General features: G+C 53.2%; 101 protein-coding genes, 1 other RNA gene, 2 pseudogenes and 1 riboswitch (1 of these 105 running past the window's edge). Of the genes and pseudogenes, 55 read left to right on the top strand and 49 right to left on the bottom strand.

What is annotated here, in order from left to right; genetic code table 11:
- Window positions 1-18: 18 nt before the first annotated feature.
- Window positions 19-636: a TetR/AcrR family transcriptional regulator gene (locus FGI04_RS15030; protein WP_342700074.1), complete on the bottom strand. Its 618-nt coding sequence runs from the start codon at window positions 634-636 to the stop codon at window positions 19-21.
- A gap of 122 nt (window positions 637-758) precedes the next feature.
- Here FGI04_RS15030 and FGI04_RS15025 point away from each other — a divergent pair, with 122 nt between their 5' ends.
- From FGI04_RS15025 to FGI04_RS15015, 3 genes are all read left to right on the top strand, one after another.
- Window positions 759-2240 (top strand): efflux transporter outer membrane subunit, encoded by a 1482-nt coding sequence (locus FGI04_RS15025; protein WP_407336935.1) that lies wholly within the window; start codon window positions 759-761, stop codon window positions 2238-2240.
- A 32-nt stretch (window positions 2241-2272) separates the two neighbouring features.
- Window positions 2273-3682 carry an MATE family efflux transporter gene (locus FGI04_RS15020; RefSeq protein WP_407336934.1) on the top strand — a complete coding sequence of 470 codons (1410 nt, stop codon included), beginning with the start codon at window positions 2273-2275 and terminating at the stop codon, window positions 3680-3682.
- A gap of 147 nt (window positions 3683-3829) precedes the next feature.
- Complete coding sequence (locus tag FGI04_RS15015; protein WP_407336933.1) at window positions 3830-4216, top strand: hypothetical protein; 387 nt, start codon at window positions 3830-3832, stop codon at window positions 4214-4216.
- A 625-nt stretch (window positions 4217-4841) separates the two neighbouring features.
- Here FGI04_RS15015 and FGI04_RS15010 read toward each other — a convergent pair.
- From FGI04_RS15010 to smpB, 3 genes are all read right to left on the bottom strand, one after another.
- Window positions 4842-6662, bottom strand: coding sequence for a DUF4365 domain-containing protein (locus tag FGI04_RS15010; RefSeq protein WP_407336932.1), 1821 nt, complete (start codon window positions 6660-6662; stop codon window positions 4842-4844).
- A gap of 276 nt (window positions 6663-6938) precedes the next feature.
- Window positions 6939-7302: a transfer-messenger RNA gene (gene ssrA / locus FGI04_RS15005) on the bottom strand.
- A 50-nt stretch (window positions 7303-7352) separates the two neighbouring features.
- The gene (gene smpB, locus FGI04_RS15000; RefSeq protein WP_016942314.1) at window positions 7353-7835 is read right to left on the bottom strand and encodes an SsrA-binding protein SmpB; all 483 of its coding nucleotides are present in this window, start codon (window positions 7833-7835) and stop codon (window positions 7353-7355) included.
- 155 nt (window positions 7836-7990) lie between these two features.
- Here smpB and FGI04_RS14995 point away from each other — a divergent pair, with 155 nt between their 5' ends.
- Window positions 7991-8425, top strand: coding sequence for a type II toxin-antitoxin system RatA family toxin (locus FGI04_RS14995; RefSeq protein WP_016942313.1), 435 nt, complete (start codon window positions 7991-7993; stop codon window positions 8423-8425).
- The gene (locus tag FGI04_RS14990; protein ID WP_168364988.1) at window positions 8418-8711 is read left to right on the top strand and encodes an RnfH family protein; all 294 of its coding nucleotides are present in this window, start codon (window positions 8418-8420) and stop codon (window positions 8709-8711) included. The genes FGI04_RS14995 and FGI04_RS14990 overlap by 8 nt, the downstream gene beginning before the upstream one ends.
- A gap of 72 nt (window positions 8712-8783) precedes the next feature.
- On the opposite strand, the gene bamE is transcribed toward FGI04_RS14990, so the two are convergent.
- The 3 genes from bamE to nadK all read right to left on the bottom strand — a co-directional run bounded on the left by bamE (window position 8784) and on the right by nadK (window position 11863).
- Complete coding sequence (gene bamE / locus FGI04_RS14985; RefSeq protein ID WP_012883505.1) at window positions 8784-9128, bottom strand: outer membrane protein assembly factor BamE; 345 nt, start codon at window positions 9126-9128, stop codon at window positions 8784-8786.
- 111 nt (window positions 9129-9239) lie between these two features.
- Window positions 9240-10901 (bottom strand): DNA repair protein RecN, encoded by a 1662-nt coding sequence (gene recN / locus FGI04_RS14980; RefSeq protein WP_407336931.1) that lies wholly within the window; start codon window positions 10899-10901, stop codon window positions 9240-9242.
- 83 nt (window positions 10902-10984) lie between these two features.
- Complete coding sequence (gene nadK, locus FGI04_RS14975) at window positions 10985-11863, bottom strand: NAD(+) kinase (protein ID WP_016942310.1); 879 nt, start codon at window positions 11861-11863, stop codon at window positions 10985-10987.
- 150 nt (window positions 11864-12013) lie between these two features.
- Between nadK and grpE the strand changes: the two genes are divergently transcribed.
- The 3 genes from grpE (at window position 12014) to nudK (ending at window position 14910) form a co-directional block, all read left to right on the top strand.
- Window positions 12014-12601, top strand: a complete 588-nt coding sequence (gene grpE / locus FGI04_RS14970) for a nucleotide exchange factor GrpE (RefSeq protein ID WP_342700066.1) — start codon at window positions 12014-12016, stop codon at window positions 12599-12601.
- A gap of 325 nt (window positions 12602-12926) precedes the next feature.
- A complete protein-coding gene (locus tag FGI04_RS14965) occupies window positions 12927-14162 on the top strand; it encodes an Nramp family divalent metal transporter (RefSeq protein WP_342700065.1) in 1236 nt (411 codons plus the stop codon).
- Between the two features lie 163 nt (window positions 14163-14325).
- A complete protein-coding gene (nudK, locus tag FGI04_RS14960) occupies window positions 14326-14910 on the top strand; it encodes a GDP-mannose pyrophosphatase NudK (protein WP_023638983.1) in 585 nt (194 codons plus the stop codon).
- Window positions 14911-14979: 69 nt separating this feature from the next.
- Here the strand turns inward: nudK and tal are convergent, their stop codons facing one another.
- Complete coding sequence (tal, locus tag FGI04_RS14955) at window positions 14980-15930, bottom strand: transaldolase (protein WP_342700064.1); 951 nt, start codon at window positions 15928-15930, stop codon at window positions 14980-14982.
- Window positions 15931-16358: 428 nt separating this feature from the next.
- Here tal and maeB point away from each other — a divergent pair, with 428 nt between their 5' ends.
- From maeB to FGI04_RS14940, 3 genes are all read left to right on the top strand, one after another.
- The gene (gene maeB / locus FGI04_RS14950) at window positions 16359-18638 is read left to right on the top strand and encodes an NADP-dependent oxaloacetate-decarboxylating malate dehydrogenase (RefSeq protein WP_012883512.1); all 2280 of its coding nucleotides are present in this window, start codon (window positions 16359-16361) and stop codon (window positions 18636-18638) included.
- A gap of 187 nt (window positions 18639-18825) precedes the next feature.
- Window positions 18826-19263: a hypothetical protein gene (locus FGI04_RS14945; RefSeq protein ID WP_342700063.1), complete on the top strand. Its 438-nt coding sequence runs from the start codon at window positions 18826-18828 to the stop codon at window positions 19261-19263.
- Between the two features lie 26 nt (window positions 19264-19289).
- Window positions 19290-19616 carry a hypothetical protein gene (locus FGI04_RS14940; RefSeq protein WP_407274617.1) on the top strand — a complete coding sequence of 109 codons (327 nt, stop codon included), beginning with the start codon at window positions 19290-19292 and terminating at the stop codon, window positions 19614-19616.
- A gap of 384 nt (window positions 19617-20000) precedes the next feature.
- On the opposite strand, the gene FGI04_RS14935 is transcribed toward FGI04_RS14940, so the two are convergent.
- Entirely contained in the window at window positions 20001-20459 is a 459-nt protein-coding gene (locus tag FGI04_RS14935) for a YaiI/YqxD family protein (RefSeq protein ID WP_342700061.1), read from the bottom strand.
- Window positions 20456-21394 (bottom strand): oxygen-dependent coproporphyrinogen oxidase, encoded by a 939-nt coding sequence (hemF, locus tag FGI04_RS14930; protein WP_407320927.1) that lies wholly within the window; start codon window positions 21392-21394, stop codon window positions 20456-20458. Before hemF ends, FGI04_RS14935 begins: the two co-directional genes overlap by 4 nt.
- 221 nt (window positions 21395-21615) lie before the next feature.
- Between hemF and FGI04_RS14925 the strand changes: the two genes are divergently transcribed.
- From FGI04_RS14925 to FGI04_RS14890, 8 genes are all read left to right on the top strand, one after another.
- Window positions 21616-22041: a GNAT family acetyltransferase gene (locus tag FGI04_RS14925; RefSeq protein WP_016942301.1), complete on the top strand. Its 426-nt coding sequence runs from the start codon at window positions 21616-21618 to the stop codon at window positions 22039-22041.
- Between the two features lie 308 nt (window positions 22042-22349).
- On the top strand, window positions 22350-23228 hold the full coding sequence (locus FGI04_RS14920) for a TonB family protein (RefSeq protein WP_407336930.1): 879 nt from the start codon (window positions 22350-22352) through the stop codon (window positions 23226-23228).
- A 41-nt stretch (window positions 23229-23269) separates the two neighbouring features.
- Window positions 23270-25840: a TonB-dependent receptor plug domain-containing protein gene (locus tag FGI04_RS14915; RefSeq protein ID WP_407336929.1), complete on the top strand. Its 2571-nt coding sequence runs from the start codon at window positions 23270-23272 to the stop codon at window positions 25838-25840.
- 170 nt (window positions 25841-26010) lie between these two features.
- On the top strand, window positions 26011-28785 hold the full coding sequence (locus tag FGI04_RS14910) for a M16 family metallopeptidase (protein WP_407336928.1): 2775 nt from the start codon (window positions 26011-26013) through the stop codon (window positions 28783-28785).
- Window positions 28782-30443 carry an ABC transporter ATP-binding protein/permease gene (locus FGI04_RS14905; protein ID WP_342700056.1) on the top strand — a complete coding sequence of 554 codons (1662 nt, stop codon included), beginning with the start codon at window positions 28782-28784 and terminating at the stop codon, window positions 30441-30443. The genes FGI04_RS14910 and FGI04_RS14905 overlap by 4 nt, the downstream gene beginning before the upstream one ends.
- Window positions 30444-30667: 224 nt before the next feature.
- Window positions 30668-31258, top strand: a complete 591-nt coding sequence (locus tag FGI04_RS14900; RefSeq protein WP_407336927.1) for an RpoE-regulated lipoprotein — start codon at window positions 30668-30670, stop codon at window positions 31256-31258.
- A 232-nt stretch (window positions 31259-31490) separates the two neighbouring features.
- The gene (locus FGI04_RS14895; RefSeq protein WP_342700054.1) at window positions 31491-31847 is read left to right on the top strand and encodes an Aca2/YdiL-like domain-containing protein; all 357 of its coding nucleotides are present in this window, start codon (window positions 31491-31493) and stop codon (window positions 31845-31847) included.
- Between the two features lie 810 nt (window positions 31848-32657).
- Window positions 32658-33887 (top strand): MFS transporter, encoded by a 1230-nt coding sequence (locus FGI04_RS14890; protein WP_342700053.1) that lies wholly within the window; start codon window positions 32658-32660, stop codon window positions 33885-33887.
- 55 nt (window positions 33888-33942) lie between these two features.
- Here the strand turns inward: FGI04_RS14890 and FGI04_RS14885 are convergent, their stop codons facing one another.
- Window positions 33943-34845, bottom strand: coding sequence for a LysR family transcriptional regulator (locus FGI04_RS14885; RefSeq protein WP_342700052.1), 903 nt, complete (start codon window positions 34843-34845; stop codon window positions 33943-33945).
- Between the two features lie 824 nt (window positions 34846-35669).
- Here FGI04_RS14885 and FGI04_RS14880 point away from each other — a divergent pair.
- The 5 genes from FGI04_RS14880 to FGI04_RS14860 all read left to right on the top strand — a co-directional run bounded on the left by FGI04_RS14880 (window position 35670) and on the right by FGI04_RS14860 (window position 41745).
- Window positions 35670-36938, top strand: coding sequence for an MFS transporter (locus FGI04_RS14880; protein ID WP_407274622.1), 1269 nt, complete (start codon window positions 35670-35672; stop codon window positions 36936-36938).
- Window positions 36939-37007: 69 nt separating this feature from the next.
- Window positions 37008-37874, top strand: coding sequence for a quinate/shikimate dehydrogenase (ydiB, locus tag FGI04_RS14875; protein ID WP_407336926.1), 867 nt, complete (start codon window positions 37008-37010; stop codon window positions 37872-37874).
- A 98-nt stretch (window positions 37875-37972) separates the two neighbouring features.
- The gene (aroD, locus tag FGI04_RS14870; protein ID WP_407336925.1) at window positions 37973-38731 is read left to right on the top strand and encodes a type I 3-dehydroquinate dehydratase; all 759 of its coding nucleotides are present in this window, start codon (window positions 37973-37975) and stop codon (window positions 38729-38731) included.
- Window positions 38732-38983: 252 nt separating this feature from the next.
- Complete coding sequence (locus FGI04_RS14865; protein ID WP_407274625.1) at window positions 38984-40579, top strand: acyl CoA:acetate/3-ketoacid CoA transferase; 1596 nt, start codon at window positions 38984-38986, stop codon at window positions 40577-40579.
- Window positions 40580-40593: 14 nt separating this feature from the next.
- A complete protein-coding gene (locus tag FGI04_RS14860) occupies window positions 40594-41745 on the top strand; it encodes an acyl-CoA dehydrogenase (protein WP_016942292.1) in 1152 nt (383 codons plus the stop codon).
- 171 nt (window positions 41746-41916) lie between these two features.
- Here the strand turns inward: FGI04_RS14860 and FGI04_RS14855 are convergent, their stop codons facing one another.
- Complete coding sequence (locus tag FGI04_RS14855) at window positions 41917-42828, bottom strand: AraC family transcriptional regulator (RefSeq protein WP_342700050.1); 912 nt, start codon at window positions 42826-42828, stop codon at window positions 41917-41919.
- An 894-nt stretch (window positions 42829-43722) separates the two neighbouring features.
- Here FGI04_RS14855 and FGI04_RS14850 point away from each other — a divergent pair.
- From FGI04_RS14850 to fadK, 6 genes are read left to right on the top strand one after another with little or no spacing between them, the layout of a single operon-like run.
- Window positions 43723-44487 carry an electron transfer flavoprotein gene (locus FGI04_RS14850; RefSeq protein WP_342700049.1) on the top strand — a complete coding sequence of 255 codons (765 nt, stop codon included), beginning with the start codon at window positions 43723-43725 and terminating at the stop codon, window positions 44485-44487.
- 22 nt (window positions 44488-44509) lie between these two features.
- Window positions 44510-45463, top strand: a complete 954-nt coding sequence (locus FGI04_RS14845) for an electron transfer flavoprotein subunit alpha (protein WP_342700048.1) — start codon at window positions 44510-44512, stop codon at window positions 45461-45463.
- A 49-nt stretch (window positions 45464-45512) separates the two neighbouring features.
- The gene (locus FGI04_RS14840) at window positions 45513-46802 is read left to right on the top strand and encodes an FAD-dependent oxidoreductase (protein ID WP_342700047.1); all 1290 of its coding nucleotides are present in this window, start codon (window positions 45513-45515) and stop codon (window positions 46800-46802) included.
- Window positions 46799-47092 (top strand): ferredoxin family protein, encoded by a 294-nt coding sequence (locus tag FGI04_RS14835; protein ID WP_342700046.1) that lies wholly within the window; start codon window positions 46799-46801, stop codon window positions 47090-47092. The genes FGI04_RS14840 and FGI04_RS14835 overlap by 4 nt, the downstream gene beginning before the upstream one ends.
- On the top strand, window positions 47085-47246 hold the full coding sequence (locus tag FGI04_RS14830; RefSeq protein ID WP_342700045.1) for a hypothetical protein: 162 nt from the start codon (window positions 47085-47087) through the stop codon (window positions 47244-47246). Before FGI04_RS14835 ends, FGI04_RS14830 begins: the two co-directional genes overlap by 8 nt.
- Window positions 47247-47276: 30 nt before the next feature.
- Window positions 47277-48959 (top strand): medium-chain fatty-acid--CoA ligase, encoded by a 1683-nt coding sequence (fadK, locus tag FGI04_RS14825; protein WP_342700044.1) that lies wholly within the window; start codon window positions 47277-47279, stop codon window positions 48957-48959.
- 169 nt (window positions 48960-49128) lie between these two features.
- Here fadK and FGI04_RS14820 read toward each other — a convergent pair whose 3' ends face one another.
- Window positions 49129-49413: a helix-turn-helix domain-containing protein gene (locus FGI04_RS14820; protein WP_407320934.1), complete on the bottom strand. Its 285-nt coding sequence runs from the start codon at window positions 49411-49413 to the stop codon at window positions 49129-49131.
- Window positions 49414-49822: 409 nt separating this feature from the next.
- Here FGI04_RS14820 and FGI04_RS14815 point away from each other — a divergent pair, with 409 nt between their 5' ends.
- From FGI04_RS14815 to cysM, 5 genes are all read left to right on the top strand, one after another.
- A complete protein-coding gene (locus tag FGI04_RS14815; RefSeq protein ID WP_342700042.1) occupies window positions 49823-50236 on the top strand; it encodes a GNAT family N-acetyltransferase in 414 nt (137 codons plus the stop codon).
- A gap of 35 nt (window positions 50237-50271) precedes the next feature.
- Entirely contained in the window at window positions 50272-50961 is a 690-nt protein-coding gene (locus FGI04_RS14810; protein ID WP_407336924.1) for a helix-turn-helix transcriptional regulator, read from the top strand.
- Window positions 50962-50976: 15 nt separating this feature from the next.
- Window positions 50977-52272 (top strand): cytosine permease, encoded by a 1296-nt coding sequence (locus tag FGI04_RS14805; RefSeq protein ID WP_342700041.1) that lies wholly within the window; start codon window positions 50977-50979, stop codon window positions 52270-52272.
- Window positions 52273-52524: 252 nt separating this feature from the next.
- The gene (locus tag FGI04_RS14800) at window positions 52525-53424 is read left to right on the top strand and encodes a Dyp-type peroxidase (RefSeq protein ID WP_038903441.1); all 900 of its coding nucleotides are present in this window, start codon (window positions 52525-52527) and stop codon (window positions 53422-53424) included.
- 90 nt (window positions 53425-53514) lie between these two features.
- The gene (gene cysM / locus FGI04_RS14795) at window positions 53515-54396 is read left to right on the top strand and encodes a cysteine synthase CysM (RefSeq protein ID WP_407274631.1); all 882 of its coding nucleotides are present in this window, start codon (window positions 53515-53517) and stop codon (window positions 54394-54396) included.
- 4 nt (window positions 54397-54400) lie between these two features.
- On the opposite strand, the gene FGI04_RS14790 is transcribed toward cysM, so the two are convergent.
- Entirely contained in the window at window positions 54401-56350 is a 1950-nt protein-coding gene (locus FGI04_RS14790; protein WP_407336923.1) for a MacB family efflux pump subunit, read from the bottom strand.
- Window positions 56351-56353: 3 nt separating this feature from the next.
- Window positions 56354-57571 (bottom strand): efflux RND transporter periplasmic adaptor subunit, encoded by a 1218-nt coding sequence (locus FGI04_RS14785; protein ID WP_407336922.1) that lies wholly within the window; start codon window positions 57569-57571, stop codon window positions 56354-56356.
- 227 nt (window positions 57572-57798) lie between these two features.
- Between FGI04_RS14785 and FGI04_RS14780 the strand changes: the two genes are divergently transcribed.
- Both FGI04_RS14780 and FGI04_RS14775 read left to right on the top strand, forming a co-directional pair.
- A complete protein-coding gene (locus FGI04_RS14780; protein ID WP_407274634.1) occupies window positions 57799-58479 on the top strand; it encodes a response regulator transcription factor in 681 nt (226 codons plus the stop codon).
- Between the two features lie 2 nt (window positions 58480-58481).
- A complete protein-coding gene (locus FGI04_RS14775; RefSeq protein ID WP_342700130.1) occupies window positions 58482-59900 on the top strand; it encodes an ATP-binding protein in 1419 nt (472 codons plus the stop codon).
- Between the two features lie 95 nt (window positions 59901-59995).
- Here FGI04_RS14775 and crr read toward each other — a convergent pair whose 3' ends face one another.
- The 5 genes from crr to cysZ form a co-directional block, all read right to left on the bottom strand.
- Window positions 59996-60505 (bottom strand): PTS glucose transporter subunit IIA, encoded by a 510-nt coding sequence (crr, locus tag FGI04_RS14770; protein WP_012883547.1) that lies wholly within the window; start codon window positions 60503-60505, stop codon window positions 59996-59998.
- Window positions 60506-60546: 41 nt separating this feature from the next.
- Window positions 60547-62274 (bottom strand): phosphoenolpyruvate-protein phosphotransferase PtsI, encoded by a 1728-nt coding sequence (ptsI, locus tag FGI04_RS14765; RefSeq protein ID WP_168365006.1) that lies wholly within the window; start codon window positions 62272-62274, stop codon window positions 60547-60549.
- A 47-nt stretch (window positions 62275-62321) separates the two neighbouring features.
- Window positions 62322-62579 carry a phosphocarrier protein Hpr gene (gene ptsH / locus FGI04_RS14760; RefSeq protein ID WP_012883549.1) on the bottom strand — a complete coding sequence of 86 codons (258 nt, stop codon included), beginning with the start codon at window positions 62577-62579 and terminating at the stop codon, window positions 62322-62324.
- Between the two features lie 398 nt (window positions 62580-62977).
- Entirely contained in the window at window positions 62978-63946 is a 969-nt protein-coding gene (cysK, locus tag FGI04_RS14755; protein WP_012883550.1) for a cysteine synthase A, read from the bottom strand.
- A 173-nt stretch (window positions 63947-64119) separates the two neighbouring features.
- Window positions 64120-64890, bottom strand: a complete 771-nt coding sequence (gene cysZ, locus FGI04_RS14750) for a sulfate transporter CysZ (protein ID WP_342700037.1) — start codon at window positions 64888-64890, stop codon at window positions 64120-64122.
- A 222-nt stretch (window positions 64891-65112) separates the two neighbouring features.
- On the opposite strand from cysZ, the gene zipA reads away from it, so the two are divergent.
- Both zipA and yjeH read left to right on the top strand, forming a co-directional pair.
- The gene (gene zipA, locus FGI04_RS14745; protein ID WP_407274635.1) at window positions 65113-66057 is read left to right on the top strand and encodes a cell division protein ZipA; all 945 of its coding nucleotides are present in this window, start codon (window positions 65113-65115) and stop codon (window positions 66055-66057) included.
- A gap of 203 nt (window positions 66058-66260) precedes the next feature.
- Complete coding sequence (yjeH, locus tag FGI04_RS14740; protein ID WP_407274719.1) at window positions 66261-67514, top strand: L-methionine/branched-chain amino acid transporter; 1254 nt, start codon at window positions 66261-66263, stop codon at window positions 67512-67514.
- 47 nt (window positions 67515-67561) lie between these two features.
- On the opposite strand, the gene ubiK is transcribed toward yjeH, so the two are convergent.
- The gene (ubiK, locus tag FGI04_RS14735) at window positions 67562-67849 is read right to left on the bottom strand and encodes a ubiquinone biosynthesis accessory factor UbiK (RefSeq protein WP_342700034.1); all 288 of its coding nucleotides are present in this window, start codon (window positions 67847-67849) and stop codon (window positions 67562-67564) included.
- Window positions 67850-68009: 160 nt separating this feature from the next.
- A riboswitch (FMN riboswitch) is annotated at window positions 68010-68172 on the top strand.
- A gap of 126 nt (window positions 68173-68298) precedes the next feature.
- On the opposite strand from ubiK, the gene ribB reads away from it, so the two are divergent.
- Window positions 68299-68952, top strand: coding sequence for a 3,4-dihydroxy-2-butanone-4-phosphate synthase (gene ribB, locus FGI04_RS14730; RefSeq protein WP_342700033.1), 654 nt, complete (start codon window positions 68299-68301; stop codon window positions 68950-68952).
- 135 nt (window positions 68953-69087) lie between these two features.
- Here the strand turns inward: ribB and tehB are convergent, their stop codons facing one another.
- Window positions 69088-69951 (bottom strand): SAM-dependent methyltransferase TehB, encoded by an 864-nt coding sequence (tehB, locus tag FGI04_RS14725; protein ID WP_342700032.1) that lies wholly within the window; start codon window positions 69949-69951, stop codon window positions 69088-69090.
- 121 nt (window positions 69952-70072) lie between these two features.
- Window positions 70073-70695: pseudogene (locus tag FGI04_RS14720) on the bottom strand (FAD-dependent oxidoreductase); the annotation flags it as partial.
- Between FGI04_RS14720 and FGI04_RS14715 the strand changes: the two are divergent.
- A pseudogene (locus FGI04_RS14715) lies at window positions 70682-71132 on the top strand (AAA-type ATPase lid domain-containing protein); the annotation flags it as partial. The pseudogenes FGI04_RS14720 and FGI04_RS14715 sit on opposite strands and share 14 nt — an antisense overlap.
- A gap of 46 nt (window positions 71133-71178) precedes the next feature.
- On the opposite strand, the gene fumA reads toward FGI04_RS14715, so the two are convergent.
- Together fumA and FGI04_RS14705 are read right to left on the bottom strand one after the other, a co-directional pair.
- Window positions 71179-72822, bottom strand: coding sequence for a class I fumarate hydratase FumA (gene fumA, locus FGI04_RS14710; RefSeq protein ID WP_038903458.1), 1644 nt, complete (start codon window positions 72820-72822; stop codon window positions 71179-71181).
- A gap of 426 nt (window positions 72823-73248) precedes the next feature.
- The gene (locus FGI04_RS14705; RefSeq protein ID WP_342700031.1) at window positions 73249-74115 is read right to left on the bottom strand and encodes a LysR family transcriptional regulator; all 867 of its coding nucleotides are present in this window, start codon (window positions 74113-74115) and stop codon (window positions 73249-73251) included.
- 106 nt (window positions 74116-74221) lie between these two features.
- Here FGI04_RS14705 and FGI04_RS14700 point away from each other — a divergent pair, with 106 nt between their 5' ends.
- Window positions 74222-74710, top strand: a complete 489-nt coding sequence (locus tag FGI04_RS14700; protein ID WP_016942268.1) for a multidrug/biocide efflux PACE transporter — start codon at window positions 74222-74224, stop codon at window positions 74708-74710.
- Window positions 74711-74747: 37 nt separating this feature from the next.
- Here the strand turns inward: FGI04_RS14700 and FGI04_RS14695 are convergent, their stop codons facing one another.
- The gene (locus tag FGI04_RS14695; protein WP_407336921.1) at window positions 74748-75434 is read right to left on the bottom strand and encodes a DNA-3-methyladenine glycosylase family protein; all 687 of its coding nucleotides are present in this window, start codon (window positions 75432-75434) and stop codon (window positions 74748-74750) included.
- A gap of 97 nt (window positions 75435-75531) precedes the next feature.
- On the opposite strand from FGI04_RS14695, the gene alkB reads away from it, so the two are divergent.
- Entirely contained in the window at window positions 75532-76185 is a 654-nt protein-coding gene (gene alkB, locus FGI04_RS14690; RefSeq protein WP_342700028.1) for a DNA oxidative demethylase AlkB, read from the top strand.
- Window positions 76186-76229: 44 nt separating this feature from the next.
- Here alkB and FGI04_RS14685 read toward each other — a convergent pair whose 3' ends face one another.
- The 6 genes from FGI04_RS14685 to FGI04_RS14660 form a co-directional block, all read right to left on the bottom strand.
- Window positions 76230-77801 carry an FAD-dependent oxidoreductase gene (locus tag FGI04_RS14685; RefSeq protein ID WP_407274639.1) on the bottom strand — a complete coding sequence of 524 codons (1572 nt, stop codon included), beginning with the start codon at window positions 77799-77801 and terminating at the stop codon, window positions 76230-76232.
- A gap of 62 nt (window positions 77802-77863) precedes the next feature.
- A complete protein-coding gene (locus tag FGI04_RS14680) occupies window positions 77864-78208 on the bottom strand; it encodes an FMN-binding protein (RefSeq protein ID WP_012883567.1) in 345 nt (114 codons plus the stop codon).
- Window positions 78209-78264: 56 nt separating this feature from the next.
- Window positions 78265-79644: an MFS transporter gene (locus tag FGI04_RS14675; RefSeq protein WP_407320943.1), complete on the bottom strand. Its 1380-nt coding sequence runs from the start codon at window positions 79642-79644 to the stop codon at window positions 78265-78267.
- A gap of 2 nt (window positions 79645-79646) precedes the next feature.
- Entirely contained in the window at window positions 79647-80603 is a 957-nt protein-coding gene (gene nrfD, locus FGI04_RS14670; RefSeq protein WP_342700025.1) for a cytochrome c nitrite reductase subunit NrfD, read from the bottom strand.
- Window positions 80596-81294, bottom strand: coding sequence for a 4Fe-4S dicluster domain-containing protein (locus FGI04_RS14665; RefSeq protein ID WP_342700024.1), 699 nt, complete (start codon window positions 81292-81294; stop codon window positions 80596-80598). Before FGI04_RS14665 ends, nrfD begins: the two co-directional genes overlap by 8 nt.
- A gap of 582 nt (window positions 81295-81876) precedes the next feature.
- Window positions 81877-82851 (bottom strand): alpha/beta hydrolase, encoded by a 975-nt coding sequence (locus FGI04_RS14660; RefSeq protein WP_342700023.1) that lies wholly within the window; start codon window positions 82849-82851, stop codon window positions 81877-81879.
- A gap of 191 nt (window positions 82852-83042) precedes the next feature.
- Between FGI04_RS14660 and FGI04_RS14655 the strand changes: the two genes are divergently transcribed.
- Window positions 83043-83945, top strand: a complete 903-nt coding sequence (locus tag FGI04_RS14655; RefSeq protein WP_342700022.1) for a LysR family transcriptional regulator — start codon at window positions 83043-83045, stop codon at window positions 83943-83945.
- Window positions 83946-84012: 67 nt separating this feature from the next.
- Here FGI04_RS14655 and FGI04_RS14650 read toward each other — a convergent pair whose 3' ends face one another.
- The 7 genes from FGI04_RS14650 to FGI04_RS14620 all read right to left on the bottom strand — a co-directional run bounded on the left by FGI04_RS14650 (window position 84013) and on the right by FGI04_RS14620 (window position 91244).
- Window positions 84013-84999 (bottom strand): LacI family DNA-binding transcriptional regulator, encoded by a 987-nt coding sequence (locus tag FGI04_RS14650; protein ID WP_407274641.1) that lies wholly within the window; start codon window positions 84997-84999, stop codon window positions 84013-84015.
- A complete protein-coding gene (locus FGI04_RS14645; RefSeq protein WP_407274642.1) occupies window positions 84992-85771 on the bottom strand; it encodes a ribonuclease Z in 780 nt (259 codons plus the stop codon). Before FGI04_RS14645 ends, FGI04_RS14650 begins: the two co-directional genes overlap by 8 nt.
- Window positions 85761-86831: an ABC transporter ATP-binding protein gene (locus FGI04_RS14640; RefSeq protein ID WP_407274643.1), complete on the bottom strand. Its 1071-nt coding sequence runs from the start codon at window positions 86829-86831 to the stop codon at window positions 85761-85763. Before FGI04_RS14640 ends, FGI04_RS14645 begins: the two co-directional genes overlap by 11 nt.
- 9 nt (window positions 86832-86840) lie before the next feature.
- A complete protein-coding gene (locus FGI04_RS14635; RefSeq protein WP_407340085.1) occupies window positions 86841-87668 on the bottom strand; it encodes a carbohydrate ABC transporter permease in 828 nt (275 codons plus the stop codon).
- Window positions 87665-88537, bottom strand: coding sequence for a carbohydrate ABC transporter permease (locus tag FGI04_RS14630; RefSeq protein WP_407336917.1), 873 nt, complete (start codon window positions 88535-88537; stop codon window positions 87665-87667). Before FGI04_RS14630 ends, FGI04_RS14635 begins: the two co-directional genes overlap by 4 nt.
- An 88-nt stretch (window positions 88538-88625) precedes the next feature.
- A complete protein-coding gene (locus tag FGI04_RS14625; RefSeq protein ID WP_342700017.1) occupies window positions 88626-89906 on the bottom strand; it encodes an ABC transporter substrate-binding protein in 1281 nt (426 codons plus the stop codon).
- 144 nt (window positions 89907-90050) lie between these two features.
- Window positions 90051-91244 carry a multidrug efflux MFS transporter gene (locus FGI04_RS14620; protein ID WP_342700016.1) on the bottom strand — a complete coding sequence of 398 codons (1194 nt, stop codon included), beginning with the start codon at window positions 91242-91244 and terminating at the stop codon, window positions 90051-90053.
- Between the two features lie 334 nt (window positions 91245-91578).
- Here FGI04_RS14620 and azuC point away from each other — a divergent pair, with 334 nt between their 5' ends.
- Together azuC and FGI04_RS14610 are read left to right on the top strand one after the other, a co-directional pair.
- A complete protein-coding gene (gene azuC, locus FGI04_RS14615; protein ID WP_146214194.1) occupies window positions 91579-91662 on the top strand; it encodes a stress response protein AzuC in 84 nt (27 codons plus the stop codon).
- Window positions 91663-91895: 233 nt separating this feature from the next.
- The gene (locus FGI04_RS14610) at window positions 91896-92519 is read left to right on the top strand and encodes a hypothetical protein (RefSeq protein ID WP_012883582.1); all 624 of its coding nucleotides are present in this window, start codon (window positions 91896-91898) and stop codon (window positions 92517-92519) included.
- A 127-nt stretch (window positions 92520-92646) separates the two neighbouring features.
- On the opposite strand, the gene FGI04_RS14605 is transcribed toward FGI04_RS14610, so the two are convergent.
- Window positions 92647-93732, bottom strand: a complete 1086-nt coding sequence (locus FGI04_RS14605) for a tartrate dehydrogenase (RefSeq protein ID WP_012883583.1) — start codon at window positions 93730-93732, stop codon at window positions 92647-92649.
- 120 nt (window positions 93733-93852) lie between these two features.
- On the opposite strand from FGI04_RS14605, the gene FGI04_RS14600 reads away from it, so the two are divergent.
- A complete protein-coding gene (locus FGI04_RS14600; protein ID WP_342700015.1) occupies window positions 93853-94812 on the top strand; it encodes a LysR family transcriptional regulator in 960 nt (319 codons plus the stop codon).
- On the opposite strand, the gene queF is transcribed toward FGI04_RS14600, so the two are convergent.
- The 4 genes from queF to FGI04_RS14580 all read right to left on the bottom strand — a co-directional run bounded on the left by queF (window position 94787) and on the right by FGI04_RS14580 (window position 98362).
- Window positions 94787-95629: an NADPH-dependent 7-cyano-7-deazaguanine reductase QueF gene (queF, locus tag FGI04_RS14595; protein ID WP_407336916.1), complete on the bottom strand. Its 843-nt coding sequence runs from the start codon at window positions 95627-95629 to the stop codon at window positions 94787-94789. The genes FGI04_RS14600 and queF overlap by 26 nt on opposite strands.
- 5 nt (window positions 95630-95634) lie before the next feature.
- The gene (locus FGI04_RS14590) at window positions 95635-96504 is read right to left on the bottom strand and encodes a queuosine precursor transporter (RefSeq protein ID WP_226511200.1); all 870 of its coding nucleotides are present in this window, start codon (window positions 96502-96504) and stop codon (window positions 95635-95637) included.
- Window positions 96505-97119, bottom strand: a complete 615-nt coding sequence (locus tag FGI04_RS14585; RefSeq protein WP_342700013.1) for a helix-turn-helix domain-containing protein — start codon at window positions 97117-97119, stop codon at window positions 96505-96507.
- 496 nt (window positions 97120-97615) lie between these two features.
- Window positions 97616-98362 (bottom strand): SDR family oxidoreductase, encoded by a 747-nt coding sequence (locus tag FGI04_RS14580; RefSeq protein ID WP_407336915.1) that lies wholly within the window; start codon window positions 98360-98362, stop codon window positions 97616-97618.
- A 332-nt stretch (window positions 98363-98694) separates the two neighbouring features.
- Here FGI04_RS14580 and FGI04_RS14575 point away from each other — a divergent pair, with 332 nt between their 5' ends.
- Window positions 98695-99228, top strand: coding sequence for a TIGR00645 family protein (locus FGI04_RS14575; RefSeq protein ID WP_016942244.1), 534 nt, complete (start codon window positions 98695-98697; stop codon window positions 99226-99228).
- Window positions 99229-99635: 407 nt separating this feature from the next.
- Here FGI04_RS14575 and FGI04_RS14570 read toward each other — a convergent pair whose 3' ends face one another.
- The gene (locus tag FGI04_RS14570) at window positions 99636-101897 is read right to left on the bottom strand and encodes a molybdopterin-dependent oxidoreductase (RefSeq protein WP_407336914.1); all 2262 of its coding nucleotides are present in this window, start codon (window positions 101895-101897) and stop codon (window positions 99636-99638) included.
- Between the two features lie 247 nt (window positions 101898-102144).
- Here FGI04_RS14570 and FGI04_RS14565 point away from each other — a divergent pair, with 247 nt between their 5' ends.
- Together FGI04_RS14565 and FGI04_RS14560 are read left to right on the top strand one after the other, a co-directional pair.
- On the top strand, window positions 102145-103038 hold the full coding sequence (locus FGI04_RS14565; RefSeq protein ID WP_407320945.1) for a LysR substrate-binding domain-containing protein: 894 nt from the start codon (window positions 102145-102147) through the stop codon (window positions 103036-103038).
- 124 nt (window positions 103039-103162) lie between these two features.
- A complete protein-coding gene (locus tag FGI04_RS14560; RefSeq protein ID WP_168365035.1) occupies window positions 103163-103615 on the top strand; it encodes an NUDIX domain-containing protein in 453 nt (150 codons plus the stop codon).
- Here FGI04_RS14560 and FGI04_RS14555 read toward each other — a convergent pair.
- The gene (locus FGI04_RS14555) at window positions 103612-104340 is read right to left on the bottom strand and encodes a sulfite exporter TauE/SafE family protein (RefSeq protein WP_226092992.1); all 729 of its coding nucleotides are present in this window, start codon (window positions 104338-104340) and stop codon (window positions 103612-103614) included. The genes FGI04_RS14560 and FGI04_RS14555 overlap by 4 nt on opposite strands.
- Before the next feature lie 279 nt (window positions 104341-104619).
- On the opposite strand from FGI04_RS14555, the gene FGI04_RS14550 reads away from it, so the two are divergent.
- Window positions 104620-105444, top strand: a complete 825-nt coding sequence (locus tag FGI04_RS14550; RefSeq protein WP_038907189.1) for a hypothetical protein — start codon at window positions 104620-104622, stop codon at window positions 105442-105444.
- Between the two features lie 448 nt (window positions 105445-105892).
- On the opposite strand, the gene FGI04_RS14545 is transcribed toward FGI04_RS14550, so the two are convergent.
- A complete protein-coding gene (locus tag FGI04_RS14545) occupies window positions 105893-107002 on the bottom strand; it encodes an SDR family oxidoreductase (protein WP_038903487.1) in 1110 nt (369 codons plus the stop codon).
- Between the two features lie 467 nt (window positions 107003-107469).
- Complete coding sequence (locus FGI04_RS14540; RefSeq protein ID WP_342700010.1) at window positions 107470-108255, bottom strand: MipA/OmpV family protein; 786 nt, start codon at window positions 108253-108255, stop codon at window positions 107470-107472.
- A gap of 154 nt (window positions 108256-108409) precedes the next feature.
- Between FGI04_RS14540 and FGI04_RS14535 the strand changes: the two genes are divergently transcribed.
- The 4 genes from FGI04_RS14535 (at window position 108410) to FGI04_RS14520 (ending at window position 114607) form a co-directional block, all read left to right on the top strand.
- Window positions 108410-109105: a response regulator gene (locus tag FGI04_RS14535; protein ID WP_407322217.1), complete on the top strand. Its 696-nt coding sequence runs from the start codon at window positions 108410-108412 to the stop codon at window positions 109103-109105.
- Window positions 109102-110271 (top strand): sensor histidine kinase, encoded by a 1170-nt coding sequence (locus FGI04_RS14530; RefSeq protein WP_342700009.1) that lies wholly within the window; start codon window positions 109102-109104, stop codon window positions 110269-110271. The genes FGI04_RS14535 and FGI04_RS14530 overlap by 4 nt, the downstream gene beginning before the upstream one ends.
- A 128-nt stretch (window positions 110272-110399) precedes the next feature.
- The gene (locus FGI04_RS14525) at window positions 110400-111542 is read left to right on the top strand and encodes an efflux RND transporter periplasmic adaptor subunit (protein WP_407336912.1); all 1143 of its coding nucleotides are present in this window, start codon (window positions 110400-110402) and stop codon (window positions 111540-111542) included.
- Complete coding sequence (locus FGI04_RS14520) at window positions 111539-114607, top strand: efflux RND transporter permease subunit (RefSeq protein WP_407336911.1); 3069 nt, start codon at window positions 111539-111541, stop codon at window positions 114605-114607. The genes FGI04_RS14525 and FGI04_RS14520 overlap by 4 nt, the downstream gene beginning before the upstream one ends.
- A 64-nt stretch (window positions 114608-114671) precedes the next feature.
- Here the strand turns inward: FGI04_RS14520 and FGI04_RS14515 are convergent, their stop codons facing one another.
- On the bottom strand, window positions 114672-115343 hold the 3' portion of the coding sequence (locus FGI04_RS14515) for a conjugal transfer protein TraF (RefSeq protein WP_407320948.1). The gene runs 576 nt beyond the window's last position; only the last 672 of its 1248 coding nucleotides appear in the window; the start codon falls outside the window, past its right edge — the gene reads right to left on this strand; the stop codon is at window positions 114672-114674.

Below are 115343 nucleotides of genomic sequence, written 5' to 3'. Positions count from 1 at the left end.
TGAATGATGGTGGTGACGCTATGGCGATAAGCTGCGGAGTATCAGGCTGGACAGCTGTGCCGGTGCTTCATCGGTGTAATCGAAACTCTGCTGCAGCATTAGCGGGTTGAGGTAAGGGCGCATGACGAGATAAATGGCCGCCGTCGTTTCATCGAGTGGGGTTTTTCTTTCAAAATCACCACTTTGCCGCCCTTCACGCAAAATATCCTGCAGCAGTGCCTGCATGCGCTCTTCATAAGCGATCGCCGATTGCCAGCGTTCGGTCGCGGAGGAGGCGGCAATCTCATACAGCTTCCTGTCTTTGAAGAACAGGCGCAGGCCTGCTTCGACGATGGCCTTAAACATCCGCCGTAATTTTTCAGGTGGCCTGTCGGCGGCGTCAACGGCGGCACGCACTTCCGCTTCGATTTCTCGCAGGCAGTTGGAGCAAATCATCTCGCCAATCACTTGTTTGGATGAGAAGAATTTATAAATGTAAGCCTTTGAAAAACCTATTGATTTTGCAAGGTCGGAAACCGTGGTTTTTTCATAGCCATAGCGGCTGAAGTGCTCTGTCGCGGCGCTCACTATCTGATCTCGCACGTCATGGTCAGCCGGGCCCCGGTTCGACACGGGATAAGGGTTTTCTTTACTCATGGTCTGCTATTTACCCCTGACGTAATACATAAAAGGCAGTTTACCCCCTGATCTATGCGTTGACAACGAGTGACTAAATTGTAATATGGTCACAATTCGGCGTGATGTCTATGGTGGAACATATGTTACCTAAGCCCTCTTTTATCGTCCTTGGTGTGGCGGCTCTGTTAGCCGGTTGCTCGGTCGGCCCTGATTACACCCGGCCTGCTGTACCAATGCAGCAAAAATACCTGGGTCAGGACGCCGTCGAGCAACGACGCACTGCCGCCCATGCTGATCTTCTGACATGGTGGGAAGGGTTTGGCGACCCGCAATTAACCCAACTTGTCACGCAGGCGCTGCAACAGAATCTTGACCTCGCGCAGGCCTCTGCACGTGTGGTTCAGGCGCGCGCCGGTCTTGGCTCGGCCAATGCGGCACTGCTGCCTTCCGGTAACATTTCCGGTCAGGCGAGCAGGGCCTACCAGTCTGTCGAAACCCCGCTGGGGAAAGTATTGAATTCGACGCCGGGTTTTGACCGTTATGGGAATGCTTATGAGGCCGACCTCGGTGCCAGTTGGGAACTGGACGTGTTTGGCGGCTTGCGCCGTGAGCGAGAGGCGGCACTCGCCGAGTATCAGGCATCCGAAGCGGGGGCGGTGGCTACGCGTCTGGCGGTGGCCGCACAGACTGCCGATATCTACATCACGATTCGTGGATTGCAGGCCCGTTTGAACGTTGCTCGTCGGCAAGTGCAGACGCAGCAGGAACTGCTCTCGACCATTAACCGCTTGTATGACAAGGGACTGGCGGCGGAGCTTCAGGTCAGGCAGGCCGAAGGCGCGTTGGCACAGGTACAGGCATCGGTACCCGTTTTACAAACCGCGCTGGATACGGCGATGAACGCACTGGATGTGATGCTAGGGTCAGCACCGGGCACGCATCGGGCCATGCTGGCTGAGGTGAGCGCCATTCCCGCCGCACCGCAAATCGCCGCCACCGGCTCGCCGGGCGAACTGCTGCGACGCCGTCCGGACCTGATTGTGGCCGAGCGTCGCCTGGCGGCCTCCAACGCGCGTATTGGTGCCGCCGTCGCCGGGTATTACCCCTCATTTTCCCTGAGTGGGCTGCTCGGCAGTGCGACAACGGTATCTGGCAGCAACCTGTTTACCAATGGTGCCAGTCAATCGTCTGGCGTAATCGGACTGCGCTGGCGGCTATTCGATTTTGGTCGCATCAATGCGCAGATTCATCAGGCTAAAGGTCAGGAAGCTGAGATGCTGGCGGCCTATCGGCTGGCGGTATTACGGGCGACGGAAGATGTGGAAAACGCGTTTTCGGCGTTAGTTAACGATGAAGAACAGGCCCGCGTGTTGACCCAAGGGGTGGACTCACTCAGCCGGGCGCGGGATGCTGCCTTTGCCGCCTATCAGCACGGCACACTTAGCCTGATAGAGGTGTTGCAGGCCGACGAAAGTGTGCTACAGGCTTCCGACATACGGCTACAGGCGCAAACCGAATCCGCACGTGCGGCGGTCGCGGCGTTTAAAGCGCTCGGCGGTGGCTGGCAGCCCAGTGACGCGGGTTCGGTCACGGCGGGTCAGCGTAGCAAGAATAGCGTGTAAATCTTATCCACCACACTGAGTGTTGAGCCTGCATGATGACGACATTATTACCGAATACAAACCGGAACCGGGAACCGGCCGCAAAACCCTTGACCACCGCGATGCTGGCCGGGCCGATCCTGCCGGTGATGCTCCGTCTGGCGTTGCCAACGGTGGCGGTGTTGGTGGTGCAGACACTCGTAGGCGTGATGGAAACCTACTTTGTCAGCTCGCTTGGCGCGGGGGTATTGGCTGGGGTCGCCGTGGTATTTCCGATATTGATGCTGATGCAAATGATGGCAAACGGCGGCATTGGCGGAGGGTTATCATCGGCAATATCGCGGGCATCGGGTGCCGGTCGGTGGCAGGATGCGCAAGCGCTGGTGTGGCACGGTGTGATTATCGCGGCTGTCATGGGCGTGGTGTTTGCAGCACTGATCCTTACTGGCGGTGAAGCGCTGTATCGCGCCATGGGGGTTAACGGGCCGTCACTGTCTGCGGCGTTGGCGTATTCAAACCTGGTTTTTGCCGGGGCACCGCTGGTGTGGCTGGTTGCATTACTGTCAGCCGCCCTGCGCGGTGCGGGCGACACGAAAACCCCGGCGCGCATCACCTTGCTGGGGGGCGTTATCCTGATGCCGCTCTCTCCTGTGCTGATACTGGGATGGGGGCCAATACCGTCGTTGGGCGTTGCTGGCGCGGGGATAGCGATACTGTTCTATTATCTCTTTGCCACGCTATTGCTGGTCAGGCACATGCGTTCCGCCGGCAGTGTTATCAGGCTGGTAATCACACCGCTACGTTCGCGATTATTCAACGACGTGTTGGGCGTTGGTTTTTTATCGGCCATTGGCACCGTGCAAATCAATTTGACCGTTACCGTGGTGACGGCGATTGTCGGGCGGTTTGGGCCTGATGCCATCGCCGGGTATGGCATTGCTTCACGGCTCGACTATCTGCAAATCCCGCTGTTGTTTGGTCTGGGGACAGCCATCATGACGATGGTTGGCGTCAATGTTGGCGCGGGACAAAAGATGCGCGCACAACGTATCGCCTGGGTGGGGGCGGCAGTCGCTTTCACCTTTACGGAATTGCTCGGGCTTGGTGTGGCGGTCTATCCGCGCCTTTGGCTTTCGCTGTTTAGCGACGATAACGCCATTCTGGCGGCAGGGAGCCTGTATCTGCGAAACGTCGCGCCATGCTATGGGGCTATTGGCATCGGCATGGCGCTCTATTTTGCAGGCCAGGGGGCGAAACGTGTGCTCTGGCCCGTACTGGCCGGAACCGTACGCATGGTCATTGCCGCGGCCGTGGGGTGGCTGGCTGTCACTCAGTATGGCGCTGGCCTGACATCGCTGTTCACGATTGTCGCGCTAAGCGCGCTGGCTTATGGAGCCATGATCGTTGTGACCAACTTAGCCAGTGGGCGGGCCATGCGCGAAACGGCACCGACGGTGATGTGAGGGGGGCCGGTATGCTGGTGTACGGACTTCATGGCTGATAGTCTACTCGATGGATATCGTTTATGAGGGTAGGCTCAAGATCAGAAGGTCTGGATTTCTGATTTAGCCTGGCACTGCATTAAGAAAGAGATCCTCACAGAGGAAATAATGAGAATTAAGATTGGGATGTTATTGGGCATGGCACTCTTTTACTCGAGCACATCTTGTGCTGTGGGGAGTGATTTTATTTTTCGAGTGAATAATGAAACTTACCGTTTCCCAGCATCTTGCATAGAACATTTAGAGTTTCACGATAAAAGTGACGATTATCCAGAGCGGGTTGATATGAACCTGACTGGTGAATGCGGAGAAAAACTTAGCGTTCTGACCACTCAGAATATGGGTAAAGAGCTTGAAATTTATTACAAAGACCATCTTTTAATGCATGCTCTTATTCTTTCCAGATTGAAATCTAGTATTATGCTTGAAACCAAGAATGTTCCACGAGTGATCTTGATGCAGATGTTAGTTGACTACGGGGTAAAACCTGGCTGATGTAGAGTATGGTGGTAATATACTAAGAAAGCTACTCAAATGTCATTGGGTTTATGACTCGGTGGAGTTGATATGTAATCGAGGACGTTTGAGTCATGTTTTTATATGGCTCGCTGATATGAGCTTTCTGTGTCAAGCTGTTCGGAAATTTATGAGGTCGAACACGGTTGAGTGCACCCTAGTTTGATTTGGTCGTTTTTCTAATGAAAGTCTGTGTTATGACTAATTTAATATCTAATTTTTTAATTATTATTGCCCATATTAAATAGGCTTAAAATAGTGATGAATTGGTAGTTAAATAATGTGTTTTGTATATCTCGAACGCCTCCGGGTAGCATGATTAGTCTGTCAAGGTATATCTAGGAATGAATGGTTCGGTTTTCAGGGATACTTACAATTTAGCTGAAAATGAAAATATATTTAAACCGAAATTGAAATCAAGAATGAAAATTGAAATATTAAAATCATCACAACAAGAATATGAGCAGATTATTGAATGCCAAATTTTCAAATCAAGATAAAAGAGATGTTATTTGATTTTTATGAGTATTAAAGTAGGTAAATACATTTTAAGTGGCCTATGTCAGACAGCCACTTAATCTGAAATCTAAACAGCGGTAGGTAATTAAAATCTATACTTATTAAGAAGAGATTTATGACGTTCGACTTCTTTTGAATACCATTTGAGACTCCATGACCAACTGTCCTCTCTGGGTTTACAATCCGTGCATTTATCACAATTTGATTGTTTGAAGCTATTACCGAAATCATAACTGCCAGTACTATCATATAATTGACTTAATAAATTTCCTGTTCCTTGTGCATGTCCGTGTTTTAAGCAAATTAAGAGATGCATGCCACCGAGAGAGTGCATTCTCAATGATTGGGCAAATATTCCTCCGGGGCGATAATGGACAAATAAATGCTCACAGTTTTTCATTATATTTGTGGGGTCATAATTGGCAAATCCAATTTTAATAAATTCATAGTGTTCCCCTTGTGGATCATCTGGGTCTATTCCGAGGTTTTTTGCCATACTTAAGAAATATGTTTTTTGTTCTTCAATCGTTAGATCATAAAAATCTTTATGATCGTCAGCGCTAGCAACATGTTGTTCTATTTTTGTTAATATTTCATCGAAATCAGGAAAAGTTGAAAGAATCACCTCTCGATGATATTGAGTCGCTTTAGGATTTTCTTTAAGTAAAGTGGCAGTAAGAAGATATAATTTTTCAATTTTTTCTAAATCTTGCGATATTACACAGTATGTCATTACTAATAATGCCATTTTTTCATACCAGTCATCTAGAAAATCAATCGTTTCCTTAGAACCGCGTGCTTTATGGACTCCCTTGAATATTAATATTGATGCGTAGATCTCTACGAAAAATTCTGAGAGTATATGATACTGTTCATCCCTCGTCATACGATTACATAAATAAATTATTTTCTGTAATGATAAGCAGCAATCCCTATATAACACTTGAGTCTGATTATTGAAAATATAATGTTCTAAAGAGTTTCCTTCAAAATTATTTACTGAGTGATGTATTGCATGAAGTTGGTCAAGTTGAGCCTTGAATTTTGCTCGTCGAGCTTTCCCTAACGCAATTAATCTATGAGTTCGACTTTTTTCCTCTCGTGCAAAATTTATTAAATAATGGCATATATTAAAATTTTCTTCATATATTTCTCTCCTTACTTTTGTGAATGGAGAAATTTGAAATGCTTTCCAGTAATACAACATGGAAATAAACCTGTCTTTGACAGGGACTATAGCTGAAGTGCAAATCTCTGAAGAGCGTCTAAAAACAGCATCGTACTCTTTATTTGTTAAGAGATTGTTCAATTGTTGATGGTATGCTTTGTATAATGCTTCACCAATATCTTCTATTTTTTTATTAAGTGATGAATGGCTAATAACGGGGTATCTGTTAACTGAATCTTTTAGTCCTTTAATGTTTAAATATTCCCAACAATCAGTGACTGCATCTAACATCTTTTCCGATAAGATAATGTTTTTTCTGTTTATAGTATTTTCAATAGGGATGTGAATTTGAATTGTTTCATTTTCATTAGAGGCTGCTACTTTAATTCGTAAATCTTCATTATTTGTTATGGGAAGCCAAAGTATTTTTTCAGATGAAATTTTGACAACAACTAAAATAACGGGTATTTTAAATTCAAAATAGTATCTCAGACGCTCAATCTTGATCGTGAAGGATAGTTTGGTATTGTTATTAATATATGTAGAGTTCTCTTCGCCTTTTATCTGGACTTTGAAAACACTCTCTTTCCCAAGAGCTTTTCCACCACCATCTTTGAGTTCAATTTCTCCGTCAATACCAAAATCATTTTGATCTTCTTGACTTCGGAAAATCCAATGGCTTGGTAAGTTGTATTCAAAAATACGTCCGGCTTCAGTTCCAATCTCTCCAGCGTTCATCAGGCACCTCAATCTTGCTCTTCATATAAGCTCCTCTGTCATATAATACCATTTTCAAGCAATAACATAGTGATGGTTCTAAAATCATTGCTTGAATTTTGAACCATAACAACGTGGCAAGAGGAAAGCAGTAAACATGACCCTGACCCGAATCTGATCCACCCATGATCAGTAATTCTCACTAGACGACAAAGGCACAAAAAAGCCCGCAGAGCTTACGCTAGCGGGCTTTCAGGACTTCATCGGATGACTCTGGTAATCACCGATGGAGAATTTTGGTGGAGCTGGGGGGAGTTGAACCCCCGTCCGAAATTCCTACACCGTCGGTACTACATGCTTAGTCTGGTCTTTACATTCGCTTGCCAGCTGCGGACAGACACGCCACTAACAAACTAGCCTGATTGGATTTAACGCTTCAACCCCAGGCAGGGCATCCACGCGATCTCTTTTAGGTTTGACCTCTCTTGATCCCCGTCCTAAGAGCGGAGGCTAGGGAGAGAGGGCTGTAAGCAGGTTATTAAGCTGCTACGGCGTAAGTTTCGTCGTTTGCGACTATTTTTTTGCGGCTTTTTACGAGGCCAACCGCCCCTCGGCATGCACCTTGGGTTTCGCGAATCCCGTCGAATCCAGAATCAGCCCCAAGATATTTCACTATTATAACAGAAAGATGGGTAGCGACGCTAGCAGCCGTTAACGGGCCGCGTTTTTCATGATGCGGGCTTTATCCAGCTTCCATTCGCGCTCTTTGATGTCGTCGCGCTTGTCGTGCTCTTTCTTACCTTTGGCAACGCCAATCTTGACCTTGCACCAGGCGTTTTTCCAGTACAGTGACAGCGCGACTACCGTGTAACCTTCGCGGTTGACGCGACCGTAGAGCGAATCCAGCTCGCGCTGGTTTAGCAGCAGCTTGCGGGTTCGGGTCGGGTCACACACCACATGGCTGGAAGCGCCGTGCAGCGGGGTGAAAGTGGCACCAAACAGGTACGCTTCGCCATCACGCATCAGCACGTAGCTGTCGCTGATATTGGCTTTACCTGCGCGCAGTGATTTGACTTCCCATCCCTGAAGAGCCAGGCCCGCTTCAATCTCTTCTTCTATGAAGTATTCATGGCGGGCGCGCTTGTTAAGCGCAATGGTGGCAGAACCGGGTTTATGTGCTTTTTTCTTTGTCATAGTGCCGTCATTATACTGGTTGTCGTCGTGAATGAAATCCCCAGCCGGGATTCATCCCGTTCTTTATGAACAGGTGCGATGTTCCTCGCAGAATGGTTGTCTGGCTGCTCATCGGTGGTATGATTTTGCGCGTTTTATGAATCACGGAAAATTGTATGCCTAAAATCAGCCGGTCTGCGCTGGTCCCATTCAGTGCCGAGCAGATGTATAAATTAGTGAATGATGTCTCTTCTTACCCTGCCTTTCTGCCTGGGTGCACCGGTAGCCGCGTGCTGTCTTCTTCCGAAAGTGAAATGACGGCTGCGGTTGATGTGTCAAAAGCCGGCATCAGCAAGACATTTACCACCCGCAATACGCTTATCGATAATCAATGCATTTTGATGCAACTGGTGGATGGTCCGTTCCGTCAACTTAGTGGCGACTGGCGCTTTACGCCATTGAGTGATGATGCCTGTAAGGTGGAGCTGAATCTGGATTTTGAATTCAAGAATGCATTGATTGAGCTGGCATTTGGCAAAATTTTCAAAGAGCTGGCTAACAGTATGGTGCAGGCATTTACCCTGCGAGCCAAAGAGGTTTACTGTGCCTGATATCCATGTTGAGGTGGTCTACGCCTTGCCGGAGCGTCAGTACTTGCGGCCGTTAACGCTGGAAGCGGGGAGTACCGCGGAACAGGCTATTCAGGCATCCGGTTTGCTGGCGTTGCGCCCGGATATCGATCTTAGCGTCAATAAAATCGGTATTTTTAGCCGCCCGGCGAAGCTAAGCGACGTGCTCAGTGATGGCGACCGAGTAGAGATCTACCGGCCATTGCTGGCTGACCCGAAAGAATTACGCCGTCAGCGCGCAGAGCGTTCAAAAAATAAGGCACGGTAACGTGCCTTATTTTTTGTGCCGGTCAGCGAAGGACTACTTCCAATGAAGGGCTACTTCGCCAGACCTGCTCACTTACTGCGCCTGTAACGTGGGTTTGTTATCCACATTCGTCAGCACACCCTGACTGTTGAAGGTCAACGTCAGCGTTTGCTGTTTCACGGCTTCATGCCCTGGCTGCTGACGGAAGACGTAGTACCAAGTGTCTGATCCAAACGGATCCTGCAGCATTGGGGTGCCCAACGTATAGATGACCTGCTGTTTGGTCATTCCATTATGAATTTTGGCAACGTCAGCGGGGGCCAGATAGTTCCCCTGATTGATGTCAGGCCGATAGACGACACGCTCCAGTGTGGAACAACCAGCAGTCAACATAACAACAACCACCGCAGCGACGACAGTCAGCGTTTTACAGCGCATAGTGATTACATTCCTTAAGGGCATAGGTTGCAGATGATAATAGACCTTGCCTGACTTGAAAACCTGCAAGACGTCTGTAAGACCGCGGGAATTCGAAAAAGTTGATCCTCACTAGGCTGCAAGTAATTCTCTGGCGTTTGCCAGCGTGTTTTTGGTGACGGCCGAACCGCCGAGCAAACGCGCCAGTTCCTGCAGCCGTTCGCGTTTACCCAGTGGCTGCATCAGGGTTTCTGTTGCTTCACCGTCGGTATGTTTGCTGACAAAGTAGTGGTGATGGCCACAACCAGCCACTTGTGGAAGGTGGGTCACACACATGACCTGGGTTGATTGCCCAAGCTGGCGTAGCATTTTACCGACGATAGCCGCCGTCGGGCCGCTGATGCCCACATCCACTTCATCAAAAATCAGCGCCGGTGTATCCATTCTGCGGGCGGTGATCACCTGAATAATAAGTGCGATACGCGACAGTTCACCGCCAGACGCCACTTTGGCCAGCGGCTGATGTGGCTGGCCGGGGTTGGTGGTGACACAGAACTCGATGTGATCAGCACCGGTGGCGGTCAGCGAATCTGGGGTGAAGGTGACGTCGATGGTGAAATGGCCGTGCGGCATAGCCAGTTCATGCATATTGGTGGTAATCAATTGTGCCAGTTCACTGGCGTGCTGGCTGCGCCGGATGTGCAACTGCTCCGCCACATGCAGGGCCTGTTGATGGTACTCCTGCACGGCACGGTTCAGGGCGTCGTGGTCACTTTCCTGCTGTTCCAGCAGTTGTTGTTCCTGCAACAGCTGTTGGTGGTACGCAGGCAATTCTTCCGGCGTGACGTGGTGTTTACGTGCCAGCGTTAACTGGCGCGACAGACGCTGTTCCAGCTCGTAGAGCCGGATAGGGTCCAGGTCCATGCGGTCACAATAATGGCGTAACTCATCGCTGGCTTCGCTAATCTGAATGCTGGCTTCTTCCAGCATGGAAAACACCCCAGAGAGCGTCTCATCCATGCTGATCAGCTCCGATAGCTGATGTTTGGCACTGTGCAACATGCCAAGTACGTTCTGCTCTTCACCTTCGCTGAGTATTTGCAGCGTCTGCCGACTGAGTGACATCAGTTGCCCGCTGTTGGCAAGCCGCTTGTATTCGACATCGATCTGCTCGTATTCACCCGGTTGAGGGGCAAATTCATTGAGCTCCTTGAGCTGGTACTGCAACAATTCCCGGCGTGCTTCCCGCTCGATGGTGGCCTGCTGATGTTGCGCCAGTTCACGACAGCTCTGGTGCCATTGCTGCCACATCTGGCGCATGGCACCAAGCAGTTGTGATTCATCGGCGTAGGCATCCAACAGATGGCGTTGATGTTCCGGCTTGAGCAGCAACTGGTGCGCGTGCTGGCCGTGGAGCTGAATCAGGTGCTGGCCCAGTTCGCGTAACTGCGACAACGGCACCGCGGTACCATTGATAAAGGCGCGAGAGCGGCCGTCGGCACTAATGACGCGGCGCAACAGACATTCGTTGTTGTCATCAAGCTGATTGTGTTCCAGCCAGCGTAACGCGGCGGGGGTATCCGTCAGTGAGAAGCGGGCGCAGATGTCAGCGCGAGTGGCACCGGGGCGCACCATGCTGGCATCAGAGCGGTTGCCGAGACACAGGCCGAGAGCATCAATAGCAATGGATTTTCCCGCCCCGGTTTCACCGGTAATGACGCTCATCCCTGCCTGAAAATCAATTTCCAGTTCGCGCACAATGGCGAAATTACTGATTGTGAGTTGCGCCAGCATGATAGTGTCCTGTATGTAACAACAACTGTTATTACATACAGTATAGACTGGTTTTTTGTACAGTAAAGAGGCAATCGCCACTTTCAGAATAATTTTTTAGACCAACCGAGCTTGCTGCTTAATGTGTTGAAATAGCTGTAGTTTTCCGGGTGGATCAAATTCAGGTGATACTGGCTGCGCTGGATGACGACCTCTTCACCTTCCTGAACTGGCAGAGCAATTTGGCTGTCGCAACTGATTTCCAGATCCTGGGTAATGTGGGAAAACTTCAGCCGAATGGCACTGCTGCTGTTGATCACCAGCGGCCTTGCCGACAGGGTGTGTGGGAACATCGGCACCAGCGCTATCGCATCCAGTGATGGGGTCAGAATGGGGCCGCCGCCGGATAACGAATACGCCGTGGAGCCGGTGGGGGTTGAAATAATCAAGCCATCGGAACGTTGGGAAAAGGCGAACTTGTCGTCAATATAGACTTCAAATTCAATCATGTGCGCCACTTTGCCTGGGTGCAGTACCACTTCATTGATGGCGGTGCTACTGCTGTTGGGGTGATTTGCGCGGCACACCTGTGCTTCCAGCATGAAACGCTGTTCGCGGATGTAACGCCCGGCGAGTACCTCGCTGAGTTGCTGCTGGGTGTGGTCCGGGTCGAGGTCGGTGAGAAAACCGAGATTGCCACGGTTGACGCCAATGACGTTGATATCGTAGCGCGACAGCACCCGCGCCGCGCCCAGCATGTTGCCGTCACCGCCGACCACCACCGCCAGATCAGCCTGCTGACCAATTTCCGACAGGCTGCCGGTGGCGGCCTCCGTCAACTGTAATTCGCGGGCGATCTGTTGTTCGAGCACGACCTTGTATCCTTGCGCGCGCAACCAGTGATACAGCATTTCATGGGTGGTCAATGCATGTGGGTGACGTGGATGACCTACAATACCAATGCAGTTAAACGCTCTGTTCATTTGGGTGGTTTGTCCTCATAGGCGCACCGGCAGCTCACGGTTTTCGGACCGGTAATCAGACCAATATGTGAGTGGTTCCCTTGAAACCCCGGTTTTGATCCCCATAATAAGCGAACTAGCGAGATGAATGCGAAAAACGCGGAGAATTTCATGAGTAGTAAAGAACAGAAGTCGCCTGACGAGCAAGTCTTGGATCAAAAGGAAGCAGCGCAAGGTCAGCAAGCGGATGCCGTGCCAGAGACGACAGATGTCGCTGACCCGCGTGAAGAGCGTATCGCCGAACTGGAAGCGCAACTCAATGAGTTGCAGCAACGTGAACGTGAAACCGCATTACGCGCCCGCGCCGAAATGGAGAATGTCCGTCGTCGTGCCGAACTGGACGTAGAAAAAGCGCATAAATTCGCTCTGGAGAAGTTTGCCGGAGAAATGCTGCCAGTGATTGATAACCTGGAGCGTGCGCTGGAAATGGCGGATAAGTCGAACGAAGCGCTGTCTGGCATGATTGAAGGGGTTGAACTGACGCTAAAAGCGATGCTTTCTGCGGTGAGCAAGTTCGGCATCGAGGTCGTGGCCGAGGTGAACGTGCCGTTTAATCCGGACGTACACCAGGCGATGACTCTGCTCGAATCTGCCGAACATGAACCAAACCATGTGATGATGGTGATGCAAAAAGGCTATACCCTGAACGGTCGTTTGTTGCGTCCGGCGATGGTCGCCGTGTCTAAAGCAAAAGAGTAACGTCTGTTCGTGCTCCGGGAAGCGGCCAACGGCGTCTTCCCGGGGTTTCTGTGTTACGGTTTCTTCCCTCGTTTTCCTTCCCGTTTTTCTCCCCACTTTCCCCCGTGCCATGTTGTGAAACAAATTCGTTAGTCCGTTATTCATTGTTCGTTTTTGTGTTTATATTTTGTTAATCTTTATGTGTTAAAACCGGTGTCACTTGCCGGGTAGATGCATCATTATCATTACCTATCAGAGCAATCATTTCTTTCATTCTAAATGCACTTGATAATCATTATCAACTTTGCGAAAGTAGCAAAACAATAGCATTAGAAGGGTTACTCATATGCCGGGGAGTCGTGTAGTGGAATCAGTCAGCCGAACGTCAAGAAAGCTCAAACTTTCGCTGATGGGGCCGGCCTTTATCGCGGCGATCGGTTATATCGATCCCGGTAATTTCGCCACCAATATTCAGTCAGGGGCTGCCTACGGGTACCAGCTGTTGTGGGTGGTGGTATGGGCTAACCTGATGGCGATGTTAATCCAGTTGCTTTCTGCCAAACTGGGGATCGCGACCGGCAAGAATCTGGCGGAGCATATCCGCGATCGTTTTCCTAAACCTGTGGTCTGGGCGTACTGGATACAAGCCGAGATCATCGCGATGGCGACGGATCTCGCCGAGTTTATCGGTGCGGCTATCGGCTTCAAGTTGCTGCTTGGTGTGTCGTTGCTGGAAGGCGCTATCCTGACCGGGATTGCCACCTTTCTGATTCTGATGTTGCAAAAACGCGGGCAGAAGCCGCTGGAGATGGTGATCGGCGGGTTACTGATGTTTGTCGCAGCGGCCTACATCGTTGAATTGATCTTCTCTCGTCCTGAACTGGCATCGCTGGCAAAAGGCATGGTGGTGCCAAGTTTGCCGAATTCCGATGCGGTATTACTGGCGGCTGGTGTGCTGGGTGCCACTATCATGCCGCACGTTATCTACCTGCATTCATCGCTGACGCAGCAGCAAAGTCATATCACCCGTGCTGAGCGTTATGCAGCGACCAAGGTGGATGTCGCGGTAGCGATGACTATCGCCGGGTTTGTCAATCTGGCCATGATGGCGACAGCGGCGGCGGCGTTTCACTTTAGCGGTAACACCTCGATTGCAGAGCTGGATCAGGCGTATCTGACGCTCAAACCCCTGTTAGGGCAGGCGGCAGCAACCATTTTTGGCCTGAGTCTGGTGGTGGCTGGTCTGTCTTCTACTGTGGTGGGAACCCTGGCCGGTCAGGTGGTGATGCAAGGCTTTGTGCGTTTTCATATCCCATTGTGGATTCGCCGTGTGGTGACCATGCTGCCGTCCTTTGTCGTGATTCTGTGCGGTATGGATCCGACCCGGGTGCTGGTATTAAGTCAGGTGTTGTTGAGCTTCGGTATTGCTCTGGCGCTGATCCCACTGTTGGTGTTTACCGGTAACCGCGATTTGATGGGAAACCTGGTCAACAGTCGCCGGGTGCAGAATACGGGGAAGGTGATCGTGTGTATGGTGGTTGCGCTCAACCTGTATCTGGTTCTGGATACGTTACTGGGATAATGCACGCCGGTTCTTCATTCATTGCGTCTTCCATTGCGCCTCCGTGTGTCGGAGGCGTTTTGTTTTTATGTGTCTGACTTTTTGCTTTCACCGGATGATCACGTGCAATTGGGTGATGCCCGGCCTATTATCTGAAGCTGATTTTTGATACCGAGATACCATTATGTCCGCGCCGATTACTATCGTTGAGAAGAAGCTGCTATCCGACCACTGGTTCGTCTTGCATAAATACGTATTTGATTTGAAGAGAAAAAACGGTGGTACGGTGCGTCAGATGCGGGAAGTGTACGACCGTGGTAATGGCGCGACTATTTTGCTGTATAACCGGGCCAAAGGCACAGTTGTGCTGACCCGCCAGTTCCGGATGCCGACCTATCTGAATGGCAATGAAAGCGGGATGTTGCTGGAGGCCTGCGCTGGCCTGCTGGACGATCAATCGCCGGAGCAGTGCATCCGTAATGAGGCTATCGAAGAAACCGGCTACCGGATAGGTCAGGTGGAAAAGCTGTTTGAAGCCTATATGTCTCCGGGTGGTGTCACCGAGCTGCTGCACTTCTTTGCGGCGGAATACGACGATACGCAAAAACGGACTTCCGGCGGTGGTGTGGAAGACGAAGATATCGAAGTGCTGGAGTTGCCATTCAGTGAAGCGATGGCGATGGTCAAAGATGGCCGTATTAAGGATGGCAAAACCATCATGTTGTTGCAGCACGCACAGATTAACGGCTGGTTCGCCAACGCCCGTTAACCGTAGGGAAGGGGCAATCTTGCTATCCGGGGCCGACAGGCCCCGTTGTCGTTTGGTGATTCCGCGGGCTTATAGCTGGGCGGCTAACAGATCTTCCAGTTTCTGCTGGTCTGCGGCAAACAGACGAATACCCTCAGAGAGTTTCTCCACCGCCATAGGATCCTGATTGTGCTGCCAGCGGAATTCGGTTTCCGACAGTGGTGCTGGCTGATGGAAGCCTTCGGTTGACGGACTGAGTCGGCGCTCTACCGGTGCGGTGCTGTTTTTCAACTGTTCCAGCAACGCCGGGGCGATGGTCAGACGGTCGCATCCGGCCAATGCCAGGATTTGTTCCACCTTGCGGAAACTGGCCCCCATCACGATAGTGCGGTAGCGGTGCTGTTTGTAGTACTCGTAAATACGTCGTACGGACAGTACGCCGGGGTCCTGTTCGGCGTTGTAGTCGGCGGAAGGTTGTCGGGCCAGATACCAATCATAAATACGACCGACAAACGGCGAAATCAGATAGACACCCGCCTCGGCACACGCGCGAGCCTGGGCAAATGAGAACAGCAGCGTCAGGTTGCAGTTTATCCCTTCTTTTTCCAGCTCTTCGGCTGCGCAGATCCCTTCCCAGGTGGCGGCCAGCTTAATCAGAATACGCGAACGATGTACGTCCTTTTCCTCATACATCGCTATCAGTTTGCGGGCTTTCGCCACACACATGCCGCGATCAAACGACAAGCGGGCATCGACTTCGGTGGAGACTCGCCCAGGAATGCTATTGAGAATTTCCGTCCCGATGTTGACCGCCAGGCGGTCGCTGGCGTTGATGAGTTGTGTTTCTTTCGAGCCGCCTTGCTGGCGGGCATACGCCAGTGCATCGGCAAATAGCGATTGATACGCGGGCAGACTGGCGGCTTTCAGAATGAGTGAGGGGTTAGTGGTAGCGTCCTGCGGTGAAAAGTGGCGAATCGATTCGATATCGCCGCTGTCTGCCACTACCACAGTGAATTGTTTCAATGCGTCTAGCTGGTTCATGGCTTGGCTCCCTGAAGATAAATTTGGCGGAATCACACTGCAGGATTCTGTGGTGGAATGACATGCGTTTTTTCTGATTGCGCAGCCATCGGCAGAGCTGACCCCGTCATGCCGTAACACTGGCTAAGCATAGCTAATCTATACGCCATCTGCCGTCAGGTTGGATAAATTGAGGGGTGAGTGGCGTTTTTTCTGGCATTTTCTGCTTTTTTTGCCCAGTGCATCACGCGGGGTTATCGCGGATATGCGTGTTGTCGCAGGCTGTGGGGGCATATGGCGCTGAGTGATATTCACTCTCATTAATTAACTATATTAAGCGGTATTCCGGCGAGGATTTTGTAATGCTTCATGGTTTCGCAAATGACAGACACGATAGACTGGGTAGCCCACTACCCTACAAACAAAGCAAGAAGACAAGGTAATTAGCTATGGATGAACAACTCAAGCAAAGCGCACTGGACTTCCATCAATATCCGGTGCCGGGAAAAATCCAGGTCTCCCCGACGAAGCCGCTGGCAACCCAGCGCGACCTGGCGCTGGCCTACTCACCTGGCGTTGCCGCGCCTTGTCTGGAAATTGCGCAAGACCCACTGGCCGCTTACAAATACACTGCTCGCGGTAATCTGGTGGCGGTGATCTCCAACGGTACCGCCGTGCTGGGACTGGGGAATATCGGCGCACTGGCCGGTAAACCGGTGATGGAAGGTAAAGGGGTACTGTTCAAGAAGTTCTCCGGCGTCGATGTATTTGATATCGAAGTGGATGAGCAGGATCCTGACAAGCTGATCGATGTGATCGCCGCACTGGAGCCGACTTTCGGTGGTATCAACTTGGAAGACATCAAGGCCCCGGAATGCTTCTATATCGAGCAGAAGCTGCGCGAGCGCATGAAGATTCCGGTATTCCACGACGACCAACACGGCACCGCTATCATTTGTACTGCAGCGGTACTGAACGGGTTGCGCGTGGTAGAAAAACAGATTGCCGATGTCCGGCTGGTGGTTTCCGGTGCGGGTGCGGCATCGATTGCCTGCCTCAACCTGCTGGTGGCATTGGGTCTGAAGCGCGAAAACATCGTGGTGTGTGATTCCCGCGGTGTTATCTACAAGGGCCGTGAAGCCAATATGGCGGAAACCAAAGCAGCCTATGCGATTGACGACAATGGCAGCCGGTCACTGGCGGATGTTATCCCGAACGCGGATATTTTCCTCGGTTGTTCTGGCCCGGGCGTGCTGACTCAGGACATGGTAAAAACCATGGCACCGCGCCCGCTGATCATGGCGCTGGCGAATCCGGAACCGGAAATTCTGCCGCCGCTGGTAAAAGAAGTGCGTCCAGACGCTATCGTCTGTACAGGCCGTTCTGACTACCCGAATCAGGTTAACAACGTACTGTGCTTCCCGTTTATTTTCCGTGGCGCGCTGGACGTTGGGGCGACCACCATCAATGAAGAGATGAAGCTGGCCTGCGTGCATGCCATTGCAGACCTGGCGCTGGCGGAGCAGAGCGATGTGGTTGCGTCTGCCTATGGCGATCAGGATCTCTCTTTCGGGCCGGAATATCTGATCCCGAAACCGTTTGATCCGCGCCTTATCATCAAGATTGCACCGGCGGTAGCGAAAGCAGCGATGGACTCCGGCGTGGCGACCCGCCCGATTGAAAACTTCGATGATTACATCGAGAAGCTGACGCAGTTCGTCTACAAAACCAACCTGTTCATGAAGCCTGTCTTCGCTCAGGCCCGTACCCAGCCAAAACGTGTGGTACTGGCGGAAGGGGAAGACCCGCGTGTGCTGCATGCGACGCAGGAACTGGTGTCGCTGGGGCTGGCATTCCCGGTACTGATCGGCCGGCCTGGTGTTATTGAAAAACGTATTCAGAAACTGGGCTTGCAGATAGCCATTGGTAAAGACTTCGAAGTGGTCAATAACGAGTCCGACCCACGTTTCAAAGCCTATTGGACTGAATACTTCGAGATGATGAAGCGCCGTGGTGTGTCGCAGGAACAGGCGCAGCGTGATATGCGCGCTAACCCGACGCTGATTGGCTCTATCATGGTCCATCGCGGTGAAGCGGATGCGATGATCTGCGGGACGGTCGGTAATTACGAAGAGCATTTCGGTGTGGTAGAGAAGGTGTTCGGCTACCGTGACGGTGTGCATGTGGCTGGCGCGATGAATGCGTTGCTGTTGCCGAGCGGTAACACCTTTATCGCCGATACCTACGTCAACCCGGATCCGACACCAGAACAGCTGGCGGAAATTACGCTGATGGCCGCCGACACGGTACGCCGTTTTGGTATTGAGCCTAAAGTGGCCTTGCTGTCGCATTCCAGCTTCGGCACCTCTGATTCGCCGACGGCGAAGAAAATGCGTGCGACGCTGGAACTGGTGAACAAGATGGCGCCGGAGTTGCAGATCGATGGTGAAATGCACGGCGATGCTGCGCTGGTGGAAGCCATTCGTCGTGAACAGATGCCGAATAGCCCGCTGAAAGGGGCGGCTAACATTCTGATCATGCCGAACATGGAAGCTGCGCGTATCAGCTATAACCTGCTGCGTGTTTCTTCTTCCGAAGGTGTGACCGTCGGGCCGGTACTGATGGGTGTGGCGAAACCGGTACATATCCTGACGCCGATCGCCTCTGTTCGTCGTATCGTCAATATGGTCGCACTGGCTGTTGTGGAAGCACAGACTGCACCGCTGTAATCCTGTATGGTTGTTAAGGGAAGGATAAATTTTATGCGAAAATTTGCCTTCCCGATATTCACCGATATACTTAAATTAATTGGCAGGGAAAACCCTGCCAATTAGCCTTTTTACGTTTTATTAAATTATTTATTTGAATTTTTCTCTGCCTTTATATGTCATCTTAATTATTCTCTTGGGGGTTATTATGCCAGCTGTATCAGTTGCATATTGGTGTAAAAAATTTACATGGGGAATATTGATTTGCTTTCTACTTAGCGGATGTGAAACTATTTCTCCATTTAATCAACGAGCTTATGAGCAGTCTGTAAATATAAAGGTTGAAGCACTAACTTTAATGGATAAAGCGGTTGAGCCATTTGACAGTAATAAAGAGGATGTTAAGCTACTTAAACTAAATATTGAAAAGGCCTATGAATACTCAAAAGGGTTACCTGATAATCAGATAGTATCTAAACAATGGGCGATTATCAAAGATCCAAATCGTAATTCTTTGGGGGGGTTCCTTAAGTTCTGGGAGTCCCGAAAAATATTGTCTGCTACCTTCATCAATGAAGCCAAAGGCATAGTATCTGACGGGCTTGATACAGTTATTGAACTGGAAAGTGGTAAGCGTAAACCGTAAACCGAAGATAATTGGAGGTAGTGATTATGTCTAAATTCGATGAATTTATTAATGTTTTGGGGAGTGAGTTGATTAATTATGCTAAGGACAGTTGGCAGGAATATGAGAGTCAGGCAGTAAATGATGGTAATGATTTTTTTGATAAGTTAAAGGCAGACCTGATGACTTGGTCGCAGCAAGTAAGTGATGGGAAACTATCAGAAGATGAACTAAGGTGGCTTGTTAAAGGGAAAATGGATTTGGCGCAGTTGAAGGCTCTTAAGCAGGCTGGGCTTGCGCAAATTGGTTGTGATAAATTTATAAATGGATTGATTAGTATCGTTGTGTCTACTTTATTTAAGGTGTTCTTGTGAAAGCAATTAATTCACTCGACCTTTTATAAGTCGCGAAAACTACTGTTTTCGAAATTCATCATATATACCCGTCATACTTCAAGTTGCAGGTGTGTTGGCGGTGTTACTCGGCCCATCAATGAGTCTCGCCCTTTAGGCCGCTGCAAGCAGCCTTCAAATCGGCGTATGCCGATTTGTCGCTTATCAGAATCACTTACCTGAGCAAGCTCATCGGGATGAAATGAGAGACATCCTGTCTCTCACCAGTGGTCAGCCGTTGGCTGGTCAAATTCGTTCCCAACGAATTTGTCACTCACTTGCCGCGTGACAAGGCTCTCATGAGCCTTGCCCTGAAGGGCCAACGCAACTCGAATTGTTTAGGGTATACATCAGTATATTATTATCTTATTGAATCTTTTTCTTTTGGCGTAACCACTTCTCCAGTTCGTTGGCAAACTGTTGGCGGTCACGCTGGTTTAATGCCGCCGGGCCGCCGGTCTGTACGCCGCTGGCGCGCAGCGTATCCATGAAGTCCCGCATGGTCAGCCGCTCGCGGATGGTATCCGCGGTGTAGCGTTCACCACGTGGATTGAGGGCGATAGCCTGCTTTGCCAGCACTTCGGCGGCAAGCGGAATATCGGCGGTGATCACCAGATCGCCAGGCTGAACACGACGCACGATTTCGTTATCCGCGACATCAAACCCTGCGGCCACGCGCAGGCTGTGGATGTGTGGTGAAGGCGGCGTTCTGAGTGGCTGGTTGGCCACCAGTGTCAGCCGGGTCGAGGTACGATCGGCTGCACGGTATAACACCTCTTTAATGACGTTAGGGCACGCGTCGGCATCGACCCAGATGGCACTCATCCGTGTGACTCCGGCGATGTTGCGACACTAAGCCAGTCGCGAGCGGGCAAAAAGTCCCGGTACAGCGAAGCTTCCGGGCTGTCTGGCTCGGGTTGGTACTGGTATTCCCAGCGCACCAACGGCGGCATCGACATCAGAATGGATTCGGTACGGCCGCCACTTTGCAGGCCGAACAAGGTACCCCGGTCCCATACCAGATTAAATTCCACATAGCGGCCCCGGCGGTAGATCTGGAACTGACGCTCCCGCTCGCCCCACGGTATATCTTTGCGGCGATTGACGATAGGCAGATAGGCGTGCTGGAACCCTTCGCCGACTGCGCGCATGAAAGCAAAGCTGGTGTCGAAATCCGGCGTGTTGAGGTCATCAAAGAACAGGCCGCCGATGCCACGCGCTTCGTTACGGTGTTTGAGGAAAAAGTAATCATCGCACCATTTCTTGTAGCGCGGGTAAACGTCATCGCCAAATGGCTGGCACAGGTCAAATGCGGTCTGATGCCAGTGGACGGCGTCTTCTTCGAAACCGTAGAACGGAGTGAGATCAAACCCGCCGCCAAACCACCATACAGCCGGTTCACCCGGTTTTTCGGCGATGAAAAAGCGGACATTGGCGTGGCTGGTCGGCACATAGGGGTTAAGCGGGTGGATGACCAGCGATACGCCCATCGCCTGGAAACTGCGTCCTGCCAGCTCGGGACGATGGGTGCTGGCAGAGGGCGGCAGCGATGCACCCGATACGTGAGAGAAGTTCACGCCAGCTTGTTCAAATACGCGCCCCTGACGCAGAACACGGCTACGCCCACCGCCGCCGGAGGCATGCTGCCAGGCGTCTTCCATAAAGCTGGCGGTGCCGTCCGTCAGTTCCAGTTGTCGGCACAGGGTGTCTTGCAAACCGAGCAGAAAATGCTTGATAGCGTTGGTGTCCGGTGAACTCATAATGTCCCTTATCATGATAGTGAAAGGCAGTGAGGGCGGATTTCCTGCCCAAGCTGATTCTGGCCTTAGTATATCGGACTTCGCAACGTCGCCCATTACCGAAAATGTCGCTGGTGTGAATTATCAGCCTGTGGTTGAAAAGTGTATGACGGAGATATTGCGTCTGCGATGAATCGCGGGATAATCAGGAATAACCGATTGACTCTAGATGGCGAGCAGCAATGGAAATCCGCATATTCAGGCAAGATGACTTTGAAGAAGTGATCACCCTTTGGGAGCGTTGTGATTTGCTGCGTCCCTGGAACGATCCGGAAATGGATATTGAGCGTAAGCTCAACCATGACCCCGACCTGTTTCTGGTGGCGGAAGTGGGCGGTGAGGTCGTGGGTTCCGTGATGGGCGGCTACGACGGGCATCGCGGTTCAGCCTACTATCTGGGGGTGCATCCTGATTACCGTGGCCGTGGTATCGCCAATGCGTTGATCAGCCGTTTGGAGAAAAAACTGATCGCACGCGGTTGCCCGAAGATTCACCTGATGGTGCGCCAGAACAACACGGCCGTCATCAGCATGTATGAAAAGATGAATTACGACCTGGTCGATAGCATTACGCTGGGTAAGCGTTTGATTGAAGATCAGGAGTATTAAATTCCGCTGGTACATCGTCGGCTGATAACGAAGAGGCGATGCCAGCGCGTCTCAGCCACATTCCTTTCTCCTTCCTTTCTGTAGGCGCGCTTGCGCCACGTTCTTTTGCCGCCGTTTCCACGTTCTGCCAGCCCGGGATCGTCATCCCCGTTGTAAATATTTATTGATAATGAATATCATTTGTAAAATAATTACCATTATCAATAAATATTTACATTTGTGTGGGCCGATTGGGGAGTTCAGGGTGGCATACCGCTGCTCTGTTCATGGCTCGATGACTATTTTTATAAATAAAACATGGTATTACTTTGAAAGTTACGCATTCTTTTCTGCTGTCTGTCGCGGTACACCTGTCGGTTCTCTGGGCCCTGTTGTGGGGCGTGGTGTCTCGTGAACAGGTTGTGCTGCAGGCTGGGCGTGTCGGGGAAAGTGCGGCAAGTATGCATGTCACGTCATTTTCGCCTCATTCGGTGCGGCTGTTTTCTTCACACCCTGAACCTTCCCCGAGTGTCGAGCCGGTTACCGTTCCTGAAACACCTACCGTGCCAGAAAAAAACGCTATTGCCGCTGCGTCGGCGGTGCCGGTCAATGAACGCGCGGTAGTGCGTATGGTGTCGGCTGAGACTGCGGCGAAAACGCGCCCACAAAAACCACCGGAAAAACCACGGGAGACACCGCGTACGCCGGTTGATGCCACACCGGTGCGGGCGAGTGAAAAAACTGATGTCCGAAACATGCCGATGGCGGTGCGCAGTGATAACCGGGATACGCCGGTGAAGGCTGAAGCACCGTTTGCCGGGCAGGGCGATCGCGCTACCGCGCCGGTGTCCGCCAGTGCGTCAGCCGATGGTCAGGCTGCGCCGCAAGGCGAAAGTACTCAAGGGCAGGCCAGTCGTGGCGCAGGAAGTAGTCAAAACGACGTGCTCAAGGCGTTGCAGCGTCGGGTGAGCTACCCGGTTCGGGCACGTTCAATGGGGGTGGAGGGTCAGGTGCGATTGCGCTTTGACGTGACGCCCAGCGGCACGGTGACCAACATTCGGGTGCTATCAGAAAACCCCGACGGCATGTTCAGCAGCGACGTTATCAAAGATATGGCGCGCTGGCGTTATCAGGCGGGCTCACCCGCCATCGATCAGACCGTGTCAGTCATTTTTCGATTGAGTGGTCATATCGAACTTCAAAATTGATCGTTTTTTTTCAATATCATCAGGGTACAGGAAATACTGACATGAATAAGCATCTCTATTTGATGATGATACTGGGCGTATCATCAACGGTGACGGCTGCCGAACAGACAACGCAGGCGGAAAATACCGCTACGGATAAACCGGCGACGGCAGAAAAAAAACCAGCCGAGGAAGATACGATTCTGGTGCGTTCCACGCCCACCAGCCAGAGTATGGGAACGCAAATTATTAATAGCGAACAGATTCAGCGTCGGCCGACGCGTAACGGTAGCGTTACTGAATTACTGCGTTCCAACCCAAACGTACGGTTTTCAAATGGTCTTGATAGTAGTACGACGCCAGGTGAATTGGCGCCGGAAAATGTGTCTTTCCATGGCGAAAAGTTTTACCAGAATAACTACATGATCGATGGGTTATCCAATAATAATGTGATTAACCCAGGAGCCAATAATGGTCAATTGACTAATACACCTGATGGTTATTCGCCAACGGATTTGCCTGCTGGTGGCGCGCAATCCTTCTGGGTTAACTCGGAATTGATCGAGCAGTTACAGGTATTCGACAGTAATATCTCTGCAAAATATGGTGATTTTACCGGCGGTGTGGTCGATGCTAAATTAAAAGACCCGAAACTGGATCGCGCTTCCGGCAAAATTTCTTATCGCACCACTCGCGACAGTTGGGCCCGCTATCACATTGACGACGATATTGAAGGTGACTTTTATTCCGCCAGTCAGCTCTATTATCAGCCGAAATTCCGCAAGCATTTTTATTCGGCCACCTTTAATCAGCCATTAAGCGATAAAGCCGGATTTATTTTTGCCTATAACCGTCAGCAGTCGACCATTCCTTTTTACAACAGTGTGATGGATGAATGGGTCAAACAGACTCGTGAGGCGGAAACCTATTTGCTTAAAGGCACTTATCTGGCAGATAACGGCGATGTTTTTCGCCTTACCGGGATGTACGCGCCGCATGAGTCCGGCTATTACAAGAAAGACATTAAAAACGGCGGTTATACCAATACCGGCGGCGGCTATCGCGGCAATATCGAATGGGAACACAACGCCGACTGGGGAAAAGTCAGCAGCCTTGCTGGGTATCAGTCTGAAGAAAACCGTATTGAACACGAAGCGGATACTTACCAGTCCTGGTATCGCTATAACCGGACATCCCGGTTTGTATCCAACGTTGTGGATTGGGGCACTGGTGTGGCGGGAAATACCTCGCAGTTATCCGGGATCGGTGGTTATGGCAAGTATGCCACCGAGAAACGCACCTTCACTTTCAAACAGGATTACGAGCTAAACCCACTGGCTTTATGGGGAACCAGCCATCAGTGGGATATGGGCTGGCAGGTTGATTCTTATCACGCCCAATACCGCCGTTTTAGCGATGTGTATACCAGCCGCAGCACGCCAACCATCAGTACCAGCGTTGTGTGTCAGACTGGCGATGCGTTTTGTATCAACCGTGAACAGTATTTCCGCAGCCGCACGCTGTATCCAGCGCGTCAGGTTGAAGGGAACTACGTTAATTATGCACTGTATTTGCAAGATAGCGTCAGCTACAAGAACCTGGAGGTGACGCCGGGCGTGCGCCTGCAGTATGACGACTACCTGAAAAATCTCAATGTCGCCCCGCGTCTGGCGGCCTCTTACGATGTGTTTGGCGATCGTGCTACCCGTGTTTTTGGCGGTGCCAACCGCTACTACGCCCAGAATATGCTGGCGTACAAACTGCGTTCCGGAATCAACGAGTCGGTGGTGCAGAATCGAACCAACGCCAACAGCGCCTGGACTAACAGCACAACCAGCTATGGCACATATGACTACGATATTTCCGACCTGAAAACGCCGTACAGCGATGAGTTGTCGCTGGGGCTGTCGCAACGGGTATATGACACCGTCTGGACGCTGAAGTGGGTGAATCGCCAGGGGCGTGACCAGTTTGGCCGCAGCAGTCAAACCGATAGCAGCGGTCAACGCTATTACTACCTGACCAACGATGCTCGCACTGAAGGCAATACCGTGTCGCTGACAGTAGAACCGATCAGCCCGTATAAACTGAAATACGCTGACATTCGCTGGGGACTGAGCGCCAGCATGGCGGATAACAAGACCAGCTCACAGATTTATTACGACCAGAGCAACATGGACGACAGCAAGGTGATCTTTAAAGGACGCCTGACCGATCGCCGTGACATGGATGCACTGGACTACAACACGCCGTGGTCGGTTGCGCTGAACATCAATACCTATTTCCCGGCCATGCGCCTGAACTGGGATCATAACCTGACCTATACCTCGGGCTACAAGGGCTACCGCACCACCAGCGTAACCTGCTCTGGCAACACCAGTCGTGTCAGTGCCTGTGGCGATTACAGCGGTAGCGCCACGTTGTATACCGAGCACAAATATCAGGATTACCTCTCTTATGACTGGCGTTTCAATTACTCGCTGCCGACCTACAAAAACCAGTCGCTGGACCTGACGCTGGATGTGATCAACGTGTTCGACAACGTGATCGCCACCTCGCAGGAGTCTACCGGCAATACGGTGACCTACAAGTTGGGACGCCAGTTCTGGCTGGGTGTTGCGTACAACTGGTAATGGCTTGCCGCCGGGCATAGTGCTTTCCCCGGCGGTAATACCATTCTCTGTCAGTAACACGATTACCTGGCAATAACATAATTTCCCGGCAGTAACACGATTACCTGGCAATAACATAATGGTTTATCGAACTATTTTGTCTGTTTCATATATCCATGATTGAGTAATTGATGAAAAAAATGACATCACGCTGGATTGGCATTATCGGCTTGTGGCTGTTCAGCACGCTGGCATCAGCGCAAACCGTTACCAGCCCGTTACCGGTGATCACCGAAGGGCAACTGGCTAATGGCTTGCGTTACACCCTGGTGCCGTTAGCCGGTCAACAACAACGGCTGGATATCCGGCTGCTGGTCGAGTCGGGGTCGTTGGATGAGCAGGATGGTGAATCCGGCGTCGCGCATATGGTTGAACACATGGTGTTTCGCGCGACACAGGATTATCCGGCCGGACTGGCACAAACGCTGGGGCAACAGGGTTGGATCCGTGGGCAGAACTACAATGCCATGACCAACTACGAGCGCACGATGTACATGTTGAGTCCGCCGACGGGGAAAGCCTCGCTGACGCTGGCGTTGAACGTGTTGGCGCAGATAGCCAGACAAGCGCGTTTCGAACCGGAGGACTGGCAGCGCGAACGTCAGGTGATTCTGGAGGAGTGGCGCGGCAAGCTCGGGGTCGCAGAGCGCATGAATCAGCAGCGGGTCGCTGCTATCAGGCATGGTTCTCGTTATCCCGAGCGACCGGTTATCGGTACTGAAGCTTCCATTCAGAACACGCCGGTGACGGTGCTGCGCCGTTTTTATGACCGCTGGTATCACCCCCGTAATATGCGCCTGATCGTGATAGGCGACCTGCAGCCCGAGCAGGTAAAACAGGCGATTTCACAGGTGATGGGGAGTCTGCCGGACACGCCGATCCCATCGCGGCCGTCGTATGAGCCGACGTTGCGCCCGCAACTGCATGTGGCGCGCTTGCAAGACAGTCAGAGCAGCGTTAGCCAGGTGTCATTCGTGTTCCGTTTTGATGACGCTGCGGCCAAAGCGGCAGGGGAAGAGGGGATGCGCAGTCGTCTGATTAACCAGATAACGCTGGATGCCCTGAGCAGGCAGGTGCAGCGTCAGCCGCTCTCTTCGTCTTCGGCAGTCAGCAGTCTGGTGGTGCGCAAGTCAGATATCGGCACGACCACGGTAGCGCTGGGGCTGTTTGCTTCGGTGCTGCCACAAGGGCATCAGCAAGGGATTAACGCCGTGCTGCAAGAAATTACCCGCTTGCAGCGTTATCCGCTTTACGAGCCGGATATCACCGCAATCAAGGACGAGTTGCGTCAATCAGCAGCGAAAATGGCGGCGACCCCGGAGCAGCGCGAGTTCTCCGATTGGGTACAGCAACTGGTGGTGCCCTGGCAGCAAGATCGTCCTTACATCGGTAAGCAACTGTTGGGGCAACAGGCGCTGGCGGTACTGAAAACCATCACAGCCGATGATATTAACGCCTGCCTGCAACGCTGGTTGTCGTCGCCAGATCAATTGGTTCAGTTCAGTGTTCCCGGCAGCCTGCCGTTCACGCCGCCTTCAGCAGCAGCGATTGAGCAACTGCGTCAGTCGGTCGCGCAACGTGAGCTGGCACCGTTACAACTGCCAATGAAGCGGGTTGCGCCCGTACTGCCGACGATCGAAGGCCGTGGCGAGGTTGCCGGTGTCCGTCTCTTCCCGGAGCAGAAGGTGGAAGAGTGGCAACTGGCGAATGGTGATCGTCTGGTGTGGCTACGCACGCCTCAGGCGGGCAAAACAGTATCACTGACCATGCTATCGTCTGCTGGTTTTATGGCTCCGGGGCGTGAACCGTGGCTGTCTCAGCTTGCTGCCCAGTTGATCAGCCAAAGCGGGCCTGCGGGATGGAAAGGCCGTGATTTGAACGACTGGAAAAAAGCACGAAAACTCTCCCTCAGTCTGGATTATCAACCAGATGAACTGCGCTGGAGCGGGAGTACGAGCCCCGATAAGCTGGAGGCGTTGCTGCATCTGTATCACGTGATGAACCGCTCGGCGGATATCGACGAAAGTGATCTGCGCGAGAGTCTGGCGACACTGAAACGTCAGCAGATTACCCGCGAGCAGAGTATTAGCGCCCAGCGGGAGCGGGAGAGTGCCGAATTGCAGTTTGGCAAAGCCGGTCTGCCTTTCCCGACACCCGCACAACTGGATGCCGTGACTGGTAAACAACTGGCGCAACAGTGGCGGCAGACGGTGGCGGCACCGGTAACCTATTACCTGCTGGCGGACTTACCGGCAGAGCAATTGCGCCCACTGGTGGAGCGCTATCTGGCGTCACTGCCTCGTCAGGCCATTGGGGAAAGTCCGCAACATCTGGCGCAGGACGGGAAGCGTGAGCGTATTTCCGCCATCAATCTGGAGCCGAGAGCTGATGTCTATCTGTGGAGTTTTTCACCACAAAACTGGACGCCGCAGCAGGCGGTACAAGTGAATATCGCCGCCCGGCTGGCGGCGCGTTATCTCAAGGCCAGCCTGCGGGATGAGGCGCAGGGCGTGTACAACCTGAAGATGGAAAGCCGCCTGAATGATAAGAGCCAGCGCATTGAAACTGTGCTGCGTTTCACCGCCTCGCCGCAACGGGCGCAGGCGTTGAGGCATAACGCCCAGCAGGTGCTGGAAACATTAGCGACGCGCATCACGCCGCAGGATGTCGAACAGGAGCGCAAACAGTTTATTCACAGCGAACGTGCCCGTCAGGAAGACATCACCACCCTGATGTCCCGGTTGATACTGAGTTACCGCAATTATCACGACCCCCGCTATCTGACCCAACTCGATAGCCTGGCACCGGCGATCACCGTTGATGCGGTGCGCGACGCGGCGTCCCGGTTGTGGCATCCGCAAAATCAGGTGCTGTACATCACACTGCCGCAGGAGAAAAAATCGTGAGCACATTTCTGCAGGCGTTTGCCCTGTTATGCCGTCCATTCTGGCTTGACCGGCGTTACTGGCAATGTTGGTTGTTGCTGGTCACGATCGTGGCGATGGGCGGCAGCATTGTGTACCTCAACGTCCGTATCAATGACTGGAGCAAGACCTTTTATGATGCGTTGGGAGCATTCGATAGCAGTCTGCTTTACCGTCTTATCAAAGAATATTGCCTCTATATCCTGATTTATATCGGTATCTTCGTGTATCAGGAGTGGCTGACCAAACTGTTAATCATTCGCTGGCGTGAACAGATGACGGCAGCGTTTATCGACAGCTGGCTGGCAAAACGCGCGTTTTATCGCCTGTCGCTAAGCGGTAAGGTGGATAACCCGGATCAGCGTATCGCGCAGGATGTCGACCTGTTCGTCACCCAAACGGTACGCCTGTCCGTGTCGTTTATCATCACTTTCGCCCAATTGTGCTCGTTTCTGGTGATCCTGTGGGACCTGTCCGGCGTGCAGCAGTTTACGTTGTGGGGGCACAGCGTCACGGTCAGCGGCTATCTGGTGTGGGTCGCGGTGCTCTACACCCTGCTGGGAAGCCTGATTACCCAGTGGATTGGCAAGCGGCTGCACGGTATCAATTACCATAAGCAGCAGGCGGAGGCCGATTTTCGTGCCTCACTGCTGCGTAAGCACGACAGCGCAGAGCAGATTGCGCTGTACGGTGGCGAGCGGCAGGAAAAACGTCAACTCGGCAGCTATTTTGCTTCGATTGTCGGCAATTGGCGCGCATTGATGAACGCCGAGCGTAATCTGGGTCTGTTCACCGTCGGCTATACCCGTGTCAGCCTGATCGTACCGGTATTCGCCGCGTTGCCTGCATTCCTCAGTAAGACGGTGACGTTGGGTGGCCTGATGCAGATCCGCAGCGCGTTCGGTCAGGTGCATGGCGCACTGAGCTGGTTTATTCGGGTGTACTACTCACTGGTAGAACTGTCTGCCAGCATGACGCGTCTGGATCAGTTTCGGCGGGAAATCGACGCGCATCAGGATACAGCGATGCCGTTGGTTCAAGGGGATCAACTGCATGTGGAACGGCTCAGTTTCTCCACACCACAGGGACAGCTGCTGCTGCGCCACGTGACCTTCCAGTGCGTACCCGGCAGTTGGAACTGCCTTTCCGGTCACAGTGGATTAGGAAAATCGACGCTGTTGCGTACACTGGCCGGATTGTGGCCCTATTACGAGGGGGCCTGGCAAGTGGGACGCGGTACACCGCTGTTGTTGCCGCAGCAGAGCTATCTGGGGCAGGGGACATTAGCGGAGGTGATGTGTTATCCGCACGCGCCGCTGGATGATGACGCTACGCTGCGTCAGGTACTGGACCAGGTTGGTCTCGGTGACTGGGGGGAGCGGTTACAGCAGCAGATGAACTGGGATCGGGTCTTCTCCGGTGGTGAGCGCCAACGACTGGCGCTGGCACGGGCGCTGATCAATCGCCCGGATCACCTGTATTTGGACGAAGCCACCAGCCATCTCGATCTGCATGCTGCCCGACACTTGCTGGGGGTCATCCGTCAGGCATTGCCGGATTGCACCGTCATTGCGGTTACTCACCAACAGGAACTGGCCGATTTGTTCCACTACCACATTGATCTGGCAGCGTTTCGCTGATCGTTCTCCCACTGGTCGGTGGCGTTTTTATCTGATGACGGCTTTATCAGGTTGAAATGGTCCCCGGCCAGCCTGAACAATGGTAATCTTGGCGCCATTGTGCGCGCCGTGAATAAACCAGCGCGAATATTTACGGCACTTTTTGCCGGGGGCGGACTCCAACAGCCAGCACTATCTGGGCTGACGACTGTGAGTCGGCACCGTTTTATGTTGAGGAGTCGAGTGTGACAAAAGTGCGTCCGTTGTTTCTGGCTTTCCCGCTGTTGCTGGCAGGGTGCAGCACCCTGTCCGGTTTTTCCTGGTCCAGTCTGTCGCCGTTCAACTGGTTTGGTCACCGCTTGACGGTGTCAGACGCGGGCGTGGGTGACATTAATGCCGCTACTCCTATGTTGGAGTCTGCTCTGGATAAGGCGTTGGATGGCGACTATCGCCTGCGTGGCGGTATGGAAACTCGTAACGGCAAACTGGTTTCTCTCTATGAAGCGCTTAAGGATGACAGCGTCAGACTGGAAATCAGCGGTGCGCCAAAAGGCCAGGTAAAGCAAGTGACCGTGATGGATAAGGCTATCGCCAGCGAGTGGGGCGTGAAAATCGGTGATGAGTTCAGCTCACTGTACAGCAAAGCGTTTGGCGTTTGTCAGCCGGGACAAGGCGCGGATGCTCGCAGTGTAGAGTGTGTGGCACCGCAGGGTAAACACGTGAGTTACCTGTTTTCTGGCGACTGGAATGGCCCTGAAGGGTTGATGCCGTCTGACGATATTCTTAAAACCTGGAAAGTCACGAAGATTGTCTGGCATGCGCAGGGCCGGGAATAAGGTATCCGCGAGCTTTATGACGGTATGAGCCGGAGCAATATTGTTCCGGCTTATATCTCGATTCGTTATTTTAGACCTCACTATCTTGCACAACACTTTCCTGTCTCTTGAAATATGACGAGAGATAGCCGCACTATTTTATTCAGGATAGTGTGATAATGATCATACCGCCTAAAGAATGAAGGTGATATTTAATTCCTCTCTCACCCTGGTAATTTCGGAGTCATGCATCATGAATCATCTTGAACTACTGGCAATGCGCCAGCTTTTTCTATTGAGTGTGGATGAGGCTGCGTACTATATTGCTAACGATGGGAATAACGAAAAGTGGGTCATGTGGGAACGGGGAGAACAGGAAATACCTGTATTGATTGTTGAGCAGTTTGAATCAATGAATCAGGAGAGAAGGCGGAGAATTAGCGCAATAATTGAAAAGATAAATAACCGTATTGGCAATAACACCATGCGTTCCTTTACCGATTTTAATGATTTCCTTTCTGTTTATCCTGATGGCGACTTTCTGGAGTGGAAAGTGTATCAATCCGTCGCCAATGAGCTTTATTCGCGTGATCTGGAGCGATTGTGTTAATGGCTAACACCTATGTCGATACTGCCAGACATAGCGCCATTGCGCGCTAGATACGGGCGTAGCACGGGTGCCTGGAGGTGAAGGCATTGGTAGAGCATCGGTGTAGTTCGGTATAGAGCGGTGTAATTCGGTGTAGTTCTGTGTAGCCTGATATAATCTGGTGTGGTCAGCCTGTGTTGGTCAGACATCAGGCTTTGTCTCGTGAATGGAATCTGGCCATCAGAAAAATATGTAAACCATTATTATGAAGAAAGGCTGATTGGCAAGAGAAACGGGTATTCCCCCATTTTTTATAAGAAAACATACAATCTTGCATTTTATTTTATGACCGACATGGTAATGCGCAGATTCATAATGAAAAGCATGGGCAGATGCCCTTTCTTTGCTGCCAATACGTAAGGATATTGTCTGTTAATAGTTAAGGGGGGTTATAGACAAAAATGCGGTTAAATAACGATTGAGATGTTGCATTTGTGTTTTTATTTGTATGAGTAAATTCGAATAATTCATTTTTTTATGTGCAGTGGTTCATGAAATTTCACTATAGAAAGAATCTATGAATTGTGACTAAAAAAGGAATTATTTATTTTGAGAATGAATTGATAGCATGAAAAAGGTATGGAATACCTGAAATTAAATGTGCCTTATGGGCAGACAAGATCGTAGGCTTTTTTGTCTGCCTGACGCCAGGTGATGTGCCATGAGAAGGCTGCGCTCTCTCTGTATCATACCCACTGATGAATGGGTATCCGGGGGGAATAAGGACATGCCGCTTAATGACAGCATCCTTTTCTGAACCGAAGGTCCCGTATGAAGAATCCCTATATACCAACGGCATTTGGCTTGTACCTCAATTATCTGGTACATGGCATGGGCGTTATCCTGATGAGCTTGAATATGCACCATCTGGAACAGCAATGGCACACCGATGCCGCTGGGGTATCCGTGGTCATTTCTTCGTTGGGGATTGGCCGGTTAAGCCTGTTGATGATTGCCGGTACGCTGTCCGATCGATTTGGTCGTAAGCCTTTTATCTATCTTGGTATTGCATGCTATCTGGTGTTTTTTTTGGGCATCCTCGGCACGACCAATATTATCCTGGCTTACTGCTTTGGGTTGCTGGCTGGCGTGGCCAACAGTTTTCTGGATTCCGGTACTTATCCGTCGCTGATGGAGGCGTTTCCCAACAGTCCGGGTACCGCCAATATCCTGATCAAAGCGTTTGTTTCCGGTGGGCAGTTTCTTCTACCGTTGGTGATAAGCGTACTGGTGTGGGCTAATCTTTGGTTCGGTTGGTCGTTCCTGCTGGCTGCTGGCATCATGATGTTAAATGCAGTGTGCCTGTTCCGGTATCCGTTTCCGCCGCATCATCCACAAACCGATAAGGCAAAACGGGCCGACGCCCAGATTAAGCCTGTGCTAGCGGAGCAAGACCACCATGCCTGTGCCATGCTGGATCTCGCCAGTTTTACCTTCTACGGCTACATCGCCATGGCAACGTTCTACCTGATCAGTCAATGGTTGTCGCAGTACGGGCAGTTTGTGGCGGGCATGCCTTATGAAATGGCAATCAAGTTGCTGAGTCTCTACACCATCGGTTCGCTGTCTGGCGTGGTGATTATCGCGGGACTGGCGAGGAACGGCACCCATTCGAGTCTGGTGCTGATAGGTTGCACCTTCCTGTCTTTTATCGCGTTGTTGGTGGTGTGCCTGTATCCCAGTGTGAAGGTGGTGATCGTGTTTGCCTTTGTGATCGGCTTTTCTGCGGCGGGAGGGGTGTTACAACTGGGGTTAACGCTGATGGCGCGGCGTTTTCCTAATGCCAAAGGGAAAGCTACCGCCATTTATTACAGCGCAGGGAGTCTGGCGACCTTTACGATTCCGTTGGTCACTGCCCGGTTGTCGCAACTCAGCATCGCCAGCATTATGTGGTTTGACGTCGGCCTGGCGGCTGCCGGTTTCCTGACCGCACTGTTTATTGGCTACCGCGATATGGAAGCCCGTCGCTGTTCCATCAGTATGAATCAGATTGGTGCCTGAGGCCCGCCGGGAGGTTACGGCCACTTTCGTTTATTCAGTTTCCTGACGTCCACTGTCATGTCAATGCTATCGACTGGCAGGTGCTCAGGATGAGCTGCTTAAAAGATTCCGCAGCTGGCGACAGCGTCCGTTCCTTGTGTGTCGCCAGATAGACGTAGCGCGTCTGACCTGGATTGCGGATTTTCATCACCTGTACGTTGGAGTGCGACAGTGTACTGATACGTGGCATGATCGCGATACCGTAGTTGATGCTAACCAGGCCCACCATCGCCGTATCCTCCTCCACATAACAGGCAATTTCTGGGATCAGTTTTTTCTGCATGAAGATTTTGTCGATAAACTGCCGCAGCCCGCTTTTCTGGGAGAAAAAGATGAACGGATAGGCGATGGCGTCCTCCAGATCGATTTCACTGTTATGGCGTTGCGCCAGCGGGTGGTCGCGTGAGGTCACCAGCACCAGTTCCTGACTGATCACCGGGATAAATTCAATGTCTGACTCGTCCGGGATATGGGAGCACAGCGCCATGTCAAATTTATCTTCCTTGAGGTCCTGCACGATAGACAGTGTGGTGCCCTGAAAAAAAGCGAAGCGTTTATTCGTATTGTCTGGAATGTGAATAAAACGATCGATCAATTGCGGCACCACGGTTTCCCCCATGGTGTAAATAAACGCCAGATTGATGATTTCATCGTGAGGCACGCACATTTTCCTCAGCGCCGTGCGGCCATTTTCCAATTCAAGCAGCGCACCTTCGACATAGGGTAAAAAGAGTTTCCCGCTCTGGGTAATTCGAACGTTGCGCCCATGCCGTTCAAACAGGGTGACCCCCAGTTCTTTTTCCAGCTCAGAGATGGCATGGCTTAACGAGGGTTGGGTAATGTTTAGGCTGGATGCCGCTTCCGTGTAGTGCTGTTTTTCTGCCAGTCGTTTGAAATAGTGCAGTTGTTTTAAGTTCATTCGGGTTCTCGTCAGATCAATGAAGCGCCTATTCCTGTCGGTGGTATTGCCGTATTGGTTACGAGCGTAGCCTAACGATACGGTCGATAATACCCACATACCGCAAATATATGAGAATCAGATTATTTGTGGGATTTATGTCATGGTGTACACGTGTATGACCGTAAAAACGATACCGCTTTGTCCTGTTTGCAACATTATTATGGTGAACTGCAAAATAGCATGTCTTTTTGAATATGAAATACAGGAGAGAAAGGTAAATAGAGTGTTACTTGAAAGCGGCTCTGTTGTCTCTCGCCTCGTGAGTTCTAAGGTAGACAGAACGGTGGCACTTTCATCTCATTTTTCTCTTTTATGTATTAATGCCAACTGGCTCACAATAACAATGTGCTGTTTTTTTATCGTGGCGATAGTTGGCATGAAAAAAATCTTATTCACACACGAATCATGAAAATAAATTTGAAGTGTGTCGCATTATTTAATTCTGTCTTGTTGATGTTTAGGGTAGTGCTTTTGGGCATCGTGATGTGGTTATTTTGTAAAATAGAAAACAAATCTCCAACACTCTGGTTGAATGGGGTCTGTCGTTTCCTGCAATAAAGTTTGCAACGAAAACCTTATATTGCGTGTTCATTATTTCCCTGGCTGAGTACATTAAATACAGAGAGTAATTTAGCAATATTTTACGAAGCGTATAACTCATGGGTAATAAACGAGATAAATAAGACTGCCGGAGCAATTTGTGCAACAAGGCACGACTTGTGCGATGAACATTATGCAATGAAAACTGTGCAATGAAAAAATCACTATAAACGGAGAGAAGCATGAGCCAGAACAAGGCCTTCAATTCGCCATTTTTATTAGCTGTTATCGGCATATATCTAAGCTATTTTCTTCATGGTATTAGCGTCATCACCCTGGCGCAGAATATGACGAGTCTGGCGGCAAAATTCGGAACTGATAATGCGGGAATCGCCTATCTCATTTCAGGTATTGGCCTGGGAAGATTGGTCAGTATTTTGTTCTTCGGGGTGATTTCCGATAAGTTCGGCCGCCGCGTGTCAATTCTTATCGGGGTGGCGCTGTATGTGCTGTTCTTCTTCGGTATTCCTTCCAGCCCCAACCTGATCGTGGCTTTTATTCTCGCGGTCTGCGTGGGCGTTGCCAACGCCGCGTTGGATACCGGTGCTTATCCGGCATTGATGGAGGCTTATCCTAAAACGTCCGGTTCGGCCGTTATTCTGCTCAAGGCAATGATTTCTTTTGGACAAATGTTCTATCCGGTCCTGGTCGGCTACCTGCTCACCAGCAATATCTGGTACGGCTACGGCATTGTTCTGCCGGGGATCGCGTTCCTGCTGGTATCGCTGCTTATAGTAAGGAGTAAATTTCCGAGCCAGACGGCAGATGCCAATGCCATCAAAGATTTGCCGCAGATGAACCAAAAGCCGCTGGCCTGGTTGGAAGGCGTTGCATCAATTGTATTCGGCGTTGCTATCTTTTCCACCTTTTACGTCATCGTGGTCTGGATGCCGAAATATGCCGTAGCGTATGCCGGTATGGCGGAAACCGACGCGTTGAAGACCATTTCTTATTACAGCATGGGATCGTTGGTGTGCGTATTCGTCTTCGCTCTGCTGTTAAAAAGCATGGTTCGCCCAGTCTGGGCCAACGTGTTCAATTCCGCGTTGGCGGTGGTAGCCAGCACAGTGATTTATCTGTATCCGTCTGCACTGGTTTGTAACATCGGCGCATTTGTTATCGGCTTCTCTGCTGCCGGTGGGTTATTACAACTGGGCGTTTCTGTGATGTCCGAGTTCTTCCCAAAAAGCAAAGCAAAAGTCACCAGTCTTTATATGTTGATGGGCGGCCTGGCTAATTTCGTGATTCCGATTATCACCGGTTATTTATCCAAGATTGAATTGAAATACATCATTCTGCTGGATATTGGTTTTGCCGTGGTATCGCTGCTCACCGCATTTATCGTTTTCGTTCGCTACTACAAGGTATTCAATATTCCTGAAAACGATGTGCGGATGGGAGAAAACATGTTTTCGATGAAAAATGCCAGTAATAGACCATCGCATTCATAAGCAGAATTCCGCGTCATCATAATAATGGCGCAGGTGGAAAGAATATATTTATAGCGTAAGGAGTTTATAATGGATGTAACTGCAAAATATGAACTGATTGGATTAATGGCCTATCCAATCAGACACAGCCTGTCACCGGAAATGCAGAATAAAGCGCTGGAAGAAGTCGGGTTACCTTATACCTATATGGCTTTTGAAGTGGATAACACCACCTTCCCTCAGGCGATCGAAGGGCTTAAAGCGCTAAAAATGCGTGGTACAGGCGTGTCCATGCCCAATAAACAGCTGGCCTGCGATTATGTGGATGAATTGACGCCAGCAGCCAAACTGGTCGGCGCGATAAATACCATCGTCAACGACGATGGTTACCTCAAAGGGTATAACACCGACGGTACCGGGCATATCCGCGCCATCAAGGAAAGCGGCTTTGATATCAAAGGCAAAACCATGGTGCTGGTCGGAGCCGGGGGCGCGTCGACCGCGATCGGTGCTCAGGCGGCGATTGAAGGCATTAAGGCCATCAAGCTGTTCAATCGTCGTGATGAGTTTTACGAAAAGGCGCTCGCCTTTGCCAAACGCGTGAATGACAACACCGACTGCATTGTTACCGTGCACGATCTGGGTGATCAACAGGCGTTCGCTGATGCTATCGCTACCGCCGACATCCTGACCAACGGCACTAAGCTTGGGATGAAACCGCTGGAAAACGAGAGCATCGTTACGGATAAATCCTTGTTGCGCCCAGGCTTGTTGGTTACCGAATGCGTATATAACCCGCATATCACCAGGCTGTTGCAGATGGCGATGGAGGCTGGCTGCAAGACCATTGATGGCTATGGCATGTTGCTGTGGCAGGGGGCAGAGCAGTTCAAACTCTGGACCGGAAAAGACTTCCCGTTGGAATACATTAAAAAAGCGATGGGGTTTGGTGCCTGATGGTCCGCACCGGCTGTTAGTTGCCCAGCGGTGGCCGCCTGAAGCACGCTGTTCGCTCAGGCGGTTCTGGTCAGGGTATAAAATTTTAAGGGAACAACATGAATACCGTAACCGTGAAGAATGTGGTGATAGGGGAAGGTGCGCCCAAAATCATCGTGTCATTAATGGGAAAAGATGTGTCATCCATCGAGTCGGAAGCGCATTACTACCGGGATTTTGATTTCGATATTCTGGAATGGCGCATCGACCATTTTAATGATGTGGAACAGATCGATAGCGTGCTGGATGCCGCGCACAAGCTGCGCACCATCATTCGCGATAAACCCATCTTATTTACCTTCCGCACCGCCAAAGAAGGGGGCGAGAAAGAGATTGCCCCACAAGCCTATATCGCGCTGAACAAAGCGTTGATCGACAGTGGCTTGGTGGACATGATCGATCTGGAACTGTTTACCGGTGACCAACTGGTGAGTGACATCATCGCTCACGCACATGCCAACGGAATCAAGGTCGTGATGTCCAACCATGATTTCCACAAAACGCCACCGAAAGACGAAATTGTTAAACGTCTGTGCAAAATGCAGGAGCTGGGTGCTGATATTCCCAAGATTGCCCTGATGCCACAAAGCAAGAGTGACGTGGTGACGTTATTATCGGCTACGCAGGAAATGTCCGAGAAATATGCGGATCGTCCGATCATCACCATGTCGATGTCGAAATCCGGGGTGATTTCGCGTCTGTCGGGGGAAGTATTCGGGTCGGCGGCAACGTTTGGGGCATTGAAAAAAGCATCTGCACCCGGCCAGATTGATATTCAGAACTTAAGATCGGTTTTAAATGTATTGCATGAAGCATAAAGCAGTATCGAATTAAGTAGTTAAACAACATCGATAATGTGCATAGAACAATGCCCGGTATGCGCTAAATAAGTGCCTGACAGGTCGGTTATTTAGCGTGGTGCCGGGGTAATAATGTTTTTCATTCAAAAAAGGCGGCGTTTTTATTACGTCAGGATGCTGATGGGAATGCATTATTATAATGCCATTCTGTCAGCGAATTTTATTTTAGGATGAAAAGCGAATTCAATTCGGCCTGAGTCAGGAGTCGCTATGAAGCTGGAAAAACCGAAAAGAGTCAATGGCAGAGTGCCGGTATTATCTGCCGAAGATGCCGTTAAATATATTCCGGATGAAGCCACGCTGTGCGTATTAGGCGCTGGCGGCGGCATCCTTGAGGCCACAACATTAATTACTGCGTTATCCGAAAGATATAAAGCCACGCAGTCACCGCGCAACCTGTCGCTAATCAGCCCGACCGGATTAGGGGATCGCGCTGAGCGCGGCATCAGCCCACTGGCACAGGAAGGACTGGTGAAATGGGCGCTGTGCGGTCACTGGGGGCAGTCACCGCGAATTTCTGATCTGGCCGAGCAGAACAAAATCTTTGCCTACAACTACCCGCAAGGGGTGTTGACCCAGACGCTGCGCGCCGCTGCCGCACATCAGCCCGGTATCCTGAGCAATATCGGCATCGGTACCTTTGTCGACCCACGCCAGCAGGGCGGGAAGCTCAACGAAGTCACCAAAGAAGAGCTGATCAAACTGATTGAAATCGATAACCAGGAATACCTGTATTACAAGGCGATAGCGCCGAACATCGCCTTTATCCGCGCCACCACCTGCGACAGTGAAGGCTATGCCTCGTTTGAGGATGAGGTGATGTATCTGGACGCGTTAGTGATCGCGCAAGCCGTTCACAATCATGGCGGCATCGTGATGATGCAGGTTCAGAAAATGGTAAAAAAGGCCACGTTACACCCCAAATCGGTGCGGATCCCCGGTTATCTGGTGGATATCGTGGTGGTTGATTCGGCCCAGACGCAGCTCTATGGCGGTGCGCCAGTCAATCGCTTTATTTCCGGTGACTTTACCCTTGATGACAGCGCTCAAATGGCTATCCCGCTGAACCAGCGCAAGCTGGTCGCTCGCCGCGCACTGTTTGAAATGCGCAAAGGCGCGGTCGGGAATGTGGGGGTCGGGATTGCCGATGGCATCGGCCTGGTGGCGCGGGAAGAGGGGTGTGCCGACGATTTTGTGCTGACGGTGGAAACCGGCCCGGTGGGCGGCATCACCACCCAGGGGGTGGCTTTCGGTGCCAATGTGAACACCCGCGCCATTCTGGATATGACTGCCCAGTTTGATTTTTACCACGGCGGTGGGCTGGATGTGTGCTACCTGAGCTTCGCGGAAATCGACCAGCACGGTAACGTCGGCGTGCACAAATTCAACGGCAAGATCATGGGGACCGGCGGATTTATCGATATCAGCGCCACGTCGAAGAAAATCATTTTCTGCGGCACGCTGACCGCCGGTAGCCTGAAGACCGCCGTGGGGGATGGCAAGCTGACCATTACTCAGGAAGGGAAAGTTAAAAAATTCATTAAAGAAATACCGGAAATTACCTTCAGTGGGAAAACAGCGCTGGAGCGGGGCCTCGATGTCCGTTATATCACCGAACGTGCGGTATTTACGTTGAAAGAAGATGGTTTGCATTTGGTCGAAATTGCACCCGGTGTCGATCTGGAAAAAGACATTTTGGCTCAAATGGATTTCACACCCATTATTTCCGGCGATCTGAAATTGATGGATGAAAGAATGTTTCACGACAACGTCATGGGATTTGTTTTGCCTGAAGCAGAACAATAATAGGAGTAAAGAAGATGAACTTTGCCTTAACTGAAGAACAAGAACTCTTGCTTGCCAGTATTCGCGAGTTAATTACCAATAATTTCCCGGAAGAATATTTCAGGACATGCGATCAGACCGGGACTTATCCTAAAGAGTTCATGAAAGCGTTGTCTGACAACGGTATTTCCCTGTTGGGCGTGCCGGAAGAATATAACGGCATTCCGGCTGACTATGTCACCCAGATGCTGGCGCTGATGGAAGTGGCAAAATGCGGCGCACCCGCGTTTCTTATCACCAACGGGCAATGCATTCACAGTATGCTGCGGTTCGGCTCGGCGGAACAGTTGCGTAAAACGGCGGAAAGCACGCTGGCCACCGGCGACCCGGCTTATGCGCTGGCGCTGACTGAACCGGGCGCGGGGTCGGACAACAGTAGCGCAACCACCTCCTATACGCGCAAAAACGGCAAAGTCTATCTGAATGGTCAGAAGACCTTCATCACCGGGGCGAAAGAATACCCGTATATGCTGGTACTGGCGCGCGATCCTGAACCGAAGGATCCGAAAAAAGCGTTCACCCTCTGGTGGGTTGAATCGAATAAACCGGGTATCAAAATCAACCCGTTACATAAAATCGGCTGGCATATGCTGAGCACCTGCGAAGTCTATCTGGACAATGTCGAGGTGGATGAAAGCGATAGGGTGGGTGAAGAAGGCATGGGCTTTCTCAATGTGATGTACAACTTCGAGATGGAACGCCTCATCAACGCCGCGCGTAGTACCGGGTTTGCCGAGTGCGCGTTTGAGGATGCCGCCAGATACGCCAACCAGCGCATTGCGTTCGGCAAGCCTATCGGCCATAACCAGATGATCCAGGAAAAGCTGGCGCTGATGGCGATAAAAATCGAGAACATGCGCAATATGGTGATGAAGGTGGCATGGCAGGCGGATATGCACCAGTCGCTGCGTACCAGCGCGGCGCTGTGTAAGTTGTACTGTGCGCGTACCGCGCTGGAAGTCATTGACGATGCGATACAGATTATGGGCGGCCTGGGCTACACCGACGATGCGCGTGTTTCCCGCTTCTGGCGTGATGTCCGTTGCGAGCGGATTGGCGGCGGCACCGATGAGATCATGATTTATATTGCAGGCCGTCAGATTCTGAAAGATTACCAGAATAAATAATCGGTTATTCACTCAGTTCACACACCTGAGGTGTGAACTGAGTGGGCTGTTATCTGAGTGGAGAGCTATTGGCCTGGCTTGTTTGGATACAGAGCGTGTGTTCTTCACCTGTGCCGGTGTTCTATCACCCGTGCCGAATAGTGGTAGCTTACTGATGATAACGTGGTCCATTTACGTCAGCATTTCTGAATGGTCATCGAGCTGGGTGACATATTCCAGACTATCAAGATCGTTTTTGAACTGTTTGCGATATTCAGACGGTGAACAGCCAACGTGACGAATAAACAGTTTTGTAAAATGATCGACATTGTCGTACCCCACCCTGAACGATATTTCGTTCAGGCAGAGATCGGTGTTGGTCAGTGAAAATTTTGCATCGGTGATACGGCGCTTAATAACATAGTTAATCGGTGAAATATGGTATTCTTTGGTAAATTCGTGACAGATGTAACTGACACTGGCCCGGAATTTTTTTGCCAGATTTTCTAACGTAATTTTTTCTCGATAGTTATTGTTTAAATAAACCAGGATATCTTTAATAAGTACATCCTTTCTTATATACCCCTGGTCATTTCGATAAGCATTCTTGAAGTTTTCATAATAAATCACGGTTAACGCATAGCTGAGTGCATCGTACACCAGGGGCGGTGAATTTGTCTTTTTCTGTGGTAGCAGTACACTGAGCTCCTGAAAAATGCTGCGGATCACCTCTTTATTTTTAACCGTTGAAATGACGGGGCATGAATGGGGTTGCATAATGCGACCTTCTTCCAGTCCATTGATTTTAAAACCATAAACGGCACACGTGTAGGTAGTGGCGGGTGATGTGGTGTCGGATGCCACCGTATGCAGGCTACCGCGTTCTATCGCAATGATATCACCCGTTCGTGCGGTGTAACTGGATGAGTCAATGGTAAGATTAACAACGCCTTTTTTGACATAGATAAGTTCAGTTTCGGTCTCGTGTACATGATGGCCGGATTCCCAGTTGGGATCGTCGCTAATAACATAGCGGGAGAGTTTGGGTGTCAGTCCATTTTCAAAAACAGCATCCGTTTTATTATCAAACCAGCATTGATACATAACGACCTCCACAGTTAACCGTAAGGCGTAAGCCAATTATTGGATGGCGAAATAGAGTAACCGAAGACAGTATATAACACGAAATATGCAGGCAAAAACAAGATTGTTGGTATGTCATGCAAGATCGTGCGTTGGCTTGCCAACAGGATAAATAGCTCGAAGAAGAATAAATCCCCTCTGCTTATACAGTCAGCATGTGAGAGAAAATGGAAGAATAATCTACAAGGTTGATACACGATATTTACAATTCGAATCGGATTTTATTTTTCATGGAAATCAACATCAAAAAGTCAGAAAAAAAGATCATAATTATGATGGCGATCACACATGAATTTATGACTTCGCGTGGTGTGTTAACGCTGTGTATAAGCTACATCTTTCTTTATGACTGATGAAATAGCTGTAGATATAAAACAATTAATTAACACATTGAGCAAGTTAACACTTTTTTTGCAAGATAGTTGGTAACTAAAACATATTATCATGTCGTATTTACGGTACGTCGGTATCAGTATATCTGCATATATTCTTCATGCTTCAGTTTCGCTTTATTACCTGCTCTATCCAGAGGATTTACCTTTGCAGAGCCAGCGCATTGCGTTGTTTAACACGAATTGACTGGGGTATGAATTTTTATATCACCTTGAGATGACAGATTTTTATTTATGCCACGGTATTTCTCATTCGGTGATGGGGAATCCCGCGCTATTAATGTTTAACCGTAAGTGTTTAACCGGAGAAAAACATGAGTCAACACCCCATCTCTCCACATTCTTTATTGCCAGCGAGCGGCATCCGTCTGAATTGTTTTACTGACCTTTTGGGTTATCACCGTTCAGGTAAGGACGCCTATGTTGCCCACTCAAATCGTTGTGATTGCCGATAGGAGATACCATGAAAATTATAACCTGCTTCAAGCTGGTACCCGAAGAGCAAGACATTGTGGTTACCGCAGAGCGGACGCTCAATTTCGACCACGCTGATGCCAAGATTAGCCAGTTTGACCTCAACGCTATTGAAGCGGCGGCCCAACTGGTCGGGGATAACGGTCAGGTAACGGCGCTCTGTGTGGGGGGCCACTATCTCGAAAACTCCAAAGTCCGCAAGGACGTACTGTCGCGTGGCCCGCATGAACTTTGTCTGGTGCAGGATGAGTGGCTGGAAAATGCGCAGCCGAAGGACACCGCACAGGCGATTGCCGCCGCTGCAGGCAAAATCGGCTTCGATCTAATGTTATTCGGTGAAGGTTCCGGCGATCTGTACGCCCAGCAGGTAGGGCTGCTGGCCGGGGAACTGCTACAGGTGCCGACCGTCAACGCGGTCAGTAACATCCAGCTTGAAGGTAACCGCGTCATCGTTGAGCGCACGCTGGAAGAGGACGTCGAGGTGCTGGAATTGACGCTGCCAGCGGTGCTGTGCGTGGCGTCTGATATCAACGTCCCCCGCACTCCTTCCATGAAAGCCATTCTCGGTGCCGGGAAAAAACCGGTTACGCAATGGAACGCCGGTGATATCGAGTGGACACCGGGGGCCCCCTTTACTGAACTGGTCGCCATCCATGTACCGCCCCAGGCTGAACGCAAACATATCATCATTGAAAGCGATTCGCCGGAAGCCGTGGCTGAATTGGCCGAGCATATGAAGAAAGTGCTGAACTAACCCGGAATGGAGAAAAATCACCATGAGTAAAGTAGCCAATGTATGGGTGTTCAGCGACAACACCGAACGTTATGCCGACTTACTGGCGGGCGCCCGTCAGTGGGGGGAGCGCGTTGATGTGCTGGTCCAGCATGACGACGTGGTATCGGCAGTCAAACCCCTGGCGGCGGACGCTATCTATGTTCTGGGCGTGAATGCGCAAAACCAGCGTATTGAAAACTATGCCGAAACGCTGGCTTCCGTCGTTGAAAAACCGGCGGACGATGCCCGTACCGCGTCGCTTATCCTGTTGTCCTCCACCAAACGCGGCAAAGCACTGGCTGCACGCCTAAGCATTCTGCTCAATGCCGCCGTGGTCAACGACGTTACCACCCTGAGCATAGGCGATGATGGCGTGTTTGCTGAACACCGCATGTACGGTGGTCTGGCCTTTGGCCGCGAGAAGATCAACACAGCGATCGCCATTGTCACGCTGGCACCCGGCGCGCTAGAGCCTGCTGTTGCCAATCCGGCACACGACTGCCCGGTCTATCAGGCCAGCTATGTTGCCCCGCGTCAGGAAATTCTGTGCAAGGAGCGTCGTGCTAAATCCCTGAGTAGCGTTGACCTGAGCAAAGCCAAACGCGTCATCGGTGTTGGCCGTGGTTTGGCGTCTCAGGATGACCTGCGTATGGTGCAAGGCCTGGCGACGGCGATCGGCGCAGAAGTCGGTTGTTCCCGTCCTATCGCCGAAGGGGAGCATTGGATGGAGCGTGAACGCTACATCGGCGTTTCCGGTGTGCTGCTGAAATCCGATCTTTATCTGATGCTGGGTATCTCCGGTCAGATTCAGCATATGGTGGGCGGCAACAGTGCGAAAACCATCATCGCCATCAACAAAGACAAAAACGCGCCCGTCTTCAAATACGCCGATTACGGTCTGGTTGGAGACATCTACAAAGTTGTACCCGCCCTGATTGAGCAGTTGACCCGTTAACGACACTGGCCCCGCCACCCTGCTGGTGGCGGGATAAGGAGACGAAGCTATGTCGGAAGAAAAATTTGATGCCATCGTGGTCGGTGCGGGTGTCGCCGGTTGTGTGGCCGGGTATGTGATGGCGAAAGCCGGGTTGGACGTGCTGGTGATTGAGCGTGGCAACTCGGCGGGCAGTAAGAACATGACTGGTGGGCGCCTTTATGCGCACAGTTTGGAGAAGATTATGCCGGGCTTTGCACAGGAGGCGCCTGTCGAACGCAAGGTGACCCGGGAAAAAATCTCCTTTCTCACTGAAGAAAGCGCGATCACGATGGATTACCACAGCGAACAGCCAGATATCGCATCGAAGGCTTCCTACACCGTATTGCGCAATCTGTTTGATCCGTGGCTGATGGAAAAAGCGGAAGAAGCGGGCGCTCAGTTTATTCCCGGCGTGCGTGTCGATTCTCTGGTCCGCGAGGGCAACCGGGTGGTCGGTGTACAAGCGGGTGACGACGTACTGGAAGCCAACATCGTGATTCTGGCCGAAGGTGTCAATTCGCTACTGGGGCGTTCTATCGGCATGGTACAGCCGTCATCACCGCACCATTATGCTGTCGGCGTTAAGGAGCTGATCGCACTGCCGTCGTCTGTAATTGAAGACCGCTTTACTCTCGCCGCTGGCGAGGGCGCAGCCTGGCTATTTGCCGGATCGCCGTCAAATGGCCTGATGGGTGGCGGCTTCCTTTACACCAACCGGGATACGATTTCATTGGGGCTGGTCTGTGGCTTGGGCGATATCGATCACGCCACCAAGAGCGTGCCGCAGATGCTGGAGGATTTTAAGCAGCACCCGGCTATCCGACCGCTGATTCAAGGGGGCACTCTGCGGGAGTATTCCGCGCATGTGGTACCGGAAGGGGGGCTGGATATGGTGCCGCAACTGGCGGGCGATGGTGTGATGATCGTGGGTGACGCCGCGGGGTTGTGCCTCAATCTGGGGTATACCGTGCGGGGAATGGACCTGGCCATCGCATCGGCAGAGGCGGCAGCATTGACCGCCATTGACGCGAAAAACAGGCAGGACTTTTCCGCCGATGGGCTGGCTGGATACCGCAAGACTCTGGAGCAGAGCTTCGTACTACAAGACATGCACCGCTATCGCAAGCTGCCAGCACTGATGGAAAACCCACGTATGTTCACCCAGTACCCGCGCATGATAGCCGACATCATGAGCGACATGTTCATTATTGATGGTGGCCCCAGCAAATCCATGCGCTCAAAAATCCTGGGTCGCGCCAAACAGGTGGGGCTGATGAATCTGTTGAAAGATGGCATCAAGGGGGCGACCGCGCTATGAGCAACGAAAATAGTGTCAATGTTGACGTCAAACTGGGCATCAACAAATTCCATGTCGATGAAGGCAATCCGCATATCGTACTGATGGATAAACCGGCGCAAGAGCAGTTCAACAAATTGATAAAAGCCTGCCCGGCGGGGCTTTATAAGCAGGACGGCGAAGGCAATATCCACTTTGATTATGCCGGTTGCCTGGAGTGCGGCACCTGTCGGGTACTGTGCGGCGATACGATTTTGGAAAAATGGGAGTATCCCCAGGGCACGTTCGGTATCGAGTTCCGTTTTGGCTGAGACTTTCACGTCAGCAGTGGGAGCCAGCCCATCGGAACAGGCGCTGGCTGACAGCCAGTCGTTCTGTCTGGACTGTGCTCACCAGCAACGAGAGGTCGTCGTGTCGGTGATGGATGATGGAATGGCTCGATACCGTGCAAGCCTTTCACGATAGCGCGGCCGTGTATAAAACAGAGATAACATCATGACGGTCACAATAAAATTTAACGCCGAACGCCGCGAGCAGTATCGGCGGTTGGGATACTGGGGGGACGCGTCGCTTGGCGATTACTGGCACCAGTCGGTAAAGGCGGCACCTGACAAAATTGCCGTTATCGACAATCAAGGCGCGGCCTATACATACGCCGAACTGGACCGCGCTGCCGGGAGTCTGGCGGCGTATTTGCTGGCTTGCGGTATTACGCCCGGCGACCGGGTGGCGTTCCAGCTTCCCGGCTGGAACGAGTTCACGTTAATCTATCTGGCCTGCCTGAAAGTTGGCGCGGTATCGGTTCCGCTGCTGCCCGCCTACCGTGAGACGGAGTTGATCTGGACTCTCAACAAGAGTCAGGCGCGCATGTTGTTTGTGCCGACCTGGTTCAAAAACAGCAGCCCGCTGGAACTGATTACGCCATTGCGTGAGCAACTGCCGTATTTAGAGCATCTGGTAGCGGTGGATAAACTGGCGCCCGCAGCCTCGACGCCGGCGCTCAGCCAACTGTTGCAGGACTATCCACCGCTGGCGCAACCGGTCAGCGTCAACGGCGACGAACTGGCTGCGGTGTTGTTCACCTCCGGTACCGAAGGCGTACCCAAGGGGGTGATGCTGACCCACAACAATATTCTCGCCAGCGAGCGAGCTTACGCCGCTACCCTCAATCTGAACTGGCTGGACACCATCCTGATGCCAGCACCGCTGGCGCACGCGACGGGGTTTCTGCATGGCGTCACCCTGCCATTCTTGATCGGGGGCCGTAGTGTGCTGCTGGACATCTTCAATCCGACGCACTGCCTCACGTTACTGGAGCGGGAGCGCTGTACCTGCGTGCTGGGGGCGACGCCGTTCGTCTATGACTTGCTGTGTACCGTACAGCAGCACCCTTACGATCTGTCGTCACTGCGCTTTTTCCTGTGCGGAGGCACCACGATCCCGAAAAAAATCACCCGCGACTGTCTGCAAGCTGGCATCAAGCTGCTGAGTGTTTATGGTGCGACAGAAAGCTCGCCTCACGCCGTGGTTAAGCTGGATGATCCGCTGTCCCGCGTGGTTAATACCGATGGCACGGCTGTCGCTGGTGTTGAAATCCGGGTGGTTGATAAGTACCGGCAAACGGTACCTAGTGGTGATGAAGGGGAAGAGGCTTCCCGTGGCCCCCAGGTGTTTATGGGCTATCTGGACGAACCTGAACTGACGGCGAGAGCGCTGGACGACGAAGGCTGGTACTACAGTGGTGATTTGTGCCGTATGGATGAGGCGGGCTATATCAAGATCACCGGTCGGAAGAAGGACATTATTGTCCGTGGCGGTGAAAACATCAGCAGTCGGGAGGTGGAGGAAATTCTCTTGCAACACCCACGGGTGCGTGATGCGGGCGTTGTTGCCATGCCGGATGAGCGCCTGGGCGAACGTACCTGTGCCTATGTCGTACTGAAGGAACCCTACCATACGCTGATACTGGAAGAGGTGATCGCCTTTTTCGGCCGCAAGCGTGTCGCCAAGTATAAATACCCCGAGCATCTGGTGGTGATTGATCACCTGCCTCGCACCGCGTCAGGGAAAATCAGGAAATATCTATTGCGACAGGACATCATCCAGCGTTTGGGTCTGGTCGCGTCGCAAGCTGACACCACGGCGTCCGCGATTTCAGGTACCACCCTGCACGTATAACGCCGTCCCTGATGTGTGTCTATCTGGCAGGAATACGTTATCGCATTATTTGAATGCCTAACCCGGGGAACGTCTTCGGGTTAGGTTTTTACGTCATGCCAATGCTGAGCGTTTTTATTATTGAACGTTCCGAAAATAAGCGTGCTCTGTGTTTCTCAGCAATAACGTATTAACCTACAATGTGTCGGCTGGATTTGTTACGCATCAGCTTTTGACGATCAATTAGCGTATTGGTTTGCGGGTCATAATAGCGACTTGGCCAGATCTCTTCTGGGCCAATCCCCAATGTCCTGGCTATCAACAGCTCCCCTTTCGGCCAGGGACGGTATAAGGCATTAGACAGCGTGGCCGAAGATAATCCCGCCTGGCGTGAAACGGCTGATAAAGAGGTCCCCTTTTTCCTTAGTGCCGCAATGACATCTGCTGGATGCCAGTCAGTTTTCCTTATGTGCATGGTTTTTTCTCTGCTATATCTAACCGATTATTCTGAGTTTGAGAAATCTGAAAGGATTATCACAATTCAGTGCGAAGCATGATTTTCCGTGAAAGTTTTTATGCTATTAATTACTATTTTTATTATTTGATGAAAGTGGTTTCGGTTTCTGACTATTAATCTTTTTTCTTTTAAATGAAAGGTATCAGTATATAATGAATCATGTAAATAATTGGTGAGCTATCTTTACGTGTTTCCCTGGTGTGGGAATAATTGCGACCAATCAAAAAAGTTATTATTGTGGGTTTTCTATAGGGTAGCCTGCTGAAGCTAATTTTGAACGGGTAAAAAACACCCTTGATTTTCTCGACGAGTTTTGATTGAGCCTGACTACTACCCCATAAATACAAGTGGCATTAAGGAGCATAGTGTGAAATTACATGTAACGGATAAACCTAATCACAAGGAGCAGGAATATGTTATCGAGAGCTTGTGGAGACATAATGAAGATTATGAGCATGTAGATATTCGCCCGCTTTTTTTGCATTTCACCAATAACGAGGGGGAGATTATCGCGGGGTTGGTAGCCAGAACCTGGTGGGGAGGACTGGAAGTGCAGTATCTCTGGGTGGGTGATGAATATCGCAAGACAGGCTTAGGCAGTCAGCTCATGCGACAGGCTGAAGAAGAGGCTCTGGCGCGCGGATGCCATATGGCTTATGTTGATACCTTCAATTTTCAGGCTAAAGGGTTCTATGAAAAATTAGGGTATAAGGAGTATGGCTCACAACCTGATTATGCACATAAATATACCCGACATTACCTGGCGAAGCATATTGCCTGATATCAGACCGACTGATAAGGAATAGGGATAACAGGATGAATTTGTCGTTATCAGTGACAAGCGATTATATTGGTAATCTCATCACCCTGCTGGAGGGGCTAAACGAGCCTTGGGGGATAAAAGATTTGGCATCGCGTCATATTTACATGAATCGTGCCGCCCGCCTTTATACGGTAACGCCTGAAAAATTCGACATTGAAGGTCGGTTAGATGAGGAGTTTCCTGCCAGTTGGGCTGAGTTATCTGACGACTTTATCGAGCATGATAAGCGAACAGAAAACAGTGAACAACGAGTCTCAGTTATCGAAACCGATTACTGGTATGGTCGAAATGAACTCACGCCGTTCGTCAGTGAAAAAATTCCCATTTTTGACAGCGATAAAAAATGTATTGGTGTGATATGGAATGCCAAACCATTCAGTACATTATCGCCGTTAATTTATATCGATCAGAAAAAGCCATCGGTATTAAAGACGACGATTAATATTGATTTGTTTACTAAAACAGAGCTTGATGTGATTTTTTTGATGTTGCGTCGATTTTCCAGTAAAGAAATTGCCAGGAAATTTAACGTTTCTCATAAAACAATCGAAAATAGAATTTATAACATGTATCAGAAAGTCGGCGTTCACTCACTGAATCAATTCGAAGAGTATTGTCGGGATTGCGGTCTGGAGAGTTTTATACCTCATTCGCTGATCGCGAAAGGTATTTTATTTATTTAAGCAAGGATAGAGGTAATGGAAAATATTGATGATTACCCGGTAAGTCGGGTTCCACTGTCTGTTCGACTGCCGTTTTTCAATGTGGCGTTGGTGCATATAGGGATGCTGACCGCACTGGATCAGTTTATGTTGGGCGCGGTGCTGGGGCATTCGATGACACTCGGCGACGCTTTTCTGGCCATTGCCATCGGCAGTGCAATATTTGGCGTTGTAACGCTGGGGTTAGGTTACGCGGGCATGAAGGAAGGGTTGTCTGGGAGTTTGCTGGCGCGCTGGTGTGGGTTTGGCCGCATCGGTGCGGTATTTATCGGCGCTATTATCGCTGTCAGCCTGTTGGGGTGGTTCGGTGTGCAAAACGCCGTGTTTGCCAAATCACTCAACTTTGCACTGGGCGACCGATTGGGGTTCGGCTGGTCGGCCGCACTTTCTGGTTGTGCGTTGACGCTGTTGGTCACGTTTGGTTTTAGCGCGCTGCGGTATACCGCGAGAATTGCCGTGCCGCTGTTTATCATGGTCGTCGGTTATATTTCGTTTATGACGCTCACCGGCCACAACATTACCGAACTGCTGCAAAAGGGCGTGTCTGGTGAGGCCATATCCGTGAGTGCCGGGGCGACCATGGTGGTCGGCGGTTGCATTGTAGCGAGCCTGATTACCCCCGACATGACCCGTTACTCCCGTCGTGGGCGGCATGTTTTCTGGATTACCATGCTGTCGATTATTATCGGCGAATTTGTCGTTAACGGGCTGGCAATACTGATTGCTCGTGCGCTGAATACTGCTGACATTGTGACTATCATGTCGCAAACCGCGGGCGGTATCGGGCTGATTACCGTCATTTTCTCCACGTTGCGCATCAACGACATCAATTTGTATTCCTCATCGCTGGGGATTGCGAATGCGGTTGAGGGCATCACTGGTAGAAAGCTGAGCTATAAATCCATCACGTTACTGATAGGTTTCATCGGCACCTTCCTGTCGGTGATCGGTATTCTGGACCGGTTTGTGGATTTCCTGACCTTGTTGGGGGTGTTCTTCCCTCCGGTGATTGGCGTCATGCTGGTGGATTACTATATTTTGCGTACCAGCCGGACCGTGCTGGACGAAAGCCGCCAACGCGGTGAGTTGCCAGATGCCGCCAGTACGCCACCTATCGGCTGGTCGGCGATGATTGCCAGTCTGGCAGGGAGCGCCATTGGGTTGTTCACCGAATGGGGTGTTCCGGCCCTGAACTCGTTACTGGCAGCCAGTGTCGTGTATTGGGTCATCAAGGTGGTTGCCCCGGCACCGAAACCCGTTTACGCGGAGTAATCGGTAGTCTGTGATGATCATCCTTGCAAAAACAGTCACCTGCGATTTCTACCTTTATTGGTAAGGTTATCCTGTTATCGTCAACATCGTTTGATATGATGTGAATCCGATTGGGGCGTGCAGGTCGCGCCCCGTATTTTTTTGACGCAGTATTGAGATAGCCGTCCGGCATAGTTTTGTCAGCGTAATAGTTTTGTCGGCGTAATAGTCTTGTCGGCGTAAAAGAAACTGCACCGAGTGAGGAAGCAACAGATGACACAAATTCAAAGCGGTATTTTGCTGGAGCATCGCCGTTTTGCCATCTTCATGGAGGCTATGGTACAGGGCGAATTTGATGCCATCCGCCAGGGTTGCAAGAAGTTTTGTCAGGCGCTGACCGAGTTACAGCAGCGCTTCCCTGACGCGGGGCTCGGCGCGGTGATCGCATTTGGCTACGATGTCTGGCGTGAGCTGGACTGCGATAACAGCGCGCAGGAGCTAAAACCCTTCACGCCGTTGGGTAACGGGCTGGCTCCTGCGACCCAGCGCGATATGCTGATTCACATCCAGTCGCTGCGTCATGACGTCAATTTTTCACTGGCACAGGCGGTGCTGGCCGCGTTTGGCAACACCATCAACATCGAAGAAGAAACCCACGGTTTTCGTTGGGTGGAAGACCGCGACCTGAGCGGTTTTGTTGATGGTACCGAGAACCCGCAAGGCGATACGCGTCGCGATGTTGCCATCGTACCGGATGGTCAGGCAGGTGAGGGTGGCAGCTATGTGTTTGTTCAGCGCTGGGAGCATAATCTGCGCCAGTTGAACCGCATGAGCGTCGAACAGCAGGAACAGATGATCGGTCGCACGAAGCAAGACAATGAAGAGCTGTCGTCCGACGCGCGGCCGATAACCTCACACCTGAGCCGTGTCGATCTGAAAGAGGATGGCAAAGGGCTGAAGATTCTGCGCCAGAGCCTGCCCTATGGTACCGCCAGCGGTAAGCATGGCTTGTATTTCGCGGCGTATTGCGCGCGTCTTCACAATATTGAACAGCAATTGTTGAGCATGTTCGGCGACCGTGACGGCAAACGTGACGAGATGCTGCGTTTTACCCGTGCAGTCAGCGGTAGCTACTTCTTCGCGCCTTCTCTTGATCGTTTGCTATCGCTATAACAGAATCCGGTTTTGCTACGAGTGACAAACAGGCACTGCATCGCGGTGCCTGTTTTTTTGGCGACGCCTGACGTCGTGCGGAGAGAGAAAGTGAGTACGCTTGAACACTGCGTCGGCAATACGCCGTTGATCAAATTACAACGTCTGGCGGCGCATACCGGCAGCGAAATCTGGTTGAAGCTGGAGGGCAATAACCCGGCCGGGTCGGTAAAAGACAGGGCGGCGTTGTCGATGATTCAGCAGGCGGAACGCCGGGGCGAGATAGCCCCCGGAGACAGGTTGATTGAGGCGACCAGCGGGAATACCGGCATTGCACTGGCGATGGTGGCAGCGATGAAAGGTTACCGACTACGGTTACTGATGCCGGAAAACATGAGTCGGGAACGTCAGGATGCGATGCGCGCCTACGGCGCGGAGCTACTGCTGGTCAGCCGAGAGCAGGGGATGGAGGGCGCGCGTGATCTGGCCCGGCAAATGGCGCAGGCTGGCGAGGGCGTGCTGCTCGATCAGTTCAACAATCCGGATAATCCGCTGGCGCATTTCACCACCACCGGCCCGGAAATCTGGCGGCAAACCGAAGGGCGACTCACCCACTTCGTGTCCTGTATGGGGACCACCGGCACCATCACCGGCGTGAGCCGTTACCTGAAAAGCCAGAGCGATACGGTTTGCACTGTGGGCCTGCAACCACAAGACGGTAGCCAGATTCCGGGGATCCGCCGCTGGTCGCCGGACTACATGCCGGGCATCTTTCAGCCACAGCTGGTTGACCGAATTATGGATATATCGCAGCAGGAGGCGGAAAGCACCATGCAGCAACTGGCGCGCTTGGAAGGCGTTTTCTGCGGCGTCAGCTCCGGCGGGGCGGTAGCCGGGGCGCTGCGTATCGCCGCCGAACACCCCGGCAGTCTGGTGGTGACGGTGGTGTGCGATCGCGGCGATCGCTATCTGTCTACCGGTGTGTTTGGCTGACGTGCTACTCGCGCTCCAGCGCGTGGATCGGCTGCAGCCGTGCCGCCCGTCTGGCCGGGAAGAAGCCGAAAATCACACCAATCAGGCTGGAACATAAGAACGCCGCCACCATAGCGGTGGCTGAATAAACGAAAGTCACACCGCTGAGGTGGCTGGCGAGGGTGCCAGCCAGAACCGACAGCAGCATACCCAACACGCCACCGCACAGGCACACCAGCACCGCTTCGATCAGAAATTGCTGCATAATGTCGCCGGTACGTGCGCCGACCGCCATGCGCACGCCTATCTCCCGCGTGCGCTCGGTGACAGACACCAGCATGATATTCATGACACCAATACCGCCTACAATCAGCGAAATCAGTGCAATGGCGGATACCAATAGCGTCATGGTGACTGTCGTCTGCTGAATCGTCTGGCGAATGGTATCGGTATTCATGACGAAGAAATCTTTGCTGCCGTGCTGACGTATCAGGATTTGGGTGATGCCTTGCTGTGCCACACTCAGATCAATGTTGTCTTTGACCCGAACGGTAATGCTGCGCAGGTACGACTGACCGACCATACGGCGCATGACGGTAGTATAAGGCACCCAAATATTCAGGTTTTCATCGCTGCCGAAGCCGGACTGTTTGCGGGTGGCGACACCAATAATGCGACAAGGCAACTGGTCGAGAAAAATCACCTGTCCCAGTGGGTTCTCACCATGAGGAAACAGTGTGTTGCGGGTATTCTGGTCGATAACCGCCTCTTGCGTCAGGCGCTCGACGCTGAGCGGTGAAAACCCACTCCCTTGCGACAAGATATAGCCACGTACCGTAAAAAATTGCTCGCCTACGCCATTCACGCTGACCGAGACGGCGTGACTGGCATAACGCAGCGTAGCCGAGGTCGAAACGGTGGGGGTTACGCTGTGAATATAAGGCTGCTGTTCCAGTGGCGGTAGATCGTGACTGCGTAGGGTTTGGATAGCGGCAGAACGCATGTCACCAAAATCTTTGCCGGGAAAAATCTCCAGCGTACTGGTCCCCATCGCATTGATGTGTTCCAGCACCTGTTGTTGCGACCCTTTGCCGAGTGCGACCACCGAGACGACCGAGGCAATACCGATGATAATCCCCAGCATCGTCAGGAAAGTACGCATCCGCTGTGCGTTCATGGCGCGTAACGCCATCCTGAACGCATTTTGCAACCGGTCATACCCGCGGGTCAGCGTTCTGCCCGGCTGATGCGCTGGGGTGGTTGTCGGACTGCGTTTCATCCCTCGTGCTGTAGTGTGGTGGTCGGCCACGATTTCACCGTCGTGAAGCTCGATGATGCGTTCGGCCTGTTGGGCGATGCGTTTGTCGTGCGTCACCAATACGATAGTATGACCTTGCTGGTGTAGTTCGCGCAGGATGGATAAGACGTCTTCGCCGCTGGCGCTATCGAGCGCGCCGGTCGGCTCATCGGCCAGAATCACCTGACCACCGTTGATAAGCGCGCGGGCGATACTGACGCGTTGTTGCTGACCGCCTGACAGTTGGTTGGGCGTATCCTGCAAACGCCCGGCCAGACCCAGTCTTGCCAGCAGGGCGGCGGCGCGCGCCCGGCGTTCGTGGCGGGGTTGACCGGCATAGACCGCCGGCATTTCTACGTTATCGCCGACGTTCAAATCATTTAACAGGTGATAGCGTTGAAAGATGAACCCGAAATGCTCGCGGCGTAATGCGGCAAGCTGGTCATCATCTCGCGTCAGGGTCGATACTCCCGCGACCTGGTAGTCCCCTTGCGTGGGTTTATCCAGACACCCAAGGATATTCATCAACGTGGATTTTCCAGACCCGGATGCACCGACGATCGCCACCATTTCACCCGCGTTAATCGTCAGGTTGATGTTTTTCAGTACATCGACGCCGAGTTCACCGTGGGTAAAGCGGCGGTGAACCTGACGTAATACCAGCAGCGGTGTGCTCATGGCTTAAAACCCCATCGGCGGCGGCGGTGACGAGGTACGGTTACTGGCGCTGGCTAACTGCTGGCTTATCACGACCTCTTCACCGGGTTGTACGCCGGAGAGCAACTGGATATACGCGCTGTCGCTGATGCCGGGCGTGACTTCGCGCCATTGTGGTGGGCTTTGTGGCCGAACCACCTGAACAAACCATTTACCCTGGCGGTTCTGCAACGCACTGATCGGTACTACAGTGGCGTGTTTTGCTTCGGATAAGAGAATGTAGACCTGTGCAGTCATGGATATACGCAAGGTTTCATCCGGGTTGGCGACATCGAATAACCCGTTGTAGTAGATGGCGGAACTGGAGGAACTGCTGCTGGTGCTACTGCTGCTGGTTCGGCTACTGCTGGTCGTGCTGCTATCGCTGCTGATGGATTCTGGCGCGGGTTCAATCGCGCGTAGCACCGCCTGATAGCGCTGACGCGGATTGCCGAGGATTGTGAACCAGACCGGCATGCCAGTCTTGACGTTGATAACGTCAGCTTCTGATATTTTGGCCTCGATAGTCATGGTGTCGAGGCTGGCTATTTTGGCGATGGTCGGCGCGCTTTGCACGGCGTTAACGGTTTGCCCTTGTTCGACGGGTAGCGCCACCACTGTGCCCGCTATCGGCGAGACGATTTTGGTATAAGCCAGATTGACCTGTGCGGTATTCACGGCGATCTTCGCCCGCACGATCTGCGCCTCCAGCGCGTGGATATCAGCCTCGGTGGCTTCCAGTGTTGTCTGGGCGCTGTCGTAATCGGCCTGCACCCCAACGCCGGTTTGCATCAGGCGTTGCTGACGTTGCCAGTTACGCTGGTTGTTGCGTAGCGTTGCCAGTTTGGAGGCCAACTGCGCCTGGATATTATCCAGCGCCGCTTTGCTGTCTTGCAGGGTGTTTTGTTGCGTCAGATCGTCGATGTCGGCCAGCAACTGGCCCTGTTTTACCTTATCGCCCAGTGCAACGTGCAAGGCTTTAATCTGCCCGGAAACCTGTGCGCCGACGCTGACCAGCTTGCGGGCATTCACCGTGCCGTCGGCGAGTACCGTTTGTTGCAGGTCACGAACATCTACCGCCGCCGTAATATAATTTTTTGCAGGCGCGGGCCTTAACAGATGAATGGCGACGAAGAACGCGATGGCGACAGGTAACAATAATAGCCACCAGACACGGCGGCCGGTGCAAAGAGGGTATTTCATCAAAACGAACGCATCCTTGACTGAGTAAATTGCCGATACAACCAACGTGGGCAACACACGTGGCGTGTCACTGACCAGTGAAATCAGGGCTGGGTATAATTTACCTGTCCTTCGGCTTTACCGGCGTTATGTTTTGAACGGCAAAAGGTAAGGATTCCGTAAATACTGCTGCGCAGATTGCGACCAGCCCTGACAATAAGGGCGGTAACAATGCATGGGAAGAACGTATGAAAATTTTACTGGTAGACGATGACGCTGAACTGGGGAACATGTTGTGTGAATACCTCACGGCGGAGGGGTTTAGTACTTCACAGGTCATGACCGGCAAGGAAGGGATAGACGGCGCCATGTCCAGTCAGTATACCGCGATGATTTTGGACATCATGTTGCCTGACATGAGCGGGATTGACGTGCTGCGGCAAGTGCGTCGGAATCACGCGATTCCCATCATTATGCTGACGGCCAAAGGCGATAATATCGATCGCGTTATTGGGCTGGAAATGGGGGCGGATGACTATGTGCCGAAACCCTGTTATCCGCGGGAACTGGTGGCGCGTTTGCGCGCGGTGCTACGCCGTTATGAAGATAAGTCGGAAAAAAACGAAGACGCCGGGACAGTGAGCTATGGCGACCTGGTGGTGTGCCCGTCTACACGCAGCAGCGAGTGGCGTGGCAAGGTGTTTGATCTCACCGCGTCGGAATTCAACCTGCTGGAACTGCTGATGCGTTCGTCGAGCCGGGTCGTGACCAAGGATGAACTGTCGGAGAAATGTCTGGGGCGTCGCCGTGAGGCTTATGACCGCAGTGTGGATGTCCACATCAGTAATATTCGTCAGAAACTGGCCGCGCTGGATGAGTGTAACCTGACCATCGAGACCGTGCGCAGCGTTGGTTATCGGATCCGTTAATGATGCATGGAAGGCTGTTCTGGAAGATCCTGCTGGGACTGTGGCTGACGTTCTTCGTCATTTCGCAGCTATTGTGGGTGGGGTTCTCATTTTACGGCGAGCGCCCCGAGCCACCGGAAATGCGTCAGGTCAAATATACCGCGTCGTTTCAAATGGCATTGGCGGTACAGGCGTTGCGTCAGGGAGGAATGGCTGAACTGGGGCACACGCTGGCCGACTGGCCGAAGAACGAGCGTGTTTATATCAATGTGTCGGTTGTCGGTGATAACGACACGGGCAATCTCGAACCCTTGCCGGGCATGGGAATGCCGGATGAGCCGCCTCACCCGGGCAGGGTGGGCTTTGGGCCTCCGCCAGAGTCAGGACGCTTTTCAGACCGAGCGGATCAGGCGTTGCAGCAGGTTGTGGACGGCCCCGACGGGCAGCGTTACCGGGTGAGTTTCGATATTGCGCGCTGGCGGCATGATGTGATGCCGAAGGAGCCCCCGGCGTCGCTGCCGTTTTTCCTGCATTTGCCGCCGCCGATGATCTGGATTGGCGCACTAGGTGGGTTGCTGTTTAGCGCGATGCTGGCATGGAATCTGGCGCGTCCGCTTGGGCGGTTGCGGGCGAGCTTCGAGCAGGTGGCGCAGGGTGACCTGTCGGTACGGCTTTATCCGTCTATGCGACGCCGTCATGATGAGATTGGCGATGTGGCTCGTGACTTTGACGCGATGGTCAGCCGTTTGTCGATACTGGTGAGTGCGCGCGAGCAACTGCTGCACGACGTTTCCCATGAGTTGCGATCGCCGCTGGCCCGGTTACAACTGGCGATAGGGCTGGCGCGCCAGAACCCCGACAACGTGGAAAACGCGTTACAGCGTATGGAGCGTGAAGCCGAACGCATGGATAAGATGATAGGCGAGGTGTTGACGCTCTCCCGTGCTGAGAACCATATGGCTAATAGCCATGCCGTCAATAGTGACGAGTATTTTGACCTGCTCGGGTTAGTGAACGCGGTGGTCAACGATGCCCGCTATGAAGCGCAGGTGCCAGGGGTCGATATTGCGTTAAGCCCCGGTGAATACGACGATTATACCGTTAAGGGCTCGGCGGAATTGATGCGGCACGCATTGGATAACATCATCCGTAATGCCTTGCGCTTCTCGTCACGTGGTCAACAGGTGCTGGTGACCTTGTCCCGGGATGAGAAAGAGTGGTGCATCGGCGTGGCCGATAGCGGCCCGGGAGTGGATGCGAGTAAGCTCTCCAGCATTTTCGACCCGTTTATGCGTATCGATTCGCCGCAGTCGGGCAAAGGGTATGGGCTGGGGCTGGCGATAGCCCGGAAGGCGGTGGTGGCGCATGGCGGCCGTATTGAGGCGGAGAATCGTCAGCAGGGCGGATTGCAGATCCATATTTGCATTCCACGCTGGCAGTAAGCGCTGTGTGGTGCGTAAGCTCGCTGGCGAGAGAAACGATTGAGCGATAAAGCAAAACGGCACCCGAAGGTGCCGTTTGTCATGAGGATGTGCGGTTATTTCTTGATACGAATAACCGGGGTTTCCCCCACAACCACGGTGCCGCTCAGCTTAGTCAGTTCTTTAATCTCATCCATGTTAGAGATAACAACTGGCGTCAGAGTGGACTTGGCTTTCTCTTCCAGCAACGGCAGATCAAACTCGATCACGACGTCACCTTTCTTGACACGCTGTCCTTCTTCGGCGATACGTTTAAAGCCTTCGCCTTTCAGTTCAACGGTATCAATACCGAAGTGAACGAACAGTTCGATACCCGTGTCTGATTCAATAGAAAAAGCATGGTTGGTTTCGAAGATTTTACCGATGGTGCCATCTACCGGCGCAACCATCTTGTTACCGCTAGGTTTGATAGCGATACCATCGCCGACGATCTTCTCAGCGAAGACAACATCAGGCACGTCTTCGATATTGACGATTTCACCGGATAACGGGGCAATGATTTCGATGCTGCCGGTTTCTTTCTTATCATCAGAAACCAGAGATTTCAGTTTATCGAACAAACCCATGATTTTCTCCTAAGCATTAATATTGGGTCAGCACAGCGGTATCAGCAAAGCGTCTTTTCTTTAATGAACCGGCTTACCAGACTGCTTAACTCTTCTGCTGTCGGCTGGGCTAATGCCTGCTCCGCCAGCGCTTTCGCATCTTCGTAGTTGGCATTGCGAATAATTTTCTTGATGCGAGGAATCGAGATGGCACTCATGCTGAACTCATCCAGACCCATTCCCAGCAGCAGTAGTGTAGCACGTTCGTCACCTGCTAGTTCACCGCACATGCCAGTCCACTTGCCTTCGGCATGGGAAGCGTCGATTACCTGCTTAATCAGGGTCAACACGGCCGGAGACATCGGGTTATAGAGATGAGAAATCAGCTCGTTCCCACGATCTACCGCCAGAGTATACTGGGTTAAGTCATTTGTCCCAATACTAAAGAAGTCAACTTCCTTCGCCAGATGATGGGCGATGGCCGCTGCGGCCGGGGTTTCCACCATCACGCCGACTTCGATGGTTTCATCAAATGCTTTGTTTTCGGCACGCAACTGGGCTTTAAGCATCTCCAGTTCGGCTTTCAGGGTACGCACTTCTTCTACCGAAATGATCATCGGGAACATGATGCGCAATTTACCAAACGCGGAGGCACGCAGAATGGCGCGCAGCTGCGAATGCAGGATTTCTTTGCGATCGAGACAGATACGAATCGCACGCCAGCCGAGGAACGGGTTCTCTTCTTTCGGCAGGTCCATGTACGGCAGGTCTTTGTCACCACCGATATCCATGGTACGCACGATAACCGCCTGAGCGCCCATCGCTTCCGCGACGGCTTTGTACGCCTGGAACTGCTCTTCTTCGGTCGGCAGGGCATCGCGGTCCATAAACAGGAACTCGGTGCGATACAGGCCCACGCCTTCGGCACCGTTACGTTCAGCACCGGCGATGTCGCGGACTGTACCGATGTTCGCGCACACTTCAACTTCATGACCGTCCAGTGTAATAGCCGGCAGATCTTTGAGTTTAGCGAGCTCGTATTTCTCGGTGTTGTACTGCTCCTGAACGGCTTTAAGCTGCTCAATTGTGGCCTGATCAGGATTCAGGTAAATCTTGTTGTTTACCCCATCCAGAATAACGAAATCGCCATTCTTGATTTTCTGGGTAGCGTCGGTCGTCCCAACGATGGCAGGCAGCTCCAGTGAGCGAGCCATGATGGAGGTGTGGGAGGTACGGCCGCCGATATCGGTAATGAAACCCAGCACTTTGTTCAGGTTCAACTGTGCGGTTTCAGACGGGGTCAGATCTTTGGCGATCAGGATAACCTCGTCCTGAATGTCACCCAGATCAACGATATGCATGCCCAGGATGTTTTTCAGCAGGCGCTTGCCGATATCGCGCATGTCTGCAGCGCGCTCTTTCAGGTATTCGTCATCGAGTTCTTCCAGCGCTTTCGCCTGGGTTTCGATGACGGAAAACGCCGCCGCGTCCGCAGACGCATGCTCGTCTTTAATCAGGGAAATGATTTCCTGCTCGAACTCTTCATCTTCCAACAGCATGATATGCCCTTCGAAGATGGCTTCTTTCTCTGGCCCCAGCGTCTCGGCGGCTTTTTGCTTGATAGCCTCCAACTGCTGTGACGCTTTGGCGCGACCAGTCAGGAAGAGTTCGATTTCCTGCTCGACCTGGTCTGCGGAGATTTTTTTCCGGTTGATGACAATCTCATCATCTTTCAGTAGCAGCGCCTTACCAAAAGCGATACCCGGTGATACTAATATGCCTGAAATCATAACCCTACCTTACTTGATCCTGATGTTCACTAAAGAGAGCGGGCCGTTTACTCAAGCTCAGCCATCAGTTTAACCAGATGTTCAACGGCTTGCTGTTCGTCTTCGCCTTCAGCTGAAATCGTGACGACAGTGCCCTGAGTCAGACCCAGGGTCTGCAACTTGAACAGGCTTTTCGCGCTGGCGCTTTTACCGTTAGAGGTGACGTTGATTTCAGAGGTAAAGCCTTTAGCTTCTTTCACGAACTGTGCGGCAGGGCGAGTATGCAGGCCATTCGGTGCGGTAATCGTTACTTCTTGCTTGAACATTCTGTTTTCCCCAACTTGTTGGATTAGGTTCATGTTGTGGAACTAAAGTTTAGTGTATCTACTGAACTTTAGCCTGTTTGGTTGCCCTGAATGGGTCAAGGCAGGCCGGGATGCGGTAAAGGGAAACGGAATGCGCTTACCCCTGGCTCAAATCGGTAATGCTCCTTGTTCTTGCGTTGATGAAACGTCCGGCCCTGCTGCTTCATGTCACAAGAATGATATCCGTATGTGGAGCGTCGATAGATATTAATTTCACGCATCAAAATAATTGTCCGGTTAAATACTAAACCTGACGGTGAAAAGCAATGAGCAAGTAACAGAAAGTTTGAACTCTGCCACAAAAAAGCACCCCGCAGGGTGCTTTTTTAACTTTTGAATCACATTTTCGAGTGCCGGGATTACTGCTGTAATTCCTGTTCGGTGAACAAATCAGCAAATAACGCGGTGCTGAGGTAACGCTCGCCAGAGGATGGCAGAATCACCACGATGGTTTTGTTGGCGAATTCTTCTTCTTTTAACAGGTTAAGTGCCGCGGCCACCGCCGCACCGGAAGAAATCCCGGCCAGAATGCCTTCTTCTTCCATCAAACGACGGGCCGTGGTGATAGCCTCTTCGTTGGTAATGCGCTCAACGCGGTCGACCAGTTTCAGGTCCAGGTTGGCAGGAATGAAACCGGCACCGATCCCCTGAATCTTGTGCGGGCCGGGTTTGATTTCTTCGCCGGCCAGTGCCTGGGTGATAACCGGGGAGTCTGTCGGTTCGACAGCCACAGAAATGATCGCTTTACCTTTGGTTTGCTTGATATAACGGCTGACGCCCGTCAGCGTACCACCTGTACCCACACCAGCAATGAACACGTCGACTTCGCCGTCGGTGTCTTCCCAGATTTCCGGGCCGGTGGTTTTCTCATGAATTTCCGGGTTGGCCGGGTTGCTGAACTGCTGCAGCAGCAGGTAATGCTCTGGGTCGCTGGCTACAATCTCTTCGGCTTTGGCGATAGCGCCTTTCATGCCTTTGGCACCTTCGGTCAGCACCAGATTGGCACCCAGCGCTTTGAGCAGCTTACGGCGCTCCAGACTCATGGTTTCCGGCATGGTCAGTGTCAGTTTGTAGCCGCGCGCTGCCGCCACATACGCCAGTGCGATGCCCGTGTTACCGCTGGTCGGCTCTACGAGTTCGACACCGGGCTTCAATACGCCGCGTTTTTCGGCATCCCAAATCAGATTGGCACCGATACGGCATTTGACGCTGAAGCTCGGGTTACGTGACTCCACCTTAGCCAGAATACGCCCATTGCCGATGCGATTCAGACGAACCAGCGGCGTATGGCCGATAGTGAAAGAATTGTCTTCGTAGATCTTACTCATAGCCCGTCCTTAATAACTGTATGAAATTTTTGCGAACCTCAAAGAGAATACTCGTTCGGGAAAGCCAGTGAAGTAAAGAATCGCTATATCGATATGTTCTGAGGAAATATATTTTCATTAATATCCAGTTATAGAACAGGGTAGCGTCACTGGCTCTCCTTTCTGTGTCGGTATCAGTGCCGAGGCAATGTGCTGGAAAGGTGGCGGTAACGATCGACCCACAAGGCGGTCGCGCCGCAGACAGCAACCGGCATGATCAACAAGTTTAGCACCGGCACCATCGTAAACAGGCTGACCAGCGCGCCGAATTGCAGATTTGCCAGTTTGTTTTGCCGCAATGCTTTACGCATGGTGGCAAAGCCGACTTTGTGGTTATCGAACGGATAATCGCAATATTGGATTGCCAGCATCCAGGCACCAAACAAAAACCACATCACAGGAACGACGGTCTGACCGATGCCGGGTACGAAATACAGCAGCAGTAACACCAGTAGACGGGGTAAATAATAGGCCAGTTTTTGCAGTTCGCGTCGCATGATGCGGGGCACGTCTTTGGCAATATCGAGCATTCCGCTGGCGGGCAGCGGCTGGCCGGTCAACCGGGCTTCCAGTTGCTCCGCCAGCAGGCCGTTGAACGGCGCGGCGATCAGGTTGGTAATGGTACTAAAGAAATAGCTGAAAACCAGCAAGACGGAGAGTGTCACTAGCGGCCAGAGCAGGTAGCTGAGCCATTGTAGCCACTCTGGCACATGGGTCATTAGCTGCGGGATCCAGGTGCCAAGCTGGTGAAACAGCCACCAAAAAGCGCCCCCCATCAGCAGGATATTCACCAGCATAGGAAGAATGACAAAACGACGGATACCGGGCAGAGAAAGCAGTTGCCAGCCTTTCAGAAAATAATGCAGGCCGCTGTGTTTGGGATCAAGGTGTTGCGTGTAGGACATGGGGCGGTTCTCACCTTATGGTAGGCAGGTTACGGCATCATATCGGGATGAATTTCGGCTGGCTAGCTGCGATTTGCCTGAAAAAACGACAAAAAAATGCCCGCAGTCGATCTTTATTATCATAAACTAGTGTACAGACTTGCACTTGAGTACACAGGCAAATACAGTTAGAGGTATGTGTATTTGCCGTAGTGGCAATGTATTGGAATAACTGGGATAGCAATGATGCAGGACCTGCGTCTGATCTTGATTGTCGTTGGCGCGATCGCAATTATAGCACTGTTACTGCATGGTCTTTGGACAAGCCGTAAGGAGCGCTCGTCCCTTTTCCGCGATCGTCCGGTAAAACGCCTGAAGCCAAAGCGTGATGATGCCCCGCTGGAGGAGCTTGACGACGGGGTGGGTGAAGTGCGGGTAACGTCCTCTCGCCGTCAGCAAAATACGCCGTCCGGCAACGCTGCGGGTGATCGTTTTGAGACGACCTTCCGCCAGGAGCCTACTGTTTACGATCCGCTGCTGGATGAGGTTGAGCCGCCAGCGCCGTCGCATCAGCCTGCGGCCCCGTATGCCGAATCGCAGCCTCGCTATCAGCAGCCAGCCTCCCAACCCCAGCCGACAGAACCGGTGCAACGAATTCCGGAGCAGAGCGCGGAAGAGCCAGCACCTGACGTCAACCATCACCCACATTCTGAACTGGTGTCTGAAGCGCCGGTGGCTTCACAGCCGATGCCGCAACAAGAAGTGGTGCTGGTTTTGCACGTAGCGGCTCATCAGGGCGGCGTGATTGGTGGTGAAGTGCTGTTGCAAAGCGTGTTGCAGTCAGGTTTCCAGTTTGGCGAAATGAACATCTTCCATCGTCATGTCAACCCGGCAGGAAGTGGGCCGGTGTTATTCAGCCTGGCTAACATGGTCAAACCCGGTTCGTTCAATGTGGACGCGATGTCTGAATTTACCACGCCGGGTGTGTCGATTTTCATGATGGTGCCGTCTTATGGCGATGCCAGTCAGAACTTTAAGCTGATGCTGCAGTCCGCTCAGCGTATCGCTGACGATGTGGGCGGCGTGGTGCTGGATGACGAACGCCGTCTGATGACACCGCAGAAAGTGGAAGCCTATAAAGCCCGTATCCGCGATGTGCTCAAAGCGAACAGTGCTCAGAGCGAATAACGGCAGTGTGTTGTGATATCAGCGCTTATCAGAAGCCTCCGTTTACGGGGGCTTCTTGCTTTTATCGCATGTTACGTCCATCGGGTATGACTTTCATCGCGCGGTTTTTCCGCGCTATCTCCATCGCGTCGTTTCCGTAACGAGCGCATTTCGTGTGGCAGTGTCGGCCGGTGAATCTACCGGTTGGCAATAAGGTGCAGACAGTGAGCGGCAATAATACGTTAAAACAGGAGTTGGGACTGGTTCAGGGTATCGGGTTGTTATCGACCTCGCTGCTGGGAACCGGCGTGTTTGCTGTGCCTGCTCTGGTGGCTGAGCAGTCGCAAGGTGATAGCTTGTGGGCCTGGCCGCTACTGATTGCCCTGGTGTTTCCGATTGCGATTGCCTTTGCCTCACTGGGAAGGCACTTCCCGAATGCCGGTGGGGCGGCGCATTTTGTGAAGCTGGCGTTTGGGCCGCGGCTGGCGCGTGTGACCGGATGGTTGTTCCTGTCGGTGATCCCGGTAGGGTTGCCAGCGGCGATGCAGATTGCGGCCGGGTTCTGGCAGGCTGCCTTTGGGTTGAGTGCCGACGGGTTACTGCTGGTGCAATTGCTGACGCTGGCGGCGATTTGGCTACTGGGAATACGCAGTGCCGGTTCCAGCGCCACCATTCAGACGCTGATTGCTTTACTGGTGGTGCTGCTGGTGGCGGCAATCTGGTGGAAAGGGCAGATTGCGCCATCCCAGATTCCGTGGCCTGCGCTTACGCAGATTCACGGCGCACAGATGCTGGATGCGCTGGCGGTGATGTTCTGGTGTTTCGTCGGGCTGGAAGCCTTTGCGCATCTGGCAACGGAATTCAAATCACCCGAGCGTGATTTTCCGCGGGCGCTGCTGATAGGCATGTTACTAGCCGGTACCGTTTATTGGGGATGTACTGTCGCCGTTTTGCATTTCGGGGCTTACGGTCCCCATCAGGCTGCTACAGCATCGCTGCCCGGCATAGTGGTGCGGTTGTTTGGCGAGCATGCCTTGTGGCTGGCTTGCATTGTCGGCTATCTCGCCTGTTTCGCCAGCGTGAATATTTATACCCAGGGGTTTGCCCGTCTGGTGTGGTCGCAGGCCCCGGAAGGGAGCCGACTGGCGCGTTTATCCACCGCGCGCGCGCCGGTGAACGCGTTATCGCTGGTGGTGGCCTGCTGCCTGCTCTGTTGCCTGTTGATTTACTGGCTGCAACTGCCGTTATCTGAGCTGATCGTTTACGCCAACGGCATTTTTATTTTGATTTATCTACTGTGTATGCTGGCGGGGTGGCGGCTGTTGCATGGCCGTTCACGTGTGATGGCAAGCATCGGGAGCGTACTGTGCGTGGCGTTGCTGCTGACTCTCGGCTGGAAATCGCTGTATGCGTTAGGGATGCTGACGGTGCTATGGCTGGTGCTGCCAGTAAGACGCGCCGCCATTGTCACCGAGTAAAACCAGACAGGGGCGCAGGCCCTGTCTGGCATGTGCAGACTGCTGCGTTACTGGGAGTCGGCAGGCGGTTGTTGTGTTGCTGTTTCGCGGCCCGCAACTTTCGCTTCCAGTTCGCTCATCCGCTGTTCCAACAGCGCCAGTTTTTCGCGAGTACGCAGCAATACCTGGGTTTGTACGTCGAATTCTTCACGGCTGACTACATCCAGTTTGCCTAACTGCGATTGTAAGATCTGACGGATTTTCTTCTCCATGTCTTCGCCAAATTCCCGGATGCCTTTCGGCATGGATTCCTGCATCTGACGGGCAATCTGCTCTAATTTCTTCGGGTCAATCATGACTCTTTCCTGAACTGTTTGACGAAAGGGTGGATATACATCAAGTGTAATGCCTGACCCGCACGGTATAAACAAAAAGTCATTTTCATTCGATAAATTTTGCGATCCATAAGCGGGGTTAGTGATTGCCCCTCCCTTCGGTTAGCGCTATAGTAACCCTGCTTATTCTCAGGGCGGGGTGTAATTCCCCACCGGCGGTAAACCAGTATGTGGCCTTAAGGTCAGCTGGAAGCCCGCGAGCGCTCAGACTGCATGGTTTGAGGTCAGCAGATCCGGTGTAATTCCGGGGCCGACGGTCATAGTCCGGATGGGAGAGAGTAACGGTTTCTGACAGGCTAGCGCCTGCCCGCGTTATTTTTTGCGTTTTTGTCTGTTTGCTCAGTGCAAAAACGACTCCTCAAGTTCGCCCTGATTCTGGTAATCCATACTAACAATGAGGTTTTTTTACCATGAATCAGACTTTACTTTCCGAATTCGGTACACCTGTCGAACGCGTTGAACGTGCGCTGGATGCATTGCGTCAAGGCCGTGGCGTCATGGTGTTGGATGATGAAGATAGGGAAAATGAAGGTGATATGATTTTCCCCGCCGAAACCATGACCGTTGAGCAAATGGCGCTGACCATTCGTCACGGTAGCGGTATCGTATGCCTGTGTATTACTGAAGAGCGTCGCCAGAAGCTGGAACTGCCGATGATGGTGGAAAACAATTCCAGCCATTATCAGACTGCATTCACCGTGACTATCGAAGCGGCTGAAGGTGTCACCACCGGGGTATCTGCCTCCGATCGCCTGACAACCATTCGTACCGCGATTGCCGATGATGCCCGTGCGAGCGATCTGAATCGTCCTGGTCATGTGTTCCCGCTGCGTGCGCAGCCGGGCGGCGTGCTGGCGCGTGGTGGTCATACTGAAGCCACGGTGGATTTAATGCGTCTTGCTGGGTTTAAACCGTTCGGCGTGCTGTGCGAACTGACGAATGAGGATGGTTCCATGGCGCATGCGCCGGAAGTGATCACCTTCGCGAAACAGCACAATATGCCGGTGCTGACTATCGAAGATCTGGTGGCTTACCGTCAGGCGGCTGAACGTAAAGCTAGCTGATTGTCACCAGACACTATCACGTCTTTGAAACAGGGCCGGTTTTCCGGCCCTGTTTTTTCAGGTATGTATTTTTTCAGGTAGATGCGTTTTCAGACGTAGCCTTTTTCAGGCGTAGGCTTTTTTCCGATGCCGGGTTCAGGCCGGTTTGCAGGCTAGCAGCGTGGCAAAGCGTAGCTTGATGCGGTTGCCGTCGGCGTCGGTCTTGTGCAGTTCCCCCACATCCTCGTTGTATTTTACTATCTCCCAGTCACGATAATAGTCGTGCAATTCGTTGTGCCCGAAAGTGAATGAGAACGGCAGTGGGCAGGGGAAGTCGTCGGTGGACATGGCCGCGACAATCAGGTTATAGCCACCGGCAACCGTGTGTTCCTGCATGTTGCTGATAATAGCCGGGACGCAGGAACGATCCAGAAACATGAATACCACCGTCGACAGGATGAAATCGTACTGATGGCGAATATCGGCCTGATTGATGTCGTGGACGAACGCGTCGATCCCGCTGAGTGACTCATCCACGATTACCTGGTTGAACTTATCAATGCTCATGGCGTTCTTGTCGCAGGCTGTAACTTCAAAGCCTTTCAGGTTCAGGTAGAGTGCGTTACGCCCGCCGCCACAGCCCAGGTCCAGCGCTTTTCCCGGTTGGATATAACGCAGAGCGTTGACAACTTCCGAGTGGGTGCGCGTCAGCTCGTATTTTTTGTGGTAGTAATCTTCCGCTGTGCAATAAAAACTGAGCTGGCATTGCAGGTCGTCGGAGAACGCGGCAATGCGGTGCCAGCGTTGTGGTTCAATATAAGGCGGCTGCTGTTGCGGTGAAAACTGAAAGCGTTCTGTGACTTCTCCTTGTTCCGTCAACAGTTCGAACGTCAGTTCGCCCTGTCGTATTTCCAGTTTTGCCCAGGTGTCTTCTTTGGTGTTGTGTTTTTCCTGGAACGCCGCAGGCAGCGTATTGCTGTTCCATACCGGCATCTGTTTATAACAAATCAGTTCTTGCATAGGGACCTCGTACGTTCTCGTCTCTTCCCATTCTATTAATCACGCGGTAGTGTGACCATAAATATGTATTTTAAATGCATGAAATGGCAAAGCGACCGCCATGCAGTCGCTGGATATAGCATCATGATGACAGTTGTCGTAGCAGTGGGAAGGCCTCTTTCGTGCGGTCGCCGCCGACGACAAATGCCCGTAACTGTTCCCCTGCCATTCCCTTTGCCACGATGCCGCCATGATCGGCGATGAGGTACCAGGTGAGCGCCGGGTTTTGTGTTTCCCCCGCCAGTTGTAACGGAAACAACGGCGTTTTTACTTTAATCAACATCGCAGGCAGGGTAAGTGGCTGATCCCCTTGCGGCTGAGGGTGATGGGGTTCCAGGGTGAGGCGTGCGGCAATACTGTTAGCCGCGATGCTGGCGGTTAACTGGATCGGTTGTAAAAAGGGCAGCAGTTTACCGTTAATTTCAGCGCAATCTCCCAACGCGTAAATATGCGGATCAGAGGTGCGTAACTGGCTGTCGGTGACGATGCCACGGTTTACCGACAGACCTGCCATCGCTGCCAGCTCGGTATTGGCGCGCAGTCCGATGGCGGAGATGATTTCATCTACCACCAGTGTGCGGCCGGAAACCAACGTAACGCGCAGGCCCACCTCGGTTTTTCCTCCTGCTGGAGCTCGGTGCCGAGTAACAGTTCCACCCCTTGTTGCAGCAATGTGGTTTGCAGGCGGGCGCTGCGTGCGCGTGGTCAGGATATTGCGCTGCTGGCCGGTTTTTTCTGTGAGCGCAGCCGGGCCAGACTCGGGTTGCAACGCCTGTCATTATCGCCGCAAGCGACCCAGTTGCTGGTGCGTTATCCGTGGCCGGGGAACGTGCGCGAACTGGAGCATGTCATCTACCGGGCGACGATTGTGGCGCGGGCAGGGGGTACGAGCGGCGATCTTGTCTTACGACCAGAGCACTTGAATCTGGATGGCGTACTGCCCGATGTGCCTCATCCCGCTAACGCGGAGAATACCGCGCCGCCGTGGCGTCAGCCTGCGGGATGCCACGGAGCATTATCAACGACAGGTGATTAGCGACACGCTGGCGCGGCATCAGGGTAACTGGTCATCCTGCGCCCGTGAACTGGCGGTAGACAGCGGTAATTTACACCGTATGGCAAAACGGCTGGGGATAAAATAACAAACCCCGGCATGGCCGGGGTTTGAAGGACAGGTTTAGCGAATCATCAGCCGCAGCGCGTGCATTTCTGCGACTGGATCACCTGGAAGAAGTCGTTGCCCTTGTCATCCACCAGAATGAAGGCCGGGAAGTCTTCCACTTCGATTTTCCAGATAGCTTCCATACCCAGTTCCGGGTATTCCACACACTCCAGACTCTTGATGCTGTTCTGAGCCAGAATCGCTGCCGGGCCGCCGATGCTGCCGAGATAGAAGCCACCGTGTTTATGACACGCGTCGGTGACCTGCTGGCTGCGGTTGCCTTTGGCCAGCATGATCATGCTGCCGCCGTGGGATTGCAGCAAATCAACGTAAGAGTCCATACGGCCAGCGGTCGTCGGGCCGAGTGAACCAGACGCGTATCCTTCTGGTGTCTTGGCTGGGCCTGCGTAGTAGATCGGGTGATCTTTCACGTATTGCGGCAGTTCACCGCCGTTGTCCAGCAGTTCCTTCAGCTTGGCGTGCGCAATGTCGCGTGCCACGATGATGGTGCCGTTCAGCGACAGGCGAGTAGAAACCGGGTATTGCGACAGCGTTTTGAGGATATCTGCCATCGGGCGGTTCAGGTCGATACGCACCACTTCACCTTCGCCAGCCTGACGCAGGTGTTCCGGAATGTATTTACCGGGGTTGGTTTCCAACTGTTCCAGCCAGATACCCTGACGGTTGATTTTGGCTTTGATGTTACGGTCCGCCGAGCAGGAAACACCCATCCCTACCGGGCAGGAAGCACCGTGACGCGGCAGACGGATCACCCGCACATCGTGCGCGAAGTATTTGCCGCCGAACTGGGCACCGAGTCCCAGATTACGGGCTTCTTCCAGCAGTTCCTGCTCCAGTGCCACATCGCGGAACGCCTGACCGTGTTCGTTACCCTCGGTCGGTAATTCATCATAGTAGCGGGTGGAGGCCAGTTTCACGGTTTTCAGGTTGGTTTCCGCAGAGGTGCCGCCGATGACAAAGGCAATGTGGTACGGCGGGCAGGCCGCGGTACCCAGCGTGCGCATTTTTTCCACCAGATAGTTTTTCAGTTTACCCGGTGACAGCAGCGCTTTGGTTTCCTGATACAGATAGGTTTTGTTGGCGGAACCGCCGCCTTTGGTGACGAACAGGAATTTATACTCATCACCTTCCGTGCTGTAGAGGTCTATCTGCGCAGGCAGGTTGGTGCCGGTGTTGACCTCTTTGTACATGTCCAGCGCCGCATTCTGGGAGTAGCGCAGGTTGTCTTCAATAAAGGTGTTGTATACACCGCGCGACAGTGCTTCAGCGTCGTTGCCGTTGGTCCACACACGCTGGCCTTTTTTGCCGACGATAATAGCAGTACCGGTATCCTGACAGGTCGGCAGGATGCCTTTGGCAGCGATTTCGGAGTTACGCAGGAACTGCAAGGCGACATAACGGTCGTTTTCGCTGGCCTCCGGGTCGTGCAGAATATCGGCGACCTGCTGCTGGTGGGAAGGACGCAGCAGGAACGAGGCGTCGTGGAATGCCTGCTGTGCCAGCAAGGTCAGCCCCTGCGGGTCAACTTTAAGAATATCCTGGCCTTCAAACTGGCTAACGGAAACAAAGTCGCTGCTGATCAAACGGTATTCGGTTTTATCTTTCGCTAATGGAAACGGATCTTGGTAATAAAACGGTTTATTCGACATTTTCTTCTCACTTGCAGCCGCATAATTGAGTGATTTATCGGGTCTTATTTCCGCCTAAGGCTTTTGTGCCGGTCTTATTGTTGTGTCCGTCGTCTTTGGCACGACGACAAAAGCAATAAACGTGGTTGATATTCCTTAACTTGCGCCAGTTGTGCGCCTATTGAGGGATACCACCTCACATACTATGGCTTTATGGCGGGGAGTACCACGCTGACAAGTCACATTATTTTTATCTTCGTCATGTTTTCGTCGAAAATATATCGCAGACAGAAACAGGATGTTGATATTGATAATCGTGACGTTACGGATGGCATATTAAGTCATTTATTTAAATTAATTAAGTGCAATGTGCCTGGGTGATGAATATCCATTAAATAAATAAGGGTTATGCCCGTTGTACATCACCTTGCCGGTATGTTGATTTTATTATTCGCGCTGTTCGAGCAGGGTATCGATGAGCCATAATCCCGCCGGCCCGGGGGGCGAGGGGCGAGACCAGGCGATATCCACTTCAATTTGCCGCGGCCAGCCTGGCAACGATAGCTCCACCAACTGATTCTGCGCGTATTCCTTGACCAGCCAGCGCGGCAGGGTGCTCCAGCCAAATCCTTGTTGCGCCATCTCCAACAGCATCAGGTACGACGGCGTTGACCAACTGGCGCTTTCCGTTTGTGGACGCTCTCGCTGGCTATATGTATGCAGACATAACTGACGCACCGTAGCGAGTTGTTCCTGCGTTACCTGGGTCTGCTGCGCCAGCGGATGCGTACGGGCGACATACACCGCCATTTCGGTTTTCACCTGCAACCGGGACACCGCAATGTCGATAGGATAATGTGCCTGCGCCTGTAATACGCCAACATGGGCGCGCTGAGATTGCAGCAGTTCCACCACGTCTTCGTCTTCCGCAATCAGGCATTCGAATTCCACGTCGGGAAACCGCACGGCGAAGCGTTGCAGTATCGGGTGATAGTGACTGCACTGCCAGGTGTCCGATAACACGAAGGTGAGCCGTGGCTCGACTTTATCGGCCAGCCGGATTGCCAGTTCATCCAGCGCTTCGCTGGCAGACAGAATCGCTTTCACATGACTGAGCACCTTACGTCCTTCATCCGTCAGTACCGGCTGATGACCTCGTCTGTCGAACAACAGCAATCCCAGATCAGCTTCCAGATTCGCCACCGCCGTACTGACGGTGGACTGGCTTTTTTGCAGGTGGCGTGCCGCGGCGGAAAACGAGCCGGTATTCACGGTAGCGATGAACGCCAGCAGTGATTCAGGAGAATAACGCATCGCTGCCTCTATCGATTTTTTAGATGGATTCTAATTTATCACTATTGGTTATTTCGATGAAAATAGCAATCCGTCAGCGCCACCGCGCTATCAGTAGGAGGAATCTATGCAACAGAATATTCAGCAAACAGGACATCATCCGTCAAAATCCTGGCGTGAGCGGATAGTGCATGCCGTGGGTTTTGAAGTGATGGCGTTATTGATTTGCGCGCCGATAGGGGCATGGGTACTGGAGCGCTCCATCCTACAGGTCGGGGCGCTATCCATCATGCTGTCCAGCGTGGCAATGGTCTGGAACGTGGTGTACAACAGCGTGTTTGATCGCCTGTGGCCGGTCAGCCGCGTGAGGCGTGGCGTATGGGTGCGCGCAGGGCACGCGCTGGGCTTTGAAGGTGGTTTTATCCTGTTTGGTTTGCCGCTGGCCGCCTGGATGCTGAATATTACGTTGTGGCAGGCGCTGATGGTGGAGATCGGCTTCTTCCTGTTTTTCCTGCCGTACACCATGGCCTACAACTGGCTGTACGACCTGCTGCGTGAGCGTCTGCTAACCCCAGCGGTACAGGGACGCCAGTCGGCACCCGAGGCAGGAGAGTGAGGGCTTGCCCCACGTTCCCCTCGCTTCGGGCTTGCTTTCATTCGTCGGTCGACTGACGCAGTGACGCCCGGTATTCGGCGTAATCCGGCATGTGAGGAATACGCCACAGATACCAGGCTGCCAGTGTGCGATAGGGGCGACAAGGCTCGCTCATCTCCAGCATCGCTTTGCGCGTGGGGTCTTGTGGCAGGCGATACAGGTAACGAAACCCCTGTTTGATGCCGAGATCGTCCACCGGCATGATATCCATCCGCTCCAGTGTGGAGATCAACAGCATTTCTACCGTCCAGCGGCCGATACCCTTCAAAGTGCAAAGGCGCTCGATCAGCGTGTCGTCATCCAGATGTTCGGCGGCCGTTCTGGCGGGTACCAATCCGCTCAGTACGCCCTGCGCAATGCCTTTCACCGTATCGATTTTACGGGCGGAAAAACCGCACTGGCGTAACACCTCGGGTTCGCACGCCACTAGTTGTTCAGCGGATGGAAAACCACTGTCTCCCACGTCAAAACGTTGCTGTAGTTTGTTGATGATCGCGGCGGCGGCACGGTTGCTGAGTTGCTGGCTGGAGACCGCCCGGATTAGCGCCTCGTAAGGTTCCCGTGCCGGTCGGCTTTCAAAGCGGATATGGCCGACGCCGTCTATCAAGCGCGCCCAGTGCGCATCAATGGCGGACAAATGGGCAAGAGCCTGAGGTTCGTCGAACGGGAGGGGTGATGGCGTCATCGGGTGGCATCCTTATGGTTGGCGATGTATTTCAGCAGGCAATGTTCCGCTAAGAGAGATATACTCAATTATACTGGTTATTTGAACAGGTTTGCGCATGAATTTTGAACTGTTTGCCGATGAGCCGCCAGAGCGCCGGAATGAAACGCTGGCACCCGGTGCGGTGGTGTTGCGCGGTTTTGCCTGGCCACAGGCCGATGTGTTGCTGGCTGCTCTCAAGACAGTGACGCAACGAGCGCCGTTTCGGCACCTGGTGACGCCGGGCGGGTATACCATGTCGGTGGCGATGAGTAATTGCGGGCCACTGGGCTGGGTGAGCGACGAGCAGGGTTACCGCTACAGCGCGCAGGACCCGCTCAGTGGTCAGCCCTGGCCTGCTATGCCAGCTTGTTTCTTGCAGTTGTCTCAGGCCGCGGCACTGGCGGCGGGATACCACGACTTTGCGCCCGATGCCTGCCTGATTAACCGCTACGCCGTTGGTGCCAAACTGTCGTTACATCAGGACAAAGACGAGCTGGACTTACGCCAGCCGATTGTGTCCGTATCGTTAGGGTTGAGCGCGGTGTTTTTGTTCGGTGGTATGAAACGCAGCGATCCTTGCCAGCGGTTGACGTTGATGCACGGTGATGTGGTGGTGTGGGGTGGCCCATCCCGATTGTGTTACCACGCTATTTTGCCGCTAAAACGCGGGCCGCTGCCGATGGGAATGTCCGATGAGGTGCGCCTGAATCTGACGTTTCGCTGCGTATGAGTGTCCCCCACGCAGTGGGGGACACTTGCCATGACGTTGTATGATTACTTCGCAGAGAAGTGGATGTACTCCAGCGCGTTTTCACCCGCCATACGACCTGAGTTGAGGGCAAAACCGAAAGTCCCGCCGCCCAACAGCAAGTCATAGGTGTCGCCGTACATACCGGCGGCATCGTTGCCGGTCACGTACAGACCCGGTACCGCACTGCCGTTCGGGCTGACCGCTTCCATTTTCTCGTTAATTTTCACACCACCGAGCGTACCGAGTGCCGCTGGCATCATCTTCACGGCATAGAACGGGCCGGTTTTCACCGGGCGCAGATAATCCATGCTCTTGTTGAAGATATCGTCACGTTTCTGGGCAGCATAGCGGTTATTGTCTTCAATGGTGCGTTTCAGCACGGCCGGGTCGATAGCCATTTGTTTGGCCAGGTCGTCGATACTGTTACTTTTGAAAACAAAACCGCGGTTTTTCTGGAGTTCTTTGGCAAACTCGTCGTCGAATTTCACCAGTTTGGTATTGGCGATAACCCATTCGCCGATCGGCACATCAATACCGTCGTTGACCACATGCTTGCGGGTTTCCTCGTCGAAGACGGAGTACATAACGCCACCCGCTTTCGCCAGCGCGTTACCGGCGTGCGGCCAAATAATAACGATGGACTCATCGGTGAAGCGGCGTCCGGTTTTGTCTACCCACAGGTATGGCTGGCGAGCGGCGGCCAGCATCTGGGAGTTAGGGGCATACTCTGGCAGACCAGGGCGATAAGACTGCACTACGCCCATGCCTTCTTCTTTGGCACCGGCTTTCCACGCCATTTTGATGCCGTCGCCGTCTTTACCGATGTTGCCTACCATGATGGTGTCGGGCATGGCGACGTATTTTTGCAGCATCTCTTTGTTGTTGGCGTAACCGCCGGTGGCGACGATCACCGCTTTGGTGTCGATCTGGAACGGTTTACCGTCGCTGCCTTCAGCGATCACGCCGGTAATTTTGCCGTCCTTTATCACCAGGTCTTTACCGGCGGTTTTCACCAGTGTGGTGACCTTCATGTTTTTAAACTGCTCATGGAAGGTTTTGATCAGGTAACGGCCGTGGCCGGGGCCATCGATAACGTGCCAGGTCAGCATCCCGCCCGGCCCGCCGGGGCCGATGTATTCAAACTTGATGCCTTTGGATTTCACCCACTCGATGGTGTCGGCGGAGCGATTGACGAAGGTACGCACCACATACGGGTTGGCCATCCAGTGGCTGTATTCCATGATGGTCTTAAAGGCCATATCCGGCGTGACCACGATACCCTGACGTTTTTGCATCGAACTGTTGGCCGCGAAGATACCTTCCGCGAAATTACCGGTGCCGCCGACGGCGGGCTGTTTTTCCAGCAAGACGACGCTGGCGCCTTTCTCGGCGGCCGCCATGGTAGCGGCAGTACCGGCGGCACCCGCACCAATCACCACCACATCCGCGCTTTTCGGGATGTCGACCGATTTGGCCGGTTCAGCGCTTTTCGCCGGTTCTGCCGTTGGCTCGGGTTGCCCTGATGCCTGAGCAGACGTGATTCCCAGCACCGAGAGGCACAAGGCCGCAAGGAGTTTTTTTCGGTATTGAACCATATTATTTTCCTTTTATTTTACGCGTGGAATAACGCGCCAAAGACTGGCGCATCGTCCGGTATTCAGTTCGCCTTGGCTTTGGCGTAAGCCGCCTGCGAGGCGTCATGCACGGCACCGCTGGTCATGGTGGCACCGGAAACCCCGTCGACATTGATGGTCTTTTTCTCGGTCATGGTCTTTGCCAGCTCTTTGGCCGCTTCACCGCCGACTTCCGGGGTTTCGTCCGGGGCATCGATAGTGGCTTTTTGCACGACGCCTTTGGCATCGATATCCAGAGTGACGGTGACGTCACCACCGATACCTTGTCCGGTCGCTGAGTAGGTACCGGCTTTAAATTGGTCTTCAGCAACGGCCACGCCGGCAATCAGCAACAGGCAACCCAATAATGTGATGGAACTTTTTTTCATAACGAACATTCACTCTGTATGGTTAATATCATCAATAAACGGGAACCCGCGCCGGGCTAAGGGGCCAGCAGCGTTTTCCCTTCTTCGTGGCTGAGATGGCGAAACAACAGGCAACTCAGCGGTAATCCGGTGCCGAGCAGTAACAACAGCAAGCTGAAATGGTTGATGTTCAGTAGCGGTTCCCATTGGGAAAACAGCCGCAACGCCGGGAAGGTCAGCGCCATGCTGAGCATGACGGCAATCAACTGACTGAGGATCATGATGTTATTGCCGCTGTTGTAGGTATCGCTGCACAGGTGGCAGCAGGCCAGCGTGCTTTCCGCCGAGTGCAATAACGCGGTCATCAGGCCGATAGCGACAGCGCAGACGCCAATCACCGGTAGTAAACGGTGCTGGATGGCGAGGCCGAGCAGCAGCACCAGTGCTGAGGCCAGCAGCGTGCCGTACATCAGCACATTACGGTAACCCAGCCAGCGAATCAGTGGTTCGAACACCAGCTTGGCCAGCAGCGCGCCGATGGAAAACATCAGCATGATGAGACCGGCGGTCGCGGGCGGCAGCCCGAGCGAGGTCTGAACCACCAGTGATATCACCACCGGCAGCGAGGCCAGCAGTAAGCGGGTGAGCACGCCACCCCATACCCCGACATAAAAGGAACGGATGCCGAACAGGGACACCGGCAGCAGGGCTTCGCGCCCCGGCAGGTCACTGCGCAGGTAAAATAACGTGCAAAGCGTACAGGCCAGGCCCAACAGCACGATGACTGGCATCGACAGCAGATGTCGCGGTGCAGCGGCCAGCAGCAGGGTCACCGTCAGCAGAATGCCGACCAGCGGCAGCAGGTTTCGCATCGACACCCGACAGGCGCTGACGCGGGTGCCGGTATCCGTCGGCAGGATGCGCCATGCCAGCCACAGGCACAGCAGCGCCAGGGGGAGTGGCGCGATAAAAATAGCCCGCCAGGATAACCCGTCGGTCAGCAGGCTACCCAGCAGCGGGCCAGTCAGGGTGCCGAACATGCCGAGCAGGGTCATGCGATTCAGGAATGACAACCGGGTATCGGCGGGGGTGTATCTCAGCACTTGCGTGCGGATCACCGGCAACAGTAACGCGCCACCGGTTCCCTGAATAAATCGTCCCAAACCCAGTTGAAATGCGGAGTCGGCATGAAAGCACAGCAGCGCGCCGCCGGTGAAGATGGTCAGGGCGGCGAGACAGGTACGCCGTTCTCCCAGATGCTGGCTCAGCCAACTGTTAATCGGGGTAAAGGCTACGACGGTGATGACGTAAGCCATGACGATCGGCTCCATACGCAAGACGGGTTGGTGCAGCGCACGGGCTATCGCCGGTACGGCGACGTACAGCATGGTGGTGTCCAGCGATTGCATGAAGAACGCCGCTGAGGCCAGCCAGAAGAGTGCGCGTGGGCCAGTCATGGTCAGGCTACCGTCATCTGACCGGCGTACAGCACGAACAGACGCAGCAGGAACACGCCCAGTAGCGTCAGGCTGGCGGTAAAGCGTGGCAGGAACGCGATACGGCGTTGCACGGCAGTCAGGCCGCCTGCCGCCAGCGGCACCAACATGCCGATGCCGATAATACCGATCCAGAACACCCCGCCCCAGAATCCGCTTAACGCCACCTGTGCCGCGACCGATTTCTGCCCACCGCCCAACAGCAGGCCGGTAAAAAAGGCAAAGAGCAGAAACAGTTCGACCAGCGCGATCGGCTTTTCCAGTTTGTGCAGCAGATGCAGGGTGTGCGGGCAGTATTGCTGGCTGCTCGCCGAGGCACCGACCATCATCAGTACCGCGACGCCGGAGGTAACGCCAGATACCAGAAACAGCACCGGCAATACCGGGTTGTTCAGCAGTGGAAAGGATTTCAACGCTGACAGCAGAAAGCCGGTATAGCAACCGAGCAGCAACGCCAGCACCAGCAGGACATTTTCTACCGGACGTAGGTAACGAGTCACCCAGGTGATTACCCGATTGAGCACCGCGTGCAGCGCGCCCGGCAACCGGCGTTCACACCAGGCCAATAGCGGCTGTTGATACAGGCTGGCAATCCACAGGAACATCACCAGCATGTACACCTGAAACAGCATCACCCCCAACGACATGATGGAATGGGGATTATAGAAAACCATCAAGTACCAGAAGGTGATGGGGCGGGCGAGGTGAAAAATCAGGATCACCAGCCCGATGATGACCGACAACGGCGCGACGATGGCCGTGGCGGCTATCAATGGGTTTGTCTGTTGGTTTTCTGCTGGCAGATAGCGGCGAAACAGTAGCGTCAACACCATCATCCCCGAGGAGATCCCCACCAGCAGCAGGTAAACGGCGATGGGCCAGTCCCATACCAGCGAAGGAAAGTGAAAGGCGTTATGCATGATCGCTTTCTCCGTATTTACCCGGTATGCGGTAAAGGTTAGGACCGGTACCCAGGTAGACTTTGCTGCGGTAGATAGGGTTGCTTTTGATCATTTTCGAAATATCGCTGTCCGGATCGTTGAGATCGCCAAACACCAGCGCTTTGGTCGGGCAAATTTCGACGCAGGCTGGTTTCTTGCCTGCCGCCAGATTGGTTTCCCGACAGAAATTGCATTTATCGGCGGTGTTGGTTACCGGGTTGATAAAACGCACGTGGTATGGGCAGGCGGCGATGCAGTAGCGACAACCGACACAGCGTTTGTCGTTAACATCGACAATGCCGGTCAGCGCGTCTTTGAATGAGGCTCCGGTCGGGCAGACAGACACACAAGGCGGGTTATCGCAGTGTTGGCAGGACTGACGGAAGAACTGTTTAACGGGTTTAGTGGTATCGGTGGCTGGGATATCAACGGTTTGTATGATATTCAGCCGGGTGACGCCCTCCGGCACCTGATTGGTTTTACGGCAGGCGGTCATACAGGCTTTGCAGCCGATACAGCGCAGCTCGTTGTGCAAAATACCGTATTTAACCGGTCGCCCCCCAGAGGACGGTAATGCCGTTTCCTGTGCGGCCACCGGCAGGCCGCTGCCGGAAACGGCCAGTGCGCTGCCCATAATGGCAATAAAACGGCGTCGGGTATAATTTTCCATAAAATAACCTTTCAGAAAGCAAATATCGGTTTGCAGCCATTACGCTCTGTACTGCAATAAATCGTTTTTTATTTTCTTTTCACTGAACACGAATGCACACAGTGAATAACAACAATGCTCATTCAGGAGAAATAAAATTCTGTTTGAAAGTAATGTGTGTCGGGAAATAAAACATCTTGATGGAAATAATTGGAACATGTGCACCCGGTGGGATATGTGTCACGCTTCACATTTAATTTTTTGTATATCCGGATAAAAATAATTGCAAAACACGATAACTGGCGCAGCTCCTGTTATTATTGTCGTGAGTTTTATGGTTAATGTTATTTTTGTTGTTTATTTTTGTTATCAATGTGTCTTTTTTGATTTATGCGGGGAAAATATCTTTCCAGTCAAAATGAATAAAAATGATGTGGCGCAATAATTCACTCGCGCGGTACGTTATTTATGTCGACACATAAATAAAAAACACCTCTGACGAGGCGTTTTATCGGAATAATTCTCAGCCAATTCATGGCTACCTGCTGATTAATGACAATCAGCCAATTAATCACCTTCTGCCAATTAATGGCTATCAGCCGATTATGGCTTCAACTGGCGGTCCAGAAACTGAATCACTTTCTGCATGATTTCTGGTTGTACCCAGTAAATGCCGCCATGTTCTGCACCTTTCACCACGTAATAGGTGCTGTTGATGCCGTGGGCTATCAGCGCCTTGTGCAGCAGTTCGGTCTGGTGGGGCGAAACCACCGTATCGGCGCTACCGTGCATGATTAAAAAGGGCGGCGTGTTCTTGCTGATATAGTTGATCGGGTTGGCGGCAGCCGTTCTTTCCGGGAAGCGGGTAATCGGACCACCGTCATTGAACACGGAGGTGCCGTTGACCCAGATAGCTTCGGTCGAGGACGGCGAGGCGTGTTTTTGTACCACCGCATCCGGGAAGCCTTCACCGACGCGGGTCAGATCCGACAGGCCGTAGAAGTCGATAATCGCTTGTACCTGGCTACTTTGGTCAAGGTGTTCACCACGGTCAAATTGCTTGTCGCCGTTGCTGGTACCGGCGAATGCCGCCAGATAGCCACCGGCTGAGGCACCGAACACGGCCACATGATTCGTATCAATGCCGAATTTACCCGCATTGGCGCGCAGATAGCGAATGGCGGATTTCACGTCTTCCAGCGGAGCGGGGAACAGTACGGTGGGTGCCACGCGGTACTCCATGCTGGCGACCACGTAGCCGGCTTCCGCCATTTTCAGCCGTTGCTGGATATAGTTGTCTTTATTGGCGTTGATGAAGCCGCCGCCGGTGATGAACAGCACGGCGGGCTGCGGTGATTTGGCTTCCGGTTGGAGGATATCCATCTTCAACGCGACGTTAGCATAGCCGCGCATCGGCACCTGCGCGTAAACCACGTCAGAAATCAGTTTAACCGACGGCTGACGCGGGGTCAGCGTCAGTTCATGTGTGTTGTCTGCTGCCATCGTATGGGGAACCTGAGCGGCGGCGGTAATGATAATGGAAGACAACAGTATCATTTTGAGGGGGGGCGTACGCATGAATTATTCCTTAAAAAAATTATTTTCTGATCATTGTTTTTGAATCAATATGCAAGCAGATAGATGAGCATGGGGTACAGTCAGGGTGCAGGCTAGCATGATGATGATTAATACAATTGTGCTTAATCTCACATTAGTATTTTAACAAATTCATATAATTAATATTCGATAAGGTTATAAATAAAATAATCATGATAAGTATCAAGCGTGCACTTTATTACCATGAGTTGGTTCGCAAAGGGAGTTTCACCCGTGCCGCCAAATCTCTCAATATCTCTCAGGCCTTTCTTTCTCAGGAAATATCCCGACTGGAACAGGAGTTAGAACGAAAACTGATTAATCGCACCACACGCCAGTTTGCGTTAACGCCATTTGGCGAGGCGTTTGATGAAAAAATCAAACCACTGATTCGCGAGTATTACGACGTAGAACAATTTGTGCAGTCATACGAAGAAAGTCAGGATGGTGCCCTGATGGTCGGGGTGATTCCTATCTTCAACCGGCTGAAATACTACGATGTCTTTACGTCATTTCAGAAGCAGCACCCGAATATCGAGTTATCGTTTATTGATGGTGTCAGTAGTGACCTGTTGGAAAAGGTCAGAAATGCCGAGATTCATGTGTCGCTCTCCACGCCATTTGATGATTACTTGCAGGATCCGCTGTTTAATCACACCATCTTTCTGGATGACAATCTGGTGGCGGTGATGGCCGCCGATCACCCGCTGGCAGGGCAAGACAGCCTGACGCTGGAGCAACTGGCGCAGGAGCGGCCGATTGTGCCGCAAAAAGGTACCGGTGAGCATGCGGCGGTGTCGGCGGCGTTCAATCGTGCCGGGCTGGAGGAGACCTGCTTTCGTGAGTGCAGCAATCTCGACATCATTATGGATCTGGTGATGCACCACGGCGGCGTTGTCTTTCTGTGTACCTCGGTGGCGGGGAGCCTGAAGGGGTACGATATCGCTATTCGTCCGGTCGCCACGCCTATTATCCGTACTTTTGCTGTCAGCTACCTCAAGCGTAGCGCGAGCATTCCGATGGTGCGCCGTTTTCTGGATTTCATGGAACGCCATCACCCGATGCTACGTGGGTAACAACTGATGCATCGGGTCATCCGTTATCGGGCGTGATGAGCGCCCGAGCGGTTGCGAGGGAACGGGTTTAGCGCACGACCAGTGTGGGGGCAATACGAACGGTGTCGCCGTGTTGTGCCTCACCGCGTAACACCTGTTGCAGATGGCGTATCACGTGTTCCACCAGTAGTTCAACCGGCTGACGCACCGTGGTCAACCGGTAGCCTTCCCAGGCGGCCTGCGGGGTGTCGTCGCAACCGATCACTTTACAGTTCGCGCCACCGTTGAGCCGCAGTGCGTCCAGCGCGCCAAAAGCCAGCGCATCGCAGGCGCAGAACACGCCTTCCACCGAGGGGTATTGTTGCTGTAACTGGCACATGGCGCGGTAGCCACTGTGGTAGGCGTAATCCGGGTTATCGGCGACGATCGGCTCCGGCAGGTTACGGCTGAGCAGACGCTGGCGAAAGCCCGCCAGTCGCTCCAGCGAGGCTTGTCCATCATGACGACCGGCAATGTAGGCCAGCCGGGTCAGCCCCTGAGACATCAGGTGATCAGCCGCCAGTTCACCGGCCAGCCGGTTATCAGATAGCACGGCGGTGACAGTTTCACGCTTATCTTCACGTCCCATCAGCACCATCGGCAGCGACAGTTCCAGACAACGTTCGGTGGTTTCTTGCGATAGGCTACCGGCAGAAATAATCGCCGCTTCCACCTGCCACGACAATGCCTGTTGCAGTCGGGCGCGGATGTCGCAGTGTTCAGTGACGCTGACCAGCATCGGCACCAGCCCATGTTGTTGCAGCGCCTGCGTTAGCAGATTAAACAACCAGGGCTGGAACGGGTTATCGAATTCCCCCATCACCACCGCCACGATGCCGGAACCTTGCCGCCCGGAATTGACCAGCGCGCGTGCCAGTGCGTTGGGGCGATAGCCCAGTTCATCGGCGGCTGCCAGTACCCGTGAGCGGGTTGCCTGGCTGACTTTTCCCGGCGCGGAGTAGGTACGCGACACCGCCGAGGGAGAAACGCCCGCGCTACGGGCAACATCAATCGAGGTGATGCGCTTCTTATTCATGCTCTGCCCCTCTGATGATGTGCCAGTGGCCGTCATGACAGCGTGCCCGGTCGCCCTGTTCAGGGAGAAAAATAGCGGGTGAGGCGGCGATAGCCTGTTGCAGTGCCACTTTTTGCGACTGTTGCACATGGTACAGCCCCAGTTGCGCACCCGGTTTACGCACCAGCGTCTGCACCAGCGTCTGCACCTGCGGCCAGTTGCCGTGCCAGGCGTTGCCGGTCGCCTGCGGTGAAAAACACTCCACCAGCGCCAGGTCCGCCTGCGCCAGCAGTGTGGCAGCCGCGGGCGTCAACTGACCGTCGCCGCTGTAGAACAATGACCCCTGCTTAGCGCTCAGATACAACGCCCGGTTAGGTACCGAATGGCGGGTCGGTGCGGTCTGGCAATGCCACGGCCCCAGTTCGCTCAGGCTTTCACTATCCTGCCAGTGAAGGGTGAACAGTGGTCGACCGGCGGGCCAAAAGGCGAAATCCGCCAGACGCTGTAACTGCGGGAGTTGCTGACGCGGAGCGATGATCGTGAGCGGTGCGGTACGCCCGCAAGATTCGCACCAGTTAAGCCAGGTCGTCAGGCCGAGGACATGGTCGGGATGGGCGTGGGTAATATAGATGGCGTTGAGGTCGTCCGGTGCAGTCTGGCGTTGCCACAGTGCTTGCGGAACCGTTGGACCGCAATCCACCAGCAACTGAAACTCGTTTTCGCTGACCCGTATTGCGGCGTTAACCCGTTGGCTGTCGTAGGCTTCACCGCTGCCAAGAATATCAAGCTCCATGCACCGTCTCCTGTTTCCCGGTATGTGCGGGTGATGGCAAACGCTGTCCATCGATATCAAACCAGTGGCAGCGTTCCGCTACCACCTGCAACGCCAGCTCCTGACCGATACGCGCCGCACTGCGGCTTTCCACCACCAGTTTGATGCCAGGTTCATGGATGATATGGCCGTGCAGGTGATATTGCGCCCCCAGGTTTTCCACCAGGTCCACCTGAAAGGTTGGAATACTGCTGGTTATCTCAAAGGTGTCCGGGCGAACGCCGAGGGTCACCGCGCGTTCGTCTCGCGCCAGTCGTTGCAGCCACGGCGATAATGTTTGACCGGACGACAACTGAAAAAAGTTCATTTCCGGTGTGCCGATAAACCCGGCGACAAAGGTCGTGGCGGGCTGGTGATACAGCTCTTCCGGTGTGCCGATCTGCGCGATACGTCCTTCGTGCAATACCACAATGCGATCGGCCAGCGTCATCGCCTCGACCTGGTCGTGGGTGACGTAAATCATGGTGGCGGCTAACTGCTGGTGCAGGGCTTTTAACTGCACCCGGGTATGGGTGCGCAGTTTGGCGTCCAGATTAGACAGTGGTTCGTCGAACAAAAACAGGCGCGGTTTACGCACGATGGCGCGACCAATCGCCACCCGTTGGCGTTGCCCGCCGGAAAGCGCACCGGGTTTACGCTCCAGTAGCGGTGTGAGTTGTAGCATCTCTGCGACCTGTGCCACTTTTTCGGCAATCACATGGCGTCGTTCACCGGCCATCTTGAGCGCAAACCCCATGTTTTCCGCCACGGTCATGTGCGGGTAAAGCGCATAAGATTGAAACACCATCGCCATTTCCCGCAGACCTGGCGGCTGGCGCGAGATATCGTCATCGCCGAGCAGAATCTGGCCGCTGTCTTGTTCTTCCAGTCCGGCGATGGTCCGCAATAGGGTTGACTTGCCGCAGCCGGATGGGCCGACGAACACTACCAATTCACCCTGCCGGATATGTAAATCGATACCGTGCAGCACCGTCTGGTGCCCGTAGCGCTTGGCTACCTGATGTAACCGTAATTCACTCATCCGCGAGTCCTATTTCTGGCTGACGGCGAAGCCGCGCAGCAAATAACGTTGAACAAAGCCCGCTACCAGCAATACCGGCAGCGAAGACAGCAACCCGATGCTCATCAGTTCTCCCCAGTAGATCTGGTTTTCAGTCATGAAGTTGGCGATAAACAGCGGCAGCGTGAATTGCTGTGGGGTTTGCAGATACAGCAGGGCGAACAGAAATTCGTTCCAGGCCATGATCAGGGTGAAGATCGCCGTGGCGACCAGACCGGGAGCGCACACCGGCAGCACGATGTAACGCAGCCGTCGCCACAGCCCGGCACCGTCCATCGCGGCGGCTTCTTCCAGCGACAGCGGCACATCGCGGATAAAACTGAGCAGCATCCAGATACAAAACGGCAGGGTGTAGACCTGATACGCCAGCATCAGCCCGGCCAGACTGTTGAGCAGGTGCAGCGATTTGAGCAACGAATAGAGCGGGATGGCCACCACCATCGGCGGCATCATCTTGATCAACAGCACCAGCAGCAGGAACAGGCTATCCAGCCGTGCCGGGAAGCGGTGGCGTGCCAGCGTATAGGCAGCCATAAAACCGGTTATCAGCGATAGCACAGTGGCACCCGCCGCCACCCAGAGGGTATTAAGCAGCCGTGCGCCAACGCCATTATCCAGCAGGCTCTTGAGGTGAGTGAGCGTCCACTGTTGCGGCCAGAACGGGCTGGAAAGGCTGGAGAATTCCGCGGTGGACTTAAACGCCGCTGCCACCATCCACAGGATCGGTAAGGTGAAAAATAGCAACGCGATAGCCAGCGCCAGGGCACGTAGTGCCGTCAGCCAGTAGGGGAGTCTCATGCGCTTTTCCCTCCACGCAGTAACTGCCAGGCGTAGATAAGGCTCATGGCTGCGGCGAACAGCAGCATAATGACTGCCCCCGCGCTGGCGAGTCCCAGATTAAAAAACTTGAAGCCTTGCTGATAGATGTACAGCGACAGGGTTTCGGTCGCATAGCCGGGGCCGCCACCGGTCAGGGCGTACACTTTGTCGAACAGCTTGAAGGTGTCGATGGAGCGCAGCAGCAGCGCCAGCATCAGAGGTTGGCGGATAAGTGGCAGCGTGACGTACCACAGCCGTTTCCAGCCATTGGCTCCGTCGCTTTGCGCCGCTTCCAGTACGTCTTTGGGGATGCCCTGTAATCCGGCAAGAATGATAAGACAAGCCATCGGCGTCCACTGCCAGATATCCACCAGCATCAGCGACCACAGCGCCAGATGCGGGCTGGATAGCCACGGTTGCGGCATCAGCCCCAACGCGGTCAGGCAGTTATTCAGCAGGCCAAAATCGTAATGAAACCACACGCGCCAGATGGCCGAGCACACCAGCGTGGAGATCATCATTGGGTAAATCAGCAGGCTCAACACCCACTGGCGACCGGGAAAATGGCGGTACAGCAATAACGCCAATACCAGTCCCAGCAGCACCTGCAACAACGAACTGCCGACTGAAAACAGCAGGGTGTTTTTTAGGCTGGTGGTGAAGAACCAGTCGTCGAACAACTGGCGGTAGTTCTCCAACCCGACCCAACTGCGGCTGGCGGCGGCATAATCGACCTTGCTGAAGGAGTAAAGCAGCATCTGGCCGATGGGGTAGAGCGTCAGCAGTAGCAGCAGCGTGGTGGCGGGCAGGAGCAGTAGCCAGCGTTGCCAGCGGGAGTCAAAATGCATGGGGTGTCCTTGCGTGGGCGGACCGTGGCCCGCCCGAAAACAGTCATGTTGATGCGTGTTACTTCGCTACGTGTTACTTCAGTACGTGTTACTTCAGGACTTGTGCGATCTTTTGATTAGCCTGTTCTAACGCGACCTTCGCTGGCATTTGATCCATCAGCGCCAGTTGCAGGTAGTCGCCGAGGATGCTTTCCACTTCCTGCCAGTTGCGGATACGAGGACGCGCCTTGCCCGCTTCCAGTGCTGCCAACTGTGCCGGATACCAACGGTATTTCTGCACCACTTGCGCATCCTGATAGACGCTGCGGCGGGTTGGAGGCAGTCCCAGTTCCAGTGCCAGCGCTTTCTGGTTTTCCGCGCTGGTGAGGTAGCTCAGGAATTGCTGCGCCAGTTCGCTGTGTTGGCTGTTTTTGGCAATAGCCATCTGCCAGATGCCCAGCATCGGTGATGGGCCGACGTTTTGCCCTGGTGCCGGTTGCAGCGTCATTTTGCCGACCACTTTGGATTTGTCGGCGTCATCCAGTGTTGCCGCCCAGGCTGGCCAGACTTCGATCGCCATCGCCGCTTTACCTTGCTCCATCGCCTGACGGACATCGGCGGCGTTGTACACCTCAACCCCGGTCGGCGCGAAGGCTTTCAGCGCCTTGAGGGTATTGAGCGCCTGAAGCGCTTGCGGTGAGTCTAGCGAGGCCTTGCCGTTGGTGATGACGTTGCCGCCGTAGGCCCACAGCATTGGCATAAAGCCGGACACAATCGGGTTGCCCTTCATGCCGCGGAATACCACGCCGGAAACCCCCGGCTCCTGCTGTTGCAGGGTTTTAGCATCGCTTAATACCGCATCCCAGCTGGCAGGCGCTTTGAGCTGGTGTTTATCGAACAGATCCTGGCGATAAGCAAACATTGCCACGTTACCGACCACCGGCAAGCTGTACGCCGGGCCGCTGTTTTCCGGCACGCGTGAGACATTCAGTACCGCTGGAATAAAATCGCTGCTTTGCAGGCTTTCCGGCAGCGGCTGTAGCCAGCCATTACCGGCGAATTCCGGGCTCCAGCTGTCGTCCATCAGCATCAGGTCGTAGGATGAGGCGTTTTCCCGCAGGGAAATCACCAGTTTTTCATACAGGTTGGCGTAGGGCAGTTTCAGCAGTTCGATCTGCTTGCCAGGGTGCTGTTGCTGGAAACGGGCCAGTGTACTGTCGAGCGCTTTGCCGTAAACGTCATCGCGTCCGGCGATGACCAGATCAGCGGCCTGCGATGTCATGCTGCATGCCAGACCCACGGCGAGCAACAGACGGGAAAGGGAAGTCTTACTGTGTGAGTGAGTGGTGTTGCCAAACATATTCTTGCCAAACATATCTTTGCCAAACATAGTGAGCGCCTTTTGTCAGGAGTGCATACGTTTGCACAGGCGCTATCTTTGGCGACAAGGATGACAAAAACATGAACGCAGGATGAACAATCGGAGATCTGGCCGCGGTGAGGGGAAGCCGACTACACGGCTCCCCTGATGTGGTCAGACTTTTTTCGGCAGGCGGGCGAAACTCACCATCAGCTGGATGCCATTAATCAGCACCAGCAGTGCGGTAACTAGAAAGACCCAACGGTAGCCCAACGTAGCGGAAACCGTGGAACCCAGTAGCGGGCCGACCACGTTGCCCAAATACATACAGGACTGGTTATAACCGAAAATGCGGCCGGTGACCTGCTGGCTACTGTATTTGACCAGTAGCGCCTGCACGGCGGGCATCAGCGCACCGTCGGCGAACCCTAACGCGAAACGCAGAATCCCGAGCTGGACAGAGCTTTGCACCGCCGACATCAGGAAAAACAGCAGTGCGCACAGAAATAACGCGACGATCAACACCCGCTGAGAACCGATGCGATCCCCCAGTCGGCCAAGGCGAGGGGCGGACAGCAGCGCCGACACACCCGGTACGGCGGCGATGATCCCGCTGATAAAGGCGATGTTGTCAATGTTAGGGGACAAGTCGCGGATAAACAGCGTCAGAATAGGGCTGATGGAGCCGTTCGCCATCTGAATCATCATGGTGGTGACGCACAGGCTGATAATCAGTAGCGGGTAAGGCAGCGAGGCGAATACTGCCCGGCCGCTGAGCTGCGTTTTCTTACTGACGGTAATCGCGCTTTCGCGGACAGCGAACAGCGTAATCAGAAAACAGATAAACAGCATGGCGGAGGTGATGAAAAACACCATACGCAAACCGATGGTATCGGCCATAAAGCCGCCAAGTAACGGTCCAATCAACACTCCGGCGACTTGCCCGGTCGACAGCGTGCCGAGCGCCCACCCACTGCGGCTGCGCGGTACTTGTGAGGCAATCAGCGCCATCGCATTAGGAATGTAGCCGGAAGTCAGCCCCATCAGGGTGCGCAGAATAAACAGATGCCAGACGTTGGTGGCCAGACCTTGCAACGCCATGACGATAGACATACCGAGCGCGGCACGCAGCAACATCAGCTTGCGACCTTTGCGGTCAGCCAGACTGCCCCATAGCGGTGCGACAATCGCAGAAACCAAAAACGAGGAGCTGAACACCAGACCAGACCACAAATTCAAGGCGGTGTGGTCACTGACCCCAAGGTGTTCGATATAGAGCGGCAGAAACGGCAGTATCTGGCTCATTGCCATGCCGGTAAAAAAGCATCCCAGCCAGGCGGCGAAGAGGTTGAGTTTCCAGGTTTCCATAGGGCAGGTTTACATCGTCAGTAAAAGGCCGGGGCAAGCGCGCCAGTGCCGCGCTGAATTACGCAGCCCCGTTAGTATGGCTGCTTTTGTCTTAGCCGGGAAATAATTTTATAGATCAAAGAATAATCCAAACCTGGGTAGTGAGGTGTTTTTGGTTGCAAAAAAACGGTGCTATATGGAGGGGATGAGCAGGCGGCGTGGCCGGGGTAAACGGGAAAACTAAAACGTGATTCTGGCTTTTTTGTGATTGTCATCACAAAAGTATTGCGTCTGAATTCAACAAAACGTACAATCTTTTACCAGAAAGTTCACAAATAAGTCGTTAACCAAGGTGATGAACGTGCGTAAATTTCTGAGAAGACTGCTGATCGCTTATGTCAATGCTTACAAAGACATCCCGCCGGGTGCCATGCATTAATTGCCTAAGCAGACCAGGATACTAATAAGAAGGCCGCTATGATAGCGGCCTTCTTGTTTTTCGTTGGGTATGAACATATTCATCTTATGTATAAGCTCCTGGGTTATTGCGTTTTGCTACTCTCGCTTAAATGGCTAATAGATAGGCATGATGTTTGATATTATCAATCCCAACAACTACAACAGGCTATGCTTACAATGTCACCAGTTCTCAACGATAGCGGGAGTTTTGATATGGCGATTCTTCCTATGTCATATAGCCCTGCCACTATGGCGCGGGAATACCGGAAAATTGGCGAAACGAGTGTAAACGGTCGGGCTGTGGATATTTATATTCACAATGATCAACACCATGCCGTTGCCATATATGGCGAACCCGATGACGTTGCTGGTGATTTACGGCATGTTGTGGTAGCAAAGATTGACCTGAAATCCCGTAACAGCGACGACGAAACCGAAACCATTCTGGCTGTCATCGGTTATTACGAGAATCTGCAGCCGATGAATGCGCATTCTGCACAGGTTGAAGGCGTGATTGTCACTAAGCGCGAACGAAATGCCAATGTCGCCAGTGCTATGTATAAAGCACTCATTAATGACGGTATTGTGCTGGTAAGTGATAACCTGCAGTTCCCAGGCGGGAAGGCACTGTGGGCGCGTATGGCACGTAAAGAGATCGGCATTGATGTGTTTGTGTTCGACTCAGAACGACGTGCTTTCTGGCCGTATGACGGTGAACGTGTCCGATACGATGGACACAGTATCCCAGAGAGCGACATCTGGAGCCTTGCGCCGAATGAATCACGAAAAGGGGTCGTACTGGTGGCTGAACGCAAACGAGACAAATCAGCAGCCTGATGTAACTTCAGCCTACGTAAAACATGCACTATTTACCTTGTGATAGTTTACCTTGTGATAGTCTGAAGGCCGCTATGATAGCGGCCTTCTTGTTTTTCGAGCGGGTTGTTACTGCATACTGATGCGGTTAGCGGCGTACAGCCTGCGCAATCGCCTCACCGAGTGCCGCGGTATTACCATTGCCGCCGAGGTCTTTCGTTAACGGTGCGTTGCCTGGGCCTTGCTCCAGCACACGCTCAATGGCGCTGAGCACCGCGGCCCCGGCGTCGTCATGTCCCAGATGCTCCAGCATCATCGCCCCGCACCAGATTTGGCCGATGGGGTTAGCGATACCTTTGCCGGCGATATCCGGCGCTGAGCCATGCACTGGCTCAAACAGGCTGGGGAAGGTGCGTTCCGGGTTGATATTGGCCGAAGGCGCAATCCCGATAGTACCGGTACAGGCAGGGCCAAGGTCGGACAAAATGTCGCCAAACAGATTACTGGCGACCACCACGTCAAACCAGTCCGGGTGTAGCACGAAGTTGGCGGTGAGAATATCAATGTGGTATTTGTCGACTTTCACCTCGGGGTAGCGGGTGCCCATTTCGGCGACGCGACTGTCCCAGTAGGGCATCGTGATAGCAATACCGTTGGATTTGGTGGCGGAGGTCAGGTGCTTTTTCGGGCGCTTCATCGCCAGGTCATAGGCAAATTTGAGGATGCGATCAACGCCAACGCGGGTCATCACCGTTTCCTGAATGACCACTTCACGCTCGGTTCCGGCGAACATGGTGCCGCCGACGCTGGAGTACTCGCCTTCGGTATTTTCACGCACGATATAAAAGTCGATATCACCAGGCTCGCGACCGGCCAGCGGCGCTTTCACCCCCGGCATCAGACGGCAGGGACGCAGGTTGACGTACTGATCGAACTCACGGCGGAATAACAGTAGCGACTGCCACAGTGATACATGGTCTGGCACCACATCCGGCCAGCCTACTGCACCAAAGTAGATGGCATCGAAGCCTTTGAGCAGCGTAAACCAGTTATCCGGCAGCATCTTGCCATGCTGGAGGTAGTAATCGGCGCTGGCAAAATCAAACCATTCCCACTCTAGCCGGATATTAAACAGCTCGGCAGTACGGGTAAGGACTCGTACCCCTTCCGGCATCACTTCCTTGCCGATGCCGTCGCCGGGGATGACGGCAATACGGTAATGCGGTTGAGACATGGCAACTCCTGAACGTTTTTTTGAACGATTGCACTCGGATAACAGAAAGTGTATTTACTCTTCCTGACGTAAACAATTCCGCTTCTGGTAAAGGCATTGTTGAATAAAAGGGAAGAATAAATGCGCTCAATCGACGATTTGCTGTTCTTTAGCCGCATTGCCGCACTCGGCAGTTTGACGGCGGTGGCGCGTGAAAGCGGGCTGTCGCTACCTGCTGTCAGCAAACGCCTGACGCAACTGGAGCAACGTCTGGGTGTGCAGTTGATTAGACGTACCACACGCCGGTTGGATTTGACGCCGGAAGGCCAGCTATACGCCGAAGGCGCGTTGCCGATTCTGCATGAAATCGAGGAACTGGAAAGTCAGGTACGTCGTAATCAGCTTACGCTGCGTGGGCGGTTGACCGTGAATGCCTCGTTCGGTTTTGGGCGACGCCACATCGCGCCGCTGATTTCCGAGTTTGCCCGCCAGCACCCGGAACTGGAAGTGCAGTTGCAGCTCACCAGCCAGCCGCTCAATATGCTGGATGCCGGTGTCGACATTGATATTCGCTTCGGAGCGCCGCCAGACTCCCGACTGGTCGCACATCGGTTGATGGCAAACCCGCGAGTACTGTGTGCCTCACCCGCGTATCTGGCGCGTTGTGGTACACCGAAAACCGTAGCAGACCTTGCCGGGCACAATTGTCTGGTGTTGCGTCAGTATGAGAGCGATTACGGCTTATGGCGTTTTTATCGTGATGGACACGAGTTTACCCATCGGGCTTTCGGCAATCTTTCTGCCAATGATGGTGAGGTGATCATGCGCTATGCGCTGGATGGGCACGGCATTATTTTGCGTTCGTTATGGGATGTCCGTTCCTGGCTTGGTAACGGGAGGCTGGTGGCGTTATTACCGGATTACATCATGCCGGAGGCGGATATCTACGCGGTTTATCAGCAGCGGCGGCATGTACCTGCACGCATTTCGGCGTTTATCGCCTGGCTGAAACAGTATTTACCGCAACGGGAAGAAAGCGGGCAGCGCCTCCCCGCAGGCGGAGAGGCGCACGGTATTACTGACGAACCAGACGACCGGTAGTGGCTTCGGTTTCGAAGTCGCTACGGAACGGGTTGATGTCCAGGCCGCCACGACGGGTATAACGGGCGAACACGGTCAGTTTTTCCGGTTGGCAGTAACGTTTGAGGTCATTAAAAATGCGCTCGACACACTGCTCGTGGAATTCATTGTGCTGGCGGAACGAAATCAGATAACGCAGCAGCGCTTCCCGGTCGATTTGTCGGCCTTCGTATTTGATCACCACGCTGCCCCAGTCCGGCTGGTAAGTCACCAGACAGTTAGATTTCAGCAGATTGGAGCACAGGGTTTCGGTGACGCGCGGCGCGTTGTCACGCACCGCGTGCTGTAAATAATCTGGATTAAAGCCGTAATCGTTCACTTCGATATCCAGCTCGTCGATGTTGATGCCGGGCAGGGTATCGATCTGCGATGGATAACCGGTCAACCCCGGATACAGCGTGACCTTCACATCGCCATTGGCGGCAGCGGACAGGTCTTTTATCAGGGTGGCGTGTACTTCGCCGATATCCTGAAAACGAGTCTGGTTAAAGCTGTTGAGGTACAGTTTGAACGATTTGGATTCGATCAGGTTTTCCGAACTGGCCGGGATAATGAACTCGGCAATACCCACCAGTGGTTTACCCTTGCGATTAAGCCACGACAGCTCAAAGGCCGTCCACAAATCGTAGCCGTCAAACGGCAGGGATGAACCGGTCAGGCCTACCAGATCACGGCCACGGGCGCGTGGCAGCGCTTCGAGCAGCGTCGGGTCGTATTTGTCCGGGTAGCTGGAGCGCACCCCCAAATGGGTAATGCTATCGTTTTCTGTAATATGCATATCGCTCAGTTCCTTGCTGGTACGGCATGAATGTATTTTCTGAACAGCCTGCGGGTACCGTAAATTGGGCCGACGCCCAACACCGCATAGACCACTTTAACCAGAAATTGCGACAGAATCATCGTACGGATTACATCAAAACTCAGCACATTATAAAACGCGATGGTGCAGAAAATCACACTGTCGACGGCCGAGGCGGTAACGGTACTGGTGATCACGCGGATAAACAGATAACGCGACTTGGTCATTATCTTGATTTTGTGTAGCACCCAGGCATTGATGTTTTCGGAAATCAGGTAAGCCAGCGATGAGGCCACCAACACTGACATGATGCTTTCGGTAATACCATTGTACGTTTTTCCTAATTCCCATTCGGGTAAGCTGGGAATGAGGCTGGTGCACCACAGGCTGATGACGAAGAATACGTTGGAGAAAAACGCGACATAAATGGTGCGCCGGGCGAGACGTAATCCATAGAACTCATTGAGAATATCTACCAGTATGAAGGTGAACGGGTAGATAAATATTGCGGTTGGAACCACCATGTTCAGCGAAGGAATAAAAATGGGTTTGGAACCGGCAACATTGGAAAAAATGTAGATAACGCTCAACATGACCGTGATCAGAAGATAGGCATACCAGGAGCGTTCATTTCTGTCGCTGAGATCGTAGGCGGTAGTAATGTCTTTGCCGGCATAGAGTTTTTTATACAATGCATTGAGTTCGTGTCGGCTCAGGTCATCGGAAATTTCACTGTCGACCAGTTCCTTGAGATCCATATGGATCATCTTACCGGTCGACAGCACCATGATATTGGCGGATAACTCACCACTGTGGTTGAACCCCAGCAGCTTGAATTTCTTGTTTGCATCCATTTATATCCTTTCCTCTATGATATATCCCAGCAGGATGGTGTCCTCCGGGCGTCTTTTGTCTGCCACAGCGGCCGGGTCGGGGATGTCGACGAAAAATCCCACATCAGGAGCGTGGTAGAGTATCGGCGTATTTGGCATCAGCGCGGGTGGTCGGCGCAGAAGCAACAATGCGCCGGGATGGAACGCATCACCAATCGGCGACTCCACCTGTACCGCCACCATGTTGGCTTCTTCTCCGAAGAACCAGGTTAATGGATACTGGACCGCTAACTGACCAATCTTGTTCTGCCGAACCGATAGCAGTTGTGACTGCGGGATGATAGGGATCGCCGCCGGGTTTTTGTTACCGTCGAATGAAACGGTATTGTTCAGCTGTTCCACCTTTTCCAGATCGTAATCTTCAATTTCTTCACAGGAGACACCGAAGAAATCAGAAATGCGATTGATGGTAGATTGCTGAACCTTGTTGACCCTACCTTCAAGAATTTTGTAGATAGTGGTGCGCGTTACCCCGGTACGATTAGAAAATGAGGCTTTGGTTTCGCCTCGGGTACGCATCAGATATTCAATATTTTTAATGATATTAGTTTTGCGCTGAGCATTCGTTGTTTTCATGGTCATCCCTTCTCAGGTCAGTTCTCAGACGGGTTCATCTTACGATAACGCGTTAGTTTCACCTATCCCTGTCAGGTAAAAAAATAGTAGATAATCAGGCCTGTCACGCCGCATGCAGACTGAAAAAAACGCATAAAAAAGCGTGGATTTATTCAATAGATTGGTGGTTGTTGTAATGAAGCCATTAAAAATAGACATTAAAGATCATAAAGTGTCTATTAATGTGTTGACTTAGATATTTTTATTGCTATAACGTTTAGATAAATTAATTAATCTGTGTCATGCAGATAACAAAATATAAGAATTACATATAGCTGATAGGCTAATTGATTGTTGATGGCGTCCCCGACGCAAACAATCATGCATCCGACACCAGGGAACCGAGAACGGATGCTTTACCACGGTGGAGTGACAGGAGATATATCGTTTCTCACCTTTCAGAACGCTGCACAACTGTGCAGCGTTTTTGTTTTGTTGGCCTGCCTGATGGGGCTGTTTATTTACCACCGGCCAGATCGATAAAACTTCCGGTGACGTAGCTGGCTTCATCCGACAGTAACCAGGCAATAGCGTTCGCCACTTCTTCCGGCTGACCACCTCGCTGCATCGGAATCGCCTGGCGGATACGATCAACCCGCTCCGGTTCGCCGCCGTCCGCGTGGATGTCGGTATAAATAAATCCGGGACGTACCGCGTTGACCCGAATGCCTTCTGCTGCGACTTCCAGCGACAGGCCTTTGGTCATGGAATCGATAGCGCCTTTGGACACGGCATAGTCCACATACTCATACGGTGACCCCAGACGAGAAGCGGCGGATGACACGTTAACGATCGCACCACCCCGACCACCGTGACGGTGAGACATGCGTTTAACCGCTTCGCGTGCACACAAAAAACAACCGGTAATATTCGCTGCAAACATCGTGTTGAGGCGTGCTGCATCCAGCTCTTCGATCCGTGCCTGAGGTCGCAGGATCCCCGCGTTATTGACCAGCCCTGAGAGTGGCCCAAGTTCGCTATCAATCCTGGCAAATAGCGATACGATCTGCTGTTCGTCAGTGACATCCGCCTGAAGTGCGATGGCCTTGCCACCCAGAGCGGTAATGTTTTCAACCACACCTTGCGCTTGTTGCTGTTGATGCAGATAACTGATGGCTATCCAGTGCCCTTGTCGTGCCAGATGTAATGCTGTTGCCCGGCCGATACCCCGTGAGCCGCCAGTGATAAGGGTTATTTTCTGCATAGGTCTTATTCTGATGTGAACGGGAAAACAAACAGATTAGGTGGTGTGCCAGATTACGTCTACTTTATACATCATGATGTTTGGTCTGCCCTGGCTTGTGCTATTCATTCAGCGTTGTATGGGCGACAGGGGTGAGAAGACGGGGCGATCGGGTTCATAGTTGTCGATTCTATTATGGAGGGGCTTTACTCGGGTCATTAACGGTATAATTCGGTGAAAACGGGTTTATTTTATTAAAAATCAATATGCTATATCGGTGAATATTTGAATAACACTCTGGCGTGGTTTTTCGCTATCATGCCTTTCTCTCAAACCTGTACCTGATAGGCGCTATGGAACGTTTTCTGGAAAATACGATGTACGCTGCACGGTGGCTGCTGGCTCCGGTTTATCTGGGGTTGTCGCTGGGATTACTGGCGCTGGCCATCAAGTTCTTTGAAGAGATTTGGCTTGTTTTGCCGAACATTTTCTCCATTGAAGAATCCGATTTGATCCTGACGCTGCTGTCGCTGGTAGACATGACGCTGGTGGGCGGGCTGCTGGTAATGGTGATGTTTTCTGGCTATGAAAACTTTGTGTCGGCACTGGATATCGGCGAGGACAAGGAAAAATTAAACTGGCTGGGGAAGATGGACGCCAGTTCGCTGAAAAACAAGGTGGCGGCATCGATCGTGGCGATTTCGTCTATTCACCTGCTGCGGGTGTTTATGGATGCCAAAAACGTGCCGGATAACAAGCTGATGTGGTATGTGATTATCCACCTGACGTTTGTGTTGTCTGCTTTTGTGATGGGGTATCTGGACTGGCTGTCACGCCATGATCATCATGCTCATCACGGTGCTGAAAAAGCGCACGATAAGCATTGATCAGAGTTATATACCCTAAATAATTCGAGTTGCAGGACAACATGCTCGCGTGTTGAACAACGCCACGCGTTGGCCCTTTAGGGCAAGGCTCGTTAGAGCCTTGTAACGCGGCAAGTGAGTGACAAATTCGTTGGGAACGAATTTGACCAGCCAACGGCTGGCCTCTGGTGAGAGACAGGATGTCTCTCATTTCATCCCGATGAGCTTACTCAGGTAAGTGATTCGGGTGAACGACAAATCGGCATGCGCCGATTTGAACGCTGCTTGCAGCGGCCCGAAGGGCGAGGCCCGTGAAGTGGGCCGAGTAACGCAGCCAACACACCTGCAACTTGAAGTATGACGGGTATAGACAGAAAACGCCCCCGATAACCGGGGGCGCTTTTTTATGGCTGGTACAGGGATGTTACTCAGAGAGCGATCACATCCACCAGGCAACTCATGGCGTTAGGGCCTTGTGTGAGTGGTGATGACCCCATATCACGGGTCAGCACGTTGGCATTGCCAGACTGTTCCACCTCGTGCCATTGCGCCTGACCGAAACCGGGCTCAAACCAGGCACCGGTCGCCATGATCACCACACCCGGTGTGACGCCATCGGTCACGTCCACCCCGGCGTAGATGCGTCCACGCTCGTTGCGTACTTCCACCCGTTCGCCGTGGCGAATGCCGCGAGCCGCCGCATCCTGCGGATGCATGTACAGGGTTTCATGCCCGGCGGTTTTGTTCGCGCTAACCTGCGGCGTGCTGCCTAACTGGCTGTGCAGCCGGTCGGCTGGCTGGATAGAGATAAAGTGCAACGGCCAGCGTTGTGTGACGTCTGCGCCGAGCCATTCTACCGGCGGCTGCCACTGCGGATGCGGGGCGAAATCCGGGTAACGGTAATCAGCGATGGTACTGCTGAATAGCTCGATTTTGCCGCTGGGCGTGTTGAGGGGGTGTTTCACCGGGTCGTGGCGGAATTCTTCGAAAAACACGAACGGTTGCTCGTCCATCGGGATATCCACGTAGCCCTGTTGCCAGAAACCGTCGAAGTCAGGCCAGCTTTCGCCTGCGCTGCCCTGACGCTCACGGCAGTTGAGGTACATCGTTTCCAGCCATTGACGCTCGGTACGGCCACCCTGGGTGAACGCGTCGCCATAACCTAAACGCTGGGCCAGTTCGCTGAAAATGTCGTAGTCATGACGCGCCTGATGCTGTGGCGCAATCGCCTGATGCATGGCGAACACGAAACGATCCCGTGAGGAGCCGCCTATGTCGTTTCTTTCCAGCGAGGTGGTGACAGGCAGCACAATGTCGGCCATCTGTGCGGCGGCAGTCCAGACAATATCCTGCACGATAACCGTATCCGGGCGCTGCCAGCCTTCAACCAGCCGGTTAAGCTGCTGGTGATGGTGGAATGGGTTACCACCGGCCCAGTGGATCAGATGGATATCGGGATAAGTACGTTGCTCACCGCAAAACGTATAGGGCTTGCCGGGGTTGAGCAACATGTCGGCGATACGTGCGACCGGAATCGACTGGCCGGGATTGGGGACGGAGGGCGACGCGGGCGCGGGGGATGTCATGCGCTCGTTACCGACGCTGTTCATCGAGCCGTGACCAAACGAGAAACCACCGCCAGGTAACCCTACCTGCCCGAGCATGGCAGACAGTGCGATCATCATCCAGTAAGGCTGTTCACCACGGTGGGCACGTTGTACCGAGTAAGAACAGGTGATAAAGCTGCGTACGCCGATCAACTGTTGCGCCAGTTTTTCGATACGTGCAGCCGGGATACCGGTGATGGCGCTGGCCCATGCCGGTGTTTTGGCTATACCGTCGCTGTGGCCATTGAGGTAGTCACGCAGTTGTGCGTAACCGACGCAATGACGTTCAAGAAAGTCACGGTCTTGCGCTTCCCGTCGCTGTATCTCGTAGCCCAGCGCCAGCATTAATGCTACGTCGGTATTTGGACGAATAGGGATCCACTCTGCGTTGACGAACGCCGGGCAGTCATCGCGCATGGGGCTGATGTTGATAACCGGAATGCCGCGCGCCACCAGTTTTTCCAGCGCCGGTTTCAGCGTGTGGTGCCCGGCACCACCGGAGGCTACCTGGGCGTTTTTCAGCGCCAGTCCGCCGAAGGCAATAAACAGTTCGCAGTGATCTGCCACGCTACGCCACTCGGTGACTTTGCCGGTGAGCGGGTGGAAGGTGCCTATCACATACGGCAGGAAGAATTGTGCCGCTCCCCAGCTGTAGTTGCCGGCCTGATCTACCGCGCCACCGCCGGAGAAATAGAAACGTCGTACCTGAGAACGGGCATGATGAAAGCGCCCGGCGGACGACCAGCCATATGACCCGGCGAACAGACCGTCAGCGCCGTAACGATCGCGTACCCGGCGGTTTTCTTCCGCCACCAGATCCAGCGCGAGGTCCCAGTCCACTTCGACGAACGGCTCTTTACCACGCAGCGTACGATCACTGTTCTCTCGCTTTTCCAGCCAGGATCGGCGCACCGCCGGTTTGCGAATACGTTTGTCGGAATAGACTAACGGTACGATGGAGTCGAGCATGGGCGACGGGTCTGGGTCATTTGCAAACGGCTCGCAGCGGATAAGCCTGCCGTCTTCAACAACAGCGGTGAACGCGCCCCAATGGGCAAGGTGTGGATAACGCCTGATTGTCATAACGTCCTCGATAAATAGGCTGGATGCCGTGCAGGCTGGCGGTAACGCGCCAGGCAGTATTCCCTGAAAGGTACTGCTGATAATGCTATGGTTTGTTATCTATTTGGCTGATCATCATACAAGTCTGCTACATGACAGGCCAGTCAGTCCTTATGCCAATCGGGCATGTGTTATACCGGGCGGTCACGGTGTATTTTCCAGACTGTGATACAGTCTGACGGTGTGTAATCCCATAAAGCGACGACCCATGCACCGACTGCCTCCTCTGCCTGCGTTGCGCGCGTTTCTGGCTGCCTGTCGGGCAGGCAGTTATAGCGCTGCCGCTGAAGAATTGAATGTGACCCACGGTGCTATCAGCCGACAGATTCGTATCCTGGAAAGCTGGTTAGGGCAGACACTGTTTGTTCGATCCGGCCAGTGCATGGTGCCGACGCTGCATGCGCAGGCCTTTGCCAAGGAGATGAACGACGTATTGGGAGTCATGGATGAAGCGGCCCGCCGCTATGGCCGCGGTGAGGCAACGCAGTTATTGCGTATCAGCGCACCGGCGACCTTTACCATGCGCTGGCTGGCGCCTCGACTACCTGCATTTTATCAGGCTAATCCTGGAACGCTTATCCAGATCCATACCGCCACGACCCAGCAACTGGCGGTGACCAGCGGTTTTGATCTGGTGATCCGTCTTGGGGTGTTTAATAGCGATCGTTTCAGTGCGCTGCCATTTATGCAGGAGCATTATACCTTGCTGGCTGCCCCTTCATTGCTGGCGCATCAGCCGCTCGCTGTACTCGGCGACGTGGTAAACCATACGCTGTTAGATACCGAAACGCGCCCCGGCTTTTGGTCACAGTTGTTCGATGTGGGTGGGTTAGTGGATCCCGGTACGCTTAACTGGCTGCGTTTTGATCATTTCTACGTCACGTATGCGGCGTTGATTGATGGGTTGGGCATTGGGCCGGGTCCGCTGCCGTTACTGGCGCGTGATGTGGCACTCGGCAGGTTAGTGGCTCCCTTGCCGGCGCTGCGTGTCGCCGAGCGTACCTATTATTTACTGACGCCTGCAGGGCTGGCGAAAACCCGGCTGCATTACCGCTTCGAACAGTGGCTGTTGGAACAGGCTGCCAGCACGGAGACTGTCTGACTGACACCACTCACCTTGACTGTCACCACACACATTATTGTCATGCACCCGCGTTAACGTGGGTACATGACCGAATCCGTACATTGCTGAGTCAGCAGAGGTACGCCATGAATAGAGGTATGTCATGAATTATGTGCAGGAAATGCGTCAGTTGATCGGGCATCGTCCGCTGCTGCTGGCGGGCGCTAACGTGATTTTACTAAACACGCGTGGACAGGTGTTGTTGCAGCATCGTCTGGAAGGGGTATGGGGGTTGCCCGGCGGGTTACTGGAACTGGGGGAGTCACTGGAAGAGACCGCGATTCGCGAAGTGCGTGAAGAGACTGGGCTGCAACTCAATAGGTTCGATTTTCTGAAAATGTTTTCTGGCCCCGACCACTTTTTCACCTTGCCCAATCAGGATCAGATCTATGTGCTGACGGCTTTGTATGTGTGCCGCGACTGGCAAGGCGATATTGTGGTGGATAAAACCGAGTCGCAGGACGTACGCTTTTTCGATTTTCAGGCGTTGCCGACATTGGGTAACGAGTATCGGGAATACCTCGATTATTTTTTGTCGTTATCGTCGCCACGTTAGTGCGCAGGTACGGTTTCCCACAGCAGTGAGAGACCGGCTATCAGCATCATGCTATCCACCAGTCGGTTAAACAGGGTGTCAGACAGGCGCAGTACGAAGCGTTTGCCGATGTACACCCCGGCGACCTGTGTTAACCCGACCAGCACGCCTGCCAATAGCACCGACCACGGTAGCGCGCCTATCACCCCGAAGGTGGAGGCTTTGGTCAGATAGATGACCAGCGAAGCCGCAGACTCGGTGGCCAGCAGTGCGCCTTTTAGCAAGCCGTAACCGGCGAACAACGGTATCGTCAGTGGGCCGGTGGAAAAGACGACACCGGTGAGGAAGCCGACTACGCCGCCCGCCATTGCCAGCTGACTATCATTGAGCGTGAAAGCACGTCGGTGGGCCAGGTGACGTAGTGGAATCAGCAACAGGAAGAACAGGCCGATACACAGGCTCGACAGACGCACCGGCATCACCCACAGCAGGCTGGCACCGATGATCGATGCCGGAATGCCCGGCAGGCAGTAATAACCCAACGCCCGTAAATTGATGGCCTTACGCCATAGGATAACTTTGGAGATATTACTCATGGTGGCGGCGATCGCCATGATTGGCACCGCTGCCTGTGGGCTGAATGCCCACGCCAGTGCGGGTAGCAGAATGATGGAGCCGCCGGTACCAACAATGCCGCTGACACTGCCGGCGAACAGACCGAGAATAAGGATCAGGATGTCGCTCATAGATGACCTCTGCGTAAGGGATTGCTGTGTTTGAGGTGAGCATACCTGTGTCAAAAGAGAGTATCTCTGCCGAAAAAATCACAGTCATGTGAGTTAAATTCACATATAGAACGATGAAATGGTAAAGGTGGTAAACGCCTTGACAGTCAATCTTCCGCTCGCATAGGGTGGAAACGGCAGGCGTGATGGACCGATAACGCCCAGCCAGTCGACGCCGCGGCGACTTTACACACAGCCTGACGTCTTCGTAACGAGAATAATAAAATAAGGTGCTGCAACATGAGTCTGACGACGTATCTGGGTAAGCAGGTGCTGGGGGTGCTGGCCTGTTACCAACAAGGAAATGTAGTAATTCATATCTGTGGGGTGTATCCGCGTGCGGATAACAGTTTACGGGTGTTCTTCCCAAAAGGGCATGACCTGACGGTGGGGACGCTGGCGACGGTACATCTTGATAATCGCACCGGTGTTGATGAGTTCGATGCCAATATTTCGGTCTACCGTGCGTCGTACAAGGGTCGTGTGGTCAGCGTGGATGAAGATTGGGTTATTCTGGCACCGCGCGAATGCCAGTTGTTGCACGGGTTCACCCCGGTCGTGGATATTCGTGAGCCGGGTTACGTGTTCCCAACCGATAATCGCCCGGAACGGCCGGTGCCCTGGACGGCGATGACGTCACTGCCTGATACTGAACGCAAAGACTTTACCAATAAAGTCGGTGTATTGGTGACCATGGCTGAAGAGCAGCCGCACACCACGGTACTGGCGTTCCTCTCCTCGGTCGAGGACGATATTTTCCTGATTACCTTCCCGGAAACCTTCAAATCCAAATTACTGAAACGCAATCCACATTGCTTCTTTGCGATGGATGAGCGCTCACACTATACCTTTGAGCGTTCAATTGAGTGGAATTACACCCTGATTGAAGGTGATGCACATCTGATTGACCCGACAACGCCGTTGTTTGAAGAAGTGCGCCATGCGTTCATCAATAAAAACCCGTGGGAAATGGCGTTCTTCCTGCGTCCGAATCTGGAAATGTACCACATCAAGAGCCGCCAATTGGTGTGTCCGGGGTCTCGCCAGTCTATTGACGCCGCGTGATAGAGCACCACACGAGTACAAGATGTTATACCCCAAATAATTCGAGTTGCAGGACAACGCACCTGCAACTCTAAGTATGAAGGGGATATATCAATTAGCGCCCTGACATTGCAGGGTGTTATTATATTTCGTATTTGAAATAGAAATAATCCAAATACTATTTCTATTATTATCGGTTTTATTATTGTTGGCATTGATTAATGGTGTTGATAGTAAAGCGTTATTTTTAATTCCTGATTGGTTTTGTTTTTTTAAACCTATTCCTATTGTGAAATAACGATATTTCTTAAGGAGTTTTTAATCAACCCAGCGGCTTATTACCAAGGGCGATGTGGCGTTGCTCAAGACGGGAAGTGATTGATGAATAGCAGAAAAAAGGAAGAGTAGGCAGAGTTTGCACTGGCCCCGCTGTCTTCAGTGGTAATCACGGGGCCAGTGCTGGGAACGGTTATTTAAAATCGACCGTCATCAGTTCCGGTACGCTGTAATGACGGGTCGTTTCCACACATTTACCCACGTATTCGGTGAAGCGCGGCGGGGTTTTCATGCCCAGTTGCAGCAGTTTACGGTTGCTGAATTTCACATTTAGCTGGGCAAATGAACCGTAAAGACGCATCGCACGCAGCATCAGACGTTCATTGCAAGGGCCGTACAGCTCGCTAAAGCTGCTGCGCAGTTTAATCAGGTCAGGGTAACTGACCTGACGGTAGGCTTCGCCCATCGGCGGACGTGCCGCTGCCTGCGCCATGGCTTCATCAACCTCGTTGAAACTGACGCTGGAGGCTTCGCCTGCGGAAATATGGTAGATATCGTTAACGGCCTGTTCTGAATGCATCAGCAGCAGAATGGCATCGGCACAGAAATCCACCGGAATGACGTCGATTTTGTCATCCAGTGAACACATGAATTTCTTAAGTTTCATCGCCATTTCGAACACCCAGTAGATGCTGCTCGACGGTTTACAGCCCAGACGTGAATGGCCGACGATGATGGATGGACGCACAATCAGCAACGGCATCGCCGGGCAGTGCTCACGCATCAGGTTTTCGATAGTGGCTTTGGACAGCGTGTATTCGACGATGTGTGATTTTTCCGTATCCAGATGGCCGCATTCTTCCACCACCTGATCCTGCTCCGGAACGCACGACATCGCTGTGCCGATCTGGATGAATTTTTGCAGTGAGGCAACCTGGCTCATGCGTTTGGCGAATGCCAGCGTGCCTTCAACGTTGACTTTCCAAATTAATGGGTTATTGCCAAATGAGGCGATGGCCGCGCTGTTAATGACATGGGTGATACTATCCAGAACCGGGTTCTGTAGAAAAGACTCAGGTTCGGCCAGGTCGCCAACGATAATATTGTCTGCAGTTAAACGAGATAATACTGATTCTGGAATATCAAATTTACGCAGATTATTGAGAATTCGTTTAAGTCCATCCTGCTGCGTTTCAGCTCTGACCAGCATAAATATATTTTCGATCTGCTTGTCCTGTAACGCTTTTTCCATAATAGCACCGCCAAGGAAACCTGTGGCCCCGGTGATAAAGACTTTTTTCATGACGTGATAACCCTGATTAAATTGTCAAAAAGGCCAAAAGCGAGTGCTGTCTGAATAACGTTCAGGAGCAGCGCGGCTATTCTATTTCAGTCAGTTTTATATTTTCAATTTGCCAGACGCTTTTTCTTATGTTGTTGTCGTTCCGTTTAGCTTTTTGTGCTCTTGCTATTTTCCTTAAGATGTTATTTCTCTAACTTTTTATGCCATACGTGACCCATGAAATGAAAACGAGCCTGCCCGGTCGACGTATCAAGCCATAATCGAGGAAAGAGTAGAAAATGGAGTGACACACTTGTCATCCAGTGGCGACAGCCTCACCGGATAGCCGCTGTATAATACAGTACCGTGATGGTATCAGCATTGTTTTTTCAGAGAGAACCGGAATGGTACTCGATGTTCTCGTCAGCGCTGAGCTTCTGGCACCGACGAGAATCTGGCATCGACGAGAATATAGACGAGAGCCTGGATTAGAACGTATAGGTAACGGCAACGGTGCCTTCACCCTGATCAGCGCGAAACACGATGGGGCTGTCAGAGGCTTTATCGTTCAGGTGGGTATAACTGCCGCTGAGTAAGGTGGTCCAGTGTGAATCGAACTGATGTGACCAGAACAGCGAGACAGACTGCCCGTATAGGCCACTTCCGGCCTGATAGACGCGATAACCCGAGTTCTGGCTCTGCTGCTGGCTGACGCCGTAAAACAGGTTGTTATTACGCGCGTCGCCGAACAGTAATATGCCCTGAGCGCCCAGTGTGTCTGACTTATTCTGGAACAGGATGCTGGTCAGCGACGTCTGGTATTGCACGCCCTGGCTGTCGGTTAACGGCAGCGTTGCCTTCGCTTCCACTGACCACTGGTTGTTAAATTGCCAGCCGATCGCCACTGCGGTATTCAGTACGCCATCAATTTTTCCCATACCGCGTAATTTGTCAGAGCCGGCGCGGAACGTGGCGTTTTTGTCGGTTCGTCCTGGGTTGTAGCCTAACGTGTGCTCAAGATAAAACTGGCCGAATTGCAGGTCATAGCCCGCACCTTTGGCGGTATCAAAAAAGAAAGCCCCCTGACGAGCCTGAATCACCGGCAGCAGGTCCCAGACTTGCTGATCTGAACCGCTGTAGCGCGGCGCATTGTGAGCGGCAAGGCCGACAGTCACGCCATCTTGTTGATCTGGCGAGGTATCGTCAGCCCAACTGGTGTTGCTGGCGGCTAAGAAAAGAGTAGCTATGTAAAAGGGGGTATGTCGCACTATCATCCTGTCTGAACTCCTTAAAACGGGAACGTGATGTTGCCTTGTCGTGGTGTCTTATTCTGGCGCTTTTGTGCTTCCTTGTACGAAGTGTCGGAGTATACACATTAGCGTCAATACCTCGTCAGTAAATGATGAAGAAATTATCAAGAGGGCCATGATGAGTCTGAAACGCATTCTGATAATCGAAGATGACACGGATGCTGCCAGCGTGCTGGAAGCGTACCTGAAACGTGATAATTTTCAGGTACTGCTGGCAAGTGACGGCGTTGGCGGACTGGAAATGGCGTTGCGAGTAAAGCCTGATCTGATCCTGCTCGACGTGATGCTGCCGGGCATGAACGGGACTGAAGTGTTGGCGGCTTTACGTCGAAAAAGTGACATCCCGGTTATCATGGTTACCGCGATGGGGGATGACACCGATAAGATTGGTGCGTTGCGCTACGGTGCCGATGACTACGTCACTAAACCCTATCACCCTGGTGAGGTGGTCGCGCGGGTTCAGGCTGTATTACGACGCACTAGCGGTGCGATGATGCCAGGCCAGACGCTGAGCTTTGGTCCGTTGGTGGTCGATCAGGATGCGATGCTGGCGGCGGTGACTGACACACAAGGTCACAGTCAGCCGCTGGAGCTGACGCCGACAGAGTTTAGCTTGCTGACGACCCTATTGCATGCTCAGACCCGTGCCTTTTCCCGTCAGGAACTGCTGGAAGCCTGCCTGCCCGATAGCGACGCGTTGGAGCGGGTGGTGGATACACACATCTATAATCTGCGCAAAAAACTCGAAGCGGTGGGCATTAGCGGGGTACTGCTGACGGTTCGCGCGGTGGGTTACCGGTTTCGTCAGCCATGAAAACGTTGCCTCCTCTCTCGTTGTGGCGCTGGCTTTGCCTGCGGATTTTGTCGCTGGCGATAGGTGCCGTGGTGTTGATCGCCACTTGCATGTGGCTGCGTTTCTTCGTCTGGAATCTGTGGGTGATGCACAAGATGCCAGATGCGGTACGCCACGAGTTTACCCTGCTGCGTGAGAATCCTACGCTGAATCTCGCCCGTTATTATGAACTGTTCAGCACCTGGTACGGCCCGGACGTCTTTGATCCGTCTATCGCGACGGTGGACTGGCTGATTTTGAGTCTGCTGGTGCTGGTCGCCATTCCGTTAATTGTCGTCCTGGGCTTATGGGCAGCCCGGCCGTTGTCGGTACAGTTCAGCCAGTTGGCGATGTCGGCGCGCACGGTCGCGCGCGGGCAGTTCTCCACCCGTGCCCGCATGGTGCCAGGGGCACCCGCCGAGCTGACGCTGCTGACCCGTGACTTTAATGCCATGACCGCACAACTCGAGCGTTACGAGCGTGAGTTGCATGCCTCGCATGTGGCGATGGCGCATGAGTTGCGCTCGCCGTTGACGGCCGCGATGGGGCGGTTGCAGGGAATGCTGGATGGGGTTTTTCAGCCGGATCCCCACCAGTTGCAAATGGTGATGAACCAGATGCTCAACCTTAACCGACTGATTGAAGACCTGCATGTGCTCTCGATGGCCAGCGCCGGACAACTGGCTATCGACAAAACCCGACTGAACCCGGTGGAACTGCTGCGCGACCGTATCGCCTGGCTGAAACCCAATGCGGAAGCGGCCGGTTTCACGGTGACATTGCATGCCGATGAGGAAGGGTATTGTCTGGCGGATCCTACCCGGTTGGGGCAGGTCTTTACCATTCTGATGGATAACGCCCTGCGCTATGCGGTGGAAGGGAAGACACAACGGATTGACGTCACACGCCAGCAGGACCGATGGCGTATCCAGTTTCGCGACTACGGGCCCGGCGTCAGTGATGCCTTCCTGCCGCATATCTTTGAGCGTTTTTCCCGGGCGGATACTTCGCGGGCGCGTCATTCCGGCGGCAGCGGACTGGGGTTGTCCATCGCCGAGGCGATTTGTGGTGCGCTTGGTGGCAGCCTGATAGCGGAAAACCATCCGCAGGGGGGCATGTGTTTTACCCTTGAATTACCGGTGGCGTAAGATTAGGAAGCCTGTTGCCTGAGATAACGTTGGTTTTTCAGCAACCTTGATGGTTTCTTGATAAAGCGTGGAAACAATCTGGAAATGTATGTGGTGTAATGATCCGTAGCGGTTAACAGGAAATCACTATGACACAGACAGAGTCCATGCTTTGCGTTTTGCATCATTTGAGCTGTCACTGGCGCAGCGCTGTTGCCCGTGCCTGTGGCGTGTGGGCGGTATTGCTGCTTATCGGTGTGTTATCCGGTTGCGATAACACCAGTAGCAAGCCCGCGCCTGCGCCGCTACGCCCGGTGCGTACCGTGACAGTCGAGCCATCCGACACCGGTGATATCTTATCCCAGACCGGCGAGATCCGTCCGGCGGAAGAAACCGCGCTGGGTTTCCGTCTGGATGGTCGAATCGTATCGCGCATGGTGGATGTCGGGTCAGAGGTAAAGGCCGGCGATGTGATAGCCACGCTTGATCCCCGCGACACGGATAACCAGCTACAAAGCGCGAAGGCGGATTTGACCCGAGCGATAGCATCGGAGCGACTGGCGGAGCAAAATCTTAACCGAATGAAACAACTGGCGCCGAATGGCGCTATTTCCCGTGCGCAACTCGATGAGGCCCAGTCGAACTGGGCATCGGCGGTATCGGTGCGTGAAAGCGCACAAGCCAGCGTCAAAAGTGCTCAGGACCGCCTGGGGTATACCCGGCTCTCTGCGCCGGTCGCCGGTGTGATCACCTCGGTTAGCGCTAACCCCGGTCAGGTGGTGACTGCGGGTCAGGAAGTGGTGCGACTGGCGACGTTTACCGGCCGCGATGCGGTTTTCAATGTCTCTGAACGGTTGATTACCAGCGGTATGACCGACCCACTGGTGACCGTGTCCTTGTTATCCAATCCGGCTATCAAAGTCCGTGGGCGTGTGCGGGACGTCAGCCCGTTGGCGGATGCGGAAACTCGTACCTGGCGGGTGCGGGTTTCACTCACCGAACCACCGAAAGAAATGGTGCTGGGAGCCACAGTAGAGGGTGAAATCACGCTGCCTGGCAGCCGCGTTATCGTGTTGCCAGCCTCGGCGCTCACTCGTCAGGGAGATAATCCGGCGGTGTTTGTGGTCGACCCACAGACGCAGGTGTTGCGGTTACAACCGATCACCCTGCGGCAGTATAGCGAATCTCAGCTGATTGTTGCCGGTGGCTTGTCGGCGGGTGACAAGGTGGTCACCGCTGGCGTGAGTAAACTGCGGGCGGGTGAGAAGGTCGCGCTGGCGGAGGCGCAATGATGTCATCGGGATTCAAGCAAAAATGGAACCTTTCTGCCTGGGCACTGGCCCATCAGCAACTGGTGGCATTTCTGATGCTGGTCGTTGTGGCTGCCGGTGTGATGAGCTATGAGCGCTTGCCGCGTAACGAAGATCCTGCGTTTACCATCAAAACGGCGGTGGTCTCCGCCAGTTGGCCTGGAGCCACCGTGCAGGATACCGTCAGCTTTGTGACCGATGTGCTGGAAAAGAAGCTACAGGAAACGCCTTACCTTGATTTTACTGAAAGCTACAGCCGTGCCGGTGAAGCGGTGATATTCGTCAACCTGCGTGACAATACGCCGCCATCCAAAGTGCAGAACATCTGGTATACCGTTCGAAAGAAGATGAAGGATGTGGCACCCAGCCTGCCTGATGGGGTGACTGAGCCAGCGGTTAACGATGAGTTTGACGACACGTTCGGCACCATCTATGGCTTTACTTCCGAGGGATACTCGCCGCGTGAGCTGCGCGATAAGGTGGATGACATTCGTACTGCGCTGCTCTCTACACCGGATATCGGCAAAATTGAGGTATTGGGCGCACAGGATGAGCAAATTGTGGTGGCCTTTTCGCCCAGACAACTGGCGGGGATGGGGCTTTCCCTGCAACAGGTGGCGGCGGCGTTGCAGGCACAGAATGCCGTTAGTCCGGCTGGCATCATTCGAACCGATAGTGACAAGGTGGCGCTTCGGGTCAGCGGCGCATTTGTGTCCGAAGCAAGCCTGCGGGACGTGACGCTGCGTATTGGGAACCGTTTCATCCCGCTGACTGACATCGCGACAATTCACCGTCAGGCGGCTGAGCCGCCCGCACCAGCGTTTCGCGTCAATGGACAACCGGCCATTGGGCTGGCGATTTCAATGGCATCGACCGGCAATATGCTGGACTTCGGTAACGCGCTGCGCAGCAAGATGGCGACGATCAGCGCGTCACTACCGTATGGGATTGAGGTCACCAACGTGGCGGATCAATCCGCGGTGGTGGCGTCGTCGGTCAACGGTTTTGTCCGGGTGCTGCTGGAGGCCGTCGTGATCGTGCTGGCGGTTTCGTTCGTCTCGCTGGGTAGCCGTGCCGGTCTGGTGGTGGCGGCGTCGATACCGATTGTGCTGGCGATGACCTTCACCGGTATGGAGGTAGCAGGTATTGGCCTGCAGCGCATTTCACTGGGGGCGCTGATTATCGCGCTCGGGCTGTTGGTGGATGACGCCATGATCACGGTGGAGGCGATGGTATCGAGTCTGGAGAAGGGCGATGCCCGTGAACAGGCCGCTACCCGTGCTTATGACACCACCGCGTTTCCGATGCTGACCGGTACGCTGGTGATGATCGCAGGTTTCATTCCAGTGGGGTTTGCCGCATCCAGCGCCGGTGAGTACTGCTACTCGTTGTTTATTGTGGTGATGATGTCGCTTATCAGCTCCTGGGTGGTGGCTATTCTGTTCTCGCCGCTGATTGGCGTCTGGTTGCTGCCGAAGGCGGTGAAAGCCCATCAACATAACGCCGGGTGGCTGTCGCGTCTCTACGAGCGCTTGTTGTCGAGCGCGTTGCGCTACCGTGGTCGAACACTGCTGCTGGCGGTGATGTTGCTGGCGCTGGCTATCGTGGCTGCTGGTCGGCTGGAGGGCGAGTTTTTCCCGGCCTCAGATCGACCTGAACTGCTGGTCAGCCTGACGTTACCGAATAATGCCTCTCAGGAAGCGACCGAACGAGAGGTGGAGCGGCTGGAACAGTCGCTGAAAGGCGACCCGGACCTGGATCATTTCTCTACCTATGTCGGCTCTGGTGCAGTACGTTTTTATCTGCCCATGGACGTACTGTTAGAAAATGAAAATATCGCGCAACTGGTAGTGGTAGCAAAAGGGTTAAAAGAGCGGGATGCGCTGCGCGCCCGACTGGAGAAACGCCTGCAACAGGATTTCAGCCATTTAGTGACCCGCGTATCGCCGCTGGAATTAGGGCCACCCGTTGGCTGGCCGCTCAAATACCGGGTGAGCGGGCCAGATATCAGCAAGGTTCGCGAGTATGCGACCGGCCTTGCCGCGCTGATTGGCAACACCCCCGGTACACGGGAAGTGAACCTGACCGCCGGTGAACCGGAGCGTGCGATTCGTATTGACCTCAATCAGACGGAAGCGCGTGCGGTGGGCATCAGTTCGCAGGATGTCGCCAGCGCGTTGGCGACCATTTTCTCCGGCACCACGGTAACCAGCGTGCGCGATCGTAACCGCATGGTGGGCGTGGTGGTGCGTGCCCGCGATGAGGAGCGCCAGGATCTGGATACGGTTGCCAGTCTGCAACTGCGTGCGGCTAATGGGCAACAGGTGCCGCTGGGGCAGATAGCCTCCATCGGGTATGGCATTGACGAACCGATTATCTGGCGTCACAAACGTATCCCCTTTATCACGGTGCAAACCGACCTGGCTCCAGGGGTGCGTGCTCAGGCATTGTCGGCGACGTTGGCACCGAAAGTGGCGGCGTATCAGGCGACATTACCATCGGGGTACCGTATTAAAGAAGGCGGCTCGGTAGCGGAGTCCAACAAGGGGAACAGTTCGGTATATCGGGTGTTGCCGGTTACGCTGCTGGTGATGTTGATATTGCTGATGGTGCAGTTACAACGCTTCTCTCGCATGATGCTGGCGGTGATGATGGCACCGTTCGGGCTGATTGGTATCGTGGCGGCGATGCTGCCAACCGGTACGCCGATGGGGTTTGTCGCTTTACTCGGGGTTATCGCGCTGGCTGGGATGATCATCCGTAATGCGGTGATCCTGATCAGTGAGGTGGACACCAACACCGCCGCCGGTATGTCGGCCACCGAGGCGATTATCCACGCGGCTCGCCACCGCTCGCGTCCCATTCTGTTGACTGCCATGGCGGCGATTTTGGGGATGATCCCCATCTCCAGACAGGTATTCTGGGGGCCGATGGCCTATGCCATTATCGGCGGACTGATCGTCGCGACATTGCTGACGCTGACGGTGTTACCGGCAGCTATCAGTCTGGTGATGCAGTGGGAGGCGCGCGCTAAAACGCGGCGATAACGCAGGTAAGAGAGCCTGTTATCCGAATACGGCCCGGCATCAGTCACGATACCGGGCCGCAGGCTCAGAAGGTAAAACTCAGTTTGGCGGCAGCGCCATAGGTGTGTTGGCTTGCGGTGCCGACCATGCCGGTCAGGTCAAGATGGACGCCGAAGGGAGACAACCCAATACCGGCAGTGACCTGGTCTTTGTCACTGTCGCGCATATTGGCGCGATAACCCACACGCAATTGCGCCCAGGACAGCACGCGATATTCCGCACCCACACCGGCGTACTGGTTCTTTTTCTCAGCATCAAAACCACTGGCCGGCGTCAGGTCGATATCGGTCGCCAGCGTCAGCTTTTCTTTGTTCCAGGCCGTACCGGCAGTGACCTGCGGACGAAGGCTGAAAGTGCGCTGAATGCCCTGCACCTCTTTGGTATCGATCCGGCGTCCTATCAGGTTTTGTGCCACCAGACCGGCGCTCCAGTTGGGCGTCAGATTGGTACTTACCCCCAAATCCAGGTTCGCACCGGTCGTGGATTTTCTGAATTCTGAATTGCGAAAATCGGAGGTGCTGTAGTTATTGATTGATGCAATATAGTTATAGGTATCAATCTGTTGCAGTTTCGGTGTGATACCGACCGAGACCGGCTGACCGGCAATACTGAATGCTTTCGCCATGGCGACACCGTACTCGGTCACCAGCGCGCCTGCGCCTTCGGCCCGGGAGGTGAAGCTATTCAGGTCGGCTGA

It is taken from the genome of Dickeya ananatis (assembly GCF_019464615.1).
In the GTDB taxonomy this organism is placed as follows: Bacteria; Pseudomonadota; Gammaproteobacteria; order Enterobacterales; family Enterobacteriaceae; genus Dickeya; species Dickeya oryzae.
This window is presented reverse-complemented; position numbering and strand designations above follow the sequence as displayed.

What these genes read in the sequence shown, in the direction of transcription:
- FGI04_RS14880 (WP_407274622.1), top strand. Translation starts at nt 35,670, where the DNA reads ATGAGCCAGAACAAGGCCTTCAATTCGCCATTTTTATTAGCTGTTATC.
- aroD (WP_407336925.1), top strand. Translation starts at nt 37,973, where the DNA reads ATGAATACCGTAACCGTGAAGAATGTGGTGATAGGGGAAGGTGCGCCC.
- FGI04_RS14660 (WP_342700023.1), bottom strand. Translation starts at nt 82,851, where the DNA reads ATGCGTACGCCCCCCCTCAAAATGATACTGTTGTCTTCCATTATCATT.
- recN (WP_407336931.1), bottom strand. Translation starts at nt 10,901, where the DNA reads ATGCTGGCGCAACTCACAATCAGTAATTTCGCCATTGTGCGCGAACTG.
- FGI04_RS14890 (WP_342700053.1), top strand. Translation starts at nt 32,658, where the DNA reads ATGAAGAATCCCTATATACCAACGGCATTTGGCTTGTACCTCAATTAT.
- FGI04_RS14810 (WP_407336924.1), top strand. Translation starts at nt 50,272, where the DNA reads ATGAATTTGTCGTTATCAGTGACAAGCGATTATATTGGTAATCTCATC.
- queF (WP_407336916.1), bottom strand. Translation starts at nt 95,629, where the DNA reads ATGCATATTACAGAAAACGATAGCATTACCCATTTGGGGGTGCGCTCC.
- FGI04_RS14650 (WP_407274641.1), bottom strand. Translation starts at nt 84,999, where the DNA reads ATGAATAAGAAGCGCATCACCTCGATTGATGTTGCCCGTAGCGCGGGC.
- FGI04_RS14545 (WP_038903487.1), bottom strand. Translation starts at nt 107,002, where the DNA reads ATGAAAAAAGTCTTTATCACCGGGGCCACAGGTTTCCTTGGCGGTGCT.
- FGI04_RS14915 (WP_407336929.1), top strand. Translation starts at nt 23,270, where the DNA reads ATGAATAAGCATCTCTATTTGATGATGATACTGGGCGTATCATCAACG.
- fadK (WP_342700044.1), top strand. Translation starts at nt 47,277, where the DNA reads ATGACGGTCACAATAAAATTTAACGCCGAACGCCGCGAGCAGTATCGG.
- FGI04_RS15025 (WP_407336935.1), top strand. Translation starts at nt 759, where the DNA reads ATGTTACCTAAGCCCTCTTTTATCGTCCTTGGTGTGGCGGCTCTGTTA.
- FGI04_RS14780 (WP_407274634.1), top strand. Translation starts at nt 57,799, where the DNA reads ATGAAAATTTTACTGGTAGACGATGACGCTGAACTGGGGAACATGTTG.
- FGI04_RS14685 (WP_407274639.1), bottom strand. Translation starts at nt 77,801, where the DNA reads ATGGTTCAATACCGAAAAAAACTCCTTGCGGCCTTGTGCCTCTCGGTG.
- FGI04_RS14850 (WP_342700049.1), top strand. Translation starts at nt 43,723, where the DNA reads ATGAAAATTATAACCTGCTTCAAGCTGGTACCCGAAGAGCAAGACATT.
- FGI04_RS14640 (WP_407274643.1), bottom strand. Translation starts at nt 86,831, where the DNA reads ATGAGTGAATTACGGTTACATCAGGTAGCCAAGCGCTACGGGCACCAG.
- FGI04_RS14560 (WP_168365035.1), top strand. Translation starts at nt 103,163, where the DNA reads ATGAATTATGTGCAGGAAATGCGTCAGTTGATCGGGCATCGTCCGCTG.
- FGI04_RS14845 (WP_342700048.1), top strand. Translation starts at nt 44,510, where the DNA reads ATGAGTAAAGTAGCCAATGTATGGGTGTTCAGCGACAACACCGAACGT.
- FGI04_RS14635 (WP_407340085.1), bottom strand. Translation starts at nt 87,668, where the DNA reads ATGAGACTCCCCTACTGGCTGACGGCACTACGTGCCCTGGCGCTGGCT.
- FGI04_RS14610 (WP_012883582.1), top strand. Translation starts at nt 91,896, where the DNA reads ATGGCGATTCTTCCTATGTCATATAGCCCTGCCACTATGGCGCGGGAA.
- ubiK (WP_342700034.1), bottom strand. Translation starts at nt 67,849, where the DNA reads ATGATTGACCCGAAGAAATTAGAGCAGATTGCCCGTCAGATGCAGGAA.
- FGI04_RS14805 (WP_342700041.1), top strand. Translation starts at nt 50,977, where the DNA reads ATGGAAAATATTGATGATTACCCGGTAAGTCGGGTTCCACTGTCTGTT.
- smpB (WP_016942314.1), bottom strand. Translation starts at nt 7,835, where the DNA reads ATGACAAAGAAAAAAGCACATAAACCCGGTTCTGCCACCATTGCGCTT.
- ptsI (WP_168365006.1), bottom strand. Translation starts at nt 62,274, where the DNA reads ATGATTTCAGGCATATTAGTATCACCGGGTATCGCTTTTGGTAAGGCG.
- FGI04_RS14820 (WP_407320934.1), bottom strand. Translation starts at nt 49,413, where the DNA reads ATGCACATAAGGAAAACTGACTGGCATCCAGCAGATGTCATTGCGGCA.
- ydiB (WP_407336926.1), top strand. Translation starts at nt 37,008, where the DNA reads ATGGATGTAACTGCAAAATATGAACTGATTGGATTAATGGCCTATCCA.
- FGI04_RS14695 (WP_407336921.1), bottom strand. Translation starts at nt 75,434, where the DNA reads ATGACGCCATCACCCCTCCCGTTCGACGAACCTCAGGCTCTTGCCCAT.
- zipA (WP_407274635.1), top strand. Translation starts at nt 65,113, where the DNA reads ATGATGCAGGACCTGCGTCTGATCTTGATTGTCGTTGGCGCGATCGCA.
- bamE (WP_012883505.1), bottom strand. Translation starts at nt 9,128, where the DNA reads ATGCGCTGTAAAACGCTGACTGTCGTCGCTGCGGTGGTTGTTGTTATG.
- FGI04_RS14865 (WP_407274625.1), top strand. Translation starts at nt 38,984, where the DNA reads ATGAAGCTGGAAAAACCGAAAAGAGTCAATGGCAGAGTGCCGGTATTA.
- FGI04_RS14665 (WP_342700024.1), bottom strand. Translation starts at nt 81,294, where the DNA reads ATGGAAAATTATACCCGACGCCGTTTTATTGCCATTATGGGCAGCGCA.
- FGI04_RS15015 (WP_407336933.1), top strand. Translation starts at nt 3,830, where the DNA reads ATGAGAATTAAGATTGGGATGTTATTGGGCATGGCACTCTTTTACTCG.
- FGI04_RS14525 (WP_407336912.1), top strand. Translation starts at nt 110,400, where the DNA reads ATGACACAGACAGAGTCCATGCTTTGCGTTTTGCATCATTTGAGCTGT.
- FGI04_RS14925 (WP_016942301.1), top strand. Translation starts at nt 21,616, where the DNA reads ATGGAAATCCGCATATTCAGGCAAGATGACTTTGAAGAAGTGATCACC.
- FGI04_RS14855 (WP_342700050.1), bottom strand. Translation starts at nt 42,828, where the DNA reads ATGTATCAATGCTGGTTTGATAATAAAACGGATGCTGTTTTTGAAAAT.
- FGI04_RS14655 (WP_342700022.1), top strand. Translation starts at nt 83,043, where the DNA reads ATGATAAGTATCAAGCGTGCACTTTATTACCATGAGTTGGTTCGCAAA.
- alkB (WP_342700028.1), top strand. Translation starts at nt 75,532, where the DNA reads ATGAATTTTGAACTGTTTGCCGATGAGCCGCCAGAGCGCCGGAATGAA.
- FGI04_RS14790 (WP_407336923.1), bottom strand. Translation starts at nt 56,350, where the DNA reads ATGAGCACACCGCTGCTGGTATTACGTCAGGTTCACCGCCGCTTTACC.
- FGI04_RS14895 (WP_342700054.1), top strand. Translation starts at nt 31,491, where the DNA reads ATGAATCATCTTGAACTACTGGCAATGCGCCAGCTTTTTCTATTGAGT.
- FGI04_RS14620 (WP_342700016.1), bottom strand. Translation starts at nt 91,244, where the DNA reads ATGGAAACCTGGAAACTCAACCTCTTCGCCGCCTGGCTGGGATGCTTT.
- FGI04_RS14945 (WP_342700063.1), top strand. Translation starts at nt 18,826, where the DNA reads ATGCCAGCTGTATCAGTTGCATATTGGTGTAAAAAATTTACATGGGGA.
- FGI04_RS14540 (WP_342700010.1), bottom strand. Translation starts at nt 108,255, where the DNA reads ATGATAGTGCGACATACCCCCTTTTACATAGCTACTCTTTTCTTAGCC.
- FGI04_RS15010 (WP_407336932.1), bottom strand. Translation starts at nt 6,662, where the DNA reads ATGAACGCTGGAGAGATTGGAACTGAAGCCGGACGTATTTTTGAATAC.
- azuC (WP_146214194.1), top strand. Translation starts at nt 91,579, where the DNA reads ATGAACGTGCGTAAATTTCTGAGAAGACTGCTGATCGCTTATGTCAAT.
- FGI04_RS14775 (WP_342700130.1), top strand. Translation starts at nt 58,482, where the DNA reads ATGCATGGAAGGCTGTTCTGGAAGATCCTGCTGGGACTGTGGCTGACG.
- FGI04_RS14705 (WP_342700031.1), bottom strand. Translation starts at nt 74,115, where the DNA reads ATGCGTTATTCTCCTGAATCACTGCTGGCGTTCATCGCTACCGTGAAT.
- FGI04_RS14550 (WP_038907189.1), top strand. Translation starts at nt 104,620, where the DNA reads ATGAGTCTGACGACGTATCTGGGTAAGCAGGTGCTGGGGGTGCTGGCC.
- FGI04_RS14605 (WP_012883583.1), bottom strand. Translation starts at nt 93,732, where the DNA reads ATGTCTCAACCGCATTACCGTATTGCCGTCATCCCCGGCGACGGCATC.
- FGI04_RS14630 (WP_407336917.1), bottom strand. Translation starts at nt 88,537, where the DNA reads ATGCATTTTGACTCCCGCTGGCAACGCTGGCTACTGCTCCTGCCCGCC.
- FGI04_RS14625 (WP_342700017.1), bottom strand. Translation starts at nt 89,906, where the DNA reads ATGTTTGGCAAAGATATGTTTGGCAAGAATATGTTTGGCAACACCACT.
- FGI04_RS14565 (WP_407320945.1), top strand. Translation starts at nt 102,145, where the DNA reads ATGCACCGACTGCCTCCTCTGCCTGCGTTGCGCGCGTTTCTGGCTGCC.
- FGI04_RS14840 (WP_342700047.1), top strand. Translation starts at nt 45,513, where the DNA reads ATGTCGGAAGAAAAATTTGATGCCATCGTGGTCGGTGCGGGTGTCGCC.
- fumA (WP_038903458.1), bottom strand. Translation starts at nt 72,822, where the DNA reads ATGTCGAATAAACCGTTTTATTACCAAGATCCGTTTCCATTAGCGAAA.
- tehB (WP_342700032.1), bottom strand. Translation starts at nt 69,951, where the DNA reads ATGCAAGAACTGATTTGTTATAAACAGATGCCGGTATGGAACAGCAAT.
- FGI04_RS14580 (WP_407336915.1), bottom strand. Translation starts at nt 98,362, where the DNA reads ATGCAGAAAATAACCCTTATCACTGGCGGCTCACGGGGTATCGGCCGG.
- cysK (WP_012883550.1), bottom strand. Translation starts at nt 63,946, where the DNA reads ATGAGTAAGATCTACGAAGACAATTCTTTCACTATCGGCCATACGCCG.
- FGI04_RS14860 (WP_016942292.1), top strand. Translation starts at nt 40,594, where the DNA reads ATGAACTTTGCCTTAACTGAAGAACAAGAACTCTTGCTTGCCAGTATT.
- FGI04_RS14910 (WP_407336928.1), top strand. Translation starts at nt 26,011, where the DNA reads ATGAAAAAAATGACATCACGCTGGATTGGCATTATCGGCTTGTGGCTG.
- ribB (WP_342700033.1), top strand. Translation starts at nt 68,299, where the DNA reads ATGAATCAGACTTTACTTTCCGAATTCGGTACACCTGTCGAACGCGTT.
- tal (WP_342700064.1), bottom strand. Translation starts at nt 15,930, where the DNA reads ATGAACCAGCTAGACGCATTGAAACAATTCACTGTGGTAGTGGCAGAC.
- FGI04_RS14785 (WP_407336922.1), bottom strand. Translation starts at nt 57,571, where the DNA reads ATGAAATACCCTCTTTGCACCGGCCGCCGTGTCTGGTGGCTATTATTG.
- FGI04_RS14835 (WP_342700046.1), top strand. Translation starts at nt 46,799, where the DNA reads ATGAGCAACGAAAATAGTGTCAATGTTGACGTCAAACTGGGCATCAAC.
- FGI04_RS14935 (WP_342700061.1), bottom strand. Translation starts at nt 20,459, where the DNA reads ATGAGTGCCATCTGGGTCGATGCCGACGCGTGCCCTAACGTCATTAAA.
- cysZ (WP_342700037.1), bottom strand. Translation starts at nt 64,890, where the DNA reads ATGTCCTACACGCAACACCTTGATCCCAAACACAGCGGCCTGCATTAT.
- nudK (WP_023638983.1), top strand. Translation starts at nt 14,326, where the DNA reads ATGTCCGCGCCGATTACTATCGTTGAGAAGAAGCTGCTATCCGACCAC.
- FGI04_RS14800 (WP_038903441.1), top strand. Translation starts at nt 52,525, where the DNA reads ATGACACAAATTCAAAGCGGTATTTTGCTGGAGCATCGCCGTTTTGCC.
- FGI04_RS14680 (WP_012883567.1), bottom strand. Translation starts at nt 78,208, where the DNA reads ATGAAAAAAAGTTCCATCACATTATTGGGTTGCCTGTTGCTGATTGCC.
- FGI04_RS15030 (WP_342700074.1), bottom strand. Translation starts at nt 636, where the DNA reads ATGAGTAAAGAAAACCCTTATCCCGTGTCGAACCGGGGCCCGGCTGAC.
- FGI04_RS14530 (WP_342700009.1), top strand. Translation starts at nt 109,102, where the DNA reads ATGAAAACGTTGCCTCCTCTCTCGTTGTGGCGCTGGCTTTGCCTGCGG.
- FGI04_RS15020 (WP_407336934.1), top strand. Translation starts at nt 2,273, where the DNA reads ATGATGACGACATTATTACCGAATACAAACCGGAACCGGGAACCGGCC.
- nrfD (WP_342700025.1), bottom strand. Translation starts at nt 80,603, where the DNA reads ATGCATAACGCCTTTCACTTTCCTTCGCTGGTATGGGACTGGCCCATC.
- FGI04_RS14555 (WP_226092992.1), bottom strand. Translation starts at nt 104,340, where the DNA reads ATGAGCGACATCCTGATCCTTATTCTCGGTCTGTTCGCCGGCAGTGTC.
- FGI04_RS14995 (WP_016942313.1), top strand. Translation starts at nt 7,991, where the DNA reads ATGCCTAAAATCAGCCGGTCTGCGCTGGTCCCATTCAGTGCCGAGCAG.
- FGI04_RS14700 (WP_016942268.1), top strand. Translation starts at nt 74,222, where the DNA reads ATGCAACAGAATATTCAGCAAACAGGACATCATCCGTCAAAATCCTGG.
- FGI04_RS14535 (WP_407322217.1), top strand. Translation starts at nt 108,410, where the DNA reads ATGAGTCTGAAACGCATTCTGATAATCGAAGATGACACGGATGCTGCC.
- FGI04_RS14675 (WP_407320943.1), bottom strand. Translation starts at nt 79,644, where the DNA reads ATGACTGGCCCACGCGCACTCTTCTGGCTGGCCTCAGCGGCGTTCTTC.
- FGI04_RS14965 (WP_342700065.1), top strand. Translation starts at nt 12,927, where the DNA reads ATGCCGGGGAGTCGTGTAGTGGAATCAGTCAGCCGAACGTCAAGAAAG.
- FGI04_RS14940 (WP_407274617.1), top strand. Translation starts at nt 19,290, where the DNA reads ATGTCTAAATTCGATGAATTTATTAATGTTTTGGGGAGTGAGTTGATT.
- nadK (WP_016942310.1), bottom strand. Translation starts at nt 11,863, where the DNA reads ATGAACAGAGCGTTTAACTGCATTGGTATTGTAGGTCATCCACGTCAC.
- FGI04_RS14575 (WP_016942244.1), top strand. Translation starts at nt 98,695, where the DNA reads ATGGAACGTTTTCTGGAAAATACGATGTACGCTGCACGGTGGCTGCTG.
- FGI04_RS14585 (WP_342700013.1), bottom strand. Translation starts at nt 97,119, where the DNA reads ATGAAAACAACGAATGCTCAGCGCAAAACTAATATCATTAAAAATATT.
- FGI04_RS14570 (WP_407336914.1), bottom strand. Translation starts at nt 101,897, where the DNA reads ATGACAATCAGGCGTTATCCACACCTTGCCCATTGGGGCGCGTTCACC.
- ptsH (WP_012883549.1), bottom strand. Translation starts at nt 62,579, where the DNA reads ATGTTCAAGCAAGAAGTAACGATTACCGCACCGAATGGCCTGCATACT.
- FGI04_RS14600 (WP_342700015.1), top strand. Translation starts at nt 93,853, where the DNA reads ATGCGCTCAATCGACGATTTGCTGTTCTTTAGCCGCATTGCCGCACTC.
- maeB (WP_012883512.1), top strand. Translation starts at nt 16,359, where the DNA reads ATGGATGAACAACTCAAGCAAAGCGCACTGGACTTCCATCAATATCCG.
- FGI04_RS14645 (WP_407274642.1), bottom strand. Translation starts at nt 85,771, where the DNA reads ATGGAGCTTGATATTCTTGGCAGCGGTGAAGCCTACGACAGCCAACGG.
- FGI04_RS14520 (WP_407336911.1), top strand. Translation starts at nt 111,539, where the DNA reads ATGATGTCATCGGGATTCAAGCAAAAATGGAACCTTTCTGCCTGGGCA.
- FGI04_RS14590 (WP_226511200.1), bottom strand. Translation starts at nt 96,504, where the DNA reads ATGGATGCAAACAAGAAATTCAAGCTGCTGGGGTTCAACCACAGTGGT.
- hemF (WP_407320927.1), bottom strand. Translation starts at nt 21,394, where the DNA reads ATGAGTTCACCGGACACCAACGCTATCAAGCATTTTCTGCTCGGTTTG.
- crr (WP_012883547.1), bottom strand. Translation starts at nt 60,505, where the DNA reads ATGGGTTTGTTCGATAAACTGAAATCTCTGGTTTCTGATGATAAGAAA.
- grpE (WP_342700066.1), top strand. Translation starts at nt 12,014, where the DNA reads ATGAGTAGTAAAGAACAGAAGTCGCCTGACGAGCAAGTCTTGGATCAA.
- FGI04_RS14885 (WP_342700052.1), bottom strand. Translation starts at nt 34,845, where the DNA reads ATGAACTTAAAACAACTGCACTATTTCAAACGACTGGCAGAAAAACAG.